Genomic DNA, 115343 nt, shown 5'->3' with positions numbered 1-115343 from the left:
TGCGCTCCTCACGCTCCAGCACGGCCGCGGTCGTGTGCCGGTCGACCTTGGCGCGGGTGACGGCCCGGCCGATGGCCACCTGGTCCCGGGTCGCGCTGCGCACGGCGTCGATCTGCTGCTGCGCTCCGGCAGAGATCCGGGTGGACTCCCGTTCCACCGCCATGATCAGGGTGGCCTTGGCAGCGGCCGGGACGACCGCGCCGATGACGGCGACGGCCGGGGTGGCGTACATCAGGCCGTGGGTGAACAGCACGCCGACCGAGGTCACCAGGAACACCCAGCCGAGCACGGCCGGCAAGGTGCCCTTGGAGCCCTGGCGGCGGTGCGCGGTCTCCATGGCCAGCGCGTACAGCCACACCGCGTCGTAGATACCGGCCACCGTCATCGCGAGCGCCGGCGGCGCCTGGCGGGAAAGGATCTCCCCAACGGCGTAGACGGTCCACCCGAGCGACATGCCGGTCAGAGCGACCGGCAGGCTCCAGTGAGCCGCCCGCCGCAGGACGCGCTTGGCATCCGTTGCTTCCATGTTCTTCACTCCGTTTCTACTGGTCGTCGGGGTAGGCGCAGGGGACGCAGACACCCAGCGAGGCGGGGATGACGTAGCCGGCGTCCGTGCGGCACTTCGGGCAGGTCCGGCGGGCGCGCATCGCGCACTCCAGCGCGCGGCGCCTGCCTGGCGTCATCGGCCGGACCGGCAGCGCCTTGTCGAGCCGGTAGAGGTAGGCGACCAGCGGGCCGCGCCGGTAGCGCGGGCGCAGGACCTGCCCGACCACCGGCTGCCCGCCGGGACGCAGGCCGCGGGCCCGTAACTGCCGGCGGGTCGCCAGCCCGTCCGGGGCGCAGCGCCAGGGGTAGGTGGGGATCCCGAACCGGGCGCCGTTCGGGTCGAAGCACTTGCCCCACGACGCCATCAGGCCGTGGCCTTGACCGGCGCGGGGGCGGGTAAGTCGCCGAAGCCGGTCAGCTCCAGCACGGCGCCCGCGTAGTCGACGGACGCTTTCAGCACGCAGGTGTCGCCGCTCTGCTCGCGGTAGGTGACGTCGTCCGGGGTGATGCCCAGCGCGGCCCGCCAGGTCTCGAAGTCGGCCAGGCCGTCATGGAACCTCAGCTCCAACCGGTCCGGGAACACCGGCGACAGGTCGACGTCCGGTGCGGGCAGGTGCCCGAAGTCCGCGGCGAGCAGGCGCAGCACCCGCAGCGGCACGGCCAGGCCGTCCAGCGTCAGTTCCTGGCTCATGCCGCGGCCCCCCGGCGTACCGGACGGCGGCGCGCGGGACGGGCCAGCGGGACCACGTTGAACAGCTCCGGGTGGTCGTCGACCACCTGCGCGGCCAGCCGGATCAGATCGTCCGGCACGCTCGCGAACTCGGGATCGGTCAGGATGTCGCGGGCCGCGTCCAGACGCGCCGCACGCTCCTCGTCGCTCTCGCCCTCAACTCCGAGCCAGAGTTCGACGGGCGTACCGAGGGCGAGTTCGAGGAAATCCTGTGGACTGTCGGCCCGGTGGCCAGACACGAAAGAACGCATGGGAACTCCCAGCTCGAAGGGGAAAGAAGGCGGCGGTGCGGTGCCCCAGGCCGGATTCGATCCGGCGCCCTTCACGGCTGGTTGCCGGGGCTGTCGAGGTGGTGGGTGTTACCGGGGCTGTTCGGTCAGGTGAGCCGCGTCCTCGTAGGCGGTGCGGATCTCCTGCTGTTGCCAGGCCCGCTCAGCCGCGGCTGGAGCGGGGTCCTGCTGGCCGAGGTCGGAGGCCCACGCGTCCGCACTCGCCTCCAAGTGCCAGGCCGCGGGGTCCGTCGCCATCAGCACACCCCCTCGAACGCGCCGCCCACGGCCGGGTGAGCGGCCGGGTACGGGTGCGGGCGAGGGGGACGGACGGGAAGCGGCGGCTTCGTCTTGTCGTGCTCGCTGCCAGCCATCAACGACCGCCCCGGGCGCGGGCGTTGTCTTCGCTGCGCTTGTTCGCCTCCGCGGCCTTACGGGCCAGTTCCGCCCGCTCCGCATCTGTCAGACTGGTGATCACAGGTGCCTCCAACCAGGTCCCTGTACGCGGTCCCTCGGGTTGCACCCCGCGGGACCGCACTCGTTTGTGGAGTCTCGATCCGGCTCCCCTCAGCGCTGCACGTACAAGACGTGCAGCGGAGGCAACCGGCGCGGCGAACGCCGCGAGGTTAGAAGCGCAGACAGTCGCTGCGCGGTCCGCCTTTTCGACTCGGGGAGGCGGGGCCCACCTATGCAGTTCTCAAGCAACTCCCAGCGCGGGGCCTCACGTTGCGGCAGGCCATCCCGAACCAGAACCGCTCCTCCATGAGGTGGCGCGGCGTTGCATCCATAGACTGGACCGGTGGACCGGTCCAGTCAAGCAATGAATCTGGAGTTGGTGAACAATGCAACTCGTTTGCGCAGTTCAGACGGCATGATGGGGCGTCAAAAAAGCTGGACCGGCGGACCGGTCCAGCTTCGATTTCGGTGCTTCCCTACATCGGGTACGTGTCCACCTGCTCGAAGAGCGAGGCAGGCGTAACCCCCTCTTCGCAGACCAGCGGGCGCCCATCCTGGTCGTGCGCCGTGTGCAGGAGAACCGCGACCGCGCTGCCCTCTTCAACACCCAACCGCTCCGCTTCCAGGTCGGTAGCCAGGCGCACGGTGGTGACGTCCACTCCCTCGACTGGAAACCGTCCGGTCTGCCGACGGACGTAGCGCGTCGTGCCCTCGGCGATGGGAGCGGTGTCTGAGAGCCGGGGGGCCGCCTCTCCGATCTCGGGCGGGAACCACGCTTCCACGCAGCTATTAGGGCTCCCGTCCGGGAGCTGGAGGACGCGGACGCGCCGGAGTGCCAGGACTCCGGGTGCTAGGCCAAGCACGTTGGCGACGCGCGTGGGGGGTTCGGCCCAGTCGGGCGCCCCGATCCGCAGGAACGGCATCCCGCCCAAGATGCGCGCGGACCCGGCCCGCCGGGCGCCGGCGGGGCGCGCTACAGGCGTCTCCGTGACGACGAAGCCGGTTCCCTGCTTGGCCACCACTACGCCGTCGTTGCGGAGTACGTCGACTGCCTTGATGGCGGTGGCCCGCGACACGTCCCACTGCTCGGCCAGGTCCCGGCCGGACGGGATGGTCTCACCGGGGGCGAATTCACCTGCGGCGATGCGGGTCCGAAGTGACTCGGCGATCTCCTCGTACTTCAGAACAGCCATAGCTTCCCCTACCTCGCACACTGGACTGGTCCACCGGTACACACGATACTTCCGGCATGTCGAATCTCGAATTGGCTCCCTCCGTGATGCGGTTCTACGGCGAGACAGTGAACGAGGACATCCGTCTACGCAGCTCGGCGGACGGGCGGATGGAACTGGCCAGGACCCAAGAGCTTCTCCGACGGTTTCTGCCCCCTGCTCCTGCACGCGTGCTCGACGTAGGCGGGGGGACCGGCATCCATGCCGAATGGCTGGTCAAGGGCGGTTACGACGTGACGCTGGTGGACCCGGTCCCCCGGCATGTCGAGCACGCGTCAGCTGTGTGTTCAGCGGTCGTAGGGGACGCCCGAGACCTGCGCGAGCCGGATGCCGGTTTCGATGTCGTGCAACTCCTCGGACCGCTGTACCACCTGCCCGACCCCGAGGACCGGCGTACCGCTCTGGCAGAGGCTCACCGTGTGGTGAAGCCGGGCGGACTGGTGGCAGCAGCAGCCATCAACCGCTACGCCTCGCTCTTTGAACATGTGACGTACGCCCACCTGCACAAGGAACGAATCCGTGACTCCGTCTCCAAGATTCTTGAGACTGCCGTCTACGACGGTGCGCGCGGATTCACCCTGTCCTATTTCCATAGGGCTGAGGAACTGGTCTCAGAGCTGGAGGCGTCCGGGCTGACTGACGTGCAGGTTTTTGGGATCGAGGGGCCCGCGTGGTCGCTCGTGAAGACAGCCGAGCAGCAGCCGGGGGAGGGCCCCACAGATGAGTTGATCGCGTCGGCCATGGAGGCGGCCCGCATGGCTGAGCCGTACCCGGAGTTGCTCGCCGCCAGTTCGCATCTACTGGCTGTGGGAAGGGCTCCCGCTGACATCAATCGGGACGAACGCTGACGCGCTGCGGCGCTCGTTCGCCGGGCGCGCATGCCGGTGTGCGGCCACTTCGCTGAGGCTCGCCCGGCGAGGCCTCGGGGGTCTTCCTCGCGAGGAAGACCCCCGAGGGAAATGTGTGACTTCGGTCACGTACCGAGAGGGTGCTGTTCGTCGCTGCCACAATCACCCTCACTGCCAGCTTCAGAGTGCTCGCCTCTTAAAGCACTACAGATGAATAGATAACCCAGAACAACGGGTTGCACGGCTGGAACGCGGTCGTGGCCGCCCAACCTGCGTCAAATCGTTCGCTCCATACAACATGGTTGTCGCGGGCTTACTGTTCTGGAGTGCGGTTGACATGGTGTGGCAGTACTAGTGCGTAGCCAAAGTGCGAACGTCCATTAGCAAATTGCGGACTCTTGCGCGCGAGGGAGATGGATGCGTGCACCCGCGGCTATAAGCCACGCTGTTACCTCCAGATAGCGGCGCACGCCCCCGCTCACTTCCGACGGCGACGGGGGCGACGCCTGACTCCAGAGGGAGCCTCCATGAGTGTGGCGCACTGCCTACCGTCATCGTCAACCAGTCCCGTCGTTCGCTGGGTGATCCTCGTGGTCCTCGTGATCATTACTGCCGTTTGGCAAGACGTCGCGAAGGCGGTGGAAGTCTCGGCTGGCGCCCTGGCTGCCCTCGGCCTTTGGGCGCACCGTAGCCACCCACAAACGGTGCAGTAGCCCAGTTGCCGAATACAGGGCCCCGCAGCGAAGCGAACGTTGTGAACGGCGCCGGCTGGGCACATGGCCGGTCTCAGTTGCGGTCTCAGATCGCGCTCGATCCGACATGGTCCGCTGCCGTCCACTGAAGTTCCGTAGTTGCCCTGAGCAGGCGTGATGCTCGCTCCCTCGGACGTCCATGGACGCCTCCGGATGTGGATCGGACAACTCGTAATGCGTAGGTCTCGGGTTCGAATCCCGAAAGCGGCTCAGTGAGAAACCCCAGGTTGCGTGGTATGCGACCTGGGGTTTTCTGTTTGTCGGGTGGTGCGAACGGGCGTGTCAGCGGTGGTGGTTGATTTCGTAGGTGAGGTGGGGGGTGTCGGGGGCGTTCTCGTGGGGGTGGAGGGCGGTGGTGATGGTGATGGTGAAGTCTGTGGCGGTGGTGGTGGCGCCGCGGTGGTGGAGGAGTGTGGTGAGGCGGGCGCGTAGTTCGTCGCGGATGCGGGTGCCCATGGCGGTGGTGAGTGCGAGGTTGGCGTGGGGTGGGCGGCCGTCGCCGTGGCTGGTGAGGTGGATGGTGGGCAGCGGCAGGCCGTGGTCCAGGTTCCAGAGGCCGGTGCGGGCGATGTGCTCGGCCAGGTGGTCCAGCTTGTAGCGCACGCTGTCGTCCATGGCGCCGGACGCGTCGAACCCCATGACGCGGTGCTCGGGCGCCGAGGCGGCGTGGCCGTGCAGGACGACCAGGGTGAGCGGGTTCGCCTCGGCCGAGACGTGGTCGGACAGGAGTTCCGCGTGGGTCTCGTGCATGGATTCCCCCGGGCGCCTGCTGTAGGAGCGGAAGTACCACTGGGCCTTGCCGTCGATCAGGGGAGCGACCTCTTTCATGGCCCTGACGGCGTTGTGGAACGTGCCCTGCCGGACCTCCTCCGGTGCCCCGCTGTCGCGGGCGTCCCTGGCGGTCACCAGCCGGTCGGCGAGGCCGGCCCAGGACGTGAGGACCTTGCGGCGTTCCGCGGGGGAGCCCACCGACTCCGCGTACCGCAGCTGCCGGTGCAGCGACGTGGACAGCTCGCGCAGGCCGGTGGCGGAGGTCTGCAGGTTCATCTCGACCGCGTCGTCCATGTCCGCCTGGTTCCTGCTGACCCGGGCGTGGTTCTCCAGGGTGAGCTGGGCCTGGCCGTCCTCGCTGGCCAGGACGACGGACGCGAAGTGGTAGCCGAAGTGCGATCGGCTGTCCGCGCCGGGCTTGGCGTAGTTGACCGCCAGGGTCGGCCGCCCGGCTTCGTCGGCCGCGTTGATCGACTGGATCAGGTAGCCCTCGCCGACCTCGGCCCAGGCCCCCTCGTTGATCCCGGTCCGCCGTGCCGCCGCTGCCACGGCGTCCCGGCGCGGGTCGTCCGCGTGCTCGTAGCTGAGGGCGGTGCCGTACTCCCTGCCCGGCAGCGGCGCGCCGCCCTGGCCGCCGACCAGGCGGGTGTCGCGGTAGATCTGGGCGGCGGCCCAGGCCGGACCGGTGGCGGCGGGGTCGATCAGGCCGTCGGCGACCTGCGCGAGGGACCGGGCGAGATGGTGCGTGCCGGTGACCTCGGCGGTGTCCAGGGCGCTGATCTGACCGGTCCTCACCGGCTGGTGCGGCACCCTGAACACCACGTGCGAGGCTCTGACGTCGCCGGACACCATCTGCGCGAAGTCCCGGCAGGCCTCCTCCACGGACCGGCCGGAGGTGGTCAGGAACTGCGGGGTGACCCGGAGCAGCCGCTGCGGCGCGGGTCGGCCCTCCTCCCGGCGCAGGGTGAGGGTGGCGTCGGGATCGGCGTCCAGACGTACCTTGCTGCCGGCGGCGGCCAGCTTCGCGTTCGCGGCCTCGACGGCCCGTGCGGTGGCGTAGGCGTGCCGGCTCAGCCCCTCGCCGTCGATGGCCAGGGTGTGGTCCTGCGACACCTGGATCGAGGGGGACTCCCGGGGCGGCACCACCTCGAACTCCTGGGTGGGCAGCACCAGCGCGGGGGCGTGCGGGTCGGACGGGGCGACGGAGTGATGGATCAGGAACCGGGTGGCCGGCAGCCGCTCGAAGAGCACGTCGTCGGCGGCCACCGACGTGTACTCCCTGGTGACCAGCCGCTCGGCGCGCAGGTGCGCGAAGGGGTCGGGGGCCTCCGCATGGGAGGTCAGCAGCCAGTGCGGGTCGGGGCCGGACAGTTCGATCCGTTCCACCGTCGGGTGTCCCCGGAAGCGCCTGAGCTCCAGGTGCCCGCCCGGCGTCCACACCCGGCTGCCCGTCGCGTCGAACACGGTCTGGGCCAGCGCGAGGGCGTACGCCGGACGACCGCGCACACCCAGCACGACGTCCGTGCCCGGCGTCCGGACCGGGTCCTCCGCCAGCAGAGCGGCGAAGTCCTCGTGCGTCACCTCGATCTCGGCACTGGCCGAGGTCTCCAGGACGACCGTGTCGCGCCGGACACGGGCCAGGGCGACATAGGCGTCACCGGGCCAGGGGGTCGGTTCCTGGTGCGGCTCGTCGCCGTCGACGCCGACCCGGTACAGGTTCCGGTCGAACCGGGGCCGTCCCGTGCCCCGCCAGTTGCGGCCGTGGTCCATCGCGGTGTCCGCGCCGCGCACCTTCCTGAACAGGTCCGCGACCTGCTCGGCCGTACGGTCGGCGAACGGCGCGGCGGCCGGCGCCCGCCCCGCGGCCACCGGGTCCTGGCCCTCCGTGCCCTCCGTGAGCAGCAGTTCGCGGGCGGCGGCCCCGGTCAGCCCCGGTGCGGTGCGGGCCGGCTCGCCGTCCGCGGTGTACGGCAGGTCGCGCAGGACCGGGCCGGAGTCGGTGACCTCGGCGATGGTCCGCAGGTATGCGTCCGGTACGTCGATGGTGTCGATGCTCGCCATGAGGCCGGTCCGGTCGGTCTGGTCCTCGCGGTGGCGGAAGAGTGCCGTGGCGTCCTGGTAGCGGTCCGGCAGGCCCGCGTAGTGCAGCAGTTCGTGAAGGGCGCGGGCGTCGTCGAGGGCGCCCTCGTGCGTGCCGAGGGGGAAGGCGAACTGGTCCCAGGCGCGCGCCGGGCGCTCGGTCCGGCTGATCTCGACGGCTTCCGGGTGGTCCGGGCGGTGGTCCAGCTCTACGTCGATGTGCAGCTGGTCGCCTGAACCGGGCAGCCGGCGGCCGGTGTTGACGTGCGTGTCCAGCAGCGACTGGAGACGGTCGCGGTACCCGGCGAGGTCGGTGTGGCCGAATCCCTCGCCGAAGCGGACGGGGAGGTGCAGGGAGAGGTTGCGGACCCAGCGGCCGTCGTCCGCCTGGATCCGGGCGACCGCCGTACGGACCACGACGTCCCGGCCGGCGAGCAGGCCGGGCGCGGGGCGGTCGGCCGCGGGGTCGCGGGCGGGGTCGTAGCGCTCGGTACGGAGCAGGGCCCAGGCCGCCTGGTCGCGGCGGGGGCGCCACTGGGTGGGGTGCAGGGGTGGGGGTGAGGGGGGCGTGGATGGGGGGTTTGTGGAGTGGGCGGGGTGGGTGATGGTGATGATCGCGTGGTGTGCGGGCTGCGCGGGCTGCGGGGTGTCGTGCGAGAGGTCTGGGGCGTGGGCCTCGGTGGTGATGGTGAACGCGGCGGAGGTGAGGGGGGAGCCGAGGTCGCTGAGGTGGGCGTCCAGGCGTCGGGTCAGGAACTCGCGGGTGTGCGTGGCGTGTTCGGCGCCGAGTTGGATCGAGCGGCCGAAGTGGGGGCGGCCGGCGACGGATGCGGTGGCGTGGCCGGTGATCTGGACGGTGGGCAGGGCGTGTTCGGGGGTGGTGCGGGCGACTGCGCGTCGGGCGAGGTCGGCGGCGAGGGTGTCCAGGTGGGCGGCGGTCTGGGCGGGGGTGTGGTCGGTGGCGAGGGTGACGGTGTGGGTGGCCGTGGCCTCGGCTTCGCCTTCGGCCTTTGTGTTCCCACCCGCACCACCCGTGACAGTTTCGTTGTCGGGTGCGGGTGGCCCCTGTGGGGCGGAATCGCCGTTGGCGGCTGCGGCGACAGTGGTGGCTGTGGCTGTGGCTGTGGCTGTGGCTGCGGCTGTGGCTGTGCCTGCGGCCGTGGCTGTGCCTGTGCCTGCGGCGGCAGGGGGCCCGGCGTGGGCTTCGGTGGCCGTGGGGGGCTGGGGTCCGGCGTGGGTTTCGTCGGCTGTGGTGGGCCGGGGTGCCGGGGGTTCGGTGGTTGTGTGGGGCGGTGTCGTGGGGGTGGGGCGGGGGGCCCGGGGGGCGGTTTCGGCGGGGTGGGGTCTAGCGGGGGGCGCGGCTGCGGGGCGGCGGGTTGGGGTGGATGGGGTGGTGGGGGAAGCAGGGGTGTGGTGGTGGGTTGGGGTGGTGGGGGCGGGGGGTGTGGTCCAGTGGAAGGTGTGGCCGGTTATGGAGCGGGGGGTGCCGTAGGGGCCTGTGTCGTCGTGGGGGTGGAGGGTGATGCGGACCGGCTGGCGCATCAGGGTGGCCGGGCCGGTGAGTTCGGCCTTGCCCGGTTCGGTGGGCCGTTGGGTGTGCGGGAAGGCCGGGTCGGGGGTGGGGCGGGACGGGGTGCCCGGGGCGCGGGTGACGGGGCGGGTGGAGTCGTAGGTCTGGTCGCGGGTGAAGCGGGTGGTGTTGAGCGGGACGGTGAGGACCGGGTCCTCGGTGAGGGCCGCGAGGTCGAGCGGGGAGACGGTCCAGTTGTAGGAGTTGGTGGCGGCGGTGGCCGACTCGTCCTTGACGGCGACCGTGAGTTCGTCGGCGGCGGCGTCGCGGCGGCTGACTTCCGCGGCGGGGCCGATCGCCTCCATCGACACGGCCAGCGAGGTGCCCGGCACCCGGTAGGGGCGGTCCGGGGTGCCCAGTCGGTGGAAGAGGGCGGGCAGCGACTGGCCGGAGAACACCTGCCGGATCGCGAACTGCTCCTCCAGCGTGAGGCGTTGCTCCTGGCTCAGGTCGTGGCCCGGGCCGAGCCGCGGGTCGGCGGTGAAGGTGGCAAGGAAGCGGGAGACCGTGCCGGTCAGGTGCGCGGGGAGCGCGTTGTGGGCCGCCCGGCCGACCATGCCGGCGCCCTGGGCGAGGGCCCAGGAGTAGTAGGCGCCGGTCTGGCCCAGGATGCCCTCGCCCCAGGGGCGCGGGGTCGCCTGGACCTGGACGGCGGTGTCGTGCAGGGCCTTGGTGTTGTCGAAGCCGACCAGGTCGTGCGCCGCGCGCAGGTCGTTCTGCCAGGCCTCGTAGCGGACGGGGTTGCGGATACGGCCGAGTTCGATGTCGAACGGGTGGTCGGCGTGCGGCGCGGCCGGGTGGGCGGGGTCGTCGGCGACGCGGGGCGGGCCCGGATGGGCTGCGGCGGACGAGTCCTCGGTGAGGGACTCCGGCACCCAGGCGGTGGCGGGGTGCGGGCCCACCGGTTCCGGTTCCCCCGGCAGGCGCATGAAGCGGCCGGTCTCGGTGCGCCGGGTGACCGTCACCTCGTACCGCAGGTCCGTGGTGAACCGGGCGTTGGTGGAGCCGTACCCGGAGGTCTTGTGGCCGACGGTGGTGGTCACGCCGGACTCGGCGCTGCTGCCCCGGCCGCCTTCGAGCCCGCCGGAGGGGGTGGCGGAGGCCGAGTTGAAGTGGGCGACCGGGGGGCGTACGGAGGCCCGCAGATTGCCCTCCGCGCCGAACGTGCCCTTGGCACCTGACTTGCCCTTGACCGTGTGGGCGGCGGTGACGTCCCGGGTGAGGGGGCGGTCCGAGCGGGAGCCGTCGTCGTGCCAGCCGCCGGTGATCCCGCGCACCAGTACCTCGGTGACGACGTGTCCGGCGCGTGTCACCGCCACGTGCCGGTCCAGGACGCCGGGGCCGACGAGTTCGTCGTAGCGGGCGGCGAGGGCGTCCGGCGAGTAGGTGTCGGCGAAGGGGAGGGCGGCCACCGGGACGGCGTCGGCGCCCGGTCCGCGCACCTGCCGGTCGATCTCCCGCAGGACGGCGTCGGTGTCGGGCAGCTCCACCAGGACACCGCCCGAGATGCCCTGGTCCAGGAGGGTGGCGCGGAGCGCCGGGGGGACCGCGGCCGGGACCGCCGCCGGAGCCGTGTCGGCCGAGGTGCCCGGGTTGGCTGCGCTGGCCAGGCCGGCGGTGTCGGCCGAGGTGCCCGGGTTGCCAGTGGTGCCCGGGTTGGCCGTGGTGTCCGGGTTGGCCGGGCTGGTGGTGTCGGTCGGGGTGGGCTGGGTGGGCGGGGTGTGCAGGTGGGTCACGTCCTCGTCGGAGAGGAGGACGTAGATGTCGTGGTTGTGGCGGACCGGGCGGCCCACGTGCGAGGCGCCGGACGCCTCGGTGAGGCGGCCGGCGACGCTCACCTCGGCCGAGGCCCGGTAGACGTGCCAGGTGCCGGTGTGGCTGATCTTGCGCGTGGTGCCGGTCTGCTGCTTCAGCGTGTCCACGGCGTCCCACTGGCCGCCGGCCTTGCCCTTGCCGCCGCCGCGCACCTGGAACGACGTGGTCAGCGTGCCGGCCGCGGTCTCGGGGAACAGCCCGAAGTCCGGGCCGAGGCTGCCCTTCACGGACCATGACGTCTGGTCGGCGAGGGTGGTGGCCCCGCTCGCCTTCAGCTCCAGGTCGAGGGTGCTCACCCCGGACAGCGTCTCCTCGTACGTCAGGTCGATCAGCCGGGTCCGCACCGACAGGCCCACCGTGTCCGGCGCCCGGCCGTCGCCGACGTGCCGGTCGAGCGTGTTGGCCCAGCCGGAGTGCGAGGCGGAGACCAGTCCGGGCAGCTGGGCGCGGCCGGCCAGCGCCTCCAGGGTCTCGGCGAGTTCGGGGACCCGCGGCGGGTGGACGTCGGGCTCGCGGGACCGGTACGCCTCCACCAGGGCGGCCTGTGCCTGCCGTTGGAAGCCGGCCTCGTCGGCGACCCGCGTGACGGCGTGCAGCTGCGGGAACCGGGCGGGCCCCAGATGCACGGGCGCGGAACCGGACCGCTCCTGCCGGCGCACCTCGACCCGCAACCGGTCGCCCGGCGCGGGGGCCACCTCGTGGACCCCGTCCGCCTGCCGGCCGGGCGCGGGGCGACCGGCCGGCAGGGTGCTCGGCGGCGCCCCCTCCCGGTGCGCGGCGACCAGCACCCGGTACGTCACCGGGTAACTGAACGCGTCCGCCGGGCCCTTGTGCTGGAACGTCCGCTTGGCCTGCGTCTCGCCGGACGCCACCGTCTGCCGGGACGGTCCGTACGAGCCGTCCACCCCGGCGTTCCCGAACGCCCGTACGGTGTCCGGCGGGTTCAGCGCCCGGCGCAGGTTGCCGCTGACGCCCAGCGTGTGCTTGCCGCCCCGGGTCACCGCCTTGTCGGTGGCGTGCCCCCGGGTCACCGTGTCCTTCGCGGTGCCCGCCGCCGCCCCGTCGTGCTGCCCCGCCCCGGTGTCGGCCCGGACCACCACCTCGTACGTACGACCGGGCAGCCCCGGCAGATGGGAGGCGTCCAGGGCGATCCGGAAGGTGCCGTCGAGGAGCCGTCCGCCGTCGGCGCGCAGCCCGGCCCGTGACACGCGTTCGCGCAGCAGGCGCTGGTTCTCCATGGCCTGCGGGGTGACCCGGGCCGCGTCCAGGCCGTCGGGCGGCGGCAGGATGCCGGGGGCCAGCTCCCGCAGCCGCTCGGTGATGTGCCCCTCCAGCTCCCGGGAGCCGGGCACGTCGACATAGTCGGTGCGCGCGGCGGTCAGGGGCGTACGCAGGTCGCCGGGGAGGGGGCGGGTGCCGGGGGCGTCGGCCGTTCCGGGGCTGCCGGGGCTACCGGTGGTCTCGGTGGCCGGGGCGGGTGCGTGCGGGTCGGCGGGGGGTGCGGGTGGGTGGTGGCGGACGCGGACGACCGTGCCGGTGCGGGGGGCGGGTGGGTTCTCCGCGTCCCGCGGGGGTTCGTCGCGCGCGGGCGCGGGATCCGGCACCTCGCGGACCGCGTGCAGGCCGTCCGCGCCCGGGGACAGCCGCTCGCGCAGCACCTCGACCCGGAACCGTACGGCCGTGCTGACCAGGTCGCCGGTGCCCTTGTGCTCCAGGCTCCGCTCCAGCGCGAAGGTCTGCTTGCCCTTCTCCTGGTGGGCCTGACTGTACGCGTAGGAGTAGCCGCCGGTGACCGTCAGCCAGGAGGACTCCTTCGTCGTACCGCTCTGCCACATCCGCCGGGCGCCGCCGCCGTTCAGGCCGAGGCCCCAGCCCGAGGTGTCGGTACGGCCCGTCGCGTGCTCGCCGGTCTCCTTGCCAGTGACCGTGTCCTTGTCGGCGACCGTGCCCTCGCGCGCCGACGCCCCGGGCTCCAGGGTGAGCCGGAGCCAGGCGTGGCCGCCGTCGCTGAGGTCGAGCCGCTTGGAGGTCAGCCCCCAGCCGGCGGCGTGTTCGAAGCCGTCGACGACGTTCTTCGGGGAGAGGAACTCCAGGATGTCCTGGTGCGCGGTGGCGTCCGGGCGGGCCTCGCCCGGCAGCCGGCGGAAGACGTCCTCGTGCAGCGCCTCCAGGCCGGTGACGTCCAGCGGGCGGCCCTCCGCCCGGTCGGGGCGGTCGCTCTCCCAGCCGTGCCAGGCGTCGGCGCGGCCGTCCGCGGGGGCCCGCTCCGGGCGGGTGATCTCCGCGGTCACGTCGGCGGTGACGGGGTCGCCCGCGGGGCGGGTGAGGGTGCGGCCGTCGGGGCTGGTGACCGTGGACTCGTAGTGGAACGCGGAGACGTAGGTGTCGGTGGGACCGGTGAGCGAGGTCTTCGTCCCCGTCTCGGCGCCCGACTTCACCGAGGTGTCGGTCGCGTGCGTGGTTCCGCCCGCCTTGACGGAGGGGGTGACCAGGGCCAGCCGGTCCCCGTGCGAGGCGTCCGGGAGGATCAGGACCGGGGCGAGGTCGAGGCCCGCCTCCGAGGTGGTGAGCGCGGTCTTCCTCGGCTCGGCCGTGCGCTTGGCCTCGGCGGACCGGTCGAAGCTCTTGCCGTCCTTCTCCTCGGCCGTCGCCTGGACCTCCCGCAGGCGCCAGGGACCGGGCCGGGCGGTGAGCACCACGTCGTGCGGGGCGCCGCCCGCCCGGAGCTGGAAGCGCCAGCCGCCGTTGACCATCTGCTCGTGCCGGGTACGGAAGTTGGCCGGGTCGAACTCCGCGTCGAGCCTCTGGACGACCTGGCGGTCGGTGCGGTGTGCCGCGGGCAGGGTCGCCAGCACCTGCTCGCGCAGGGCCTCCGGGCCGGGGGCGTCGGTGATCCGGATGCCGGCCAGCGACCGCAGGTGCCGGTCGACGAGTCGGGCGGGTGGTCCGGGGTGCTCGGGAGGAGGCGCGGGGTGCTCGTCGGCGGGCGGCACCGGGTGCTCCTCGACAGGGCGCACCTCGGCGGGCGGTTCCTGGGCCGGGTGCTCCTCGGCGGGCCGCTCCTCGGCGGGCCGCTCCTCGGCGGGCCGGACCTCGGCGGGTCGCACCTCGGGCCCGGCGGCCTTGACCGGCTCCGCGTGGGGCTCCGGCTCCACGGGAGGTTTCGGCTCCGTGAGGGGTTCCGGTGCCGGGCGTGGTTCCGGTGCCGGGCGTGGTGCCGGGTCCGTGGGGCGGAACTCGGCAGGGGCGTGGACGAGTTCGGCGTCGTCGCGGCCGGGACGGAAACGCAGGAGGGGCTCGCCGCCCTCCTGGTGGGTCGCCACGATCTTGCTGAAGACACTCTTGCTGAAGGGCGTGGCCGGCTCCCAGCCCATGTGCGCGCCGTGCATGACGGCCATGTCGTTGTTCATCATGGCGTGGACGGTCTCGTCGTACCGCTCGCCCGCCAGCCGGGTACCGCCCGGCGTGCTGATGTCGAACACGTCGTGGTCGCCGGTGATCTCCCGCCAGCGGCGCTCCCCGTCCAGGCCGAGCACCAGGCCGTTCTCGACCTTGAACCGGCCGTCGGCGTGGAGCCGGGCCATGACCGGTGCCAGGGCCGTGAACTCCTCCGCGCGCTGCTCGTACCGCGCTTCGAGCCGGTTCCAGGTCGCCTCGTCGAGGCTGCCGCGCTCGGGCAGGGACGGCTCGAAGTAGCCGATCAGGCCCCGGTGTTCGGCCTTGGCGCCCAGCAGTACGTCGAGGTCGTTGACGGACTTGGCCTTGATGTCGGCGGGCTTGGGCAGCTTCCCCTCGTCGAGCCACCTCGGGGCGGCCCTGTGGGTCGGCCGGACGTCGATGACGAGGTTGCGGGTCTGCGCCAGACTCCTGAACTTGTCGAAGTTCTTCTCCGGCACGCCGTAGTCCGACCGCGCCGTCGTGTCCGTGACCCTGAGGTGCGGGACGGAGGAGGCGGACGACGTGGACGGGACGGACGACGTGGACGGGGCGGCCGGGGAGTCGGTGGTCACGTGGGTTCCGTCGGCCACGGGGGCGCGGGGGGTGAACTCGTCGGGGTGCGGAGCGGGCGCCTCGCGGGTCACCTGGAGCATGGCGGGCGTGTCCGTTCCGTGGAACACGCTCTGCACGCCGTCGGACATCGCGAGGAACTCGTTCTCGCCCTCGTTGAGGAAGAGAGTGTGCTCGGGCTCTCCCACGATCGGCGCTCTGCTCTGCAGGTACGTTCCGAAGACCTGGTGGATCGGAATCTCCTGCGAGGTGACCCAGAACGCCCCGAGCCCGTGGTCGGTCTTGTTCTGGTCCTTGTACGGTTCCAGCAGGCTGTACGAGTCCGCGGGTGCGCGGCGCAGATCGAAGCGGTGGCCGTTCGTGGGAGTCTTGCCGCCGTTGGCCGCGTCCACCACGGACCGCTCGTCCAGGCGCAGGAGTTGGACGACCCCCCTGGCCGGGTCCACGTTCGGCATCTTCACCCGGTTCAGGATCTCGTGGGTGAAGACGTGCTGGGCCACCATGCTCCGGACGTACTCGGAGCCGAAGTTCAGCACCGGCCAGGCCCCGTCGGCCTCCTTGCTCGGGGCACCGTCGTTCTTGAGATCGATGCCTTCGAGGCGGGTCATGAAGAAGCCGTCGGTACGGCTCGGCGGACGGAAGTGGTTCATCATCACCTTGAAGCGCAGCGCCCCGACGGTGTTGGAACCGGACGACTGGTGCAGGGCCCAGCCCGCCAGCCAGTCGCTGTCGCCGCCGTTCTGGTTCAGCCAGGAGTGGAACCGCGCCGACACGCCGTCAGGTCCGTGCAGCGAACCGCCGATCGGACCGGACGGATCGGCCGCTGAGACCAGAGCCCACGGCGCATCGTCCTTGATGACCAGCTCCGCCGGCAGGTCGCGCAGGAAGCCGTCCTCCTCCATCAGCATCCGCACCCGCAGGAACTCACTGCGGTACTCGGGCAGCCAGCCGCCCTGCCTCAGCGACGACTCCACCTTCAGCAGACTCTCGGCACGCTCCCGTTCCTGATCTCCCGGCTCCCTGTCACGGATGATCTCGTGTGCCCGGTCGATGATCAGCTGGAGCCGGTGCTCGGCCGCCCGCGCCGTGGCCTGGTACGAGGCGTTCCGGTGTTCCCACCGCGGCCAACGGCCGTTCTCGTCCTCCGCCGGGAGAAGCATCGCCCCGTCCTCGTGGGAGTACGCCGCCGGCGCCGTACGGATCGTCCGTTCGGAGGAAAGCTCGCGGACGACCAGACCGAAGAAGACGAAGGGATCGTCTCCCCACAACGTGGGCGCCTCGAACGGCCCGGACGGCAACGACTCCAGCAGGGGAACGTCCGGAGCGGGAACGGTCGCCGCTTCCGCGTCCTCCTGGTGCCCGGCAGCGTCGGTGTGCGCTGTGCGGTCCTCGGACTCCGGTGTCCCGGGACGGTCGTCCGGGTCCTGTCCTCGGACATCCACCACGTTGTCGTGGTGCACCGGGACATGGGTGGGAGCCGGTGCCGTCCAGCGGAACGGCGCCGCTACGGTGGCGGCGCCGCTCCTGGCCGGCGGGGCGTCCTCCGTGTCGCTCCACTCCGTCTCCGGCACCGACTCCTCGTCGGAGTCGAACTGCCGCTGTCGGCTCTTCAGTACGTCGGCGAACGCCTTGTCGAGATCCTCCGGACGCGTGGTGCGCGGATCCGTGGCCTCCGGCGCCTTCTGTCCGGAGCCGTCGAGCGCTTCGTAGCGCGACGGGTCGGAGACCGGGTCGACCCATGTGTGGCTGCGCTTGTGGGGCGTCGCGGCGAGCCGGGTCCGCTCCCAGCCGGCGTCGTGCGCGAGCGCGAGGTTCTCAAGGTGGAGGTCGCCGACGACGGCGGCACTCAGTTGCAGATGACGGTCGCCGAGAGCGCCCTTGCGCAGCCCGTCGGGCGAGTCGGAGTGGAAGTTGCCCATCAGTCCGCCCTTGACATCGGGGCGGTGCGGAACGGCGCTGTCCCGGTACTCGTCACGCAGGTTGAGCACCTGGTGGGAGACCTCGTGGGCGAATTCCATGGGGGTCGCGTCCGCTCGCCACCTCCGCTGGTCCATGATCCCGCCGGCGCCGACGAGATCGACCGTCAGGTGCGCCTCCTCGCCGGGCAGGGCACGCACCACCGTGAGGTGCAGCCGGTCACCGGCACCGGGTGTGTGGTCCGGGCCGGGCAGGCGGTACCCCGGCTCGTTGAGGTACTCCTCGACTCCGGCCGTCACCTTGGCCCAGACGGCATCCGTGTCGTGGCCCCCGCCGCCGTCGCGGAACGCCACCCTGACGGTCAGGTCGGTGAACGCCTCGTTCCGGTACATGAACCGTCGGGCCTCGAAGGCGGACCGGACGACGATGCGCGGCGTGCGGTCGAGCTTCATACGGGGCGGTGGCGATCCGGCGGGACGCCCGCCGGGAGGCGGCGTGCGGTCCGGGACCGGCGCGGTGGCGGTCTCGTGCGTGGTGTGCCCGGCGGCGGTCTCGGTCTCCCTGACGCTCGTGCTCGTGCTCGTGCTCGTGCTCGCGGTGGCGGTGGCGGTGGCGGTGGCGGTGGATTCCGTGGGCCTGGCGGTCTCCGGTCCGGTCTCCGGGCGGGGGCCTGCGGCCGACGGTGTGCCGGATTCCGCGCGGACGGACGGCGTCGGGCCGTCGGCGGCGGTGCCGCGGTCGGCGCCGGTACTCGCCGGGCCCGTGCTCACCGTGGACGGACGGGCGGAGCCGGTGGTCGTACCGGGACCACCCGTGGAGGTCGCGGGGCGGCTCGCGTTCGCGGCCGTGGCTCCCGTGCCCGGGGCGCTGCCGCCGCCCGTCGTGACGCGGCCGGGCGTGGTGGCGGGCGTACCGGTGCGGGGGGCGGACGCGGTGCCGGCGGCGGACGCCGTCGTGTTCGGCGCGGTCGAGGACGTGGCGCGAGACGCGGTGGTGACGGTGGTGGTGAACCCGGGGAGCCCGTGCTCGTCCTCGTGTCCGTTCTCGTGCCCGTACGCGTGCTCGTGCTCCTGCCGGGCAGCGGCTACGGACGTCGATGCCGAGGTAGAGGTAGAGGTAGAGGTAGAGGTAGAGGTAGAGGTAGAGGTAGAGGTCGACGTCGACGTCGGTGTCGAGGTGCGGTGGGTGCTGCCGGAGTTTTGTTGCGCGGTGGTGGTCCCGGTCCTGGTGGCGGTCCGTGTCCCGTTCTTCCCGGCCGTGCCCGTGGCCCCCGTCGCCTCCTTGAAGGTCCCGGTGCCGGACGCCTGTTCCGTCTTCGCGGCAGTGAGCAGGCCGGGCAGGCCGCCGAGGGCGGACAGGCTGAACTTGAGGGCGTTCGGCACGCTCACGTGGACCGGGTCCACCTTGACCGTGTCGTCCTTGCCGCCGAACCGCCGCTTGCCGCCACCGCCCAGCGCGCCCAGCGCACCCGCGCTGATGGACGTGCCGAACTCGCTCTCCCCGTCGTGGTAGATGCCGTACATGATCCCGGCGGTGCCGATGCCGGTGGCCGCGCCGAGGATGCCCTTGCCGAGCAGCGAGTGCGCGAACTTCGGCGCCAGCACGCTGCCCGCACCGAAGAAGAGACCGCCGACGGCCCCGCCGATGGCACCCGACACCACCGCGGAGACGGTGTTCTGGGTGGACCACTCGGTGCGGTCGCCCTTGAGGAACTGGATGGTCTGCACGGCGACGTCGAGGCCGACGTTCATGGCGACGCCCGTCGCGACCGAGATGAGCAGCCGGCGCAGGATCATCTTCACGGCCAGCCGGGCCGCGGTGATCGCCACCGGGATGACCTCGGGCGCGAAGAAGATCCACTCCGCGATCTGCGCGGCCAGCAGGATGAGCTGGCCGATGATCATGTACTTGGAGTACTCGACCTGGACGGCGGTGTGCTTGCCGAGCTTGCCCAGCTGGTTCGCGGACTCGGCCATCTCCGGCAGGCTGGCCTCCAGTTGGGTCACGAAGGCCTGGAACTCGTCGGCGACCTGCCCGCCCACGCTCTCCAGCACCCCGTTGCCGGACGCGCCGATCTGCCCGCTGATGCCCTTGAGTTCCTGCGCGGCCTCGTTCCACGCCTGGCCGAGGGCGTGCAGGTTGTCCTCGTTGCCCTTGGGCCAGGCCTGACCGACCGCGAGCCGGGCGACCCAGGCCAGCTCGGGGGGCATCTCGACGCTCATAGCGGGGAGTTCACCGCCGGGTGCGGTGCGGCGTGGAGTCGTGGCCGCCCGTGGTCACGGAGTCCGTGGCCGGCGTGGCGGCGCGCAGCGCCTCCACGTTCCCCTCCTCGGTCCGGGCGAAGCCCTTGGCCATGGTGCGGATGCCGTCGACCGTGCTGTCCAGCACGTTGCCGACGCCCGCGATGCCCTCGCTGAGCTGCCGCCTGGGCTCCGCGTACTGCTCCAGGAACTGCCGGCCGCTCTCGTCGTCGCCCCAGCACGCGCCGAGCACGTCCAGTCGGCCGGCCAGCTTGGTGGCGATGGAGCGGATGTCCCCGGCCAGCTCCAGCATCTGCGGGGCGGCCCTGTCGAGTCGGGCGGTGTCGACGGAGAAGGTGCTGTCACTCATGGGTCTCCCCCTGGAAGCCGTGGTCGACGTAGTCGCGTACGGGGTCCGGCATCGCCGGGTCCTCGGGCAGTACGGCGGCCGGGTCGACCCGGCCCTGGAGCAGGTCGGGCACGGTCACCCCGGACGGCAGCCGCTCGGCGAGCACGCCCGAGACGCCCTCCAGCGCCTCGGCCCTGGCCTGCCGCAGGGTGCTGAGCAGCACGTCGGCCAGCTCCTTGGGGGCCATCCGGCGGTAGGCGCCGGTGGGGAACTCGATGGCGGTGACCTCCCCCTGGGCGCCGACGGTGATCTTCACCGTCTGCCGCGGGGCGGTCACGGTCGCCGTCGTCTCGTTGATCCGGCGCCGGGTCTCGGCGGCCTCGTCGCGCTGACGGCGGTACTGGTCCAGCAGATCCTCGATCTGCTGGTCGTACGGACTGGGCACGGGAACTCCTCTCCTCTCGGGCCGGGTCAGAGGGCGGCGGTGGAGTCGCCGGGTACGGCGCCCCAGGTGCTCTGGTGCTGGACCAGCAGGTCGGCGATGCCCCGGGCGGCCGGTTCCTCGTCGGTCTCCTGCTCCTCCTCGGGCTCCTCGGGTTCCGCCGGTTCGGGGCCGCCGTCGCCGCACATCGCCTCGCCGAGGGCGACGGTGCCGGTACCGGCCGATGCGGTGGCGGCGGTGCGGTCCGGCTGCCAGGTGGTGCGCGGCTCGGCGGACTCGGCCTGCTCGGGGTCCGCCTCCCGCTCACGGTCACCGCGCAGCGCCCACAGCAGGGGGACGAACGCGCCCGCGCCGGCCCCCGCCTCCCAGGCGGAGAAGTCCTCCTCGCCGTCGTCCCCCTGCTGGTCCGGGGGCAGCGGCACGCCGTCGGACCCGACGGCGACCGGTGCCGCGAGGGACGCGGACGTGGTCGCGGGCTCGGGCACACCGGTGACGGCGCCGGTGTCCGTGGACGCCTCTGCCGTCGTAGCCTCTCCGGCCGCCGCCGCGTTCTCCTCGGTCCTGCCGGTGGTACGGCCCGTGGTACGGCCCGTGGTGGCGTCGGCGGTGGGGCCGGTGGTGGTGCCGAATCCGGGCAGGTACGGCACTCCCGGCAGGGCGCCGGTGACGGAGCCGGCCTCGTCGTCGGACTCCTCCTCGCCCTCCCAGGGCGCGGTGCTCGGGTCGAGCAGCCCGGAGGCGTCGGTGCGTTCGCCGGCGCCGTCGCGGCCCGCGCCCGAGGCGGCACCCGCGCCGCCCATGCCCGGCAGGTACGGCATGCCGGCCGTGGCCAGGCCCTCGCCGCCGGCCGCCGCGCCCAGTTCCGAGCCGACCTCGTCGCCGCCGGGGGTCTCCTCGCCCTCCCAGGGGTCCGCGCTGGAGTCGAGCAGCCCCGAGGCGTCGGTCGGCTCGGAGGTGAGACCGGCGCCGTTCGCCCCCGTACCGCCCATCCCCGGCATGTACGGCATCCCGGAGGACGTCGCCAGCTGGGAGGGGGTGAGTGCCTCGGACGACAGGCCGTCCGCGAGGCCGTCGGTGAGGCCGTCGCCCAGACCGGCGCCCAGCCCGTCGTCCAGACCGGTGTCGCCGAAGGCGGCCGGGTCGGCCGTGGACAGCCCGCCCAGCGCGCTCTCCCCGTCGGCCCCCAGGCCGCTGCCGCCCAGCCCGGCCAGGCTGCCGAGACCGGGGAAGGAGAGCGGATTGAGGGCGCTGTCGATGGCCGACGGGTCGAAGCTGCCGAGGTCGCTCAGATCACCGAGGTCGCCGATGCCGTCGCCGGTGCCGCCGAGGTCCGAGCCGTCCAGGCCGAGATCGCCGGGGAAGGCGGTGGGGTCGGTCGAACCGTCCAGACCGGCCAGGTCCCCGACGTCGCCGATGCCGTCACCGGTGCCGAGTCCGCCGTCCAGGCCGCTGCCGAGGCCGGTGTCGGGGTAGCCGGAGAGGTCCGACAGGTTTCCGGTGCCGCCGAGGTCGCCGATGCCGCTGTCGGACCCGCCCAGGTCGGGGGTGTCGCCCAGGCCGTCGTTCGGGTCCGGGAGGCCCGAGTCGTTGCCCGAGTCGTTCGGGTTGTCGGTGGGCGAGGTCACCGGGGTCGGGTTCACGATGGCGTCGGTGGTGACCTGGTAGGAGTGCGCCAGGCTCTTGAGCACGGCCCGCATGTCGTCGGTCATCATCGCGACGAGCTCGGGCTTCTGGCTGATCGGGATCAGCCCGTCGGACATCGGCGTGACGCCCATCGCGACGGCCTGGTCGGCGTACCAGCTGTCGATCTCCGCGAGCTTGCTCTGCGCGCTCTGGAACGCGATCGCGTTGTTGGCGAGCTGGTGCGGGACGGAGTGGTCGCCGGTCGAACCCCCGGACAGGACATCGGCGTTGGCCTTCACCTGCCGGGAGAAGTTGGTCATCATGTCGAGGAAGGAGTCGGCGGCGGTGCCGCCCCACGGGCCGTTGTCGCCGGCCAGCGCCTTGGCCTGGGCGACCAGGCTCTTGGTGATCCCCTCCAGGGTCAGCTGGACGTGGTAGAAGGCGTTGGCCGCGTCCAGCAGCGACTGCGGGTTCGCGATGGAGCGCGCGTGCGCCAGGTTGGCGTCGGTGGAGACCCCGGACGACATGCCGTAGACGGCGGCCTTGATCTGCTTCCAGTCCCAGTTGTCATAGTCCGTGATGCTTCCCAGGGCCGTACCGTCGGGATTTCCGAAGATCGTCCCGTCCTCGCCCTGGTGGAAGCCGCCGCTGTTGTAGTCCGGCACGTTCGCCCTCCCGCGGAGCCCGCCTAGGTGGTGGTGTTCGAGTTGCCGGTACCGGTGTTGCCGTTGCTGTTGCCGTTCGAGTTACCGGTGCCGGTCGTGGTGGTTGTGGTGGTCGTGCCGCTGCCGCCGTTCGACGTCATCATCGTGTTGAAGTCGGCGGTGGTCGTCGTGAAGGCGTCCGCCAGGTCCTGGGCCGTCGCGTTGTTGGCGTCCTCGGTCGTCGTGTACTTCAGGCTCAGCCCCCGCACACCGTCGCGCAGGTCCGTCAGGCCCCGGACCAGGGCCGAAAGGGCTTCGCCGTAACTCTTCTTGAGCCCGTCGTCGGCGTTCGGACCGTTGACGGTCGTCCGCATCTTGTTGGCGTGGTAGAAGGCGCCCGGCGCGATGGCGACATCGCTCAGACCGGTGGCGACGTCGCGCACCGGCTGGATCAGCAGGTCGATGTTGGAGGCGAACAGGTCCAGCGACGGCGTGCTGACCGAGGTCCCGTTGTGCCCGTCACCGCCCGGCACCGGCGGCGGCACGAAGGGGTGCAGGTCGGAGAGGATCCCCGGGACGTGCAGGACGTCGGTGCCGCCGTGGTAGTGGTGATCGCCGGAGCCGCCGCTGTTGCCGTTGCCGCTGCTGCTGTCGTTCCCGTCGAAGTCGTTGTCGTTGACGTTCGGATCGCTGCTGCCGTGGTCGCTGTCGGCGGTCTCGTTCGCCATCTCACTGCTCCCAGAGACTCACGCCGTGCCGCTCGCCCGCGTAGTAGGACTCGTTGATCTGGCCGAGGGCGTTGGTGGCGTTCTGCGCCTGCGTCACCATGTCGGCCGCGGCGGCGTCCCACTTGGCCTTGGCGATGTCGTAGGTGGCGCGGGCGTCGCTGGTCCACTCGCTCAGGTGGACCTTGGCGCTGTCGTCCAGGTCGGTCAGCGCCGACTGGATCTTCCCGCTGATCGCGGTCATCTCGCCGACCACGTACTCGACCTGGTTCATGTTGACGGTGTACGTAGGCACGGGTCGCTCCTCGTTGGTGGGGTGGGCGGGGCTGGTGGGGCGGTGAAGTGACGCTGAATCAGAAGCCGGGCAGCGGCGTGGACATGGCCTTGTGCAGCTGGGTGGCCGCGTCCGAGGTGTGCTGATGGGTGGTGTCGTAACTGCCGGTGTTGGCCTGGAGCTTCTGCAGCATCAGCTCCAACTGCTGCTTCACCGTGCCGAAGTCGGTCATCCAGGTGTCCATCGCGCTCTGGAAGGTGCTGGAGGCGTCGCCGGTCCAGCTGGAGCGCAGCGCGTCGATCTGGCTCTGCATCTGGGTGTACGTGTTGTTGACCTCGTCCAGGGCGGTCTGGAAGCTGCCCTGGGCGGTCAGCATGCCCGAAGTGTCGACCGATGTCTGTGTGTTGGCGGCCATGGCTGTTCCTCTCCTGTGGGGGACGTGAGGGTCGTCGTTTCGTGATGGTGGTCCGCGGCGGTGCCGGTACGGGGCCGGATGCCGGGCTCGCTGCCCGACCGGCCGTGATTCTCTGTCCCTGCGGTCCGTCAGCCGGCCACCAGCGCGTCGTGCGGTGCGTCCTGCGGTGCGTTCTGCGGTGGGCCCTGCGGTGCGTCGGCCGGCGGGAGTTCGCCCGTGAGGTCGGCGGGGACCAGCGTGGGGGCGTTTGCGCGGGCGGCGATCCGGTCCGCCAGCCGGTGCGCGCCGTACGCGCCGTGCGCGGGGTCCTGGGCGGCGAGCGCGGCGACGACGTCGGCGGGCACGTCGAAGCCGAGCACCGTGAGGCGCCGCCGGGTCAGCTCCGCGAGACCCGCGCCGGTCCAGGCGGGCAGCCGCAAATACTCGGCGAACGTCCCGGCCAGGTCGGTACGGGTGCGCAGCAGTTCCATCAGGCGCGGGGCGCTGCCGCAGAGCACGAGCACCGGGCCGTACCGGCCGGCGGCGTCGCGGGCCGCCGTCTCCGCGGTCAACGCGTCCGCGACCGCGTGCCGTTCGGCCTGCGGCCGGGACTCGAAGGCGGGGTCGGCCGTCACCGCCAGGAGGCCGCCGGACGCGCGCCGGAAGGCGTCGGCGAGGAAGGCGCGGGGCTGGGTGGTCCAGCGGGTGGGGACGGCCGACAGGGGTACGTGCGTGAACGCGCCGGAAGCTACGACGCCCAGCTCGGCGAGGGCGCGGCCGTAGGCGGCGGCGACGGCGCGGCGACCGCTTCCCGGGGGGCCCTCCAGGGCCACGTCGGCGAGGCCTGCGGTGCCTTGGCCTGCGGCGCCTTGGCCGAGGGTGGCGAGGGTGGCCAGGCGGGCGGCCAGGGCTTCGGTGACCGGGGTGAGGGAGGTGAGGGGGGTGAGGTGGCGGGTGGCCGCCGCCTCGGCTTCGCCTTCGGCGATCGTTTTCCCACCCGCACCACCCGTGACGGTTTCGTTGTCGGGTGCGGGTGGCCCCTGTGGGGCGGAATCGCCGTCGGCGGGTGTGGGTGTGGGTGTGGGTGTGGGTGTGGGTGTGGGTGTGGGTGTGGGTGCCGGTGCGGGTGCCGGTGCCGGTGTGGGTGTGGGTGTGGGTGCCGCCGTGGGTGCAGGTGTGGGGGCGGGGGTGGGGGTGGGCTCCGGGGTGGGGGACGGTGGGCGGGGGGCCGGGGGGATGTCGGCGGCGGTGAGGAGGCTGAGTTCGTGGTCGTGGCCCGGGGGGTGGGCGGCCAGGCGGGATGCCTGGGCGCCGATCATCGACTCGAAGACCTGGCGGGCCACCCGGCCGTTGCCGAAGGTCGGGCCCTTGGGGACGGTCTCGAAGTAGCGGGACAGCGCGTCCAGGGCGTCGGCGGAGAGTTCGTAGTAGTGCTTGGCGCACAGGCCCCGCACGATGGTGACCAGTTCCTCGGGGGAGTAGTTCGGGAACTCGATCGTCCGGGCGAAACGGGACGCCATACCGGGGTTGGAGGCGAGGAACCGGTCCATGTGCTCCGAGTAGCCGGCCGCGATCACGACGATCTCGTCGCGGTGGTCCTCCATCAGCTTCATCAGCGTCTCGACGGCCTCCTGGCCGAAGTCCGGCCCGGTGCCCCGCGACTGGTTGGTCAGGGTGTACGCCTCGTCGATGAAGAGCACCCCGCCGAGCGCCCGGTTGAAGACCTCCGTGGTCTTGATGGCGGTCCCGCCGATGATCTGGGCGACCAGGTCGGCGCGGGCCACCTCGACGATGTGCCCCTGGCCGAGGATGCCGAGTTCGGCGAGGACCGCGCCGTACAGCCGGGCCACGGTCGTCTTGCCGGTGCCGGGTGGTCCGGCGAAGACGAGGTGGCGGCTCATCGGGGGCATCGGCAGGCCCATCTCGGTGCGCCGCTTGGTCATCTTGTTGAGGTTGATCAGCCCGGTGACCTCCAGCTTCACGCTCTCCAGGCCCACCAGCGCGTCGAGTTCGGCGAGCGGTCCGGTGGCGGAGCGGGAGACGTCCGGGTCCGCCGCGGGGCCGGAGGGCCCGAAACCGTCCGGGGTGCCGCCGGTGTCCGCTTCGCCGTCCGTGCCGAAGCGTCCGCCGCCTCCGCCGCCTCGGCCACCGCCTGCGCCGAAGCCTCCGCCCGCGCGGTCGGCCGGGCGGTCCCGGTTCTCCGCACGGGCGGCGGGGCGGTCGCCGGCGTTGTCCTGGACCGCGCAGTTGCCGAGGTCGGTACGGGCGTCGGCGTGGGCGTTGACGCCCCGGCCCCGCGCGCCCGTCATCCGGCACCCGACGGCGGTGAACGAACCACCGGCCAGCACCCGTACCGCGTCGCCCGGCGAACCGGTGAACTCCGTGTCGTGCGCGGTCAGTTCCGCGTCCTCGCCGACGACCGCACCGCACCCGCGCAGCACGGACCCGGCCACGAACGCGCTCGCCGACCCGGCCAGCCCCAGCCCCGTCGTGCCCGGACCGCCGTCGGTCATCGCGATCTCGGCGTCCCGCAGGGTCACCCGGGCACCGCCCTGCGCCCGGACCCCGGCGCCCGCACCGCCGGTCACGGTCAGCCGCTCCAGCTCGGCGGTACCCGAGTCGGCGACCTGCACGGCGGCGGTCGCCGCGTCCCGGACGACGAGCCCCGTCGCCCGTACGGTGCTCCCCGCGCCGGTGACGTGCAGCCCGACCGGGGTGCCGGTGAGCTCGCAGTCCTCCAGGCGGGGCTGGGCACCCCCGGTGACCTGGACGCCACCGCGGGCCGCGCCGGTGACCGCGCAGCCGCGCAGATGCGGCGCGGCGCCCTCGGCGACGTGCACGGACTGGCCGCCGGAACCGGAGAACGCGCAGTCGGTGAGCGTGGTCTCGCCCCGGCTGGTCAGATACGCGTCCAGCGCGGTACTGCCGGTCACGGTGACCCGGAGCAGCGCGGCCCGCGCCTCCTGCTCCACGGCGACGGCGGGCTTTCCGCTGCCGGTGATCCGGGTCGCCTCGACGGTCGCGACGGCGTTGCCGTTGACGCAGACGCCGTTGCCCCGGGGGCGGTCGAGCAGACAGTCCCGTACGTCGAGGCGGCCGTGCTCGGCGACCACCACCGCCGAGGAACCGGCCTCGGTGATCTCGGTGTCGGCCAGCACGTTCGCACCGTGCGAGGTGACCACGACACCCGCGCCGTGCGGGTTGGTCACCCGGCAGCCGCGGGCCGCCAGGGTGCCCTCGTTCCAGGCCAGTACGGCCGTCCACGCCGCGCCCTCGATCCGGCAGCCGTCCAGCGCCGACTGCCCGCGCCGCAGGTCCAGGACCGGGGCCTCCCGGTCGGCGCCGGACAGCACGAGCCCGGACAGCTGCACCGCTTCGGCCTGCACGACGACCGTGCTCCCGGCGGGCGCGTGCACCCGTACCGTCCCGGCGCCGCCCTCCGCGGCCAGGGTCACGGTCCGGACGAGGTCCAGCGACTCCTCGTACCGGCCGGGGGCGACCGTGATCAGCGCCCCCTCCGCCGCCTCGGCCAGCGCGCCGGCGATCGTACGGTGGGCTCCCGGCCGGTCCGGGGCGACCAGCAACACCTGCCTGCTCACGGCTCGACTCCTTCTGTGCGGACCGCACGGGGGGTCACGATCAGTCCGGGCGGATCGGCGCTCTCGGCCGCGGCGTCGGTGCCGGTCCGCTCCAGCGCGTCCAGGATCTTCTCCAGGCCCTTGACGGCGATCTCGTCGAGCTTCGCCGCCACCTCGTCCCGGCCGCCGCCGCTGTTCTGCGCGGCCTCCGACGGGGACAGCTCACGCATCAGCACCGCAGGGCCCTCGGCACGCAGCACCCGGAACACGGTGCCCGGCAGGAACACCACCCGGTCGGGGACGGCCGGATCCAGCGAACTGGTCCGCCGCGCCGTCATCGACCAGATCAGGACGTCGGTGGCGCCGCTGCCGCGCGGGCCGGGGTGCAGCGACGTACGGGCGTGGCAGAACGCCCACTCGGTGGCCAGCCTGCCCTCGCGGTACCAGGCGCGTTCCGCGTCGCCGAGCCGGGTGCGCAGCAGCGCCGGGCCCCGGTAGGAGGGCAGTCGCCGCAGCCCGGCCGTCACACAGCGCGCCAGCGGTACGTGCGGCCCGGGCGCCGCCTCGCGCACGGCCGCGTCGGCGAGGCGGGGGTCGCCGGACAGGTACAGGCGTACGGCGACCAGTTCGGTCAGCGCGTCCGCGGCCTCCGTCCTGGACCGGCCGCGCAGTCCCGGCGACTCCGACATCACGCGCGAGACCGAGCCGGCCAGGGCGTTGTACTGCTCGCTGAACGTCCGGCGCAGCCAGTCCCGTTCCTGCGCGACCCCCCGCTCCGGCGGCAGCGCACAGGCCGCGGCCCGCGGCACGGGCTGCACCCGCACGGCGGACGCTCCCGCGGCAGCCGACGGCACGGCGGTCTCGCCGGTGGCGTGACCCGGTACGGGACCGGGGCCCGGCCCCGAACCGGCGGGCGGCGCGGGAACGTCCGCGTCAGCCCCATCCGGCTCAGGGCTCGCGTCGAGTCCGCCCATCTCCGCGATCTCCGCGATCTCCGCCTCGGGCGCGGCGGACTCCAGGCGGAAGCGCGGTGGGGTGGGGGGTACGGGCCGTTGAGCGGGGGGTGAGACGGGGGCGGCGGCGACGGGTTCGGCAGGCGCGGTGGGTTCGGACGGGAGCGTGGATCCTGCCGTGGGCGTGGGCGTGGGCGTGGGCGTGGGCGTGGGCGTGGGCGTGGGCGTGGGCGTGGGCGTGGGCGGAGGCGTGGGCGGAGGCGGAGGCGGAGGCGGAGGCATGGGCGTCGGCTCCGGCTCCGGCGCCGCTTGCGGTGTGCCGGCCCGTGCTTCGTTCCGTACGGTGCGGGATCTGCTGAGTACGGTGGGGGCCTCGTCAAGGTCTGCCGCGCCGCTGCCCTGCCCGGGGGCGGGTTCGGTGACCGGGTCCGCGTTGCCGTTCTCGGGGCCGGTCGGGTTGCGGACGGTCGGGGCCTCCGAGAGGTCCGTCGCGTCCCCGGCGTCGGTGTCGACGGGGGCCGCCGACGAGTCGGCGCCGGACTCCGTGCGGACGGGCGGCAGGGTCGGTGCCGGTGGTGCCGGTGGTGTCGGCGGTGTCGGCGGTACGACGGCTGCGGCGGGGGCCGGATGGGCGGTGTCGGTGGGCAGGCAGGTCGTCGCGGAGGGGGTGGTCCGGACGTCGGGGGCGGCGGTGGGCAGGGTGTCGTACAGGACCACCGGGGTGCCCAGGGCGTCGGCGAGCGCCTGGCCGGGGTTGGCGGGGCCGCCCGGCACGTCGAGGGCGCCGTACAGGACGAAACGCACCGCCGGGCGGGCGCCGGGGAGGACCGTGTCCCAGAAGCGGGCCACGTCGCCGGGGGACAGCGGCGGGGTGCCGGGGCTGCCGAGGACGACGACACAGAGGTGCGGGTCGGTGGGTGCGGCGGCGACCGCACGTCCGTGGTGTGCGGCCAGGGGGTCCCGGTCGGCATGGCGCAGCCACACACCGGCCGGCACCGGCTGGGCCACGGCAGCCGCGCCGACCGGCGTGGTGCGGGTCGGCACCGAGAACTCCCAGTGCGGTTTGGGAAAGCGCTGTGCCACGGGCTCGGGGTCGTGGCCCGGCCGGAACCGCAGCCAGGCCGCACCGTCCTCGCCGGGCACGAACAGGCCGCCGTCGACGGTCGGGACCAGGTCGCCGTCGGGGGCGAGCACGTCGCGCCCGAGCCGGTCGGCGATGCGGCGGCACGCCGTACGGACCTCGTCCGGCCCGCTCCGGCCGAAGACCAGCCGCGGGCTGCCGTACCGGGCGGACGACAGCAGCCGGGCCACCGACTCCCACTCCGTGGCGAGGGCGCCGCCGGGCAGGTCGACCACGGCGAGGGTGTGCAGCGGGTCCTCGGCGATCCCCCCGGCGAACGCGGCGGCCCGGTCGTCGAACCTGCCCTTGGGATGGATCAGCAGGGCGTCGCCGACGGGTGTCGAGCGCAGGCGGAGCCGGGCCATCGGGATCAGCCCTTCGCCGCGGCGGCGCGGCTGAGCACCGGACCGTCGGGGACGAGGGCGAGGACGCCCGCGGGCAGTGTGAGCCGGCGCCTGGTGTTCCCGAACCCGAGGGCCCGGGCCGCGTCGGTGTCGGCGATGCGGTACTTCAGGCCCTGTTCGGTGACGAGGTACTCGGTCTCGGTCCGCGCGCCCTCCGGTACGGCGAGCACACCGGCCCCGGCCGGCAGCACGATCCCGCCGGCGCCGGGCGTCCCCACGGTGATCCGGGCCCCGGCGTCGGCGAGTTCGGTCAGGCAGACGGTGCCGCCGGCGGCCAGGGCGCGGACACCGGTCAGGTCCGGTATCCAGCCCGCGCCGCCGTGGTCCGCGGAGACCGGGGCGACGGCGATGTCCGGCTGCCCGACCTGCCGGGGCGCCGGTGCCCCGGGCCGGGCGGCGAGCAGGGCGTACTCGGTGGCGTTGACCAGGGCGAGTCCGTCGGAGCGCATCACGTAGTGGTGCTCGGTGCCGCCTGTGCTGGTGCGGAAGACCTGGCCGACCTCGGCGGTCTGTCCGGCGACCTTCCCGGCGGCCTTCCCGGCGCCGGGCGGCACGGGCGCGGTGAGCGCGGCTCCGGTGGGCACGGCGGCCAGCCAGTCGGCGGTGGCGGGGAGGGCCGTCTGGTCGTCCAGGCCGAGGGCGATCAGCGTCGAGGCGCCGGGGACCGGGTACTTGACGTCGCGGAACAGCACGTACCGGGTGCCCCCGGGGCCGCTGAGCAGCACCTGCCGGTCGGCGGGGAGGGCGGCGAGCGCCGCGGCGGACCCGCCGAAGACGAGAGTCTGCCCGTTCCCTGCCCCCGCTTTCCCGACGGCACCCTTCCCGGCCTGCGTCCCTGTCTCCGTCCCGGCCTGAGCGCCTGTCTCCGTCCCGGCCTGCGTCCCGGCCTGTGTCCCGGTCGCGGCCCCCTTCCCGGTAGCCGCCCCCTGCCCCGGCAGGCACCGTGCCCACGCGCCGGTCGTCAGGGCCGACGCGTCCGGCACCGTGTCCGGGGCGCCCTGGATGCCGACCGGGGTGCCGTGCGGGACCCCGGCCAGGGACTTCGCGGACACCGTCTCCGGCGCGGTCCGCTCGCCCGCGATGAGCAGCGCGGAGGCGTAGTTGCGGACGGGGCGGAGCTCGCCGTTCGCGTACACGTACCGGTTGCCGGTGTCCTCCTCCAGGACGATCGCCCCGTCCTTGCGCCAGCCGTCCCCGGCGACGGGCGAGATCAGCCCGTACACCCCGAACCCGGCGCACAGCAGCACCACGAGCCCCACCCCGAAGACCGAGCCGAGCGCGGACCGCCGGGTCGGGCTGTCGCCGCGGCCGGGGTCGCCGCTGACCAGGGCGGAGGCGAGGCGGCCCATGGCGAACTGGTAGGCCTGTACGTGATCGCGTCGCGTCTGCATGGTTGCCGCCGCCCCTAGCCCGCGAGGCCGCGGAAGTAGCCGTACGCGTGCAGCACCTGGAGCAGCAGGGGCAGCAGCGCGATCGCGGTGACCGTCTCCAGGAGGTCGCCGAAGTGCCCCCACACCGGCAGCAGCCGGGCCCGCGGCAGCCGCCAGGCGCCGAGAAGGAGCAGCAGCGCGGCGGCCAGCAGCACCGCGAGCACCGCGGCCCGGCCGCCGGGACCGGTGGGCGCGACCCGGACGATGAGGACGAGTCCGAGGCCGTAGGCGCCGGCCAGCACGGCGGGGACGCGTTGCAGGGTGCCGTTGGTGCCGCGGGCCCGGAGCAGGACGGCCAGGCTGAGCGAGACCGGGAGCAGCCAGCCGGCCCAGCCGGGCTCGCGGTCGGCGAGCAGCCAGAGCGCGACCGCCCACACCAGCGCCGAGGCGATGCCGATCGCGTCGAGGCAGGCGGTGGCGACGGCGACCCGGGCGGCCACGGTCTCGCCGGGCTCGGGCTCGATGTCGAGCTGGAGTTCCTCGGCGTCGTGGGGGAGCTGGGGCACCCGCAGCCGGGCCGTGCGCAGGGCCAGCCGGGGGGCGAGGTGGCCGAGCACGAACAGGCTCACCGCGACCACCGCGGCGGCCTGCACGCCGTGCAGTCCGGTGGCCAGGGCGAGCCCCGCGCCCACCGCGGCGGCGACCGCGGTGAGCAGCACCGTGCCGGGTACGACCAGGGGCAGCGCGCCCAGTGCGAGCAGCACGCCGGCCAGCGCCACCACGTACCCGGCGGCCAGCAGCACACCGGTGGGACCGGGGGCGAACCCGCCGCCGGGGCCCTCGGGCAGGGCCGTCCCGGCGAGCGCGGCGAAGCCGAACGCGCCGACCCCGGCGACCAGTACGCCGCCGCGGTCGGCCGCGGCGCGGGCCGCCGCCGCGCAGGCCGCGGCCAGCACCAGGGCGACCGCCCCGGCCGCCGCCGCGGTGCGCGGGCCGGGACCGGCGCCGAGCAGTGCGGCGGCCAGCGCGGCCAGCGCCAGGCAGGACAGGGCGAGACCGAGGCGCCGGGTGAGTTCGGGGCGCCAGCGGCCGGTTCCGGCGCCGACGGTGTGCGCGACGCCGTCGGAGACGTCGTCGAAGTGCAGGGCGGGCAGCGCCGCGTCAGCCGGCCGCAGGTGCAGCACGTCGCCGTCGCGCAGCCCGGCGCTCTCCGGGGTCGCCTCCGGGTCGAGGGGTTCGGCGCCGAGCGGTTGCAGCACCCAGGAGGTGCCCTCGACGCCGGGTCCCACGGCCTGGCGCAGCAGCACCGGCAGCAGGGTGGAGACCGGGGTGGTGACCGGGACGGCGAGGTCGGCCCGGCCGGCCGGTGCCTCGACGGTGAGGCGGCAGACCTCGGTGACCCGGACGGACGGCAGCGGCGCGGCGCCGCCGGCGGCGGGCGCGGTGGTGGGGCCGGCCGGGGCCGGGGCGGTGGTCATCGTGCTCCTGTGGGGACGGGCGCCGCCGACACCAGGCCGGTCTGGACGAGCTGGACGGTGCGCCGGGTGACGAGCTGGGCGCGGCCGGCGGGCAGGGTGCGGGGCTTGGCCTCGCCGATGAACTTGCCCTCCTCCTTGGGGTAGGAGAAGAGCAGCGCCGGGTTGCCCAGCTCCCACATCCGGCGGATCAGCGGGTCCATCACGGACCGCATGGCGCCGGACGTGGAGCGGGCGACGATCAGGTGCAGCCCGATGTGGGCGCCCTGCGCGAGCAGCGGCACCAGCGGGTTCATCGGGGAGGGCGTGCCGGGCGCGCCGGCGAAGAGGTCGTAGTCGTCGACGAGGACGAACAGCAGCGGGCCGGTCCACCAGTCCCGCTTCTCCAGCTGCTCCGGGGTGACGTCGGCGCCGGGGGCCCGTTTGGCCACGGACACGGCGGCGCTGTCGGCGAGCTTCCCGAGCGCGTCGTTGTCGACGACGTAGCCGACCCGGTACTCCTCGGGGACGTCCTTGAGGAGTCCGCGGCCGGGGTCGGCCAGCAGGATCCTGGCCTCCTCCGGACGGTAGCGGGCGGTGATGGCGCGGATGGCGAGGCGCAGGGCGTTGGTCTTGCCGGTCTCGCCGTCGCCGTAGACCAGCAGGTGCGGGGTGGTGCCGAAGTCGTGCCAGACGGGGGCGAGCCGCTGCTCGTCCCAGCCGAGGCAGAACCGCAGGTCGCGGGTGTCGGCGGGGGCGGGCAGCCGGCGGGCGTCGAGCCGGGTCGGCAGCAGCCGGACGCCGGGGGCCCGGGGGCCGGTCCAGAACGTGTCGATCTCGGCGACCGCGGCCTTGGTGGCGGCCGTCAGGTCGTCGGTGCGCGAGGAGCTGTCGAGCCGGGGCAGCGCGGACAGGAAGTGGTGTCCCGAGCCGGTCAGGCCGCGGCCCGGCCGGTGCGGGACACCGGCCGCGGCGCGGGAGCCGACCTCGGACTCCATCGAGTCACCGAGCCGCAGTTCGAGCTTGGTGCCGAGCATGTCCCGCAGCCGGGGCCGTACTTCGGACCAGCGGACCGCGGAGGCGACCACGTGCAGGCCGAACGACAGGCCGCGCGCCGCGAGTTCCATGATCCGCTGTTCCAGGTCGTCGAAGTCCTGGCGGAGCGTGGCCCAGCCGTCGACGACGAGGAACACGTCCCCGAACGGGTCGTCGAGGGTGCCGTCGGCGCGCAGCGCCCGGTAGGCGGCCATCGACTCAAGGCCCCGTGACGTGAACAACTGCTCGCGCTGTTCCAGGAGTTGGGTCAGCTCCTCGACGGTGCGCAGTACCCGGTCGCGCTCCAGGCGGGTGGCCACCGAGCCCACGTGCGGCAGCCCGGCCGTGGAGACCAGACCGCCGCCGCCGAAGTCCAGGCAGTAGAACTGCACTTCGCGGGGCGTGTGGGTGAGCGCCAGCGACAGCATCAGGGTGCGCAGCAGCGTCGACTTGCCGGTCTGCGGGGCGCCCACCAGGCCGATGTGGCCGTCGGCGCCCGACAGGTCGGCGGTCAGCAGCTCGCGCAACTGCTCGAACGGCCGGTCCACCATGCCCAGCGGGACCCGCAGCGCGCCCTGCACGCGCGGGTCGGCGGCGCCCATGCCGCGCTCCGGGTCGGGCACGATGCCGGGCAGCAGCTGGTCCAGGCCCGGCGAGTCGGCGAGCGGGGAGAGCCAGACCTGCCGGGCCGGCGGGCCGCTGTCCTCCAGCCGTCCGACGAAGACCTCCAGCAGGCTGTCCTCGCCGCCCTCCGGCTCCGCCGCGGCTTCCGCGCCCGGGTCGCGCAACTGCTCCTCGGCGAGCGAGACCAGCCGGGCGGCCTCCTCGGCCTCGCCGGCCGCCGCGCCCGGCCCCTGCCGGTCCAGCCCGAACGCGGTCACCTCGCGTACGACGCCCTGCCGCCCGCCCGTCTCCTCGGGACCCGGCGCCGCGGGCGCGGCCCCGGACACGTACGCGGCCTTGAACCGGACCAGGTTGGTGGTGTCGACCTTGAGGTAGCCGTTGCCGGGCGCGGACGGCAGCTCGTAGGCGCTGGAGGTGCCGATCACACTGCGCGACTCCATCGAGGAGAAGGTACGCAGCGCGATCCGGTACGACAGGTGTCCCTCGACCCGGTGGATCCGTGACTCGTCCAGCCGCTGCGAGGCGAGCAGCAGATGCACCCCGAGGCTGCGCCCGAGCCGCCCGATGGAGACGAACAGCTCCACGAACTCCGGCTTGCTGGCGAGCAGTTCGGAGAACTCGTCGACGATGACCAGCAGCGAGGGCAGCGGCGCCAGGGTGGCCCCGGCGGCGCGCGCCTTCTCGTACTCGTAGAGCGAGGCGTACCCGGCCTCCCGCAGCAGCTCCTGACGGCGGATCATCTCGCCGTTGATGGAGTCCCGCATGCGGTCGACCAGGTGGAGTTCGTCGGCGAGGTTGGTGATGACGGCGGAGGTGTGCGGCAGCCGGTCCATGTTGAGGAAGGTGGCGCCGCCCTTGAAGTCCACCAGGACCAGGTTCAGGATCTCGGAGGAGTGGGTGGCGGCCAGGCCGGTCACCAGCGTGCGCAGCAGTTCGCTCTTGCCGGAGCCGGTGGCGCCGATCAGCAGCCCGTGCGGGCCCATGCCGCCCTGCGCGGACTCCTTCAGGTCCAGCTCGACGACCTCGCCGTCCTCGGTGACCCCGATCGGCACCTTCAGCCGGGCCTCCTGGGCCAGCCTCGGCCGCCACTTGGCCGCCACGTCGAAGCCGCGTACGTCGCGGATGCCGAGCATGGTGGCCAGGTCGAAGTCGGACTCCAGGGGCTGGTCCACCAGGTCGACCCCGCCGCCGGTGCGCATCGGGGCGAGCGCCCGGGCCAGGTCCTCGGCCTCGACGCGGCCGAGCCGGTCGGCCCGGCCGCCGACGTTCTCGGTGCCGCTCGGGAACTCCACCCGGCCGTCGCGGACCGTCAGCCGCAGCACCTTGGGGCCGCCGGGCACCGCGCCGGTGAGGTCCAGCAGCACCACCCCGCGGATCCCGGCGCCCAGCAGCCGCGAGGCCGGCGGGAGGCGGACGCCCTGCGCGACGATCACCGTGAGCGGCTCGGCCACGCTGGGCGAGGAGGCGGGGTCGTGGTCGGGGCGGTCGCGGACGTCCGGCCCGAGCAGGTCCATCAGCTCGTCGTGGTCGCCGGCGGCCAGCCGGACCGCCCCGGCCGCGTCCTCCGCCGCCGGATGGGCGTTGTGCGGCAGCCACTTGAGCCAGTCCCACTCGCGGCGCGCGGCCTCGTCGCCGAGCACCGCGACGCGCAGTTCGTCGGGGGAGTGCAGGACCGCGAGCTGCCCGAGCATCGCCCGGGCGAGGGCCGGCGCCTCGGTGGCCTCGCCGGTGAACTCGACGCTGGTGAAGCGCCCCAGGGACACGGGCACCGGCAGCAGGGGCACGGTCTGGTGGGCCTTGGTGAACCGGCGCAGCGAGATCGCGCACAGCGGTTCCAGGTCCTCCACCGGCCGGGTCTGCGGCGGCAGGAACTCCAGTGCGGCGCGCCGGGTCGCGAGACCGATGCGGACCCGGCCGAAGTCCTCGTGCCCGGGCCTGCGTTCCCACAGCCGGGGACCGGCGGCGAGCGCCCACAGGTCGCGGGGCTCGGGGTTGTCCCACAGCAGCGCGGCCCGCTGGTCGGCGGCGGCCTGCCGGGCCTGGACCCGCTTCTGGCCGAGGTAGCGCAGGTAGTCGCGGCGTTCGGCGCGCATTCGGCGGCGCCGTTCCGCGCCGGGCCGGCCGATCTGGGTCAGCGTCATGCTGACCATGGCGACGCCCATCATCCCGGTCATCATGTACATGGACGAACCGCCGCTGCCGACCGAGTACATCAGCACCATGGCCCCGGCGCCCAGGCCCATCGGCAGGTACGTCATCACCGAACCGAAGTCGGCGGTGGCCGGTTCGCCGAGGACCGGGGGCTCGGCCAGTTCCACCTGGCCCTCGGGCATCGGGGGGCCTTCGGCACGCGGCGAGCGCTTGGCGACGACGGTGCTCAACGTGCTCTCTTCTCTGCTGCTGTTCCTGGCGTGCGCGCGGTGGGATCCGCGCGTGGAGCGTAGGCAGGCGGCCGTCCGCGCCCCGGTGGGGGAAGCGGATGTCCGCCCCCGCGGACGGCGAAGCCTGGCCGGAGGGGCAGCTTCGCCAAGTACACGCCAAGTTGGCGTTAAGGCGGTCCGGTGACGATCCTCGGGCGCCGCTTCGGAGCGGCGGTCCACGCCCGGAAGGAACGCAGGAACGTTGGGGATGATCTCGATCGCAGTCCTCGCCGGTGACCCGATCACCGGCGAGGGGGCCGTCTCGTGCCTGCGCAGATACCCGGGGCTGAGGGTGGTGCCGCAGGAGGAGCACGGGGACGCGGACGTGGTGCTCCTGTTCACGCCCGACGTCACGGAGGAGACGGTGCTGCTGATGGAGTCGGTGCGCGGTCGCTCGGCCCACCCCGGCATGGCGTTCGTCCTGGTCACCGAGCACATCGGCGAGGCCCATCTGCTCCGGGCGATGCGGCACGGACTGCGCGGGGTGATGTGGCGCCAGGAGTCCACGTACGACCGGGTCGTGGAGGTCGTACGCGCGGTGGCCGACGGCGGGGCCGCCCTGCCGCTCCTGGTCCAGGGCCGACTCGTCGACCACCTGCAGGCGGTCCAGCGCGATGTCCTGGCGCCGCTCGGGGTGACCGCGTCCGGCCTGGAGACCCGCGAGGTCGACGTGCTCCGCCTGCTGGCCGAGGGCCTGGAGACGGCGGAGATCGCCCAGAAGCTGAACTACTCCGAACGCACCATCAAAAGCATCGTCAGCGCAATGATGAACCGCCTCGGCCTACGCAACCGCACCCACGCAGTCGCCTTCGCCCTACGCTCGGGAACCCTGTAAGGGGCGGGACGCCCCGTAAGGCGCGTGGGGCCGCGGTCGTGGTTGGGGCGTGTCCCGTGAGGCGCGTGGGGTTGTGCGTGTGGGTGGGGCGTGTCCTGTGGGGGACGTGGGGTTGTGCTCGTGGGTACAGCGTGTCTTGTGAGGGGCGTGGGGTTGTGCGCGTGGGTGGGGCGCGCCCCGTATGGGCTGCGGGGCTGTGGTCGTGAGTGGGGTGTGCCCTGTGAGGCGCGTGGGGTTGTGCGCCGTGGGTGGGGCGTGCCCTGTAAGGGCTGCGGGGCTGTGGTTCTGGCTGGGATGTGCCCCGTAAGGGCCGTGGGGTTGTGCCCGTGGCCGGGGTGTGCCCCGTAGGGCGCGTGGGGCTGTGCCCGTGGCTGGGGTGTGCCCGGTCAGGGCCGTGGGGCTGTGCCGGGGACGTGCCCCGTAAGGGGCGCGGGGAACTGCGCGAGCAACCCCCACCGGCCCGCAGCCGAAACCCGACGCTTCCCCACCGCCCCGCAGGGGAAGTCATCGTGGTCCTGCGGGGCAGAGTCCGCGGCGAACGGCGGGCCGCCCGCCGCCGCGGCCCTAGATTCGCGCGCCGGGGAACATCGGACGCGCAGACGGGCAGGCAGACATGGGGCACACCACAGAACAGCCGGAGACACCGGAGGAACCGGCCGTCTGGGAACGCCCACTGCCGTGGCTCCAGGAAACCGAGTCCGAGTCCGGGCCCGAGGCCGAAACCGCGTCTGAATCCGCGTCCGAATCCGCGTCCGAGGCCGGGTCCGCGTCCGAGGCCGCGGTGGCGCCCGGTGGTCCCACGTCCGCCCCGCAGGGCGAGAGCGCATCCGACCGCACGTCTACGCCGACGCCGACGCCCGCGCCCGAGCCGGTGGCCGAGGCCGCTCCGGACGGTGGTCCCGGACGGCTGTTCCGGTCGCCCGACGTGCGGCCGGACACGCCCGGCACACGGGACGAGGCAGGCTCCGGCCAGCCCCGGCCGGAGCGCGGTGCGCGGGTCGTCGGGGCCGTGGTCGCCGCCTGCGCCCTGCTGGTCCTCGGACTCGGCAGCGCCGCGTTCATGGCGCTGCCGAACGACGACGACCCCGCCCCGCGCGCCGCCGCCGTCGGTGACGGCACCGTGCCCCAGCTCGCCGAGGGCGGCTCGGCAGGCCTCACCGGCTCCCCCTCCGCGACGGGACAGGGCAGCGGCCGTCCGCCGCACGACCCGAAGGGCACCAAGCCCGGCACCGCCAAGGGCGCGCACACCACGACGGATTCCTCCTCGGCGGCGGACTCCGCCGCTCCGGACAAGGCGGCGGACGGCACCAAGGCGGCCCACGCCGCGAGCACCGGTGGCAGCGGAGGCACCGGAACCACCGGCGACAAGGCGACCAGCAAGCCGGCGTCCAAGCCGGCCGCCACCCACGCCGCCTCCTCGACCACCGCGGCCGGTGACACGATCGTCGGCTACGCCTCCTCGAAGTGCGTCGAGGTGAGCGCCCACGCCGGCACCGACGGCTCCCCGCTGCGACTGTGGGGCTGCGACGGCGACGCCTGGCAGAAGTGGGTCTTCCGCTCCGACGGCAGCGTCCGCTCCATGGGCCTGTGCCTCGACATCGCCGACGCCTCCCAGGGCAACGGCGCGACCGTCCAGCTGGCGACCTGCAACGGCGGCTGGGCCCAGAAGTTCAACCTCAACAGCTCCCACGACCTGGTCAACACGGTGATCGGCAAGTGCGTGGACGCCAAGGACGCGGGCACCGGCAACGGCACCCGGCTCCAGCTGTGGGACTGCACCGGGGCGTCCAACCAGAAGTGGCACCTGGGCTGATCCCGGGCCACGGCCGCGTCACCCCCGGGGCGTCCGGTCGTCCAGGGCCGACCGGGCCGCCTCGACCAGGTGCCCGGAGCCCCACTGCCGGGCCACCTGCTCGGCGCGGGTGAACTGCCGCCGCGCCTCCGCCTCGTCACCGAGCAGCCGGTACAGCTCGCCCAGGGAGTGGGCGAACGGCCGGGTGGCGAAGGAGACGCTGGCCGCGCCGGCGAGCTGGGTGCGCAGCGGCAGCAGCAGCGGAAGCAGTTCGACGGCGGTGGTCATGTCGCCCAGCAGGAACGCCAGTTCGGCCCGGAGGGACAGGGCGATGCCGTACAGGTGGTCGGGTACGAGGGGCACGGCGGCGGCGCTGCGCCGGCCGAGCGCGCGGGCCTCCTCGTGCTCGCCCTGCCGGGCGAGGACCACCCCCAGGGCGAGTTCGGCGGTGGGCTCCGGTTCGCGGAGCAGGTCCCGCAGCAGCGGTTCGGCCTGTCGGGGGCGGCCCTGCCCGAGCCGTACGGTCGTCAGCCCCAGGACGTGCACGAAGTCGCCGTACGGCGATCCGCGGGACTGCAACCGCTCGCGCACCTCCGTGTAACCGGCCTCGGCCTCGGCGAAGCGGCCCTCGACATGGGCCAGCATGGCCTGGGTGGTCAGGTTGATGGCCTCCGCCTCCACCAGCCGGTGCCGCCGGGCGACGGTGCGTCCCTCGCCGGTGTGCCGGCGGACCCGGGCCACGTCGTTGCGGGCGCCGGCGGCCATGGCCCCGATGTGCTCGCGGACCCAGGTATTGGCGGGCAGGTCGTGCGCGTACCCGAGCAGCCGCAGCTCGGTCGCCAGCGCGGCACGGCGGTCCGGGTACCTGTCGGGCAGGACGGCGGACGCCACGTTCAGCGCGGAGGAGAGCAGCAGCGGATCCCCGACGGCCCGCGCAACGGCCAGCCGCCGAGCCACCTCCGCACCCCACTCCGCTCCTCGATCCGCACCCCACCGCGTCCCTCGATCCGCACCCCACTCCGCACAGCCGTCGCCCCCCGCTCCGCCGATCCCTCCGCCACCCACCTCGCCGCCCATCCCGCCACCCACCTCGCCGTCCACCCCGTCGGCCGCCGCGCCGTGCGGCAGGACGCCGAGGACGGACGGGTCCAGGTCGGCGCGGGCGGTCAGCCGGTCCACGAACGTGTCGACCGCCGCCGGGTCGGCGAGCCCCCAGGGGCCGCTCAGCGCCCCGCCCGCGGCCGGTTTCGGTCCGGTCCACGTGTCGAGGGCCGCCGCTGCCAGCTCGTCGCGCCCCACCTCCTCGGCCGCCGCCAGGGCGCGCTGCCGGGTGTGCCGTGCCGCCACGATGGCCCCGGCCCGTATCTCGGCCCGCAGCAGCCGCCCGAGCAGCGCGACCAGCCGTCCGGCCGCGCCCTCGGCGGGGCCGCCGTCCGCGGTGGCCGCGGGGACCAGCGCGAAGGACTCGATCGCCTGTGTGAGCAGTTCGACGGCGGTGTCGTGCGCGTAGCGCCGCTCGGCGAGGTCGGCCGCGCCCAGCGAGTACTCGACGGCGAGCGGCGCCGTCCGCGCGTTCGCCGCCCGGGCGAAATGGTGGGCGAGCGCCGCCAGGTCATCCGGACGGCGGCGCTTCAGGACCTCCGCCAGACGGGCGTGCAGCCGCGCCCGCCGCACCCCGGCCAGGTCGGTGTAGAGGGTGTCACGGACCAGCGCGTGCGCGAACCGCACCACATCGGGCGCGGGTTCGGTCAGCAGCCCGGCCGCGACGGCCGCCGCGACGGCGGCGCGCACCTCGGGTTCGCCGTGCTGGGCCGGGTCCGCGGCCTCGACGAGCACGCCGACCTCGGTCTCCCGGCCGACCACCGAGGCGAGCTGGAGTACGGCCGACGCCCCTGCGGGCAACTGCCGCAGCCGCCGCCGCAGCACGTCGCGTACGCCCTGCGGCACCTCGGAGACCGCCACCAGGGCACCCTCGCTGGCCAGCAGCCGGGCGCTCTCCCGGACGTAGAACGGGTTGCCCCCGGTGCGCTCGGCGAGTGCGGAGACGATCGCCGTGTCGACGGGCGCCCCGCACACCGCGCCGACCAGGGTGCCGACGTCCGCCAGCGGCAGCCCGCCGAGCGCCAGCCGGCGGGGCGAGCGGTGGGCGAGTTCGGCGAGGGTCTTGGACAGCCGGTCCGCTGCGTCGGCCGGGCGGTACGCGGCGATCGCCAGCACCGGTGATCCGACCAGCTCGGCGGTGCGCTCCAGCAGGGCCAGGGTCTCGCCGTCCGCCCGGTGCAGGTCGTCGACGACGACCGCCAGCGGTGCGTCCGCGGCGGCCTCCCGCAGCCAGGCGGCGAACGCCCGGTGCAGCCGGAACCGCCCGGCCGACGCGGCTCCGACGTCCGGGCCCGGGAGCCCGCCGCCCCCCGGACCGTCCCCTTCCCCGTCCTCGCCCCCTTCCCCTTCCCCTTCCCCTTCCCCTTCCCCTTCCCCTTCCCCTTCTCCTTCCCCTTCTCCTTCTCCTTCTCCTCCGCCTTCTCCCTCGCCGTAGCCGGCGGCCTCCCGGAGCAGGGCGCCGAGCGCGTCCGGGTCGGCGGGCGGCACCCGGCGGGCGAGCGCGCCGAGCGCCTCCACCCAGGCCCAGGCCGAGGGGGCGCCGTCGAACTCGGGGCAGCGGCCGACCACCACGGTCCAGCCCTGCTCCCGCAACCGCCTGCCGTACCGGCCGAGGAGCGCCGACTTGCCCGCGCCCGCCTCCCCGGTCACCAGGACGACGCCACCGGCCTGCCGGGCGTCGCGCGCGACCTCGTCCAGAACCCGCAGTTCGTCGTCCCGGCCCACGAACAGGTCCTCGGCCGGCGGGACGACCACCGCCGAGGCCGCGGCACCCGCGAACGGCACGACCGGTACGACCGGCTCCGGCTCCGGCACCGACGGGACCGACGGGACCGACGGGACCGAAGGGACCGAAGGCACCGAAGGCACCGAAGGCACCGACGGCACCGACGCGCGCAGGATCTCGGTCCGCCCCGTCAGCAGAGCTTCCTCCAGCTCGGTCAGGGCGTCGCCCAGACCCACGCCGAGTTCGTCGGCCATGACGGCGGACGCGCGCCGCAGCTCTGCGAGCGCGTCCGCGCGGCGCCCGGCGGCCCACAGCCCGAGGGCCAGCAGCCGCCGGCCCTCCTCGCGCAGCGGGTGCTCCCGCACGAGCGCCTCGGCCGCCGGCACCGCCTCCGCCGGAGCCCCGGACGCGAGGAGCGCGCCCACCGCCGCTTCCCGTGCCGTCAGGTGGAGTTCACCCAGCCGAGCCGCCTCGACGGCCGCCCACTCCTCGTCGGCCCATTCGGCGTACGCCGTGCCGTGCCACCACCCGACGGCCTCTTCGAGCAGGCGCCGGACCTCGGCCGGAGCGGCGGTACGGGCCTGCCGTACCGCCGCCTCGAAGCGCCAGGCGTCGACCGCGTCCTCGGGCAGCCGTACCGCGTACCCGGCCGAGGTGCTGACCAGGACACCGGCGGGGGCGCGGGGCGCCCGGTCGGGCTCCAGCGCGCGCCGCAGGTTCGACACGTAGACGTGCAGGGAGGCCGCGGCCTTCTCCGAGGGCCGGTCCCGCCACAGGTGTCCGATCAGCCGGCCCGCGGGCACCACACGGCCGCGGTTCGCGAGCAGGAGGGCGAGGACCGCACGTTGCCGGGGGCTTCCCAGGTTGACCGGTGCGCCGTCGATGTCGGCAGCGATCGGACCCAGGACCTGAACACGAAGCATGGGTCGGCGCATGGGTCGGCAATGTACCGCGCCGCCGTTTCGCCTCGGCGGCGCTTCGGCGTCTCGGACCCGGCTGCGGCGCGGTTGTGACGGAATGTGCCGGTTCGAAAAAAGGTCGATCAAATCCTTTCCAAAGCCACCGCAAGGCGAGTCCATTTCTGGAGCACCGGAGGATCTGGGGCAACATCCTGGTGAACAATGTGTGTTGCTCGTCAAGGTCAGGTGTCGCCGTCGGCTGGATGGGGTGAGGGACATGGCGGAGCCGAGGCTCGCTGTTGCCGTGGTGACCATGGGGAACCGGCCCGACGAAGTCGACGCCCTGCTCAGCTCCGTGGCCAAGCAGGACCTCGCCCCCGACCGCATCGTGATCGTCGGCAACGGCTGCCGGCTGCCCGAGTTCGCCCGCCGCCTGGACCTGCCCGGCGAGATCACCACCCTCGACGTCGAGGACAACCTCGGCTGCCCCGGAGGCCGCAACGTCGCCCTCGCCGCCCTGCGCGCCTTCGGCGACGTGGACGTCGTCGTCGAGCTGGACGACGACGGCCTGCTCGTCGACGTCGAGGTGTTCCGGCAGGTACGGGACCTGTTCGCCGCCGACCCCCGCCTGGGCATCGTCGGCTTCCGCATCGCGGACGAGCGTGGTGTGACCCAGCGCCGGCACGTGCCGCGCGTCGGCAACGCCGACCCCATGCGCGGGGGTTACGTCACCGGTTTCCTCGGCGGCGGCCACGCCCTGCGCATGGGCATGCTCGCCGAGACCGGCGACTGGCCGGCCGAGTTCTTCTTCGCCCACGAGGAGACCGACCTCGCCTGGCGGGCCGCCGACGCCGGCTGGCGGATCCTCTACGCGCCCGAGCTGCTCCTCCAGCACCCCCGGACCTCGCCCGCCCGGCACGCCGTCTACTTCCGGGTCACCGCCCGCAACCGCGTCTGGCTGACCCGCCGTCGGCTGCCCCTGCCGCTCATCCCGGTCCACCTCGGCGTCTGGATACTGATCACGCTCCTGCGCACCCGTTCGACGGGCGGCCTGCGGGCCTGGTTCGCCGGCTTCGCCGAGGGGCTGCGCGAGCCGGCCGGGGAGCGCCGCCCGATGCGCTGGCGCACGGTCTGGCGACTCACGCGGCTAGGCCGTCCCCCCGTCGTCTGACCCGGAGTCAGCACCAGGTCGGCTCCAAGTCGGCGCCGAGTCCGCCGCAAGTCCGCCGTAAGCCCGCTGCGAGTCCGCTGCGAGTCCGCTCTTCAGGCGGGACGAGGGTCCCGGTCGATCACCTCCGTCGACCGGAACCCTCTCGCGTCCCCGGACCCCGGCCTGCGGCGGCACTCCCCCGAGTCACGCGATTTATGCGTGCGCCGTCGGACCCGGTCCGATGTGAAGATCACATCAGGGCTCGCCAACGGATCGCTAACATGTGGCCAGCGGTTCTCCCGTAGGTCGCGAACCGGTTGGCGTGAAGCCGCCGTACGACTCCGGGAACAGGCCGGAAACCCTGCGGATTCCGGCTCCGGCCGGCACAGACGAGGTGGCGCGAACTCATCCCCCACAGGATGCGATTTCGCCAGGATCCAGGACCGGCGGGCACCTCCGCCGTGCGGGGAGGCGAGAGGCGGAGTGATGCGGCGGCACGAGCTGCGGTTCGGACTGCTGGGACCTCCGGTTCTCTACGACGCGGGCGACGTGCGCACCGTCGGCAGCCCCAAGGTGCGCGTGCTGCTCGCCGCGCTGCTCCTGGAGGCCGGGCGGGTCGTCTCCGTCGGGTCGCTGCGGGAGGCGCTCTGGGGCGGCGCGCCCCCGGTGTCGGCACGCGCCTCGCTGCACAACCACGTCACCCGGCTGCGCCGCCTCCTCGACGACCCGGAGCGGCTGCGGGCCGTACCGCCCGGATACCTGCTCCGTGTCGACGACGGTGAACTGGACGTCGACGTGTTCGACGCCCAGGTCGCCCGGGCGCGCGCGGCACACGGGCGGCGCGAGTGGACGCCGGTGCTGCGCGCCTGCGCCGACGCGCTCGACCTCTGGCGTGGCACCCCGCTCGGCGGCCTCCCCGCCGAACTCGGCGGCTTCGCCTTCGTGCAGCGCCTGGAGGAGGCCCGGCTGCTGCTCCTGGAGTGGCGCTACGACGCGGAACTCGCCCTCGGCGGACCCCGGCTGGGCGGCGTCGTACCGGAGCTGGCCGCGCTCGTCGCGGAGTACCCGCTCCGCGAGGCCTATCACCGCCAGCTGATGCTCGCCCTGCACCGCGGCGGCCGGCAGGCGGAGGCCCTCGCCGTCCACCGCGACCTCCGCAACCGCCTGCGAGAGGAACTCGGCATCGAGCCGGGCCCGGCGGTGCGCAGCGCCCACGTGGAGGTGCTGCGGGGGAGCGGCGCGGTGGGCGAGACACCGACGTCCGCGCCCGTCTCGGGCGACGAGACGGGCGCGGACGCGCCGCGGCCACTCACGCAGTTCCCCGCGCCCCCGAGGCACGCGTCGACGCACCGTCAGACGAAAGCTGACGGCGCCGATGAACGGCCGAGGCCCGCCCGCGACGATGAACGGCCGGGACCGCCCGCCCGGACGCCCGACGAACCGACCACTCCCCGTTCTACGCGCGGCGACTCCCTGTCCCCCCACCCCGCCCAACTCCCGCCGCCCCCGGCCCACTTCACGGGCCGCACCACCATTCGCGACGAACTGACCCGCACTCTCACCCCCACCCCCACCCTCACCGGCACCCGTCCACCCGCAGCCGCCGACGGCGATTCCGCCCCACAGGGGCCACCCGCACCCGACGACGAAACCGTCACGGGTGGTGCGGGTGGGAACACAAAGGCCGAAGGCGAAGCCGAGGCCACGGCCGCCCCCGCCCCCGCCCTGGCCGTACTCAGCGGCATGGCCGGCGTCGGCAAGAGCGCGCTCGCGCTACACGTGGCGCACCAGCTGCGGGAACGTTTCCCCGACGGCCAGCTCTACGTCAACCTGCACGGCGCCACCCCCGGCATGCCCCCGCTCGCCCCCGGCCAGGCCCTCGCCGCGCTCCTGCGGGACCTCGGCGCCGATCCCCGGCACATCCCCGAACACCCGGATGCAGCCGCCGCTCTGCTGCGCTCGCTGCTGGCGCCGACCCGCACCCTGCTGCTCCTCGACGACGCCGCGAACGCCGCCCAGGTACGGCCGTTGCTCCCCGGCGGCCCCGGCTGCGCGGTGCTCGTCACCAGCCGTTCGCCGCTCACCGCGCTCGACGGTGCCCGCCGCTTCCCGCTCGGGCCGCTGACCGGCGAGGACAGCGCGGCACTGCTGCGCGCGGTCAGCGGGCGTACGGAGATCGACGCCGGTCACCCGCTCGTCGGCCTCACCGGACGGCTCCCGCTCGCCCTGCGCGTCGTGGCCGCCCGGCTGGCCGCCCGCCGCGCCCTCACCCCCGAGGTGCTGGCCCGTCAACTGGCCGCCACCGAGGACAGACTGCACCACCTCGAATACGACGACCTCAGCGTCCGGCGCTCCCTCGCCGTCGCCCACGACGCCCTCGCCGGCTCCGACCACGCCCCCGACCGCGACGCCGCCCTGGTCCTGCGCCGCCTCGGCGCCCTCGACCTGCCCACCTACGGCGCCCCGCTGATCGCCCAGCTCACCGGCACCGACGAGCGCCGCGCCGAGGCCGCCCTGGACCGCCTGGTCGACGTAGCCCTCCTGGAGGAGACCGCATACGGCCGCTACACCCCGCACGACCTGGTACGGCACTTCGCCCGGGAGCTTGCCGACAGCGGTCCCGACGGAACCGACGTCCCGGACGCCACCGCCACCGCCACCGCCGGTGCCACCGCCCAAACCGCCCGCGCCGGTGCCACCGCCGAAACCGCCCGCGCCGAGGCCGCCCTCACCGCCCTGCGCTGGTTCGCCGCCGTCGCCGAGCGTGCCCTCCTAGCGATCCTCGAACCGGGACTCGACCGGGGCGACCGCCGCCGGCCCACCGCTGCCCAGCCCCCCGAACACCAGCCGTACACCGCCGCCCTGCCGTCCTTCGCCTGCGCCGAACACGCCTTCGCCTGGGGCGACACGGAGCTGGAGAACATCGTCGCCCTGGTGGAGCGGTACGCCGACACCGCCGACGCACGGATCAGCTCCTGTCTCGCCACGCTCGTCCGGCTCCTCTACCCCTACCTGCTGCGCAGCGGCCGGGTCGCCGAGATGGAGGTGCTCGGCACCGCCGCCCTGGCCGCCGCCCGGCGCCTCGGCGACGAGCCGGCCGAGGCCTACGCCCTGGGCGACCTCGCCGGCCTGCGCTTCCTCACCGGCCGTCAGCGGGAGGCGCTCGCCCTGACCGACGGTGCGCTGGTCCTGTGGCGGCGGCTGGGCGTGGCGTCCTGGATCCGGCGCGGCCTGAACAACCGGGGGCTGCTCCTTGAGGGGCTCGGCCGGTACGAGGAGTCGGGCGAGGCGCTGCGGCAGAGCCTGGACCACTCCCGGCAGCTGAACGACCCCTACGGCGAGGCCGTCACCCACAGCCATCTCGGCAACCTCTACGAGCACACCGACCCGCGCGCCGCCATCGAGCAGCACCGGCGCTCCCTCGCGATCGGGGACGCGATCGGCGCCGTCATCCTGCGGCACTCGGCGCACTGCAACATCGGCTACGCCCATCTCCGCCTCGGCGAACCCGGGGCCGCCGCCGCGCACTTCGAGGAGAGCCTGCGCATCCTCGGCGGCCACGGCGACTGGCACGGCGAGTCCCAGACCCGCCTCGGTCTGGTCCGCGCGCTGCGCGTCCTCGGCCGGACCGACCGCGCCCACCACGAGTGCGCCGAACTCCTGCGCCGCGCCGACGCCCGAGCCGATCGCTACAGCGGCGGTCTGGCCCGCCACCAACTCGGCCTGCTCCTGCGCGAGCAGGGGCGCACCGACGCGGCGTACGACGCCTGGCGCGCGGCCCTCACCGCCCTGGACGGCACGGACGAGCCGGACGTCCTCGCCGAACTGCGCGCCCTGCTGGCCTCCGGCACCTGACCAGGCCGGTCACTTCGCGTCGGCATAGCACTCCACCACCGCCGTCGTGAAAGGGAACCGCACCGGTGTCTGCCCGAACGTCAGCCGTCCGGCCAGGTCGGCCGCCTCCCGTATGGCCGTCACGACGGTCCCGGTCTCCTCCTCGGGGCAGTGCACGATCACCTCGTCGTGCTGGAAGAAGACCAGCTCGGCCGCCAGGTCCGCGCAGGTCCGGCGCAGTGCCGCGAGCATCAGCAGGGCCCAGTCGGCGGCGCTGCCCTGGACCACGAAGTTGCGGGCGAAGCGGCCTCTGGCCCGGGAGTTGGTGGAGGCGTACCCCGGCACCCAGCCCTCGGCCGCCTGCTCCTCCGGCTCCTCCTGGGGCATCCCCGCCTCCTCGGTGCCGTCGCCCGCGCCGGTCGCCGGCGGACAGGTGCGGCCCAGCCAGGTGCGCACCAGCCGGCCCTCCTCGCCCGCCCGTGCCGCCTCGTCGACGTACGCCACCGCCTTCGGGAAACGGCGTCTGAGCGCGGCCAGGTTCTTCAGTCCGTCGCCCGAGGTCTGGCCGTAGACCGCGCCGAGGACGGCGAGCTTGGCCTGCGCGCGGTCGCCGGCGAAGGCGCGGTCGGAGACGGACTGGTAGAGGTCGGTCTCCCGGCCGGCGACCTCCATCAGCCCGGGGTCGCGGGAGATCGCCGCCAGTACGCGCGGTTCCATCTGGTCGGCGTCGGCCACGACCAGCCGCCAGCCGGGGTCGGCGACCGCGGCCCGCCGGATCACCTTGGGGATCTGCAGGGCGCCCCCGCCGTTGGTCACCCAGCGCCCGGTGACCGTACCGCCCGCGTGGAACTCGGGCCGGAAACGGCCTTCGCGCACCCAGTCCTGGAGCCAGGTCCAGCCGTGCGCCACCCAGATCCGGTACAGCTTCTTGTACTCCAGGAGCGGTTCCACCGCCGGGTGGTCGACGGTCGAGAGCTCCCAGCGGCGGGTGGACTTCACCTTGATCCCGGCCTGGGCGAAGGCCTTGACCACATCGGCCGGCAGGTCCGGACGCACCCGCCTGCCGAACGCGGCCGACACCTCGTCGGCCAGCTCGGCCAGCCGGCGCGGCTCACCGCCGCCCGCGTACCGCTCGCCGAGCAGTTCGCGCAGCACCGCGCGGTGGACCTCGGCGCTCCAGGGCACGCCCGCGCCGTTCATCTCGGCGGCGATCAGCATCCCGGCCGACTCGGCGGCGGTCAGCAGCCGCATCCGGTCCGGGTGCTCGGTCCGGTCGTGCCGGCGCTGCTGCTCGGCGTAGACCGCGAGGAGTTCGTCGAGCGTCAGGCGGGCGGTGCCCTGCGGCTCGAACAGCGGGGACTGCGCGCCCGGCTCGGCCGCGCGCTGCGGCGGGTCGGGCGGTACGGGACCGCCACGGAGGCGGGCCAGGGCGGCGGCGGCCGAGCGCGGCTCGCCCGACCGTCCCTCGTGGCCCAGCAGAAGTGTCTCGGCGTCCTCGATGTCGTAGCACCGCTCGACTCGCACCCCCGTGGCGAGCAGACGCGGGTAGACCTCGGCGGTCGACCGCCACACCCAGCGCGTTACCTCCGGGCGGTCCCTGACCGCCCCGGCGAGATCGGGCTCCCGCCGCACCGGCCCTGCGGGCAGCCCGTCCGGACCGAGGGGGGCGACGTCCACGCCACCGTCCTCGGCCGGAGCGAGAGCCCACCGGTCGGTCATGCTGCGAGTGTGGCACCCACCACTGACAATCGCTCTGACCTGCGATTTCAGCGCTCCGAGGCTCTCTCAGCCCGCCTCGCCCCCCTTCGGCTCGTCAGCCGCCTCCGCCGCGTTCTTCTTCTGTTCCACCAGCAGCCCCAGCACCTTGGCGATGTACTCCTCGGTCGCCGGCTTGGTGATGCCCAGTCCGCTGAGGACGCCGTCGCCGTTCTCGTGTTCGAGGAGGGCCAGCAGCAGGTGTTCGGTGCCGATGTAGTTGTGGCCGAGGCGGAGGGCCTCGCGGAAGGTGAGTTCGAGGGCCTTCTTGGCCTCCGGGCCGTAGGGGACGAGGTCGGGGACGTTCTCCGAGGCCGGCGGGAGCGCGGCCGTGGCCGTCCGGCGCACGGTGTCGAGCAGGACGCCCTGCGCGAGGATCGCCTTCGCCGCGATGCCGTCCGGTTCGGCCAGCAGGCCGAGGACCAGGTGCTCGGGGCGGCCCTCCGGGTTGCGTGCCGCGACCGCTTCGTTGTGGGCCGCCATCACCACGTTCCGCGCGCGGGGGGTGTAGCGGTCGAAGCCCTGGTTCGGGTCGAGGGCGGCGGACTCCTTCGGCACGAAGCGCTTCTGGGCCGCCTGCCGGGTGACGCCCATGCTCTTGCCGATGTCGGTCCAGGACGCGCCCGAGCGCCGGGCCTGGTCGACGAAGTGGCCGATCAGGTGGTCGGCCACGTCGCCCAGGTGGTCGGCGGCGATGACCGCGTCCTGAAGCTGGTCGAGGGGTTCGGGGTGCACCTTCTTGATCGCCGCGATGAGGTCGTCGAGGCGTACGGATGCCGTGATGTTCGGGTCGGTTGCCATATGTCAACCGTAGGTTGACACCCTCACGGTGTCAACCATCGGTTGACACCTCTCTCGCAAGGGGCCGGGAGGGTTGTCCACAGGGTGTGGACGGCCGCCGACCGCTGTCGGCGCCGCATGGCACGATCGACCCGTGACCAGCAGCCTGCCCAGCACCGTCGACCGAGCCTTCCAGAGCGCCCTCTACGACGACACCGACTCCGGCCTCGACACGGGCGCGTCCCTCCTCGCGGCCGACTCCGGTGCCGACGCGGAACTGGGAAACCGGGGCCGGGAGTTCGTCGCGGCGGCCTGGCGGCGCGGCTGGCAGCCCGCCGACGTCGTACGGCTGGTGCGGCGCGAGCTGGACGAGCCGCACCTCCGGCTCACCGCCGGGCTGATCAGGGCGCAGGCGCCGGACGACCGGCCGCGCGGCCCCCGCTGGCGGGCGCAGCTCGACGCGCTGCCGGAGGCGGACGGCCACGCACGCGTGGGCGACCGTTTCTCGCACGCCACCGCCGTCCTGGAGCTCTACCGCCTGCTGCTGCGGCTGCCCGCCCTGGAGCCCCTCGACGAGCCCCGGCCCGCCGCGACCGCGCACCGCCCGCAGTCCCGCATGCTCACCCGGATCCGCGCGCTGCTCGCCAAGGCCGAGGCGACCGGCTTTCCGGAGGAGGCGGAGGCGCTCAGCGCCAAGGCGCAGGAACTGATGGCCCGGCACAGCGTGGACGAGGCGCTGCTCGCAGCCGGTGCGCCCGCGCCGGACACGCCGGGTGCCTGCCGGATCGGCGTCGAGCCGCCGTACGAGCAGGCCAAGGCGGTGCTCCTGGACGCGGTCGCCACGGCCAACCACTGCCGTGCGGTGTGGAACGAGCCGCTGGCGTTCTCCACGGTCGTCGGCTTCGAGGCTGACCTGGAGGTGGTCGAGCTGCTCCACACCTCGCTGCTGGTGCAGGCCACGCACGCGATGGCGAAGGCGGAGGCGGCGCAGCGGGCGGGTGGCCGCAAGCGCACGAAGACCTTCCGCCAGTCCTTCCTGGCGGCCTACGCCCACCGCGTCGGCGACCGCCTCAGGGCGGCGGCCCGGTCGGCCGTGGCCGACACCGAGTCCCCCCAGGACCTGCTCCCGGTCCTCGCCACCAGAGAGCTGGCCGTCACCAACCGCCTGGACCAGATGTTCCCCGCCACCACCACAACCCGCCTCCGCACCGTCACCGACGAGGCCGGCTGGACAGAAGGCACCAAAGCAGCCAACCAAGCCCAAGTCCACCCCCACCCCCACCTCCCCTGACCCCCACCGGCGGTCACCCAGTCCACGACCGCAACCGCCGCCCCACCAGGGGCGCGGGGAACTGCGCGAACCCCCCCACCGGCGGTCAGCCGAACCACAGCCGCAACCGCGACCCCTCCAGGGGCGCGGGGAACTGCGCGAAAACCCCCACCGGCGGTCACCCACAACACGACCGCAATCACCCGCCCCTCTAGGGGCGCGGGGAACTGCGCGAGAACCCCCACCGGCGGTCAGCCAAACCACGACCGCGACCACCCGCCCCCCCTCCAGGGGCGCGGGGAACTGCGCAAAACCCCCCACCCCCGGTCGGCCGAAACGCGACCGCACCGCCCCCCCCGCCCCGAATCAGTCCCCCGCCTGCTGAAACGCCCCCACCGCAGCGTTCGGCTTGTCGGCCGCCCCCTTGCCCGCCACCGCCCCGTACTTCCACGGGAAGCTCTCCGTCGCATCGCTCCCCGGCAGGGACACCGTCAGCGAAGTGGCCGCAAGACTCGCCTGGTCGCCGTCCTTGCCGCGCACGTAGCTGATGGAGAACGTCGCGGAGTCCCCCTTGGCCAGCGTGAGCTTGTCACTCTTGGCGCCCGACTGCGCGGCGACAGCCGCCCCCGTACCGCCCGCCTTCAGCGTGACGCCGGCGAAGCCGTCCAGCGTGCACGGCGCGCTCTGGTTGGTGATGCTCACCGGCACCTCACCGGTGTCCCCCGCGGCCGGCGCCACGCTCACGGAGCCGACCTGGACGGAGACCTTGCCGATCTCGCAGGCCGAGCTGTTCTTGCCGCTGGAGCTTGAGCCGCTGCCGTTGCAGGCGGTCAGGGCCAGGGCGGCGGCGACGGTGGTGACGGCGGTGACGGTGAGCGGAATGGCGCGCATGTGCAGATCCCCATCGAGGTCGTGACGGTGTCCCAGCATCATCACGCCCCGGCCCGGCCCCCGCGCGCCCGCCCCCGTCTCCGACCGCTTCCCGGCGTGTTCCCGCCACCCGCGAGGGCCGTCGGAAACACGCAGGGAAGCGGCCGGACAGGGCCTTACCGGGCCCTACTGCCCAAGGCTCGCCGTCGGCAGCCCCGACGGCAGCTTGCCGCCCTCGGCCCTCGTGTAGGTCTCCGCGCCCGATTTTCCGGACCAGGTGACCTTCATGCCGCTCTTGCTGACCGAGTCCACCATTCCGGTGACCCGGTCCTTGCTGCCGTCCGTGCAGGTGAGATGGATCATCCGCATCCCGGCCTCCTCACCGGCGGTCCCGCTGCACACGGCCCCGCCGGTCTCGAAGAGCCCGGCCTCCTTGCCGGTGACGACCAGCGCGACGATCTTGCCGCCGCTCGTCGTGATCCAGCTGCCCTGCAGCGCGTCGGACGAGGTCGCGGAGCCGTCCGAACCGGCCGAGGCGGTGGCGCCCGTGGACGACGTGCCCGACGGCGTGGCCGAGGAGCCGCTGTCGGACCCGCCACCCCCGCTGCACGCGGTCAGTGCGAGCGCGCCCACCAGCCCCGCGGCGGCGGCAGCGATCCGCAGGGCCGGCCGCGTGGCCGCCGTGGCGGACGCGCCGCGCCCCGCAGTCGCGGGCGTGACCGAAGCCGCCGCCGTCGCCGTCTCCTCGCGCGTCGCACCCGCACCCGTACCCGTACTCGCCGTAGCCGTGGTCACCGCAACGCTCCCGAGCTCTAGGGGTCGGCCGCCCGGCCGCCCGGACGACAGCGGCAAGCTACCAGCACTCACCAGGAGGACTTGCGTACGCCAGGTAGGTATCCGCTGTGGGCCTGGTCGCGCAGATTCACCCGGGACAGGCCGAACGCACGGAAGTAACCGCGCGGCCGGCCGTCCACCTGGTCCCGGTTGCGCACGCGCGTGGCGCTCGCGTCGCGCGGCTGCCCGTGCAGCTCACGCGCGGCGGCGAGCCGCTCCGCCGCGGTCGAGGACGGCCGCCGGAGGATCTCCTTCAGCTCGGCCCTGCGGGCGGCGTACCGCGCGACGACCTCGCGCCGTCGCTCGTTCTTCGCGATCTTGCTCTTCTTCGCCATATCGGTGCTCCGCCCCCGTCAGACCTTCACGCCCCGCGCGCGGATGCGCGCCACGGCCGCGTCGACACCGATCGTGTCGACGGTCTTCACGGCGCGGACGCTCAGCCGGAGCCGTACGTGCCTGTTCTCGCTCGGCAGCCAGTAGCGCCGGGTCTGGATGTTGGGGTCGAAGCGGCGGGAGGTCCGCCGGTGGGAGTGGGAGATCCGGTTGCCGAAGCCGGGCCTGGCGCCGGTCAGCATGCAGTGGGCGGACATGGTGACGTACCTCTCTCGCGGGGGAGCCCCGGAAGCTAGTTCTAATGGGATTCATTTTCAGTAAGGTACCAGTCATGGCACGCAACGAACTCCGGCCGGTGATCAGGCTCAGGTCCACCGCAGGGACCGGCTACACCTACGTGACCCGCAAGAACCGCCGCAACGACCCGGATCGCATGACCCTGCGCAAGTTCGACCCGGTCGCGGGACGGCACGTCGACTTCCGAGAGGAGCGCTGAACCGCCGCCATGCGCAAGGGAATCCACCCCGCCTACGGGCCCGTCGTGTTCCGTGACCGGGCCGCGAACCACGCCTTCCTCACCCGCTCGACGCTGGCGGGCGCGGAGGGGACCGGCAGGACGATCGAGTGGGAGGACGGCCGGACCTACCCGGTGGTCGACGTCGAGATCTCGAACGTCAGCCACCCCTTCTACACCGGCACCGCCCGCGTCCTGGACACCGCCGGGCGCGTGGAGCGCTTCGAGCGTCGGTACGGAAGGCAGAGCTGATGTCCCCCGGAGCCCCGCCCCCCGAAGCCCCGTCCCCCGGCGCCCCGCTGCCCTCCGCCCCGCTCCCGGTCGTGATCGTCGGCGGGCTGCACGCCGTCGCCCGCAGGCAGGCCGTCGCCCGGCTGCTCGCCGACGTCCCGGGCAGCGCCGTACTCCACCACGACCTCGCCATGGCCGCCGAGGGCACGGTCGTACGGACGGTCCGGGACGCCCGCGGCCTGCTGTCCCGTGCCGAGACGCCCCTGGTCGACGACTGCGCGTGCTGCGCCCTGCGCGAGGACCTGGTGCCCGAGCTGCGGCGGCTCGCCGCCGACGGCGCCACCCGGCTCGCGATCGTCGAGCTGTGGGACTCCGTCGAGCCCAAGGCGATGACCGAGGTCGTCGTCGCCGGCGGGCTCACCGTCACCGGCGTGATCACCGCCGTCGACCCGGCCCTCCTGCTGCCCTGCCTGGGCAACGGCGACGACCTCGCCGACGCCGGGCTCGCCGCGGCGGCCACCGACCGGCGCACGGTCGCCGACACCTTCGCCCGGCAGCTGGAGTACGCCCCCGTCCTCGCCGTCCTCGACTCCCCGGAGGCCGACGACGAGGACCGCGAGCTGCTCGCGCAGCTCCATCCGACAGCCCGCCAGGTCCCCCTCCCGGGCGGCCACCCCGGGGACCTGGCGGGCGCTGCGGGCGCGCTGGCCCGGGCCGCGCTCGCCGGCTTCGACGTCGAGGCGGCGGCAGCCGCCCAGCATCCGGCGTGTGCGCTGCTCCCCGCCGAGGCCGACGGCCACGGCGTCGCCACGCTGGTCTGGCGGCACAGGCGGCCGTTCCACCCCGGGCGGCTGTACGCCGCCCTGGAGGACCTGACCTGCGCCGCCGCCCGCAGTCGTGGCCGGTTCTGGCTCGCCGACAAGCCCGACGTGCTGCTCCACTGGGACGCGGCGGGCGGCGCGCTGTGCGTGGAGAGCGTGGGGCCGTGGCTCGCCTCCCTCCCGGACGCGGCCTGGGAGCTGGTCCCGCCGGTGCGCCGGGCCGCCGCCGCACTCGACTGGCATCCGGAGCACGGCGACCGCTGCCAGCACCTGGTCTTCACGTCTCCCGGGCTCGACGGCGACGGGCTCGAACGGCTGCTGGAGTCCTGCCTGCTGACCGACGCCGAGTACGCCGCCGGGCGCGCCGCCTGGCTGCGGCTGCCGCCCGCCTTCGACGCCCTCCTGGAGGTCTGACCCGATGCCCCGCCCCCGCAGGACCGACCGCGGCCCGGTGAAGGACCGGCCCGACCCGCTGGCGGAGGCCGGCGTGACGTACATCGACTACAAGGACACCGACCTGCTGCGGAAGTTCGTCTCCGACCGCGGCAGGATCCGCAGCCGCCGCGTCACCCGCGTCTCCGCCCGGCAGCAGCGGCTGCTGGCCAGGGCGATCAAGAACGCACGCGAGATGGCACTGCTGCCGTACGGAACCACGCGATGACGCGTCGTGTTTCAGCGAGTTTCAGCCGTCGTAGCCGAGCCGCCGCGGCCCAGTCCGCGTAGCCCGATCGTCGTAACCCGATCGGCGTAGCCCGACAGGGACGTCGCAGAGGCCGGTGCGCGGGCCGTCACAGGCCCGCGCACCGGCCTCTTTCGCGTCGTCGACGTGCAGGTTCTCGCCTACGACAGGCGGCGGACGCCGTCCGTCCGGTGGTCCGATCCCGATCCGGCCAATCTCGCTCACCGGACCATCACACGGGCGCTGGAACACGGGGGCCCGGGTGTGCGTCTTTTCTCTGTGCAGGAAGGATTCGATCCGGGGCAGACGTCTGGAACGGGCTGGGTAAAGCGGGCGTCAAAGCTGTAACCGCAGGAACACCCCCCGTGCACGTGCATCTGCTCATGCATCTGCACGTGAACAAGGTTATGATCCGGGTCAGTTGACCGCTGCATCAATGGTCACATCAGCCAGTTAGTGCACCACCGGGGAGCGACCTGTGAACCTCGACGTTGACGGCGTGTACGGGGGGTTTGACGTGTACAACGGCATGGCTGCCACGCAGCTGGACGGAGTGGCCTGGCAGAAGAGCAGGCACAGCAACTCGCAGGGCTCCTGCGTGGAGTTCGCCCGGCTGCCGGGCGGCGACGTGGCGGTCCGCAACTCGCGCTTCCCGGACGGGCCGGCGCTCGTCTACACGCGGGCCGAGATCGAGGCGATGCTCCTCGGCGTCAAGGACGGCGAGTTCGACCACCTGATCACGAGCTGACGGCGGCCGTGTCCGGGGCGACCCGGTGCGTTCGGCGCCCGACGCGCGGGTAACGCGCGTAGAAACCCGGCGTCCGAAGGCGCCGGGTTTCTCATTCGGCGGGCTGCAGCCGGAACAGCGCCCACACGACCTTGCCGCTGAGGGTGCCGGCCAGCGGGTGCCAGCCCCAGCTGTCGCTGAACGAGTCGACCAGGAACAGCCCGCGGCCCGACTCCGCTGAGAAGTCCTCGGAGTCGCGCGGGACGGGCGTCTCGTGGCTGGGGTCGCGCACCGCGCACACCAGCCGTCCGGTCCACCGCATCAGGTGCAGCCGCACCGCCGGCGCGTGCGGCGGTGCGAGGCAGTCGGTCTCGCCGGGCACCGCGTGCCGCAGGGCGTTGGTGACGAGCTCCGAGACGACGAGACAGATGTCGTCGAAGCGGTCGCCGACGTCCCACTGGCCGAGCGTTCTGCGGGTGAACTGGCGGGCTTCGCGCACGGCTTCGTAGCGGGCGGGCAGGGCGCACGAGGCGGCGTTGGACACGGCCGCGGGATCAAGCGGCGGAAGGCCCTGCCGTAATGGCTTGAGCATGGTCGATCCATTCGTCCCCATGCGAGGCACTCCCGGGAATTCGCGGTCGTTGCGATGCAGCGGTGGCGCGGGACCATGGTTTCGGATGCGTAGAGCAGATGCAAGGGCAGATGCACGTGCACGCGACCGAATTGGACCCTCCCGTACCGCTTGTTGGCCATTTTTTCCGCCAACTTCCCGCCCTTGGCTTACTACCTGCTTGCAACTTCCTGTGCTTAAACTTTGGCCGCTTGCCGTTTCCGTAACCGGACGAGTACTGCTCGAAGTGTTTTAGTGGCAGACTGCGGGCCCTGAAGACGGTTGGGGAGGCTGGCGAACGTGAGCGCGGGAGAGCCCGGATCGGTGGTGCGGCGAATGCTGCTCGGCTCGCAACTCAGGCGGCTGCGCGAAGCCCGCGGCATCACCCGGGAAGCCGCGGGGTACTCGATCCGTGCCTCCGAGTCGAAGATCAGTCGCATGGAGCTGGGCCGGGTGAGCTTCAAGACCAGGGACGTGGAAGACCTGCTGACGCTGTACGGCATCACCGACGAGGCCGAGCGCGAACAGCTTCTCTCCCTCGCCCGGGAGGCCAACGTCGCGGGCTGGTGGCACAGTTACTCGGACGTCCTGCCGACCTGGTTCCCCACCTATGTCGGCCTGGAGGGCGCGGCCCATCTGATCCGCGCCTACGAGGTGCAGTTCATCCACGGCCTGCTGCAAACCGAGGAGTACGCGCGCGCCGTGGTGCGGCGCGGCATGCGCGGGGCCGGCGAGGCCGACATCGAACGGCGGGTCACGCTGCGCCTGGAGCGGCAGAAGTACCTGGTGGCCGAAAACGCCCCCGACTTCCACATCGTCCTCGATGAGGCGGCCCTGCGCCGCCCCTACGGCGACCGCGAGGTGATGCGCGGCCAGCTCCAGCACCTCGTGGAGATCTCCGAGCGGCCCAACGTACGGCTGCAGATCATGCCGTTCAGCTTCGGCGGGCACTCCGGGGAGGGCGGTTCGTTCACCATCCTGAGCTTCCCCGAGTCGGACCTCTCCGACGTGGTCTACCTGGAGCAGCTCACCAGCGCCCTCTACCTCGACAAGCGCGAGGACGTCGCCCAGTACGAGCAGGCGCTCAAGGAACTCCAGCAGGACAGCCCGGGACCCGACGAGAGCCGCGACCTGCTCCGGGGTCTCCTCCAACTTTCCTAGGGCTCTCCCCAGAAGTTCGCTCTCTGTCCCCAACTCGCCTGTGACACAAGTACGATGACGCGTGATCAGACCGTGATGTTGATCATGCCTGCTAGTGATTTGGGGATCACATGTCGTCGTACTTCACTGACCTGGCCCAGCAGTACATCGACGGTGAGTGGCGCCCGGGGACCGGTTCCTGGGACATCATCGACTTCAACCCGTACGACGGCGAGAAGCTCGCGTCGATCACCATAGCCGCGGTCGACGAGATAGATCAGGCCTACCAGGCCGCAGCCCGCGCCCAGAAGCAGTGGGCCGCCACCAACCCCTACGCCCGCCGCGCCGTCTTCGAGAAGGCCCTGCGCCTCATCGAGGAGCGGGACGCGGAGATCACCGAGGCGATCATCGCCGAGCTCGGCGGCACGCGTCTGAAGGCCGCCTTCGAGCTGCACCTCGCCAAGGAGTTCCTGCGCGAGTCGATCCAGTGGGCACTGCGCCCCGAGGGCAGGATCCTGCCCTCCCCGGTGGACGGCAAGGAGAACCGCGTCTACCGGGTGCCGGTCGGCGTCGTGGGCGTGATCAGCCCCTTCAACTTCCCCTTCCTGCTGTCGCTCAAGTCGGTCGCCCCGGCGCTCGCGCTCGGCAACGGCGTGGTCCTCAAGCCGCACCAGAACACCCCGATCGTCGGCGGCACCCTGGTCGCGAAGATCTTCGAGGACGCGGGTCTGCCCGGCGGCCTGCTCAACGTGGTCGTCACCGACATCGCGGAGATCGGCGACGCGTTCATCGAGCACCCGATCCCGAAGGTCATCTCCTTCACCGGCTCCGACAAGGTGGGCCGGCACGTGGCCACCGTCTGCGCCTCGCTCTTCAAGCGCACGGTGCTCGAACTGGGCGGCAACAGCGCGATCGTGGTCCTCGACGACGCCGACGTCGACTACGCGGTCGACGCCGCGGTCTTCAGCCGCTACGTCCACCAGGGCCAGGTCTGCATGGCCGCCAACCGCGTCCTGGTCGACCGCGCGGTCGCGGACGAGTTCACCGAGAAGTTCGTCGCCAAGGTGAAGACCCTCAAGGCCGGCGACCCGAACGACCCGGCGACCGTCATCGGCCCGCTGATCAACTCCCAGCAGGCGGAGTCGGTTTCGGCCACGGTCGAGCAGGCCGTCGCCGAGGGCGCCACCGCCCTGCTGCGCGGCACCACCACCGACAACCTGGTCGAGCCCTCGGTCCTCACCGGCGTCCCGGCCGACTCCGACCTGCTCCGCCAGGAGGTCTTCGGACCGGTCGCCTTCCTCATCCCGTTCGACGGCGAGGAGGAGGCCGTACGCCTCGTCAACGACACCCCCTACGGCCTCAGCGGCGCCGTCCACACCGGGGACGTCGAGCGGGGCGTGGCCTTCGCGAAGCAGATCGACACCGGGATGTTCCACGTCAACGACGGCACCGTGCACGACGAGCCCGTCGTCCCCTTCGGCGGCGAGAAGCACTCCGGGATCGGCCGCCTGAACGGCGAGACGACCGTGGAGTCCTTCACCACCCTGAAGTGGATCTCGGTACAGCACGGCCGGAGCGGCTTCCCCTTCTAGCCGGCGAAGCCCGGTCGCGGGGCCCTATAGGACGCCATCTGTCCTATAGGGCCCGTAGCTTCGGTCGTGTCAGGGAGACACCACCCGAGGAAAGGCGGCCGGTCATGGTCACCCACGTTCCCGCGGAAGCACAGGGCGACGAGCGCGGAGCACTGCTCTCCTTCATCGAGGAGCAGCGCGGCGGCATCCGCCGGGCGCTGCTCGGCCTCACCGACGAGCAGGCGGCCAGCAGGCCCAGCGCGAGCGAGCTGTCCCTGGCGGGCCTGCTCAAGCACTGCGCCGAGGTCGAGCAGAGCTGGATCGCCCGCGCCAGGCAGGAGCCGCCGGCGATCGAGCGCGACCAGTCCAACTGGCACGAGACCTTCCAGCTGGTCGGCGACGAGACGGTGGCCTCCCAGCTGGCGTACTGGGAGCAGGTCGCCGCCGAGACGGAGAAGTTCATCCGCTCGGTCCCCAGCCTCGACGACACCTTCCCGCTCCCCGAGGCCCCCTGGTTCCCGAAGGGCAGCGTCTCCATGCGCTGGGTCTGCCTCCACCTGATCCGCGAGACCGCCCGCCACGCCGGCCACGCCGACATCGTCCGCGAGTCCCTGGACGGCAAGACGGCCTTCGAGCTGGTGGCGCTGGAACGGGGCGCCTAGCAGCGCCCCTTCGCGGGCGGGCCCCGAAGGGGCGCGGGGCCGTATCAATATGCGGCTCCGCCGCGTGGGCGCGACCAGCCACGACGGCGCCGTACCCGACACTCGGCGGACGCACACGGCGGCTCTCCCCGCGGAGCGCTCAGTGGTGGAAGCTGGTCGCCGCCTCCTTGTCGTGGGTCAGCGGATGCGGCTGCCGGCGCAGCTCGGGTAGGAGCCGGGTCAGGTCGTCGACGAACAGGTCCGCCAGGTCCTTCGAGAAGCCGTTGCGGCACACCACCCGCAGCACGGACAGGTCCTCCCGGTTCGCCGGGAAGGTGTACGCCGGCACCAGCCACCCGCTCTCGCGCAGCCGCCGGGACACGTCGAAGACGTCGTACGCCGTCACGTGGTCGGCGGTGGTGAAGGCGAACACGGGCAGCTCGTCGCCCCGGGTGAGGAGCCGGAAGTCGCCGAGCGCCTCGATGCGTGCGGCGAGCCCGGTCGCCACGTCCCGGGACGCCTGCTGCACCGCGCGGTAGCCGTCCCGGCCCAGCCGCAGGAACGTGTAGTACTGCGCGACCACCTGGGCGCCGGGCCGGGAGAAGTTGAGGGCGAAGGTGGGCATGTCGCCGCCCAGGTAGTTGACCCGGAAGACCAGTTCCTCGGGCAGCGCCTCCTTGTCCCGCCACAGCGCCCAGCCGACGCCCGGGTAGACCAGCCCGTACTTGTGGCCCGAGGTGTTGATCGACGCCACGCGCGGGAGGCGGAAGTCCCACACCAGGTCCTCGTCGAGGAAGGGCGCGATCATCCCGCCGGACGCGCCGTCCACATGGACCGGGACGTCGATCCCGGTGCGCTCCTGGAGGGCGTCCAGGGCCGCGCAGAGGTCGGCGACCGGCTCGTAGGACCCGTCGAAGGTGGAGCCGAGGATGGCGACGACCCCGATGGTGTTCTCGTCGCAGAGGTCGGCGGCGGCCTGCGCGTCCAGGTGGTAACGGTCGCCCTCCATGGGCACGAACCGGGGCTCCACCTCCCAGAAGTTGCAGAACTTCTCCCAGCAGACCTGGACGTTGATGCCCATGATCAGGTTCGGCCGGGCGGCGCCCGGGTAGCGGTCGGCGTTGCGCTGCATCCAGCGCCGCTTCAGCGCCATCCCGGCCAGCATGCAGGCCTCGCTGGAGCCGGTCGTCGAACAGCCGACGGTGTTCGCCGGGTCCGGCGCGTTCCACAGGTCGGCGAGCATGGCCACACAGCGCCGCTCCAGCTCGGCGGTGCGCGGGTACTCGTCCTTGTCGATCATGTTCTTGTCGTCGCACTCCGCCATCAGGATCCCGGCCTGGGGCTCCATCCAGGTGGTGACGAAAGTGGCCAGATTCAGCCGGGCGTTGCCATCCAGCATCAGCTCGTCGTGCACCAGCTGGTAGGCGGTCGTGGGCGGCAGCGGGCCGTCCGGCAGCCGGTGCGTGGGCGGGGCCTCGGCCATGCCGGCGACCGGGTTCGCCTCACCGAAGAACGGGTTGACGGACATGGGTCGCTCTTGGTGCTTCTGAGGGCCTTTGTGCAGCGGCATGAGGAGTGCCTCCTGGACGACGCGAGGAAATTCACAAGGATCAGCGCAGGGCCGTACCGTCCGCCCGCAACTGCATTCTCGGCCGCCCGGTCACCAGCAGCCACGCGGGCAGCGACGCGATGCACAGCAACGCGATGATGCTCGTCGAGGCCACCAGCACCGCGGCCGTGAACAGGCTCACCCAGCCCTGCCGGGTGATCGCCAACAGCATGCCCAGCACACCCGCCGCCACGCCCACCGAGGGCTGGACCGCGGGCACCAGGGCGTGGGCGCACAGCCCGAGGGAGGCGCCGATGAACACCGACGGAAAGATCCGGCCACCGCGGAAACCGCAGGAGGCGGCCACCAGCAGCGCGGCCAGCTTGACGACCGCCATCACGGCGAACTGCCCGGCCGACCAGCCCCCCGGGTCCTTCGCCAGCTCAGCGACCTCGTCCAGCCCCTTGAAGAGCGTCAGATGGCCGCCCAGCGCCCCCAGGAGGCCCAGCACGAGCCCGCCGACCGGAAGGGCGACCATCGGGTGCCCGAGACGCCGGAAGGCGCCGTGGACGGACGGGAAGGCGTAGACGGCGCACATGCCGAGCAGCGCGGCCGTGGGGGCGACCACCAGCACCGCCAGCAGATCGGGCCAGCGCGGGTGGCCGAGCGCGGGCAGGCCGAGGTCCAGGGCCGGACGGGCCACCAGGGCGGTCGTCATCGAACCGGCACCCGCGGCCATCAGCGGCCCGAAGAGGTTGTCCCACAGCGCCCCCTTCAGCGGTTTCCCGGCCAGCGCCTCGGAGATCACCAGGGCCGCCGCCACCGGCGTCCCGAACAGCGCGCCGAGCGTCGCCGCGTCGGCCAGCGCGGGCCACAGCGAACCCGGCAGCCGGGGCATCGCGAGCCGTCCCAGCCACAGCGCCAGCCCGACGTTGACGGCGATGAGCGGGTTCTCCGGACCGAGGCTCGGCCCGCCCGCCAGCATCAGCACGGTCGCCAGCACCAGCCCGGGCAGCACGGCCGGCGGCAGCGCCACCGCCTCCAGGCCCAGGGTGGCCGGATCGGGCCCCGCGTGCCCCGGCACCTTCCACACCACCAGACCCACCGCGACCCCGGTGGCCGTCAGCATCACCAGCATCCACAGCACCGAGTACCGCCCGACGCCCAGCGCGTCCGGCAGGTTGTTCCACAGCACGTGCTGCAGCCGCTCGGCCAGCGAGCTCACCAGCAGGAACAGCAGGCTGCTCCCGACCCCCACGACGAGGGCGGGCAGGATCATCGGCAGCAGGGCGCGCGCGGGGGCCGAGGGCGGGATGGGAAGCGCCTGCTGCGCGGTGTCCTGGGCCACGGGCCCACCATAAGCGGGCAAAACCGGCACAACATCCTGAACGAAACCCGGCTTGCACCTCACGTGACGTGAGGCCCCAGGGTGGAGCACGGAAAGGAGCGGAAGCTGTTTATCGGACGCCTGTTCAGTACCCCACCTTTCAGGGGGAAGCGTGGGGCATCCGGCCCGAAAGGGCACAGCGGCATGGCTAGGCTCGGCCTGTGCGGCAACCGAGTTGCCGGACCTACCGTCGGACGGACGGGAAGTCAGGCCTGCGGAGGCCGTGTAAGACCGCCCCTCACCGGTCGGCTGTGGCCTGTGAAACAGGAACCCGAGGTGGTGCCGCGTAGCGGTACGGACCAGAATCCCCTACCTCGGCAGGGGAGGGCGTCAATCCGTCGGACAGGTCGCCGGATCTGCAACGCAGGACGGGCATCGGCCTCACCCCCGAGGAACGCTTCGAGCTCCTCGGGGGAGGGCCCCGACCGGTATGCCGAGGAGGCCGACAGCGCTGGTGCTCCACCGAGGCCTACGCCGAGTCCCAGCGTCGCGCGGCCCGCTGCACCAAGGCCGACTGGCAGCGGATGAAGGCCGAGGCCGACGACTGGAGCGCGCGTTACGCCGCCCTGGTGACCGCCGCCGAGCCGGCGGCCGGCGAACGGGCCATGGACATGGCGGAGGAACACCGGCGGCACATCTCGGCCTGGTTCTACGACTGCTCGCCCGAGATGCACCGCTGCCTCGCCGCGATGTACGTGTCCGACGAGCGCTTCAAGGCCCACTACGACGCGATGGCCCCGGGTCTGGCCGAGCACCTCAAGGAGGCGATCGAGGCGAACGCGGCCCGGCTCGCGGGGTGACTAGGCGGCCTTCTCGACGATCACGGCGGTCCCGTAGGCACACACCTCGGTCCCCGCGTCCGCCGCCTCGGTCACGTCGAACCGGAAGGCCAGCACGGCGTTGGCGCCACGCGCGCGGGCCTGCTCGATCAGCCGTTCCATGGCCTGGTTGCGGGTCTGGACCAGCGTTTTCGTCAGCCCCTTCAGCTCACCCCCGATCATCGACTTCAGGCCCGCGCCGATCTGACTGCCCAGGTGCCGGGAGCGCACGGTCAGCCCGAAGACCTCGCCGATGACCTCCCGCACCCGGTACCCGGGAACGTCGTTCGTGGTGACGACCAGCACATCGGCCTGCGGTCCCTGACCGCCGCCGTACTCTTCGATACCCATGTCCACAGCCATTCCCCAGGGCGCCCACAGTGCATCCTGGATCCACCGGTGGAACCTGGGGCGGACACAATGCGTTGATAGCTTTGTGCGCCCGCACAAGGCACTTGCACTGCCCTCACCCCTCAGGAGCCCGGAACCGTGACGACCACGCTTGCCCTCGGCCCGAGCTGGATGGATCCCAACACCCTTCTCGACCAGTTCGGCATCTGGGGCCTGCTCCTGGTCGTCTTCGCCGAGTCCGGCCTCCTGATCGGCTTCTTCCTCCCGGGCGACTCCCTCCTCTTCACCTGCGGCCTGCTGATCACCTCGAACCAGCTGGACTTCCCGCTGTGGGGCGCCGTCGCCCTGATCTGCGTCGCCGCGATCCTCGGCGACCAGGCGGGCTACATGTTCGGCAAGAAGGTCGGCCCGACGCTCTTCAACCGCCCGGACTCCCGCCTCTTCAAGCAGGAGAACGTGGCGAAGGCGCACGAGTTCTTCGAGAAGCACGGCCCCAAGTCCCTGATCCTGGCCCGCTTCGTCCCCGTGATCCGCACGTTCACGCCGATCATCGCCGGCGTCAGCGGCATGGCCTACCGCTCGTTCCTCACCTTCAACGTCATCGGCGGCGTCCTGTGGGGCGCCGGCGTCACCCTGCTCGGCTCCTGGCTCGGCAAGATCGGCTTCGTCAAGGACAACATCGAGCTGATCCTGATCCTGATCGTCTTCGTCTCGGTGATCCCGATCGTCATCGAGTTCCTGCGGGCCCGCTCGAAGGCGAAGAAGGAGGCCGCGGCGACCCCGCCCGAGCAGCCCTTCCAGCCGTTCCAGCAGCACCCCGCGACCGCGGCGCCCCCGATGATGGACGACGCCACGACCCAGCTCCGCAGGATCGAGCCGACCTACACCCCGCAGCAGCCCCAGCAGCAGTACGGCTACGGCCAGCAGCAGCCGTACTACGACCAGGGCGGCTACGACGGCTACGACCAGAACGCCTACGGCCAGCAGCCCAACCCGTACACCGAGGACCACTACCGAGCCCCGTGAGCGGCAACGCCCTGCTTTCAAGGGGCGCGGGGAACTGCGCGATCAACCCCCACGCACCCGCAGCCGCCGTCCGGCCCGAGCCCCCACCCCGGTGGGCGCTCAGAACCCCCTCGTCCGCTTCGCGGCCCTCCGCTTCCCCGCCGACCCCACCCGCAGGGTCAGCCGGGAGATCTCCGACCCCAGATTGACCCCGATGGCGATGGCCATGGCGAGCGACGCCGCCTTGGCCAGCGACACCAGCCCCTTGTCGACCTCGTTCTGCGCCATCGACAGCAGCCCGAAATAGGTCGCCGACCCCGGCAGCAGGGGCCCGATCGCCGCCGTCGTGTACGGCAGCGCGGACGCGAACCGGTACCGCGACAGCAACTGCCCGAACAGCCCCACCAGCCCGGCCGCCACCGCCGTGGAGGCGACCGGGGAGATCTTCCCGGCGTAGTGCATCGCGCCGTAGACCGACCACGCCACGCCCCCGTTGAGGGTCACCGCCAGCACGGTGGATCGTTCCTGCTGGAGCAGGACCGCGAAGGTCAGCGACAGCACCATCGACGCGGCGATCTGCAGCAGCGGCCGTCCGGAGCCGACCAGCGCCGCGTCGGGATTGAGCCGCCCGCCCAGCTTCACGCCGAAGTACAGGACGGTCAGCACCCCGATGACGATGCCGACGAAGAAGTACATGACCTCCAGCAGACGCGCGGAGGCGGTGATGTAGAAGCCGGTGAGCCCGTCCTGGACGCCCGCGACGAGGGCCCGTCCGGGCAGCAGCGCGAACAGCCCACCGGTGACCACGGCGGACGCCGCGACGTCGACGTGAGCGAGCGAGAAGGCGATCCCGATCGCGGCCGGCGGCATCGCGGCGATCATGAACTGGTAGAACTCCGGCAGCCCCCGCCCGGCGCACAGCCAGGCCAGCCGGTCGCCGAGCATCGCGCCGATCGCCGCCGCCACGAACACCAGCGGGCCACCGCCGACGAGTACGGAGGCGGCCCCGGCCAGCAGCCCGCTCGCGGCCGTCAGCGCCCAGCCGGGATACGGGTGCCGGTTGCGCCGGATCTCCGCGAGCCGCCGGTAGGCCTCCTCCAGGGAGACATGGGTCTCGGGGTCGGTCAGGTCGTCCACGAGCCGGAAGACGGCCGCCAGGCGCGTGTAGTCGGTCCCGCGCCGCCGCACCGTCCGGGACGCGGTCACCGGGTCGTCGACGAGCGAGGGCTGGTACGAGATCGCCAGCAGCGTGAAGGTGACGTTCGGCTCGCAGCGGTCGAGGCCGTACGACCGGCAGACCGCGAACATCGCGGCCTCCACGTCCTCCGCGCCCTCGCCGCCCGCCAGCAGCAACTCCCCGATACGCAGCGTCAGGTCGAGCACGCGCGGGACGGCGGGAGCGCCCTCCTCGGCCTTCTGCGCCGGCTCCACCGCCGGCCGCTCGGCCACCGGCATGCGCAGCATCGTGCGCATCCGGTCCTGCCAGGGCGCGTCCTTGACGAGGCTGACCGCGGGGAACCCGGAGGCCGGCGTGAAGACCGGCGGGGCGTCCTGGGCGCTGTAGGTGCTCGGCAGGCTGAACGCCGACCCCTCCGGCCCGGCACTCGCCGACGGCGGCGCCGCGAACCCGTCCGGCACCGCGAACTCGGACGTCGTCTCCGGCTCACCGGCGCCGCCCTCGGGGACCTCGATGCCCCGGGGGACGGCGAACTCGGACGTGAGTTCCGGGTCGTACCGCGCCTCGTCAGACCTGGGCTTGCGGTCCTCCGCCTCCGTCACCGTCGTAACGCTCCCTGAACGACAACTTCACCTGAGCCTCAGTATGCGCATGACCGCTCGGCGGGCACGAAAAACGGGCCCCACGCGTGCGTGCGGCCCGTCTCCCGATGCCGGCCCACCGGGGTGGTCTCAGTGACCGCCGGACTCCTTGAAGCGCTTGTACGACCGCTCGATCTCGATCTCGGCGTCGGTGCGGCCGACCCAGTTGGCGCCCTCGACGGACTTGCCGGGCTCCAGGTCCTTGTAGACCTCGAAGAAGTGCTGGATCTCCAGGCGGTCGAACTCCGACACGTGGTGGATGTCGCGCAGGTGCTCCACGCGCGGGTCGGTCGCCGGGACGCACAGCAGCTTGTCGTCGCCGCCGGCCTCGTCCGTCATCCGGAACATGCCGATCGCCCGGCACTTGATCAGGCAGCCCGGGAAGGTCGGCTCGTCCAGGATGACCAGCGCGTCCAACGGGTCGCCGTCCTCGCCGAGGGTGTTCTCGACGAAGCCGTAGTCGGTCGGGTAGGCGGTCGAGGTGAAGAGACGACGGTCGAGGCGGATCCGACCGGTCTCGTGGTCCACCTCGTACTTGTTCCGCGAACCCTTCGGGATCTCGATCGTGACGTCGAACTCCACCGGTGGCTCCTCCATGATCAACACATAGTTCTGATGGTTAAGTGTCCCCCACGCAGGTGTGTGATCGCGAAAGGGGCTGGTGGTCGTGCCAGAGCTGAGGCCTTGGCAGTCCGCGAAACCGCGTGTGCGGAAGATCGCGGGCGCCGTACGACCGCGGCTCGCACGCCTGGTGAACGCCGTGAAACCGCAGGTCGCGCGGTTGCGGCGGGCAGTGGAACCGCGCCTCGCACGCATCACGCGCGCGACGGGACCCCGGCTGGCCACCCTGGTCCGCCCCCCTCGACCTCGGTTCCGGACCCTCAGGACCTGGCAGTACACCGCGGGCGCCGCCACGGCCGGGCTCGCCCTGGCCGTGGGTGCGGTGACCGCGGCGGGCCCCTGGGACGCCAACGGTCAGCGTACGGCCGAGCGGGACCGGGCCACCGCCCAGGAGCGGACGGGTGGCACAGATCACGGCTCCGGTGCGGACTCCGTCACAGCCGACGGCGAGCCCCGCCCCGCGCCCAGCGCCGGACCCGTCCTCACGGGGCTGAACGGCGCCACGAACACCGTGAAGTCGGCGCCCGCCGGAAAGTCCGTCGGTATCTCGGGAACGGCCGTCACGAACCTCCTGGGGCCCCTTCTGAAGTCCCCGGCGCTCGGCAGCGTCCGCACCGCCGTGGTCGTCGACGTGGCCACCGGCAGCCGCCTGTACGGCTCCGGCGCCGACACCGCCCTGACCCCCGCCTCCACCACCAAGATCGCCACCGCCGTCGCCGCCCTCTCCGCCCTCGGCCCCGACCACCGCATCACCACGCGCGTGGCCCTCGAACCCGGCACCAGGGAGGTCGTCCTGGTCGGCGGCGGCGACCCCACCCTGACCGCGCACCAGGACGCGGCCGGCTGGGCCAGCCTGCGCACCCTCGCCACCGAGACGGCGCGATCGCTGACCGCGCGGGGCATCAGGCAGATCACCCTCTCCTACGACACCACGCTCTACTCCGGCCCCGACCTGCACTCCATCGGCGTCAATGAGAACCTCGCGCGCGTGACCCCGCTGACGGCCGACGAGGGCCGCACCAACGACTCCGCCGAGGGACCCGTGCTCCGGGTCGGCGACCCGGCGGCCGACGCGGCACGGAAGTTCGCGGGCTTCCTGGCAGACGCCGGCATCAAGACCTCGGCACCGGGCACCTCCAAGGCGAGCGGCCGGGCCGAGACCCTCGCCACCGTCTCCTCGCCGCCGCTGTCCTCGATCGTCGAACGCATGCTGACCAACAGCGACAACGACATCGCCGAGGCCCTGGCCCGCCAGACGGCGCTCGCGACCGGCAAGGAGGCCAGCTTCGACGGGGGAGCGGCGGCGATCGACGCCCAGCTGACCAAGCTCGGCCTGCCGATGACCGGCGCCTCCTTCCACGACGGCAGCGGCCTGAACCGCGACGACCGGCTGACGGCCAACCTCCTCACCGCCCTCCTCGTCAAGGCCGGCGACGTGGACCGGCCGGGCCTGCGCGCGGTCCTCACCGGCCTCCCCGTCGCCCACTTCACGGGCACCCTCACCAGCCGCTACACGGACGGCGCGGCAGGCGTCGTACGCGCGAAGACCGGCACCCTCACCGGCGTCAACACCCTCGCGGGCACGGTCGTCGACAAGGACGGCCGCCTCCTCGCCTTCGCCTTCCTCACCTCGAACACGACGGACGCGGTGGCGGCCCAGGCAGCTCTCGACAAGGCGGCGACGGCCTTGGCGGGGCTGTAACCGCCGCCTGCTTCTCGACCACCGCGGGCAGGCGTTCCGCCCCCAACCCGACCCCACCGCACAAGTCACGCCAACCTCACCAACCCGCACGGCCTGCCCCAACCGGTAGCGCTAACGTACGGTTGACGCATGACGAGCATCGGTGGCGCTGCTTCTTCTGGGATGGTCGACTGGAATCTCGCGGTGGCGACCGCGACCCGGCTCGTGCGGCCGGGGCCCGAGGTGAGCCGCGACGAGGCCCGGGTCATCGTCGCGGAGCTGCGGCGGCACGCGAAGGCCTCGGAGGAACACGTCCGGGGCTTCACTCGTATGGGGACCGACGACATTCACGACACCCCCGTTCTGGTGGTGGACAGGCCCGGCTGGGTGAAGGCGAACGTCGCCGGCTTCCGGGAACTCCTCAAGCCGCTGCTCGAGAAGATGCAGGAGCGGCGCGCGGGCACCCCCGGCGGCGCCGTCCTCGGCGCGGTCGGCGGCAAGGTCACCGGCGTGGAACTCGGCATGCTGCTGTCGTTCCTGTCGTCCCGGGTCCTCGGCCAGTACGAGACCTTCGCCCCCTCCTCCCGCGACCTCCCGGCCGACGAGAACGGCGGCGGCCGGCTGCTGCTCGTCGCCCCGAACATCGTCCACGTGGAGCGCGAACTCGACGTCCAGCCCCACGACTTCCGCCTGTGGGTGTGTCTGCACGAGGAGACGCACCGCACCCAGTTCACCGCGGTGCCCTGGCTGCGCGCCCACCTGGAGGGCGAGATCCAGTCGTTCCTCTCGGAGACCGACGTCGACCCGATGACCGTCCTCGAACGCATCCGGGACGCCGCCCAGTCCCTCGCCGGCAGCCGTCCCGAGGCCGAGGAGGACGACGGCGGACGGTCGTTCGTCGAACTGGTGCAGACCCCCGCCCAGCGCGAGATCCTCGGCCGGCTCACCGCCGTCATGTCCCTCCTGGAGGGCCACGCCGACTTCGTCATGGACGGCGTCGGACCCGCGGTCGTGCCGACCGTCGCCGAGATCCGCGAGAAGTTCCAGCAGCGGCGCGCCAAGGGCGCCTCCCGGCTCGACATGACCCTGCGCAAGCTGCTCGGCCTGGATGCCAAACTCCGTCAGTACCGGGACGGCGAACGGTTCGTGCGGGCCGTCGTCGAGCAGGTCGGCATGGACGGCTTCAACCGGGTGTGGACCTCCCCGAACACGCTGCCGACCAAGGCGGAGATCGCGAAACCGGCGGACTGGGTCGCGCGGGTGCACCGCAAGGCCGAGTCGTGAACCAGCGGATGTGCGGCGAACGCAAACCGGCCGACGGCAGGCGAACGCCCCTCCAATCACCCGTCCGAGGGACCGTGAGCGATGGGTAGGCGTGCGATGCTCAGGGAACGGCCCGTTTCTGTCACCATCTACACACTCTGAGTGACCGGACTCGGGTTCACCCCCCGAAAACTTCATGAAGGGAACCGGACATGGGTCCCCATCCTGCGGTCGCGGCGATACGCCTGGCGGTCCGCCGCGTCCTCCACGACATCCTCACCGACGACAGCCGTCACAGCCGTACCGCCGGTGAGCGCACCGGCGGGCGCATCGGCGTGCGCCTCGCGCGCCCCGCCGGCGGCCTCCCCGAGGTCATCGAGATCCCGGAGCAGACACCGAACGAGCGGCCCCCCTCCCCGCTCGTCCTCGTCGCGTGCTCCGGCGGCGCCGACTCCATGGCGCTCGCCTCCGCCCTCGCCTTCGAGGCCCCCAAGCTCGGCATCCGCGCGGGCGGCATCACCGTCGACCACGGCCTCCAGCCCGGCTCCGACCTGCGCGCCGAGGAGGTCGTCCTCAGGCTGCGCGAACTCGGCCTCGACCCCGTCGAGTCCATCACCGTGACCGTCGGCCGCGACGGCGGACCCGAAGCCGCCGCCCGCGACGCCCGCTACGCCGCCCTGGACGCCGCGCTCGAACGGCACGGCGGCGCCGCGATCCTGCTCGGCCACACCAGGGACGACCAGGCCGAGACCGTCCTGCTCGGCCTCGCCCGCGGCTCAGGCATCCGCTCCCTGTCCGGAATGGCCGCGGTCTCGGGGGCCGGAGGCCGTTACCGCCGCCCGTTCCTCCAGCTGGACCGCCAGACCGCCCGCAAGGCCTGCATGGTCCAGTCCCTGCCCGTCTGGGACGACCCGCACAACGCGGACCCGGCCTACACCCGCTCCCGGCTCCGCCACGAGGGCCTGCCCGCCCTGGAGAAGGCCCTCGGCAAGGGCGTCGTCGAGGCGCTCGCCCGCACCGCCCAGCTCTCCCGCGACGACGCCGACGCCCTCGACACCTGGGCCAGCCAGGCCGAGGCCTCCGTACGGGACGCGGCGGGCCTCCTGGAGTGCGCCAAGCTCTACGCCCTGCCCCCCGCCGTACGGCGCCGGATCCTGCGCCGCGCGGCCATCCAGGCGGGCGCACCGGCCGGTTCCCTGTTCGCCCGGCACATCGAGGAAGTCGACCGGCTCATCACCGGCTGGCGCGGCCAGGGAGCCATCAATCTCCCCGGCAAAGTCGTCGCCCAGCGCCAGGGTGGCAGACTGGTGATTCGGCAAGGCTGAATCCCGACCTCACGGAGAGCTCCTCGGCGCTCCTCCGAAGGGCCGGGTAGGCCGGTGGGACGACCGACCGAAAGTGATGCGGGTGGACGCGAAAGACATGGGTGCCGACCTCCAGCAGGTGCTCATCACCAAGGAAGAGATCGACGCGAAGCTGGCCGAGCTGGCCGCGAAGATCGACGCGGAGTACGCGGGCAAGGACCTGCTCATCGTCGGCGTCCTCAAGGGCGCCGTGATGGTCATGGCGGACCTCGCCCGGGCGCTGTCCACCCCCGTCACCATGGACTGGATGGCCGTGTCCTCGTACGGGGCGGGCACCCAGTCCTCCGGTGTGGTGCGGATCCTCAAGGACCTCGACACCGACATCAAGGGCAAGCACGTCCTGATCGTCGAGGACATCATCGACTCGGGCCTGACCCTGTCCTGGCTGATCAACAACCTCGGCTCCCGCGAGCCCGAGACCCTGAAGATCTGCACGCTGCTCCGCAAGCCGGACGCGGCCAAGGTCGCCATCGACGTCGAGTGGGTCGGCTTCGACATCCCCAACGAGTTCGTCGTCGGCTACGGCCTCGACTACGCCGAGAAGTACCGCAACCTCCCGTTCGTCGGTACGCTCGCGCCTCACGTCTACGGCGGTTGAACCCCGGCTGATACGCCGGAGGGTCCACTTACGTAAGACGATCGGGAACCCCAGCGGGTTTCGCGCCGTTGGAGCATGCAGAGACGGGTTTCACCAGTCGTCCGAGCGGCTTCGTGCGGCTTCGGGCAACAATGCTGGGGTACCGTCAGAAGAACTGTCTTATCAAACTCACTATGGCAGGAGGGACGGGGCGACACCGCTCCGTATGGATGGACGTGAAGCGATACTTCCGTGGGCCGGTCATGTGGATCGTGCTGGCCGTCCTTGCCGTGGTCGTGTTGATGCAGGTCGTCGGCTCGTCCGGCGGCTACAAGACGGTGGACACCGGCCAGGTCGTGGCGGCGATCAACGACAACAAGGTGGAATCGGCGAAGCTGACCACCGGTGACGAGCAGACCATCAAGGTCACGCTCAAGAACGGCGAGAAGGTCGACGGCAGCTCGAAGATCCAGGCGAGCTACATCGGCGACCAGGGCGTGACCCTCGCCAACACGCTGCAGACCAAGTACCAGGACAAGCAGATCCCCGACGGCTACACCGTCGCGCCGACCAAGCAGAACGCCTTCGTCAGCGTCCTGCTCTCCCTGCTGCCCTTCGTCCTCATCGTGGTCGTCTTCCTGTTCCTGATGAATCAGATGCAGGGCGGCGGCTCCCGGGTCATGAACTTCGGCAAGTCCAAGGCGAAGCTCATCACCAAGGACACCCCGAAGACGACCTTCGCGGACGTCGCGGGCTGCGACGAGGCCGTCGAGGAACTCCACGAGATCAAGGAGTTCCTGCAGGAGCCGGCCAAGTTCCAGGCCGTCGGCGCCAAGATCCCCAAGGGCGTGCTCCTCTACGGCCGTCCCGGCACCGGCAAGACGCTCCTCGCGCGCGCCGTCGCCGGCGAGGCAGGGGTCCCCTTCTACTCGATCTCCGGTTCCGACTTCGTCGAGATGTTCGTCGGTGTCGGTGCCTCCCGAGTGCGTGACCTCTTCGAGCAGGCCAAGGCGAACGCCCCGGCGATCGTCTTCGTCGACGAGATCGACGCGGTCGGCCGCCACCGCGGCGCCGGCCTCGGCGGCGGTCACGACGAGCGCGAGCAGACGCTGAACCAGCTGCTCGTCGAGATGGACGGCTTCGACGTCAAGGGCGGCGTGATCCTCATCGCCGCGACGAACCGGCCCGACATCCTCGACCCGGCGCTGCTGCGCCCCGGCCGCTTCGACCGCCAGATCGCGGTCGACCCGCCGGACCTGCAGGGCCGTCTGGAGATCCTCAAGGTCCACCAGAAGGGCAAGCCGGTCGCGCCCGACGTCGACCTCGCGGCGGTCGCCCGCCGCACCCCGGGCTTCACCGGCGCGGACCTGTCGAACGTGCTGAACGAGGCGGCGCTGCTCACGGCCCGCTCCGACCGCAAGCTCATCGACAACCAGATGCTCGACGAGGCGATCGACCGCGTGGTCGCGGGCCCGCAGAAGCGGACCCGGATCATGTCGGACAAGGAGAAGAAGATCACCGCGTACCACGAGGGCGGCCACGCCCTGGTCGCGGCGGCCTCCCCGAACTCCGACCCGGTCCACAAGATCACGATCCTGTCCCGGGGGCGCGCCCTCGGCTACACGATGGTCCTGCCGGACGAGGACAAGTACTCGACCACGCGCAACGAGATGCTCGACCAGCTCGCCTACATGCTGGGAGGCCGCGCGGCCGAGGAACTGGTCTTCCACGACCCGACCACCGGCGCCGCCAACGACATCGAGAAGGCCACGACCACCGCCCGCGCGATGGTCACGCAGTACGGCATGACCGAGCGTCTCGGCGCGATCAAGTTCGGCGGCGACAACACCGAGCCCTTCCTCGGCCGTGAGATGTCCCACCAGCGCGACTACTCGGAAGAGGTCGCCGCCCTGGTGGACGAGGAAGTCAAGAAGCTCATCGAGAACGCGCACAACGAGGCCTGGGAGATCCTGGTCGAGAACCGCGACGTCCTCGACAACCTGGTGCTCCAGCTCCTGGAGAAGGAGACCCTGGGCAAGGAGGAGATCGCCGAGATCTTCACGGCGATCCACAAGCGGCCCGCGCGCCCCGCGTGGACCGGCTCCTCCCGCCGGACGCCGTCCACCCGCCCGCCGGTGCTCTCCCCGAAGGAGCTCGCACTGACCAACGGGGCGAACGGCTCGACGCCGGCGATCAGCACCGCGAAGTCCACGGCGGCCGAGCCCGCCACGGCGGTCGAGAAGGCCCCGGAGGACCGGCCCGAGAGCTGAGTCACACCGGTCTCACCTGGCTCGGAATGGATGCCGCGCCCCCCAGGATCTAGCCTGGGGGGCGCGGCATTTCCGTAATGCCTGTACATGAGGCGCGTGATCCACATGCGCACACCCGATGGAACGAGGCACCCAGATGACCGACCCCGTGACCCTGGACGGCGAGGGCACCATCGGCGACTTCGACGAGAAACGCGCCGAGAACGCCGTCCGCGAACTCCTCATCGCAGTCGGCGAAGACCCGGACCGCGAGGGCCTCCGGGAGACCCCGGCGCGGGTGGCGCGGGCGTACAAGGAGATCTTCGCGGGGCTGTGGCAGAGGCCCGAGGACGTCCTGACCACCACGTTCGACATCGGGCACGACGAGATGGTGCTGGTGAAGGACATCGAGGTCTACAGCACGTGTGAACACCATCTGGTCCCGTTCCACGGTGTCGCCCACGTCGGGTACATCCCGTCGGTGACTGGGAAGATCACCGGGCTGTCCAAGCTGGCCCGCCTGGTCGACGTCTACGCCCGCCGTCCGCAGGTGCAGGAACGTCTGACTACGCAGGTCGCCGACTCGCTGATGCAGATCCTGGAGCCGCGGGGCGTCATCGTCGTCGTCGAGTGCGAGCACATGTGCATGTCGATGCGGGGGATCCGCAAGCCCGGCGCGAAGACCATAACGTCGGCGGTCCGCGGCCAGCTGCGGGACGCGGCCACACGGAACGAGGCGATGAGCCTCATCATGGCCCGCTGACGCCTGCTCCTGCCCGCTCCCGCCCCGGGGTCACGCCACCGGCTCGGCCCCGGTGTGGTTGTTGTCGTCGTCCTCGGGGAGCTTGCAGACGCGTTCGAGGAAGATGGCCGCCGCTATGACGGCGATGCCGGCGACGACCGAGAAGGCTGCGTAGAGGGCCTGGTCGCGGCGGGTGGGGAGGTCGAGGAGTTCCAGGAGGAAGACGCCGGTGCCGCCGTACATGCCGGCGACGAGGGCGGCGACCAGGGCGCTCGCCTGGCCGAAGACGACCGCGCGGGCGGCCATCAGGGGGTCGACGCCCTTGGCGCCGGGGCGGCGCTCGCGCTGGGCCTTGAGGCGGGCGCGCAGCGAGAGCGCGGTGGAGAGCAGGACCACGGCGATCAGGGCGAGGACGATCGGGGCGGCCACCGGCACGCTGGGCAGCGTCCCCACCGCGTTCCAGAGGCGGGCAGCCGCCCAGGACAGCACTCCGGCCACGACGAAGACGCCGGCCAGCACCCTGATCCGCAGCTCTTTCACTGTTTTCCTTCAGCTCCCCCGCAGCGATGTGGTCGTCTCGACCTTAACGACTACTCGGGCAGTCGGAGTTCCAGGTCCCCACGCGCTTCCACGCCGTGGCGGGTGACGGCGGTCAGGAGGTCGGCGACCGTGCCGCGGCCGGGCAGCAGGGCCTCCGGGTCGATGTCGTACCAGGGCGCGAGGACGAAGGCGCGCTCGTGGGCGCGCGGGTGGGGGAGGGTGAGCTGCGGGTCGTCGGAGACGACGTCGGCGTAGGCGACGATGTCGACGTCGAGGGTGCGCGGCCCCCAGTGCTCGTCCCGCACCCGGTTGAACGCCTCCTCGACCGCGTGCGCGCGCTCCAGCAGGGAGGACGGCGGGAGGGTGGTCTTCAGCACCACGATCGCGTTGTAGTACGTCGGCTGGCTGCCGGGCGCGACGCCCCACGGCTCCGTCTCGTACACCGGCGACACGGCCTTGATGCGGACGCCCGGGGTGTCCTCCAGGGCGTCGATGGCGCCCTGGAGGGTCTCCAGGCGGTTGCCGAGGTTGGAGCCGAGGGCGACCACGGCTCGTTTGGGGTTGGACAGGGTGGTGTCGGCGGCGTCGACCTGCTCGACGACGGAGGCGGGCACCGGCTGGACGGTCGGGTCGCTGGGACCCCGCAGGGAGGATGCGGTCATACTCGGCTCCGGGTGATGGTGACGGTGACGTCGTCGAACGGGACGGTGATGGGCGCGTCCGGCTTGTGGACCTGGACCTCGACCTCTCTTACCCCCTCGTGCTTGAGGCAGACCTGGGCGATCCGCTCGGCGAGCGTCTCGATCAGGTTCACCGGTTCCCCCTCGACCACGGCGACGACCTCCTCGGCCACGATGCCGTAGTGCACGGTCTTCGCCAGGTCGTCGTCGGCCGCCGCCGGCCGGGTGTCCAGGCCAAGGACGAGGTCCACGATGAAGGTCTGGCCCTCCTCGCGCTCCTTGGGGAAGACACCGTGGTGCCCGCGGGCCCTGAGGCCGCGCAGCGCGACACGATCCACGCGAATCACTCCTGCAATCGTCGGTGTGGGCCGGGCGGCATCGCGTGCGGGCGACGGACCGGCCACACATGAATCTACCTGCGGCCACTGACAGCGCCGGGGCACGGGGCACGGGGTCGGCCGGGGTGGGGCAGGGTTCATCGCGTGTTTCCCGCGGAGAACCCGGCGGCTCACGGGCCGGTAGCCGTACCTACTCGCGAGTTCGTGATTCCAGCCACTTCTTGGGCCGCGAGGGGGGTCCCGTGCTCAGGAGGGCGTGTCGTCCTCCTCGTCCTCGTCGGTCTCGGAGAGCACCGGGGAGGCGTGGTGGGACCAGAGTTTCCAGCCGTCCCGGGTGCGCCGGAACACGTTCGTGGCGACGACCAGCTGGCCGACCAGCGGGCCGAGCTCCTGGCCGCCCTCGGGGGCCGGGCCGCCGCTGAGGATGTTCTCCGTGCAGGTGACCAGGGCGGTGTCGCCGGTGACGGAGACGTGCACGTCGGTGAGGAAGAACTGGATGTAGTCGGTGTTCGCCATGATCAGCGCGTACGACCGCAGGACCTCGCCGCGGCCGGTGAGCACGGGCCAGCCCGGGTGCACGCAGGAGATCACCCCGCTGTCGGCGGGGTCGTGGTACTCCTCGTCGACGCCCAGGTCGGCGGGGGTGAGCCAGAGGGAGGAGACGGTCTCGAAGTCGCCGTTCTCCAGTGCCTCGTAGAAGGCGGTGTTGGCGGCCTCGACCTGTTCGACGTCGGTATGGGGGGCGCTCACCGGGCTCCTTCGCCCGGCGCGTCGGTTCCGGTGCGCGCTCCTTCTATTGCGCGCGCGACCCGTACCGCGTCCGCCGTGGCGTGTACCTCGTGGACGCGTACCGCCCACGCGCCGGCGTGCGCCGCGAGCGCCGAGACGGCGGCCGTCGCCGCGTCGCGCTCCCGGGCCGGCGGGGGCGCCCCTTCGGGCCCGGCCAGGACGCGGCCGAGGAACCGCTTGCGGGAGGCGGCGACGAGCAGCGGGTGGCCCAGGGCGTGCAGCCGGTCGAGGTGGGCGAGCAGGGTCAGGTCGTGCTCGGAGTTCTTGGAGAAGCCGAGGCCGGGGTCGACGACGACGCGGTCGGGGGAGATGCCGCCGGCCAGGACGGCGTCCACGCGGGCGTGCAGTTCGTCGAGGACCTCGCCGACGACGTCGTCGTACACGCCCTTGACGTTGCCGCCCTCCAGGAAGCCGCGCCAGTGCATGACGACGAAGGGGGCGCCGGAGTCGGCGACGACCGGGATCATGTCGGGGTCGGCGAGGCCGCCGCTGACGTCGTTGACGAGGGCGGCGCCGGCCGCGAGGGCCTGCCGGGCGACGGAGGCGCGCATGGTGTCGACGGAGACGACGACTCCTTCGGAGGCGAGGCCGCGGACGACGGGGACGACCCGGCGCAGTTCCTCGTCCTCGTCGACGCGGGTGGCGCCCGGGCGGGTGGACTCGCCGCCGACGTCGACCAGGTCGGCGCCCTGGGCGCCGAGGTCGAGGCCGTGCTTGACCGCGGCAGTCGTGTCGAACCAGCGGCCGCCGTCGGAGAAGGAGTCGGGGGTGACGTTCACGACCCCCATGACCGCGCACCGGTCCCATGCCGGAAGCCCTGTCACCTGGCCACGTCCGCTGTGGTTGCTCATACGTTCAGCGTAGGCCCAGGGTCCCGGGGCGAGCCCCCGTGGCCCGAGCGGCGCCCCCGGGCCGGAGGGGGTGGGGCGTCCGCTCGGGCCGGTCCCGGGGTCAGGCCGCTCGCACACCCTGTTCGGCGATGCTGTTGTGGGCGCACGGGCGGGGGGCGGGCGCCTGGCGGCGCAGGAAGCGCGGGAGCGGGAGGGCGAGGCTGACGAAGCCCTCGGCCTGCATGGCGGCGAGGCCGATGCGCGGGAGGTCGCCGGAGGCCCGGTAGACCACGAAGCGCGGCTCCCAGCGGGGCTGGAACTTGGCGTTGAACTTGTACAGGGACTCGATCTGGAACCAGCGGGAGAGGAACACCAGCAGTCCGCGCCAGGCGCGCAGCACCGGTCCTGCGCCGATCTTCTCGCCGCGGGCGAGGGCGGAGCGGAACATCGCGAAGTTGAGCGAGATCCGGGTGATGCCGAGTTTCGGGGCGGCCTGGAGGGCGGCCACGATGAGGAGCTCGTTCATCCCGGGGTCGGCGGAGCGGTCGCGGCGCATCAGGTCCAGGGAGACGCCGTCGGTGCCCCAGGGCACGAAGTGCAGGATCGCCTTGAGGTCGCCGTACTGGCCGGGCGTCTCGTCGGCCTTGTGGGCGGTGGCGATCAGACAGTCGCCGTCGTTGGGGTCGCCGATGCGGCCGAGTGCCATCGAGAAGCCGCGTTCGGTGTCGGTGCCGCGCCAGTCCTCGGCGGCACGGCGGATGCGGTCCAGTTCCGCGTCGCCGAGGTCACGGATACGCCGTACCCGGGTTTCGTAGCCGGCCCGCTCGATGCGCTTGACCATCTGGCGCACGTTGCGCATCGCGCGTCCGGCGAGCGAGAAATCCGCCACGTCCACCACCGCCTCGTCGCCCAGTTCGAGCGCGTCCAGGCCGGTCTCGCGGGTCCACACCTCGCCGCCCGTCTCCGAGCAGCCCATGACGGCGGGGGTCCAGGAGTGGGCCTTGGCCTCGTCCATGAAGCGTTCGATGGCGCCGGGCCAGGCCTCGACGTCGCCGATCGGGTCGCCGCTGGCGAGCATCACGCCGGAGACGACGCGGTAGGTGACCGCCGCCTTGCCGCTGGGCGAGAAGACGACCGCCTTGTCGCGGCGGAGCGCGAAGTGGCCGAGGGAGTCGCGGGCGCCGTGCTTCACGAGGAGGGCGCGCAGCTGGGCCTCGTCCTCCTCGGTGAGGTGGGCGGCGGGGTGTTCGGGGCGGAAGGCGAGGTAGATGGTGGTGACGGCGGTGATCAGGCCGAGGGCGCCGAGGGAGAAGGCGACCGTCCAGGAGGTGGAGCCCTCGTAGTCGACGGGGCCCTCGAAGCCGAACAGGCCGTAGAGGACGTGGGTGATGCGGTCGGCCAGGCTGGGGTCGCCGATCGTGCGCTTCGGGTGGGCGCTGACGATGACCAGGCCGAGCGCGAGCGAACCGGCGCTCATGAGGACGAAGTTGGCGAGCGCACGCCACCGGCTGCGCGGGTCGGGCAGCGCCTTGAACTCGTCGCGGTGGAGCACGAGCGGCACGAACAGCGCCAGGGAGATCAGCGCCCCGATGACCGAGTGCCGGTACACGAACTGCGAGATCGCGCCGGCCGGCAGCAGCGCGACCGCGGCCCGCCAGGCCCGCCGCTTGCGCCGCTTGAGCCCGTGCGCGAGCAGCAGCAACAGCACGCCGACGCTGAGCGAGAGAGCCGCGGCGAACGGGCCGAGCGACCCGGGCAGCACCTCGGCCATGGCGTGCATACGGCTGTGCCGGAAGCGCGGGAACACGCCCGCGGCAATGTCCAGGACGCCTACGACCGCGCACGCCCTGCCGACCAGAGCGGGGACCGCCTCAGGACGCGGGCCGCGGACCATACGCCGCGCCCGGCTTGATCGGCTCGGAACCCCGCCCGACATTTCCCCATCTATCCTGACAGACATCGCATCCCGTAGTTCTGCGAGAGACCTTGGATCCGGACCCGATTCGGGCATCCGGCGACATTGCGCCCTCTAGGACGGTGTCTCGGGGGGAGAGGTTCACTCCCCACCGGAAAGCCGGTTCAAAGGCCAGGGAAAGCCCGGGGCAAGCCTCGCTGAAAGTGGCGGTGGTCTCGGGGGAAAGCGCAGGCAGGAAGCACCTCATGGGTCTCACGAGCAATAAGCTGCTGGCATTGGCGATCTTGTTCGCCGTACTGCTGTTCGTAGGCACGGTGTGGCTGTGGCCCCGGCTGGGCCGCCGGACCTGGCGGGCCGTCGGTGGCCGCGTCGGTCTTCTGCTGGCCACCCAGTTGGCACTCTTCGCGTGCGTCGGGATCGCCGTCAACCAGGCCTTCGGTTTCTACGCGAGCTGGGCCGACCTGTTCGGCACGGAGACCGACCAGGGCGTCGTCGTCAACCATGCGGCCGGTCCGCTCCAGGTGGTGTCCACCTCGCAGGTGCACGGCATGGGCGGCTCGCTGCCGACGACGGCCGGGCAGCTCCAGCAGGTCGGCATAGTCGGCCGTACCACCCACATCACCACGCCCGCGTACGTGTACCTGCCGCCGGAGTACTTCCAGCCGCAGTACCGCACGCGGACGTTCCCGGTGGTGGTGGTCCTCAGCGGCTACCCCGGTACCGCGCGGGCGCTGGTCGACAAGCTGCACTACCCGCGCACGGCGCAGCACCTGGTCCGGGACGGGAAGATGCGGCCGACGATCCTGGTGATGCTGCGGCCCACGGTCGCGCCGCCCCGGGACACCGAGTGCGTGGACGTCCCGCACGGCCCGCAGACCGAGACCTTCTTCGCCGAAGACCTGCCCGAAGCCGTGCGCGCGCACTACCGGGCCGCGGTGAAGCCGGGCGGCTGGGGGATAGTCGGCGACTCGACGGGCGGCTACTGCGCGCTCAAGCTCGCCGTGCACCACCCCGGTGTGTACGCGGCCGGCGCCGGGCTCTCCCCGTCGTACAAGGCGCCCCACGACGCCACGACCGGCGACCTCTTCCAGGGCGACCGGTACCTGGAGAACCGCGCGGACCTCTGGTGGTACCTGAAGCACGAGCCCGCCCCGGACACCTCCCTGCTGGTCACCAGCAGCAAAGTCGGGGAAACCAACTACAAGGCCACGCTGAGATTCATCGCGAGCGCGGAGGCCACGAAACTGACCCGGATCTCGTCGATCATCCTCGACAGCGGCGGCCACAACTTCAACACCTGGCGGCGCGAGATTCCCGCGACGCTCCAGTGGATCAGCGGCCGGTTGGGAGACCGCTGAGGCGCGTCCCTGCCGATACCGTGTGAAGACTTCGTTGTCGCTGTGTTTTTACGGCCCGGGGCACCACGATTCGCCTACGCGCGGTAAGTTTCTGGCCATGCCACGTGGACGCCACCGTCATTCACCGCCCTTGCACAGGCTGTTGCCTCCCTCGGCGATCGCCGGTGTCTCCCTCGGCTGCGCCCTGGGCCCCTGGTTGTTCTCCCAACCGACGGTGCTGCGCACCCTGGCCGCGATAGCCGCGGCCACCGCGGCCGTCGGCGCCGCCGTCATGCGGCGCTGGGACAGCGAGGCGGGCAAGCAGGTGGCCGACCTGTCACGCGCGCGTGCGAGCGACGAGTGGCGCCACGAGGAGCGGATCGCCGAGCTGGAGACCGACCTGGAGGAGTCGCGGGAGCTGCGCGCCAAGCTGGAGCAGCGACTGCGCGCGAAGCGGTCGGAACTGGCGGGTCTGCGCAACGAGCACGCGTCCCTGCTGCGCCGCTACGCCACGGCCGAGACCGAGCGCGCGAGCGCCCTGGAAGGCCGCCGCCTGCTGGAGATCGAGGCCGCCGAGCCGTCCAACGAGCTGTCGGCCGCCCCGGAGGCGGACGCGGCGGAGGAGTCCGCGGCGGGCGTCGAGGAGAAGACCGGGGCGAAGAACGAGGCGAAGAGCGGGGAGCTGACGGTCGAGGAGACGGTTCCCGCGATCTTCTCGCCGGAGGGTTCCAAGCTGTTCCTGCGGGCCAAGGTGGCATTGGCCCGGTTCGACGAGAAGGACACCGCGAAGGACATCGCGAAGAACACCGCGAAGGACATCGCCAAGGACGGGACCGACGCGGGCACCGACGCCGAGGGGTCGGCGGAGACGGCCGCCGGGCCCGGGACCGCCCCGACGGGCGAGACCGCGCCGGAGGACGAGGCACAGGGGCAGCCCGAGGCGGCCGACGGGCACACGCGCGCGGTCGCCGCCAGCACGGCAGGGCCCGACGCGGGCGAGGACACCGCCCCGGCGCCGGTGGAGCAGGACGCCCGCCCCTCGGCGGCACCGTCCGCGAAGTCCGTCAAGCCCTCGGGACACTTCACGGTGCCGACCGCGGTGGCGGTCCTGCCGGCCGCGCCGATCCCGCGCCCGCTGGTCACCGGCGGCTTCGACTTCTTCGGCACCCAGAAGGGCTCGCCCGCGGGCGGCCTGGACACCGTGCACAACGAGGACCTCGCGGACGTCGTCGGCCAGGAGGCGCTCGCGCTCCACAAGGCCGAGTCCGAGGCCGAGTTCAAGCCCGCCGACGCGCAGGCGCGGGGCGTCGGCCAGGTCATCGACCTGACCGCGCACGACGAGACGGAGCAGATCAACCTCGGCGGTCTGCGCAGCGCCGCGTCCTGAACACGCGGGCGGTCGGTGGTCGGGCGCGACCAGCCCCCACCGGCCCGCACCCGACCACCGACCGACGACGGCCGTCAGGCCATCCAGCGGTCCGGTCGCGCCGCCCGGCGCCCGGTGCGGGACCGCTCGGCCTGCTCCCGCAGCAGCGCCGCGGCCTCCTGGGCGCCCCGCAGCCGGGCCGTCACGGTCTTGTCGGCCCCCGTGTCCACATGGACGTCCGCGAGCCCCCACAGCCGCTCCCAGGGCCCCTGCGTCAGCCGTACGCTCTGGACCTTGGCGTGCGGGACGAGTGACAGCTTCCGGCGCAGCAGCCCGTGCCGCGCCGCGAACACCGCGTCGGTGACCGCGAGCCCGTATCCGCGCCACCACAGCGGCACGCACCAGCGGGCCCGCCCCGGCGACCGCCGGAGCTCACCGGGGACGGTCACACCGGGCAGCACGCGCGCGACGACCGACTCGGCGACCGCGCGCGGGGCGACCGGGACCAGCACCGAGTTCGCCGACCCCGCCACGTCCAGCTCGACCCGCACCCAGCGCAGTGGCCGCCACATCAGCGGCTCCACGATCCGCACGGTCTGCACCCGTCCCGGCGGCACCGTCTCGTGGGTGCGGTCGAGGAGCCCGTGGTCGATGCGCAGCCCGTCCGGGGACTCCCCGACCGTCCAGTCGTACTCCCCGACGAACCGCCCCACGCTGGTCGTGGCCGCCGCGCCGAGCAGCGGTACGGCGGTCGCGAGGACCGTCCACACGCTGTGGGTCGCCAGCCAGAGGAGCGGCGGGGCCACGAGGGCGGCGGCCAGGGAGCCCCAGGTGGCGCCCGTCAGCACGATCGAGAGCGCGAGCTTGGCCGGGGGCACCCGCATCAGCTCGTGCGCCGGCGCCTCGCCGACCTCGCGCGCCGTCTCGGGCGCGAACCCGGCGGCGCGCGCGAGCAGCTCCGCGCGGAGCGCCCGTGCCTCGCCCTGGCCGAGGAAGGCGAGTTCGTCCTTCTTGTCGGTGCCGACCACGTCTATCCGCAGCTTGGCGACGCCCGCGACGCGCGCGAGGAGCGGCTGGGTGACGTCGACGGCCTGGATCCGTTCGAGGCGGATGTGCGCGGTGCGCCGGAACAACAGGCCGGTGCGTATCCGCAGTTCGCTGTCGGTCACCGAGAAGTAGGTGAACCACCAGGTCAGGAAGCCGTACAGGGCACCCGCCGTGACCAGGGCGGCGAGCCCGCCCAGCACCATGGTCGTGGTCAGCTTCGTCAGCTGCTCCTGCGCCTGGTTCGGGTCGTGCACCGCCCAGCCGGTGAGCACCGCGACCGGCGCCCACGCCCGCCGGAACGGCGTCACCGGGTGCAGCCGCCGCTCGCCCACGGCCTTGCCCGCACCTATGGCGCCCTCGACGCCCGGCGCGCTCACAGCCCCGCCGATCGGGCCTCGCCGAGCTCCGTGAGCCGGTCGCGCAGCCGTTCCGCCTCGGCCGGGTCGAGCCCGGGGATCGTCGCGTCGGTGGCCGCCGCCGCGGTGTGCAGCTGCACGCTGGCCAGCCCGAAGTGCCGCTCGACGGGCCCCGAGGTGACCTCCACCAGCTGCATCCGCCCGTACGGCACCACGGTCTCCTCCCGCCACAGCACCCCGCGGCTGATCAGCAGGTCGTCGGCGCGCTCGGCGTACCGCCAGGAGCGCCAGTTGCGGCCCAGCAGCACCCAGCCCCAGGCCAGCAGGGCCAGCGGCAGCAGCGCGAACGCCGCCCACACCGGGCCCGCGAGCAGGCCCGGCAGCAGTCCCAGGGCCAGGGCGAGCAGCCCCAGCCACACCACCAGCAGCAGCCGGCGCATCCGCAGCAGGCCGGGCGGCAGCCCCGTCCACACCGGCTCGGTCCCCGTGGTCTCGGCGCCGGCGGCGCTCCCCGTCTCCATAGAGCCAGCGTACGTAGGAGAGACTGGGTCCATGACGCCCACGACGCAGACCACGGTCGGGATCGGCGGCGCCGCCGAGAGCACCGACATGGTGCTCAACATCGGCCCCCAGCACCCCTCCACGCACGGCGTGCTGCGGCTGCGGCTGGTGCTGGACGGCGAGCGGATCGTCTCCGCGGAGCCGGTGATCGGCTACATGCACCGGGGCGCGGAGAAGCTCTTCGAGGCCCGCGACTACCGGCAGATCATCATGCTCGCCAACCGCCACGACTGGCTGTCGGCCTTCGCCAACGAGCTGGGCGTGGTCCTCGCCGTCGAGCGCATGCTCGGCATGGAGGTGCCCGTCCGCGCGGTGTGGACCCGCACCCTGCTCGCCGAGCTGAACCGGGTCCTCAACCACCTGATGTTCCTCGGCTCCTATCCGCTGGAGCTGGGCGGGATCACCCCGGTCTTCTACGCCTTCCGCGAGCGCGAGGAGCTCCAGAACGTCATGGAGGAGGTCTCCGGCGGGCGCATGCACTACATGTTCAACCGCGTCGGCGGCCTCAAGGAGGACCTGCCGGCCGGCTGGACGGCACGCGCGCGTGCGGCCGTCTCCGACGTCCGCTCCCGCATGGACGTCTTCGACGACCTGGTCCTCGGCAACGAGATCTTCCGCGGCCGTACCCGGGACGTGGGCGTCCTCGCGCCGGCGGCCGTGCACGCGTACGGCGTGAGCGGGCCCATCGCGCGGGCCTCGGGCGTCGACTTCGACCTGCGCCGCGACGAGCCCTACCTGGCCTACGGCGAGCTCCAGGACACCCTGAAGGTCGTCACCCGGACCGAGGGCGACTGCCTAGCCCGCTTCGAATGCCTCCTGGAGCAGACGCACAACGCCCTGGCCCTGGCCGACGCCTGCCTGGACCGGCTCGCCGACCTGCCGCCCGGACCGGTCAACCAGCGGCTCCCCAAGGTCCTCAAGGCACCCGAGGGCCACACCTACGCCTGGACCGAGAACCCCCTCGGCATCAACGGCTACTACCTCGTCAGCAAGGGCGAGAAGACCCCGTACCGGCTGAAGCTGCGCTCGGCGTCGTACAACAACATCCAGGCCCTGACCGAACTGCTCCCGGGGACCCTGGTGGCGGACATGGTCGCGATCCTGGGTTCGCTGTTCTTCGTGGTGGGAGACATCGACAAGTAGGGGCGAGTACGCCCCGTAAGGGGCGCGGGGCTGTATCGATATGCGGCTCCGCCGCGTGGGCGCGACCAGCCACGACGGCGCCGCGGACGGCAGATCGCGCCCCTTCCCGCGGAGCGCCTAGAGCAGCGCGTCCTCCAGGCCCACCGGCTGCAGCAGCCACAGGAAGTCGCCGAGGCCGCCGGCGGCGGTGAGCTCGGCGGCCTCGCCCGCGGTCGCGAGGGCGCGCACATACCCGGCGGGGTTCGTGGAGGCGAGCGTGAGCGGAGGGCGTGCGCCGACCAGGCCGAGGGCGCGCAAGGCGTCGCGTTGCGTGCACAGGAGCGCCTCGGGCAGCCTGAGCGCCGGGTCGAGCGCCGTGCACGCGTCCAGCGCCACATGCGCCGTGATGTCGCAGGCCCCGTCCGGCACGGGCACCGTGGCGCGTCCCTCGCGGAAGCCGGTGAGCGTCCCGAACGGCGGGCGCGTGTCCATGGTGTGCGCGTAGTCGACGGCGACCGCGAGCCCCCGCTGGAGGCTGGTGACGGCGGACGCCCACGCCCGGTCCCGGGGCAGCCCGATCTCCGCGCGCAGTCCCGGTTCGGTGCCCAGCGGCCACCACCTCGCGAGCCACTGCGCGTCCGCGCCCGACACGCGCTCGCCGAGCAGTTCGGTGCCGTCCCGCCGGACGTGCACCAGGCGGGCCACCCCGGCCGGGTCCACCTCGGCGACCTCGACCGGCACGTTGTCGAGCCATTCGTTGGCGAAGAGCAGGCCCCGGACCGTGCGCGGGAGCTCGGTCAGCCAGGTGATCCGGTCGGGCAGGCCCGGCGGGCGGTCGGCGAGTTCGACGGCGTACGCACGCGTGCGGGCCGCCACGTCCGCGGGCAGGGCCGCCAGCACGCCCCTGACCAGCTCGCCCCGGCCGGCGCCCATGTCCACGAAGTCGAGCGTCTCGGGGCGGCCCAGGGCCTCGTCGACCCGGCACAGCAGTTCGGCCACGGCCTCGGCGAACAGCCGCGAGGCGTGCACCGACGTGCGGAAGTGCCCGGCCGGGCCCTCCGGGCGGCGGTAGAAGCCGCCGGGGCCGTACAGGGCCGCCTCGGTGGCCGCACGCCAGCCACGGGCGTCGTCGGCCGTCTCTCGCGTCGCCTCATCCGTCACCGGGCCAGACTAGGCGCACAGGTGATCACCTTCTCCACCTTGCGGAGTACGCGTGCGGAACAGGGATCGGCCCTCCGGTTGACCCCTGCACCTATCACGCTTCCCTACTCTGGGTTACGTGCAGCGCCTCTATGACTTCCTCCGCAGGCACCCGACATGGGTCGACAGCTTCTGGGCCGTCGTCCTGCTCGGGATCTCCGGCGCGAGCATCTGGAAGCTCGGTGAGGCCCAGCAGCACCACGGGTCCAGGGCCGCCATGCTGGCCGTGTCCGTCGTGATGTGCGTCGTCGTCGCGCTGCGCCGCCGGTTCCCGGAGCCGATGCTGGGGCTGGCCGCGGCCACCGGCCTGGCCCAGCTGGTGCTGGACGTGGAGACGACCGTCGCCAACTTCGCCATGCTGGTGATCGTCTGCACGAACGCCGCCGTCGGCGCGCGCTGGGCGTCCCGGTGCGGCCTCTACGCCGGGTTGTGCGCGGCGCCCCTGGCGCAGATCCGGTGGCCGCAGGACGAGGCGAGCTTCCCGGGGCGCGTCGCGATCGTGCTGTTCCAGACGGTGCCGTTCGTGCTCGCCTGGGTGCTCGGCGACTCCATGCGCACCCGCCGCGCCTACTTCGCGCAACTGGAGGAGCGGGCCGCCCGGCTGGAGAAGGAGCGCGAGGCGCAGGCCAAGGTCGCGGTCGCCGCGGAGCGCGCCCGGATCGCACGCGAGCTGCACGACGTGGTCGCGCACAACGTGTCGGTGATGGTGGTCCAGGCCGACGGCGCCGCCTACGTCCTCGACGCCGCCCCCGACCAGGCGAAGAAGGCGCTGGAGACGATCTCCTCCACCGGCCGCCAGGCCCTCGCCGAGATGCGCCGCCTGCTGGGCGTGCTGCGCACCGGCGAGCACAAGGAGGTCGGCGAGTACGTCCCGCAGCCCGACGTCGAGCAGATCGACGAGCTCATCGAGCAGTGCCGCACCTCCGGGCTGCCCGTCGACTTCAAGGTCGAGGGCACCCCGCGCCCGCTGCCCAGCGGCGTCGAGCTCACGGCGTACCGGATCGTGCAGGAGGCGCTCACCAACACCCGCAAGCACGGCGGCCCCAACGCGGGCGCCAGCGTGCGGCTCGTCTACTTCGACGACGGACTCGGGCTGCTGGTCGAGGACGACGGCAAGGGCGCCCCGCACGAGATGTACGAGGAGGGCGGCGCCGACGGCCAGGGGCACGGCCTGATCGGCATGCGCGAGCGCGTCGGCATGGTGGGCGGCACCCTCGACGCGGGCCCCCGCCCTGGCGGAGGATTCCGCATCAGTGCCCTGCTCCCGCTCAAACCAGCGCATTGACGCAGACGCACGCCCCCGGTTGACACCTGTCACGCCCCCTGGCCGACGACCGGCGGCCGAACCAGAACGAGAAACGGAAGAGGACCCGATGACGATCCGCGTGATGCTCGTCGACGACCAGGTGCTGCTGCGCACCGGGTTCCGGATGGTGCTCGCGGCCCAGCCGGACATGGAGGTCGTCGCGGAGGCGGGCGACGGCGTCGAGGCCCTCCAGGTGCTGAGATCCACCGCCGTGGACGTCGTCCTCATGGACGTGCGCATGCCCAAGCTGGACGGCGTCGAGGCCACCCGGCGCATCTGCGAGCAGCCCGACCCGCCCAAGGTGCTCATCCTGACCACCTTCGACCTCGACGAGTACGCCTTCTCGGGGCTGAAGGCGGGCGCCTCCGGCTTCATGCTCAAGGACGTGCCCCCGGGCGAACTGCTGGCCGCCATCCGTTCCGTGCACAGCGGCGACGCCGTCGTCGCGCCCTCCACCACCCGGCGCCTCCTCGACCGTTTCGCGCCGATGCTGCCCTCCGCGGGCAAGGAGCCCCGGCACCAGGAACTGGACCGGCTCACCGAGCGCGAGCGCGAGGTCATGGTGCTGGTCGCGCAGGGCCTGTCCAACGGCGAGATCGCGAGCCGCCTGGTGCTGTCCGAGGCGACCGTGAAGACCCACGTGGGCCGCATCCTGACCAAACTCGGACTCCGCGACCGCGTCCAGGTGGTCGTCCTGGCCTACGAGACCGGCCTGGTGCGAGCGGGCGGCGGCCACTGAAGCGCCCCGTTGAAGCGCCCCGCAAGGGGCGCTGGGGGTACCCCCAGCCGAAGGCTGGGGGAGGAACTGCGCGAGCGACCACGACGGTGCTGCGGACGACCGACGACCTGGCGCGGCCCGCTACCGGAGGATGCCCTCCAGGAAGTCGCTGCCGAGCCGGGCGACGACCGTGACGTCGAGTTGGTGCAGGACGTACCGCCCGCGGCGGCGCGTCGTGACCAGGCCCGCCTTCTTGAGCACGCCGAGGTGCCGGGACACCTCCGGCGCCGACAGCCCGTGCACCTGCGCCAGCTCACTGGTGGTGTACGCGCTGCGCGCCAGATACCGGCACAGCCGCATCCGCACGGGATGCGACAGCGCCGCCATCCGCAGCGTCAGCTCCTCCACGGACGCGGGCGCGGCGAGCTCCGGCGAACCGACCGGGTAGTGCAGCACCGGCTGCCAGCCGTAGCGGTGCAGCACCATCAGGTGCGGCCAGCCCAGGCTCGTGGGCACCAGCAGCAGGCCGTCCGCGGCCACGCGCGCGTGGCCGTCGGTGAGCTTGTCGACGGTGATCCGCGCGCCCGCCTCGTCGAGCGTCACGACGGGCGAGACCGCCGCCAGCGCCTCGGCCAGCCCCTTGTGGCGCAGCAGCTCCGTCTTGTGCCGGGCATCGGCCGCCAGCTGGTGGCGCAGCCGTGACCAGGTCTCGTCGAAGAACGCCTCGGCGCAGTCCTCCAGGAACCGGCGCAGCCACGCGCGCACGCTCGGCGGATCGTCGAGCAGCCGTCGGGCGAACCGGACCTGCTGCGGGCCCCGGGAGGCAGCCACCTCCAGCGCCCGGCGGCGCCCGGCGGGATCCGACAGGAGGGCCGGTGCCTGCGTGGCGTACGTCAGCACGCACGTGAACTCCATGGCCGCGTCGACGAACTGTTCGTCCGTCAGCTTGTCCAGCTGGTCGAGTTCCGCCACGAGGGTGCCGGCCGGGAGGGCGTCCGGCACCGCCGCGTACGGCAGGAACAGGTCCGAGAACGTCGTCCGCCACAGGAAGTCGGCCTCGCACATCCGGTCGGCCAGGTGCGGCTCCATGCGGGCGGTCACACCGGTCGCCCAGCCCCGCAGGCCGGGGTGGTGGCCCGGCTCGGACAGCGCGTGCAGGGCCATGCCGAGCTCGGCGAGCGGGGAGGGCACGACGGCGACGCACTCGGGCCGTAGGCCCGGGATGTCGATACGTACGCTCATGTCACCATCCTGCATCCCTCCCGGGGGTCGGTGGGCCGGGCGCCTGGTGGGGTGCCGAGTGCGGTTCGGTGGCGGGTGCGGGCCGGTGGGGGCCGGTCGCGCAGTTCCCCGCGCCCCTGAAGGGGCGCTGTTCCCTGCGCCCGCTACCGGGGCGTGGCGGGCAACCGCGTGACGAAGTCCGCGACCGCTTTCCTCACGTCCTCCGGTGTCCACTCCAGGCCCGCCTCCGCCACCGTGACCTCCGTCATCGACAGGCCCGGGCCCTCCTGGGCCCAGAAGCCGGGGAAGAGGTAGGTGCCGGTGTCCTCGGCCTGGCGTACCGCGGTGTCCAGCAGGGTGTCGGGGTCGTAGGGCAGCCAGACCTGGAACTGGTGGGTGTGGGGTTCCCCGGGGTGGACGCGGAACCAGGGGACGCCCGACGCGGCGAAGCCGTCCCGCAGGGCCGTGGCGACCACGCGCGCGTGGCGGACGTAGTCCGGGAGGCGGGGCAGTTCGCGGTCCAGGCCGGCCAGGGCCGACAGGGCGGTCGGGAACTGCTGGAAGACCATGCCGCCGTAGCGGTGGCGCCAGGTCTTCGCCTCCTCGACCAGCGTCTTCGGGCCGGCCAGGGCGGCGCCGCCGAAGCCGTCGAGGGACTTGTAGAACGACACGTAGACGCTGTCCGCCAGGTCCGCGATCTCGCGCAGGGTGCGCCCGAAGTGGACGGTGGACTCCCACAGGCGCGCGCCGTCGAAGTGCACCACCGCGTCGCGCTCCCGCGCCGCCTCCACCAGCTCCGTGAGCTCCTCCCAGGAGGGCAGCACGAAACCGGCGTCCCTGAGGGGCAGCTCCAGCATCAGCGCCCCGAAGGGCTCCGGGAAGTCGCGTATCTCCTGGGCGGTGGGGAGCCGGGGCTCACCGGTGACGCGCACGGTGCGCAGGCCGGCCACCTCGCGGAAGGCGTTGCGCTCGTGCAGCTCGGGGTGGGCGAGGGCGTGCAGGGCGACCGTGGGGTTGCCGGTGCGGGCCGCCCAGCACCGCAGGGCGACCTGCTGGGCCATCGTGCCGGTCGGGAAGAACGCGGCGGCCTCCGTGCCCAGCAGGGACGCGACGCGCCGCTCCAGGGCCTCGACGATCCCGTTGCCGTAGATGTCCGACGGTTCGTCCAGGTCGTAGGCCTCGGGGGCCGCCTCCTGGAGCCGCGCGAGCCGTTCGCGGAGCGAGGCACGCGCTCCCCCGCGCGCGAGGATGCGCGTGGCCCCCCGGTAGGCGGTGGTGCGCCGCTCCCGCATCCGGTCCTGCGCCGACAGGGGTTCCTCGGACTGCTCGTCCTGGGCCGTGGCCGTGTCACTCATGCCGTGGATGATGCCGTGGCACCTCGACCGGGGCCCGTCATTTTTTTCCGTACCGGCGGTGTGACCCGTCACCCACAGCCTGTGGACGGCCGATCGGCCCCGGACCGGATAGCGTTAACATGACGAGAAATCGTCCGGTACCCAGAGCGGACTGGAACGGGAAGGCCACCCTCGCGTGAGTACAGTCCAACAGCCAGACCCCAGTGACCGCCCCGCGCGGCTCACCGTCGGCGTTGTCGGAGCCGGCCGGGTGGGCCCTGCGCTGGCCGCGTCCCTGCAGCTCGCCGGGCACCGCCCGGTGGCCGTCTCCGGGGTCTCCGACGCCTCCCGGCGGCGCGCCGAGGCGATGCTGCCCGACGTCCCGGTGGTACCCCCCGCCGAGGTCCTCCAGCGCGCCGAACTGGTCCTGCTGACCGTCCCCGACGACGCCCTGCCCGGCCTGGTCGCCGGCCTCGCCGAGACCGGCGCCGTACGCCCCGGCCAGCTGCTCGTGCACACCTCCGGGCGGTACGGCGCGAAGGTCCTGGACCCGGCCCTGCGCGCGGGCGCGCTGCCGCTGGCCCTGCACCCGGCGATGACCTTCACCGGGACGCCGGTGGACGTACAGCGGCTGGCGGGCTGCTCGTTCGGGGTGACCGCGCCCGAGGAGCTGCGGCTGGCCGCCGAGGCCCTGGTCATCGAGATGGGCGGCGAACCGGAGTGGATCTTCGAGGAGAACCGCCCGCTCTACCACGCGGCCCTCGCCCTCGGCGCCAACCACCTGGTCACCCTGGTCGCCCAGGCGATGGAGCTGCTGCGCACCGCCGGCGTGGAGGCCCCCGACCGGATGCTCGGCCCGCTGCTCGGCGCCGCCCTGGACAACGCCCTGCGCTCCGGTGACGCGGCCCTGACCGGGCCGGTCGCGCGCGGGGACGCGGGCACCGTCGCCGCGCATGTCACGGAGTTGCGCAGGCACGCCCCGCAGGCCGTCGACGGCTACCTGGCGATGGCCCGCGCGACGGCCGACCGGGCGCTCGCGCACGGCCTGCTGAAGCCGGAGCTCGCCGAGGACCTGCTCGGCGTCCTCGCCAACAGTGCCGACGGCGGCGGCAACGGCACGTCCGGCACCAACGGCACGGAGGGGAACCCCCGATGAGCACCGCCCTGCTGCGTACCGCCGACGAACTGCACGCGCGCGTGCGGCACGGCCGCCGCGCCGTCGTGATGACCATGGGCGCCCTGCACGAGGGCCACGCCACCCTGGTCCGTGCCGCGCGCGAGATCGCGGGCCCGGACGGCGAGGTCGTCGTCACGGTCTTCGTCAACCCGCTCCAGTTCGGTGCCGGCGAGGACCTCGACCGCTACCCGCGCACCCTGGAAGCCGACCTGAAGATCGCCGAGCAGGCCGGTGCGGACGTGGTGTTCGCGCCCTCCGCCGACGAGGTCTACCCGGGGGGCGAGCCCCAGGTGCGGGTCACCGCAGGGCCCATGGGCACGCTCCTGGAGGGCGCCTCCCGCCCCGGGCACTTCGACGGCGTCCTCACCGTCGTCGCCAAGCTGCTGCACCTCACCCGGCCCGACGCGGCCCTGTTCGGGCAGAAGGACGCCCAGCAGCTCGCCGTGATCCGGCGCATGGTGCGCGATCTGAACTTCGGCATCGAGATCGTCGGCGTACCGACCGTGCGCGAGGCCGACGGGCTCGCGCTGTCCAGCCGCAACCGCTACCTGTCCACCGACGACCGGCGTACGGCGCTGACGTTGTCCCGCGCGCTGTTCGCCGGCCGCGACCGGCACGCGGCGCAGGAGGCGCTGCGCGCGCGGGCGCTCGAAGTGCCGTCCACGCGGGCGCGCGCCGAGGCGCTCAGCGCCATAGGCGAGTCCCGCGCCGCCGCCGACGCGCACGCCGTCGCCAAGGCCGTGCCGAACGCCGCCGCGGCGGTCCGCGCCGCCGCCCGCCAGGTCCTGGACGAGGCCGTCCACTACGACCCGCCGCTCGAACTGGACTACCTCGCCCTGGTCGACCCGTCCGACTTCACCGAGATCGACGACGACTTCACCGGAGAGGCCGTCCTCGCCGTCGCCGCCCGGGTCGGCACGACCCGGCTGATCGACAACCTTCCGCTCACCTTCGGAACCCTCGGAGCCGCCTCGTGACCAGCACAGGCACCAGCAGCACAGGCACCAGCACCGGCATACGACTGCACGCGCCCGCCCCCGGGTGGAGCATCTCGGCGGACGTGGTCGTCGTCGGGTCCGGGGTGGCCGGCCTGACCGCGGCCCTGCGCTGCCAGGCCGCCGGGCTCACCACGGTCGTCGTCACCAAGGCCCGCCTGGACGACGGCTCCACCCGCTGGGCGCAGGGCGGCATCGCCGCCGCCCTCGGCGAGGGCGACACGCCCGAGCAGCACCTCGCGGACACCCTGGTGGCGGGTGCCGGCCTCTGCGACGAGGACGCGGTACGGATCCTCGTCACCGAGGGCCCCGGCGCGGTGGGACGGCTCATCGACACCGGCGCCATCTTCGACGAGTCCGCCGAGGGCGGCCTCGACCTCACCCGCGAGGGCGGCCACCACCGGCGCCGGATCGCGCACGCGGGCGGCGACGCCACCGGCGCCGAGGTCTCCCGGGCCCTCGTGGAGGCGGTACGCGCGCGTGGCCTGCGCACCTTCGAGAACGCGCTCGTCCTGGACCTGCTGACCGACGCCGAGGGCCGTACGGCCGGTGTCACCCTGCACGTCATGGGCGAGGGCCAGCACGACGGCGTGGGCGCCGTGCACGCCCCCGCGGTCGTCCTCGCCACCGGCGGCATGGGCCAGGTGTTCTCCGCGACCACCAACCCGTCGGTGTCGACCGGCGACGGCGTGGCGCTGGCCCTGCGGGCCGGCGCGGAGGTCAGCGACCTGGAGTTCGTGCAGTTCCACCCGACCGTGCTCTTCCTCGGCGCCGACGCGGAGGGCCAGCAGCCGCTGGTCTCCGAGGCGGTGCGCGGCGAGGGCGCCCACGTGGTCGACGCCGACGGCGTGCGCTTCATGGTGGGGCAGCACGAACTGGCCGAACTGGCGCCCCGGGACGTCGTCGCCAAGGGCATCATGCGGCGCATGCAGGAGCAGGACGCCGAGCACATGTACCTCGACGCCCGGCACTTCGGCGCCGACATGTGGGAGCACCGCTTCCCGACCATCCTGGCCGCCTGCCGGGCCAACGGCATCGACCCGGTCACCGAGCCCATCCCGATAGCGCCCGCCGCGCACTACGCCTCGGGGGGCGTGCGCACCGACGCGCGCGGGCGCACGACCGTCCCCGGGCTCTACGCGTGCGGCGAGGTCGCGTGCACCGGCGTGCACGGTGCGAACCGGCTCGCCTCCAACTCCCTCCTCGAAGGCCTCGTCTACGCCGAGCGGATCGCCGCCGACATCACGGCGGCCCGCGCGGAGCACGGCCTGCACGCGCGCGTGCCCGCACCGGTCCCGCACCCCGAGAAGCCCGCGCACCCGCTGCTCGCCCCCGAGGCCCGCTTCGCCATCCAGCGGACGATGACCGAGGGCGCCGGCGTGCTGCGCTCCGAGGAGTCCCTGGCCAGGGCCGCCGCGCAGCTCCAGCGGCTGCACACGGACGCCCGTGACGCCCTGGACGAGAACGGCAAGACCGCCGAGCCCGGCGTCGACACCTGGGAGGCCACCAACCTCCTGTGCGTCGCGCGCGTGCTCGTCGAGGCGGCCCGCCGCCGCGAGGAGACCCGCGGCTGCCACTGGCGCGAGGACCACGCCGACCGCGACGACGCCCGATGGGGGCGCCACATCGTCGTACGGCTGAATCCCGACCGCACGCTGGCCGTCGGCACCACCGACACCGCAGACTTCCCCCCTACCCGGCCGCACCAGCCACACCAGGAGCAGTGACAGACGTGAGCACCAACGACCTTCCCCTCGCCGACGGCGGCGGCTGCGGCGACGGCTGTGCCTGTGGCGCCGAGGGCTATGAGGGGGCCGCAGAATACGCAGTGTGCGGGCTGGACCCCGCGCTCGCCGAACTGCTGGCCGCCGCCGGGCTCGACCCCGTCGAGGTCGAGGACATCGCCAACGTGGCGATCCAGGAGGACCTGGCGGGCGGCGTGGACGTGACGACCGTCGCGACCATCCCCGAGGACGCGGTCGCGACCGGCGACTTCGTCGCGCGCGAGGCCGGTGTCGTCGCGGGCCTCCGGGTCGCCGAGGCCGTGGTCTCCGTGGTCTGCACCGACGAGTTCGAGGTCGAACGGCACGTCGAGGACGGCGACCGGGTCGAGGCCGGACAGCCGCTGCTGTCGATCACCACGCGCACCCGCGACCTGCTCACCGCCGAGCGCAGCGCGCTGAACCTGCTGTGCCGGATGTCCGGCATCGCGACCGCCACGCGCGCGTGGGCGGACGCCCTGGACGGCACCCGGGCACGCGTGCGGGACACCCGCAAGACCACCGCGGGGCTCCGGGCCCTGGAGAAGTTCGCGGTGCGCAGCGGCGGCGGCGCCAACCACCGCATGTCGCTCTCCGACGCGGCCCTGGTCAAGGACAACCACGTGGTCGCCGCCGGCGGCGTCGCCCAGGCCTTCAAGGCGGTCCGGGAGGCGTTCCCCGAGCTGGCGATCGAGGTCGAGGTCGACACCCTGCACCAGCTGCGCGAGGTGGTCGACGCGGGCGCCGACCTGATCCTGCTGGACAACTTCACGCCGATGGAGTGCGAGGAGGCCGTCGCGATCGTCGACGGGCGCGCGCTCCTGGAGGCGTCCGGGCGGCTCACGCTGGACAACGCGCGGGCGTACGCCGACACCGGCGTGGACTTCCTGGCCGTCGGCGCCCTCACCCACTCCTCGCCGATCCTGGACATCGGCCTGGACCTGCGCGACGCGGAGTGACCCGATGCTCCTCACGATCGACGTCGGCAACACGCACACCGTCCTCGGGCTCTTCGACGGCGAGGACATCGTCGAGCACTGGCGCATCTCCACGGACGCGCGCCGTACCGCCGACGAGCTGGCGGTGCTCCTCCAGGGCCTGATGGGCATGCACCCGCTGCTCGGCGACGAGCTCGGCGACGGCATCGACGGGATCGCGATCTGCGCGACCGTGCCGAGCGTGCTGCACGAGCTGCGCGAGGTCACCCGGCGGTACTACGGCGACGTGCCGGCGGTGCTGGTGGAACCGGGGGTGAAGACCGGGGTGCCGATCCTCACCGACAACCCCAAGGAGGTCGGCGCCGACCGGATCATCAACGCGGTCGCCGCCGTCGAGCTGTTCGGCGGGCCGGCGATCGTCGTCGACTTCGGGACGGCCACGACCTTCGACGCGGTGTCCGCGCGCGGGGAGTACGTCGGGGGTGTGATCGCGCCCGGCATCGAGATCTCCGTGGAGGCGCTGGGCGTCAGGGGCGCCCAGCTGCGGAAGATCGAGGTGGCCCGGCCGCGGAGCGTGATCGGCAAGAACACGGTGGAGGCCATGCAGGCGGGCATCGTGTACGGGTTCGCCGGGCAGGTCGACGGGGTGGTCGGCCGGATGGCGCGGGAGCTCGCGGACGATCCCGACGACGTGACGGTGATCGCCACCGGTGGGCTGGCGCCCATGGTCCTTGGGGAGTCGTCGGTGATCGACGAGCACGAGCCGTGGCTGACGCTGGTGGGGCTGCGGCTGGTGTACGAGCGGAACGTGTCGCGGATGTGACGGGTGGTGGGGGTGGCCGCCTTCGGGGGCTGCCGCCCCCGGACCCCCGCTTCGGCCTTCGGCCTCGTCCTCAAACGCCGGACGGGCTGAAGGGGGTGCGGACCGGCCTTCGTCCTCAAACAGAGTCCAGGTGGGTGGCCGTGTCGCGCCACGCCCCGCCCCCTATGTCGAGTTTGTCTGATTTACGCGTATCTTCGGTCCATGCCCACGCCATACGGATCCCGCGGCGGCATGGCGTTCGGTGCGGAGGAGCTGCGTGTGCTCCGCCGTGCTCTCGCCCTCGCCCTTCACCCCGGTCCCGTCTCCGCCGAGGACGTCAAGGACTGTCATCGGCTCGCCGAGTCGCTCGACGAGGCGATCGGCGAGGGGGCCCGGCTGCGTGCCTTCCTGGTGGCCGATCTGGCCCGCTACCGTGCCGCTCTGCCGGGGGCCGGCGCCGGATACCTCGCCCTCCTGGAGGAGGCGCTGGGGGCCGGGCACCGGCCCACCCCGGACGACCTCGCCGCGCTGCGGGCGCTGCGCGGGGACGCCGGTGCCGCGGCTCTGCTCGTCCGCTGCCAGGACCTCGCCGAGCGCGACGTGCGGGCCCGGCTCGCCCAGGGTGCGCGGAAGGTACCGGCGCCGGCCGTTCCGGCCTCCAGGGTCCGGCTGACGGCCCTGCCGGGCGGGGTGGCCGACGAGCCGGAGAAGAAGCCCAAGGAGAAGCCCGCGGAGCGGCCCGCCCCGCGGCCCGCCGCTCCCGAGCCCGCCACGCCGAAGCGGCCCATCCCCACGCCGGGCGAGGTCTTCCCGCGCCGCCGGCCCCCTGCGGCACCGCCGGCCGGGCCCCCGCAGCAACTCGCCGCGGGCTGAGAAAACGGCAGCTGGCGGGGGGTTGTGGAGTGGTTCGCCCACCCCGCCCCTTTCGCCCGGTACTCCGTGGCTACTCTGGACCCATGGACTACGTCTCCGCGCTCATTCCTCCGGTCGTCATGGCCGTCTTCTTCATCGGCCTGGTCCGGGTGATCGTGAAGACCCAGGGCGGGGCCGCCAAGGCCAAGGAGGACGCCGCCGTCGATGCGGCCTTCGCGGAGAACGCCCGCCGGACCGCCGTCTCCAAGACCGACGGCGTCTGAGGGCCGGGCCGCACCCGCCACGGCGTACCGCACTTTCCGAGTCGTACGCCCTTTTTGTTCGTCTTTGTCGGTGAACGTGCACGTCCGGCACGCCATTACCGGGATCTCCCACTATTGTTCTGAGCTGTGCCTCGCCCATTGGGAGAACTCGAAGACGCGGTCATGACGCGGGTGTGGAAGTGGAACCGCCCGGTGACCGTTCGAGAAGTCCTGGAAGACCTTCAGCAGGAACGGTCCATCGCGTACACCACGGTGATGACCGTTTTGGACAATCTCCATCAGAAGGGCTGGGTCCGGCGGGAGGCCGAAGGGCGCGCCTATCGATATGAGGCCGTCTCGACCCGGGCCGCCTACGCCGCCGCCCTGATGAACGACGCGTGGTCGCAGAGCGACAACCCGGCCGCCGCACTCGTCGCCTTCTTCGGGATGATGAGCGACGAACAGCGCCAGGCCCTGCAGGACGCGGTACGCATCGTGCAGGGTCCGGATAGCCGGGAACGGCACGAAGAGAGGGAAGAGCGGGAAGCTCCGCAAGAGGAGAACCCCGGCTCCGTCGCGGACGCCGGCGGGCGATAGCGTCCGCTCATGTCAGCGACGCGCCCCGAAGTCACCGCAAAAGCCATCACCGTCCGGCGGGCCCGGACCAGCGATGTCCCGGCCGTGCGCCGCCTCCTCGACGTGTACGTGCGCGACCGCATCCTGCTCGACAAAGCCATGGTGACGCTTTACGAGGACATCCAGGAGTTCTGGGTCGCGGAACGCGACGACAACGCCGAGGTGGTCGGCTGCGGCGCACTGCACGTGATGTGGGAAGACCTCGCGGAAGTGCGCACTCTCGCGGTGAACCGGGGCCTCAAGGGCGCCGGTGTCGGTCATCAGTTGCTGGAGAAGTTGCTGGAGACCGCACGTTGGCTTGGTGTTCGCCGTGTTTTCTGTCTGACCTTCGAAGTCGAGTTCTTCGGGAAGCACGGCTTCGTGGAGATCGGCGAGACACCCGTGGACACCGATGTCTACGCGGAGCTGCTGCGTTCCTATGACGAGGGAGTCGCGGAGTTCCTCGGACTCGAACGAGTGAAACCGAACACCTTGGGCAACAGCCGGATGCTTCTGCATCTGTGATCGCCGAGAGGGATGGCGAGAGCGATGGCGGCGGACAAGGGTCATCGGGGCGGGAGATCGGACCGCTATTCCAGGATCGCCCCTTGCCCAGGTGCCCTATGTCCGAAACGCGCATGTTTCCGCGTGGGAGCGGGCCCCTCGGCCTCTCCCAGGGGTTTGTGTTTTTCCCGCAAAAGCGGTTTGCTTTCCGACGTACTGCAGTACTGCATATAACAGGGGGCGGCGAAACGGCGGGCGCCGCAGACCCCGGCCCTGAAGTTATCGATGAAAGGAAATCCGGTGGCACAGAAGGTTCAGGTCCTTCTTGTCGACGACCTCGACGGCGGCGAGGCGGACGAGACCGTGACGTTCGCGTTGGACGGCAAGACGTACGAGATCGACCTCACGACCGCCAATGCGGACAAGCTGCGCGGCCTTCTCGACCCGTATGTCAAGGGCGGCCGGCGTACCGGTGGCCGTGCTTCGGGCGGACGCGGAAAGGCCCGTGCGGCTTCCGGCGGCAGCCAGGACACCGCGCAGATTCGCGCGTGGGCCAAGGAGAACGGTTACGACGTCAACGACCGCGGCCGTGTTCCGGCGACGATCCGCCAGGCCTACGAGGACGCGAACGCCTGACCGTTCTCCGGCCCGCGGCCCACGCGCCGCAGCCGGACCCGGTGGCACTCCGTGGCCACCGTGTTCACCAGCCGTACGAGATCGGGGGCGTTCCCGACGCCCCCCATGGCCGACAGCGTCGGCAGCGAGGCCTCGACCTCGCACCCCGACTCGGGGGGCCGCAACCAGGCGGCGGCCCCCTGTACGGGCCCGGCCGGGCCGGGCCGTGCCGGAGCGTCCATCGCGCCTCCGGCGCCCAGCGCCCGCAGATCGAGTCCGAGGGCCGGTGCGCCCCACTCCAGCCAGGCCAGCAGCCCCGGCAGCTCCTCCGCGCTGCCCGCCGCCACCAGCAGCCGCATCCTGTCGCCCTGAAGGGCCACCGGAGAGCCCGGCGCCAGGTGCCCGAGCGCCCGCACCCCCGCCCGCGCCGGCACCTCCAGCACGTCGAAACGCACACCCGTGACCAGCCGTAGCGGCTCTCCGGGCACCGCGGGCACCGTTGCCCACCCCAGATCGTTCTCGTACCAGTGCCGGACCGTGCCGGAAGCGGAATCGAACGGGCGACGGGGGTGAGGGACCGTTGAAGCGGCCAGAGGTGCTGTGCCAGCCATGCCAGGCGCAACCGTCCGGAGGCCGCCGGAGTTACGCTGGGTGTCCGTACGACTGCGAACGGTCCCCGAAGGACGGGTGTGCGGAGGTCCGGAGGGACGCAAGGTTGTTCGCCCGTAGCGGAGGGACCGGGGGCACACGGCATGGACTGTCAGTAGCTGCGGGTAAGACATTCCTAGTGGGAGGGGGCGACACGCAGGCGAGACCGTCTCACGTTCGCCATCGGCGTACTGGCGGAAGGGGTAACTGCCTGGCCTGCGGGAACATCGTCTCGCACCATCGGGTTGGAGCAGATGTCGGCGTTCGGGGTCAGGAGGCCATCGACGGTGTCGGCAGTTGGAATGAGCGGTCCCCGCTTGCGGGACTAAGCTGCGGAAGGACAGGGAGGGGAAGTTCCCCCCACTGCCTGACCGCTCTGAGGAGCGATTAACGATGTTCGAGAGGTTCACCGACCGCGCGCGGCGGGTTGTCGTCCTGGCTCAGGAAGAAGCCCGGATGCTCAACCACAACTACATCGGCACCGAGCACATCCTCCTGGGCCTGATCCACGAGGGTGAGGGTGTCGCCGCCAAGGCCCTTGAGAGCCTCGGGATTTCGCTCGAGGCGGTCCGCCAGCAGGTGGAGGAGATCATCGGCCAGGGCCAGCAGGCCCCGTCCGGGCACATCCCCTTCACCCCCCGTGCCAAGAAGGTCCTGGAGCTGTCGCTCCGGGAGGCCCTTCAGCTCGGCCACAACTACATCGGCACGGAGCACATCCTGCTCGGCCTGATCCGTGAGGGCGAGGGCGTCGCCGCCCAGGTCCTGGTCAAGCTGGGCGCTGATCTCAACCGGGTGCGGCAGCAGGTCATCCAGCTGCTCTCCGGCTACCAGGGCAAGGAGACCGCCACCGCGGGCGGCCCTGCCGAGGGCACCCCCTCGACGTCCCTGGTCCTCGACCAGTTCGGCCGGAACCTCACCCAGGCCGCTCGTGAGTCCAAGCTCGACCCGGTCATCGGGCGCGAGAAGGAGATCGAGCGGGTCATGCAGGTGCTGTCCCGCCGTACCAAGAACAACCCGGTCCTGATCGGTGAGCCCGGCGTCGGCAAGACCGCCGTCGTCGAGGGCCTCGCCCAGGCCATCGTCAAGGGCGAGGTGCCCGAGACCCTCAAGGACAAGCACCTCTACACCCTCGACCTCGGCGCCCTGGTCGCCGGCTCCCGCTACCGCGGTGACTTCGAGGAGCGCCTGAAGAAGGTGCTCAAGGAGATCCGCACCCGCGGCGACATCATCCTGTTCATCGACGAGCTGCACACGCTGGTCGGTGCGGGTGCCGCCGAGGGCGCCATCGACGCCGCTTCGATCCTGAAGCCGATGCTGGCCCGCGGTGAGCTGCAGACCATCGGTGCCACCACCCTGGACGAGTACCGCAAGCACCTGGAGAAGGACGCGGCCCTCGAGCGCCGCTTCCAGCCCATCCAGGTCGCCGAGCCGTCCCTGCCGCACACGATCGAGATCCTCAAGGGTCTGCGTGACCGGTACGAGGCCCACCACCGGGTCTCCATCACGGACGAGGCGCTGGTCCAGGCCGCCACCCTGGCCGACCGGTACATCTCGGACCGCTTCCTGCCGGACAAGGCGATCGACCTGATCGACGAGGCCGGTTCCCGGATGCGCATCCGCCGGATGACCGCGCCGCCGGACCTGCGCGAGTTCGACGAGAAGATCGCCGCCGTCCGCCGGGACAAGGAGTCCGCGATCGACTCGCAGGACTTCGAGAAGGCCGCCTCCCTCCGCGACAAGGAGAAGCAGCTCCTGGCCGCCAAGGCCAAGCGGGAGAAGGAGTGGAAGGCCGGCGACATGGACGTCGTCGCCGAGGTCGACGGCGAGCTGATCGCCGAGGTCCTCGCCACGGCCACCGGCATCCCGGTCTTCAAGCTGACCGAGGAGGAGTCCTCGCGTCTGCTGCGCATGGAGGACGAGCTCCACAAGCGGGTCATCGGCCAGGTCGACGCCGTCAAGGCGCTGTCGAAGGCGATCCGCCGTACGCGTGCCGGTCTGAAGGACCCGAAGCGCCCCGGTGGCTCGTTCATCTTCGCCGGCCCGTCCGGTGTCGGTAAGACCGAGCTGTCCAAGGCCCTCGCTGAGTTCCTCTTCGGTGACGAGGACGCGCTGATCTCCCTCGACATGTCGGAGTTCAGCGAGAAGCACACAGTGTCGCGGCTCTTCGGCTCGCCCCCCGGCTACGTGGGCTACGAGGAGGGCGGCCAGCTGACCGAGAAGGTCCGCCGCAAGCCGTTCTCCGTCGTCCTCTTCGACGAGGTGGAGAAGGCCCACCCGGACATCTTCAACAGCCTGCTGCAGATCCTGGAGGACGGTCGCCTGACCGACTCCCAGGGCCGGGTCGTGGACTTCAAGAACACGGTCATCATCATGACGACCAACCTCGGCACCCGGGACATCTCCAAGGGCTTCAACCTGGGCTTCGCGGCCACGGGTGACACGAAGTCCAACTACGAGCGCATGAAGAACAAGGTCCAGGACGAGCTCAAGCAGCACTTCCGGCCCGAGTTCCTCAACCGCGTCGACGACGTGGTCGTCTTCCCGCAGCTGACGCAGGAGGACATCCTGCGGATCGTCGACCTGATGGTCGGCAAGGTGGACGAGCGCCTCAAGGACCGGGACATGGGCATCGAGCTCTCCCAGTCCGCCAAGGAACTGCTGTCCAAGAAGGGCTACGACCCGGTGCTGGGCGCGCGTCCGCTGCGTCGCACGATCCAGCGCGAGATCGAGGACACGCTCTCGGAGAAGATCCTCTTCGGCGAGCTGCGCCCCGGTCACATCGTGGTCGTCGACACGGAGGGCGAGGGCGACACCAAGACCTTCACCTTCCGCGGCGAGGAGAAGTCGGCCCTGCCCGACGTCCCGCCGATCGAGCAGGCGGCCGGCGGAGCCGGTCCGAACCTGAGCAAGGAGGCGTAAGCCTCGGGGCCGCGGGCCCGAAGCCGAAGGAAACGGGGCCGGTGCTTTCAGCACCGGCCCCGTTTCAGCGTTTCACCCGGGTGACGTTCGCCTCCGGAAAGTGCTCCGAAACGAGGTCTGGGGAGAAGACGTGCCCCGGCATGTTCTGCAGGATCACGGAGCGCACCGCAGGCAGCCGACGTGCCAGGACGGAGAAGTCCTCGGTGCCGAGCAGCCCGGGGACGCGCAGTACCCGGACGCCGGAGAGTTCCGGCATGTGCTCGACGGACAGCGGCAGCTCTCGGAGGATCCGCGCGTTCAGGTGCAGGCGCTCCATCCTGGGCAGTGCGGCGACCGCCTGCCAGTCGGCCGCCGACAGTTCCCTCGTCAGCGGTCCGAGGCTGAGGTCGGTGAGGCTTTCCCAGTGCTCCAGGCCCCGCAGGCCGGTGCGGTCGGTGCTGTTCCGGCCGAGGAACAGGAATTCCAGCTCGGCCCCGACGGGCAGGACGTCGGTGAGGCTCTCGCCCGGCAGCTCCTGCTCCACGGTGAGCCGGGTCAGCGAGCGCAGTGCCCCGAGGCCGGTGACATCGGCGACCTGTCCGCAGACGAGCTCGTCCAGCGGGAGTTCCGCGAGCCGGTCCAGGTCCCGCACCTCGGGGCAGCGGGCCAGGTGCAGCCTGCGCAGGGACCCGAAGCGCGGCAGCGCGCCCAGGTCGGTGAGGACCAGGTTGTCCCGCAGGTCCAGGTAGACCAGGACCTCCGGCTCGGTCACGGCGGCCAGGATCTGCCCGGCGGAGTGCGCGCCCAGGAACGCGAGACCCTGCCAGGGCCGCATCCTGGCCAGCGCCGTCCGCTGCTCGGCGGACTCGCAGCGCACGAAGAGCTGGTCCCGGTCCAGGTGGTCCAGCACCTCCGACGCGTAGGTCACGGTGTCGAAGCGGCTCCAGGTCCCCGCGAGCTGCCGGCGCACCTCCAGATCGGGATGTCCGCGGAACCGGCGCAGCACCCCGAGGGCACCCTCCGGCTCCTCGGCGCCGAGCACCGATGCGGTGATGGTGACGCCCAGCGCCTCCTGCCGGGTCAGCCCCTCGGGTCCCGGCAGCAGCTCCAGCACCAGCGGCCCCGCCTCCGCCAGCGCCTTCGCGTCCTCGGCGGTCGGTGGCGGGATCAGCTCCGCCGCCCGCCGTTCCACCTCCGCCCGCACGCCCGCGTCCAGCGCCGCCGCGTGCTCCAGGCAGGCCAGCGCCAGCAGGGTCAGCCGGGGGACCTCCCGCGCGAGCAACTGCCGGAGCAGAGCGGCCCGTTCCCGGGGCCGGGCATGGGCCACGGCCATCCGGATCACGTCTTCCCACTGGGTGTCGTCCGCGTGGCCGGCGAGGACGTCCAGGTGGCCCTCCTCCACCGCGTAGCGTGCGCCCAGGTAGTCCTGGAAGGTGCGGTGCACGAAGTCCAGGACGCCGTCGGCGGGCCGGCGGACCATGCCGCTGCGCAGGAGCAGGGTGCGCAGCACGGTCGGCGCGTCCCGGCCGCCGGGCAGCGCGACGGACGGCAGACAGCGGTCCACGATCGCCTCGGCCGTCTCCAGGTCCATCTCGGTACGGCCGCTCAGCACCAGCGCGTAGGCGAGGCGCTGGAGCAGCTCCAGCTGGGCCTCCTCGCCCAGCTCGACCTCGTCCACGGATCCCATGCCGCGCTCCCGGTCCCGGCGCGCCAGCAGCATCGCGAGGGCGGCGTCGTACAACTCCTTGCGGCCGGTGGGGAGGTAGCCGCGGCGTTCGCGGTGCAGGGCGCAGATCAGGCCGCACATGAGGGGGTTGGTGGCGAGCCGGGCCAGGTCGCGTTTGGTGCGCAGGGAGTCGAGGAGCGGGCCCTCGAACTCCGGGGCGCGGGCCGCCGTGTGCCAGCGGTGGACGAAGGTCGCCACGTCCGTGCGGCGCATGGGGGCGAGGGTCAGTTCGCCGAAGCCCTCCGGGGCGAGCCAGTCGGAGCGGACCGCGGTGGGGCGGGAGGTCAGCAGCCAGCGGTTGCCCGGGAAGGCGTGGAGGAGGGAGCCCAGCCAGTCCCGGGCGCGGTTGCGGTCGGCGTCGGGGATCTCGTCCAGGCCGTCCACGAGGACCAGGGCGCGGCCGGCCGCCAGGACGCGTTCCGCCCAGCCCTCGGGTGCGGTCAGCGGGCTGCCGACCGCGGTCAGGAAGGCGGCGGGCGCGGGGAAGGCGCCGGCGCCGCGGATCAGGGTGCGCAGCGGGAGGACGTACGGGATGTGCGTGCCCTCGCGGGCCGCCGTCACCGCCACCCACTGGACCAGCGTCGTCTTGCCGGAGCCCGCGTCGCCGCGCAGCAGGACGCGGTCGTGGGCGAGCAGGGCCTCCTCGGCGGGCAGCTGACGGGTGAGGGGGGTGTCTCCCGAGGCGGAGCCCTCGTCGGCGGCCGTCGCCTCCAGGCTCAGATAGGCCACTTCGAGCGGCCAGCGGTCGGGGGAGTCCCGCAGGTCGATGCCGTAGATGGTGATGTGGTTGTGGCGTTCGGCGACGTGGGCGCGGTAGCGGCGCTCGAACGCGGTGTCGGCGGCGCCGGGGCGCGGTGAGCGGGCGAGCAGCTCGTCGACCTTGGCGATGAGTTCGGCATGGGCCCGGGCCTGTTCCACCAGGGTGCGGGTCACAAAGGTGGAGCGGCGGGTGAAGAACTCCAGGATCTGCAGGCAGGCCCACTCGGTCGCGGAGTCCAGGAAGTGGCAGGCGTCGGAGGAGAGGCCGTCGGGCGCGGGCGCCGCGCGCTTGAGCTTCGCGGCCAGTTCGAGGTGGCCCAGCCGGACCGCCTGCACGTCGTCCATGTCGAGATCGCCGAGCGCGAGCAGTCTGCGGGCCAGCGCGTCGGCGACGGCGACCTGTTCCCTGGTCCGGAAGGGCGGCTCACCGGGTGAGTCGACCGCCTGCCGGACCAGGTGCTCGGCGAGCTTGTGCACGTCCTTCTCGACCAGCGCGCGCTTCTCGCCGCGGAAGGACACCAGGCTCTTCAGCCGCACCGGCCTGTCCACCAGCCCCGCGCCCGGCCCGTCCGCCACGAAGAGCTTCTTCAGCAGCGGGCCCATCAGGCTCGACACCAGCTTGCCGCCGAGTACCGCCGGCTCCATCCGCCCACCCCCGTGAATTCCGCGAACAGAGCGAGCCTAGCGGTGGGTTACGACAACTGACCGTTGTAGTCGGGCAGCTTGAACGTCTTGTCGGCGTGGCCGCCCGAGAGGTCGGTGGCGCTGTTGCCGATGTTCGCGATGATGTCGTAGCCCTTGTTCTCGATGTCGACGCGCTGGGCGGTCTTGTAGGCGGCGACGTCCTTGAACAGGTCGAGGAAGCCGCGGACGTAGAGGCCGGAGACCTGGTAGCCGTCGTGTTCGAGGTTGTACTCGGTGGGGAGGTAGATGATCCCCGGGCGGGCCGTGACGAAGAACAGCGAGACGCCGTGTTCCTGGGCGTACTTGGCGACGTTCAGGACCGGCTTGTTGGCCGGCTGGGGGTAGCTGAAGCCGAAGTCGGTCTCCAGCGTGGTGTTGTCGATGTCGAAGACGATCGCCTGCTTCTCGCCGGGCTTCGCGGCGGCGATCCTGCTCTTCAGGTAGGGCAGCGCCTGGTCCATCACGGACTGGCAGTCCTGCTGCCAGGTGGCGTAGTCGACCGTGGTGGAGCTGCTCTCCGTCGCGGCCTGGGCCGGCGCGGCCATACCCGCGAGCGCGGCCACGGAGACGGCGGTGACGGCTGTGCGGCGGATCCAGGTGCCTGTGGTCATCGGTGTGGGGTGTCCTCTCACGTCCGTACGCGTACCTGATGGCAGGTGCATGATCTGTGGCCCGGGTGGCGCGAGGGGAACCACGGGGTTACTGGAGGGTAATCCCGGCTGAGAGGCCGGTCACACGGCGTGGGCCGGGGACGTCACTCGTGGTTGCCGCAGGGACATCACTCGTGGTTGCCGCGCCGGGCCCCCTCGGCGACCCGTACCGACACGCCGGGGAAGAGCTCGGTCAGCAGCCCGCTGTCCTTGCGGGGGTCGTAGCCCGGTCGCAGCAGGAGGCGCAGTACGCGCAGCGCAGGGAAGACGGGCGGCAGGGACCTCAACTGCCGTTCCGTGCCGAGGTCGTAGATGTGCAGAGTGGTGATCCGGGGGAGGACGAGACCGGCCTGCGCGGAGACGGCCACATGCTGGGCCGACAGCCCGGCCTTGGTGAGCAGCGGCAGTTCGGCCAGGCCGGCGAGGAAGACCTCGGGCTGGCATTCGGTGACGTACAGCGTCTCCAGCCGCGGGAAGCGGGCCAGGACCGACAGGTCCCGGACGGTGCCGCGCAGGTCGAGCCGGGTCAGCCGGTCCGGGTCCAGATGGGCCGCCAGGTCCTCCGGGGCGAAGTCGCCCTCCAGCTGCATCCAGCGGCGACCGCCCATCGCGCGGACGGCCGCGAGTTCGGCGGCGGAGTGCGCGACCAGGTACAGGTCGTCGTGGCGGAGCCGGGCGATCACCTCCCGCCCGTACACCTCCGTGTCGAACCGGTGCCAGGAGCCCGAGAGCTGCTTGCGGACCCGCCAGGAGGCGTGGCCGGCGAACTCCGCGAGGTAGGGGATCGCCGTGTCGGTGCCGATCAGCGAGGCGGTGATGACGCACAGGTGGGCCGCCTCGGCGGCGCCGTCGCCCGCGCGGGTCTCTTCCCCGGAGGAGACGAGCTGCTCGGGGGCGGGCAGGAAGTCGAGGATGAGCGGGCCGACGGCGGCCAGTTCGTAGGCGGACTCCAGGTCGGCCGGGGGCACCAGCCCGGCGACACCGTTCTCGATGGCGGTGCGCACCGACGGGTCCAGCTCGGTGGCCTGCTCCAGGCAGGACGCGGCGAGCAGCAGGGCGCGCGGGGAGTCCGCGCGGAGCAACTCGCCCAGGATCTGACCGCGGTCGCGCGGCCGGCCCTGCGCCACCGCCATGCGGATGACGTCCTCCCACTGGTCGTCGGCGGCATGTTTGTGGACCATCCCGAAGGTGCCCTCGTCGAGCAGGGCCCGCGCGCCCAGGAAGTCCTGGAAGGTGCGGTGGCAGAAGTCGATGGTGTCGGTGGACGGGGCGCGCAGCAGGCCGCTGCGGTTCAGCAGGTGGGCCAGCACCGTGTCGGCGTCGCCGAGCGCGGACGCTTCGGGCAGGGCGGGCAGCGCCTTCTCGATCTCGGCGACGGCCCGCTCGCGGGCCATCTCGGTCCGGCCGTCCTTGATGAGCCAGTACGCCAGCCGCTGCAGGATCTGCAACTGCGGTTCCTCCCGCAGTTCCGGGCTGGGCATCCCGCGCTCCCGGTCGCGGCGGGCGAGCAGCATGGTGAGGGCGGCCTCGTACAGCTCCTTGCGGCCGAGCGGGAGGAAGCCGCGGCGGTCGCGGTGGAGGGCGCAGATCAGCCCGCACATGAGGGGGTTGGTGGCGAGCCGGCCGAGATCGGGTTTCGCGCGCACGGCATGGATCAGCTGGGCCTGGTACCGGTCGAGGTCGTCGTCCTCCCCCGGTGCGGCCGGCCGGGCGGCGGTGTGCCAGCGGCGGACGAAGGAGACCACGTCCTCCGGCCGCATCGGGGACAGCACCAGTTCGGTGAAGGCCGCGTCGGCCAGCCAGTCCTCCCTGACGGCCGAGGGCCGTGAGGTGACCAGCCAGCGGTTGCCCGGATAGGCGTCGACCAGGTCCACCAGCCAGGCCCGGGCAAGCGCCCGCTCGGCCTCGGGTACCTCGTCGATCCCGTCGACGAGGACCAGCCCCCGGCCGGCGGTCAGGACGCGTGCCTCCCAGCCGGCCGGCTGCTCCCCGGCGATCGCCGCGCCCACGGTGTCGAGGAAGTGCCGGGGCGCGGGCAGCCGTCCCCCGTGCCGGGTCAGGGACCGCAGCGGCAGGACGAAGGGGATCCGGTCGCGCAGATACGTCATGCGCCCGCTGTCGCCGGCGGGGCGGGCGGCGGAGACCGCCAGCCACTGGATGAGGGTGGTCTTGCCCGATCCGGCCTCCCCCCGCAGCATGATGCGCTCGTGGTCGGCCAGCGCCTCGTCCGCCGGGAGCGGGATGCGGGAGGTCTGGTGCAGGGCGGCCAGGGAGGCGGTGCGGTGGACGGCGTGTTCGATGGTGGCCCTGGCCTGGTGGACGCGCTCCCGAGCGGCCTGGCTCAGGCCCGTGGTCGCCGCCTGCCGTAACGCGCTCTCCGCCGCGATGAGGGTCCGTTCCGCGTTCCGCCGGGCCGTGTCGAAATAGACGATCTCCTCGGCCAGGCTACTGGGCGCGGTCGCCTGGAGGCTCAGGTACGCGGCATCCAGTGGCCAGCGGCCGGGTGAGTTGATCAGGTCGATGCCGTAGATGAACAGCTTGCTGTGCTTCTTGGCGATGTACGCGAGGTAGCGGCGCTCGAACGCGCTGTCGCGCCCGTCCTGGCGGGGGGTGCGGGCGATCAGCTCGTCGACCCGGGAGATCAGTTCGGCCTGGCCGCGGACCTGTTCCACCAGGGTGCGGGCGACAAAGGAGGAGCGCCGGGTGAAGAAGTCGATCACATGCACGCAGGCCCACTCGGTGGCCGAACGCAGGAAGTACCCGGCGTCGGCGGAGAGCTCTTCCGCCGGGGCCCGGCGCAGGAGTTCCCGGGCGAGCTCGCTGTGGCCGAGGCGGACCGCCTGGACGTCGTCCATGTCGAGGCTGCCGAGCGCGAGCAGGGTACGGGCGAGGGCGTCGGCGACGGCTGTCTCCTCGTCGGCCGGGAAGGGGCGCTCCCCCGGGGACCGGAGGGCCTCGCGGACGAGGACGCCGGCGATCTTGTGCACGTCCGGTTCGGTCAGCGTGCGTTTCTCACCCCGGAAGGACACCAGGGCGGACACCCGCACGGGCCGTTCCACCAGGCCGGCGCCGGCCGCGTCACGGACGAAGAGACGCTTGACCAGCGGAGCGACAAGGCTCGACGCGAGTTTCGTGCCGAGTACCGCCGGATCCATCCGCGCCCACCCCCGTAGTCGTGCGAATGCCGGTCAGCGTAGTGCCCGTCACATTTCGGCGGATGTGGATCGCGGGGACCGGTGACATACCGCACGGGGGAAACGGCCCTTACCAAGAGGGATAGTAGGGGGCTATTTCGGACAGGAAGGGACTTTTGTCGCGAGTTCGCGGGCGGGGTGCCGAGGTCGGGGCGGGGTTGGCCGTCCGGGAGGAGTCTGTCAAGAAACAGTCAATCCCTGGTCTCGTTACTAACAAGCCTCGTAGACGCGGGGGGTTGGGCGAAGGCCCGCCTCCGGGTTACCAAGGGATGCCCCGTTCGGTGGCCGCCCCCTGTGGGCCGGTGCCGGAGGGGGGTCCTGTCGCCTACTCCACGAGGTTCCGATGTCCCTGCGCGCCGCTCTCCGTTCCCCCCGTACGTCCTCGCTCCGCAAGCGGGCCGCCGTTCTGGCCGCCGGCATCGGGGTCACGGCCGTGGTGGGATCCGGGCTCGCGTCGGCCGCCACCTCCAGCGCCGCGGCCTGGGTCGACCCGGTGAAGAAGTACTCGCTCTCCGCGTCCTTCAACCAGGCCGGCGGCATGTGGGCCGCCCGGCACAGCGGTCAGGACTTCGCGGTGCCGAGCGGCACCGAGGTCGTCGCGGCGCACGGCGGCACCGTCGTCAAGGCCGGCGGCAACGGCGCCGGTGACGGCCCCGCGTACGGCAACGCCATCGTCGTCAAGCACGGCAACGGGCAGTACTCGCAGTACGCCCACCTGTCCCGCATCGACGTCAGGGTCGGCCAGGTCGTCAAGACCGGTCAGCACATCGCCCGCTCCGGCAACACCGGCAACTCCTCCGGCCCGCACCTGCACTTCGAGATCCGTACGACCCCGAACTACGGCTCCGCGATCGACCCCGTCGCCTTCCTGCGCGCCAAGGGCGTGACCCTCTAAGGGGCGGTCACGCGGGGTGTGAGCCCCGGTGGGCCTGGGTGACCAGGTCCACGGCGACCTCCAGGACCGCCTCGCGCTTCTCCCGGGGGTCGCCCTCGATGTCCTGGATGACGAACATGCCGGCGTGCAGCGTGAAGAGCGCGCTGATGCAGCGGATCTGGTCGGCCAGGGCCGCGTCCGGGTCGATGATGATGTTCCGCAGGCCGCGCATCCGGTCCTTGAAGGTGTCGCCGATCTGCAGCTCCCGGACCGTCGCCTGGTTCTCCTGCATGAACCGGAACAGCGGCCCGGCGTCGCTCAGCGCCTGGTGGTAGCGCCGTACGATCTCCTGCTTGGTCTCCAGGGTGTGCGGCTGGCCCTTGCCCCACTCGATCAGGTCCTCGATCGGCTGCGTCAGGTCCTGGAAGACGCTGACCAGGATCTCTTCCTTGGTCTTGAAGTGGTAGTACAGGGCCGCCTTGGTCACGTCGAGGTGCTCGGCGATCTCCCGCAGGGAGGTCTTCTCGTAGCCCTGCTCGGCGAAGAGTTCGAGCGCCACGTCCTGGATGCGCTGGCGGGTGTTCCCGCGGCGCTGCTGCTTGGTGCCGTCCATGGTGACGCTCATCCTCTTACTCCTCGCACTCCCGCGAAAACTTGCTTGCCGCCCGGCTAGTAAACTTACTTGACGCCCGGCTAGCAACGGGTCTAACTTCCGAGTGTACTGAACTAGCCGGGCGGCAAGTAAGTAGCTGTCGCCAGGGGGAGTGGGAGAGATGGCGGACACCCAGGCGGCCGAGACCGGCCAGGAAACCCAGGAAAAGCAGGAAACACCGGGGGCGACCGGGGCACCGGCAGCGGCCGAGGCGCCGCAGAAGGAGCCCAGGAGCGTACGGGTCGTGATGCTCGCGCTCATGGTCGCGATGATGCTCGCGATGCTCGACAACATGATCGTGGGCACGGCGATGCCGACCATCGTCGGCGAGCTGGGCGGCCTGGAGCACCTGTCGTGGGTCGTGACCGCCTACACCCTCGCCACCGCGGCGTCCACCCCGCTCTGGGGCAAGCTCGGTGACATGTACGGGCGCAAGGGCGCCTTCATGACCTCCATAGTCATCTTCCTGATCGGCTCCGCGCTCAGCGGCATGGCCCAGGACATGGGCCAGCTGATCGGGTTCCGCGCGATCCAGGGCCTCGGCGCCGGCGGCCTGATGGTCGGCGTCATGGCGATCATCGGCGACCTCGTGCCGCCCCGCGAGCGCGGCAAGTACCAGGGCATGATGGCCGGCGTCATGGCGCTCGCCATGATCGGCGGCCCGCTGGTCGGCGGCACCATCACCGACAACTGGGGCTGGCGCTGGGCCTTCTACATCAACCTGCCGCTCGGCGTGGTCGCGCTGGCCGCCATCAGCGCCGTACTGCACCTGCCGAAGAAGCGGAGCAAGACGCGCATCGACTACCTCGGCGCCGGTCTGCTGACCCTCGGCATCACCTCGATCGTGCTGGTCACCACCTGGGGCGGCTCGCAGTACGCCTGGACGTCCGCGCGGATCATGGAACTGATCGCCATCGGCGTCGTCGCCCTGATCGGCTTCGTCTTCTGGCAGACCAAGGCCGCCGAGCCGGTCCTGCCGCTGCACATCTTCCGCAGCCGCAACTTCACCCTGATGTCGATCATCGGCTTCATCGTGGGCTTCGTGATGTTCGGCGCCACGCTGTTCCTGCCGCTGTACCAGCAGTCCGTGCAGGGCGCGTCCGCCACCAACTCCGGTCTGCTGCTGCTCCCGATGCTCGGCGCGATGCTGGTGACCTCGATGGTCGCCGGCCGGGTCACCACCAGCACCGGCCGCTACAAGATCTTCCCGCTCGCCGGCGGTGTGCTGCTCACCATCGGCCTGTACCTGCTGTCCACCATGGACACCGACACCACCCGGTTCATGTCCGGCGTGTACATGGCCGTCGTCGGCCTCGGCATGGGCTGTCTGATGCAGATCACCATGCTGGTCGCGCAGAACAGCGTGGAGATGAAGGACATGGGCGTCGCGTCCTCGTCCACCACCCTGTTCCGGACGCTCGGCTCCTCCTTCGGTGTCGCCATCATGGGCGCGATCTTCAACAACCGGGTCCAGGACGTCATGGCCGAGCGGGCCGGCTCGCTGGGCTCCAAGATCACCGAGCAGTCGGCGCAGCTGGACGCGAAGAGCCTGGCGAAGCTGCCGGCGGCGGCGCGCGAGGCGTACCAGCACGCGGTGTCGGCCGGTACCCACTCGGCCTTCCTGCTCGGCGCCGTGATCGCGGTGCTGGTGCTGGTGGCCGCGGTCTTCGTGAAGGAGGTCCCGCTGCGGGGCGGGCCGCAGAAGGCGGACGAGGCGGCACCGATGCCGGCGGTCGAGGCCATCTGAGACCAGGTGTGACCGATTGCGACCGGTTGTGACCGGTTGCGGGGGCCCGGGGGCAGCCGACCAGGGCCACCAGTCGACGGGGTTGTCGGCGTGCTGGAGGAGGTACGGGGACGTCTCATGGGCCAGTCGGTTCACCCTCCCACTCTCCCA

The 115343-nt window shown here is 72.5% G+C and carries 86 protein-coding genes and 2 pseudogenes (1 of these 88 running past the window's edge); 40 read left to right on the top strand and 48 right to left on the bottom strand.

Going from position 1 to position 115343, the window contains the following annotated elements:
* The 6 genes from AB0D74_RS28615 to AB0D74_RS28590 form a co-directional block, all read right to left on the bottom strand.
* Positions 1 to 526 carry the 5' portion of a hypothetical protein gene (locus tag AB0D74_RS28615; protein WP_362593032.1) on the bottom strand. The gene continues 494 nt to the left of window position 1, outside the view, so the window shows 526 of its 1020 coding nt (coding positions 1-526); the start codon lies at positions 524 to 526; its stop codon lies off the left edge, out of view.
* 16 nt (positions 527 to 542) lie between these two features.
* Positions 543 to 911 carry an RRQRL motif-containing zinc-binding protein gene (locus AB0D74_RS28610; protein WP_362593030.1) on the bottom strand — a complete coding sequence of 123 codons (369 nt, stop codon included), beginning with the start codon at positions 909 to 911 and terminating at the stop codon, positions 543 to 545.
* Positions 911 to 1237 carry a hypothetical protein gene (locus tag AB0D74_RS28605; RefSeq protein ID WP_362593027.1) on the bottom strand — a complete coding sequence of 109 codons (327 nt, stop codon included), beginning with the start codon at positions 1235 to 1237 and terminating at the stop codon, positions 911 to 913. The genes AB0D74_RS28610 and AB0D74_RS28605 overlap by 1 nt, the downstream gene beginning before the upstream one ends.
* Complete coding sequence (locus AB0D74_RS28600; RefSeq protein WP_362593024.1) at positions 1234 to 1527, bottom strand: hypothetical protein; 294 nt, start codon at positions 1525 to 1527, stop codon at positions 1234 to 1236. Before AB0D74_RS28600 ends, AB0D74_RS28605 begins: the two co-directional genes overlap by 4 nt.
* Positions 1528 to 1635: 108 nt before the next feature.
* Complete coding sequence (locus tag AB0D74_RS28595) at positions 1636 to 1803, bottom strand: hypothetical protein (protein ID WP_362593021.1); 168 nt, start codon at positions 1801 to 1803, stop codon at positions 1636 to 1638.
* 674 nt (positions 1804 to 2477) lie between these two features.
* On the bottom strand, positions 2478 to 3194 hold the full coding sequence (locus tag AB0D74_RS28590; RefSeq protein WP_362593018.1) for a GntR family transcriptional regulator: 717 nt from the start codon (positions 3192 to 3194) through the stop codon (positions 2478 to 2480).
* A gap of 56 nt (positions 3195 to 3250) precedes the next feature.
* On the opposite strand from AB0D74_RS28590, the gene AB0D74_RS28585 reads away from it, so the two are divergent.
* Positions 3251 to 4081 (top strand): class I SAM-dependent methyltransferase, encoded by an 831-nt coding sequence (locus AB0D74_RS28585; RefSeq protein ID WP_362593016.1) that lies wholly within the window; start codon positions 3251 to 3253, stop codon positions 4079 to 4081.
* A 1034-nt stretch (positions 4082 to 5115) separates the two neighbouring features.
* On the opposite strand, the gene AB0D74_RS28580 is transcribed toward AB0D74_RS28585, so the two are convergent.
* The 12 genes from AB0D74_RS28580 to eccCa form a co-directional block, all read right to left on the bottom strand.
* Positions 5116 to 19215 (bottom strand): hypothetical protein, encoded by a 14100-nt coding sequence (locus AB0D74_RS28580; RefSeq protein ID WP_362593013.1) that lies wholly within the window; start codon positions 19213 to 19215, stop codon positions 5116 to 5118.
* Positions 19216 to 19225: 10 nt separating this feature from the next.
* Positions 19226 to 19603: a WXG100 family type VII secretion target gene (locus AB0D74_RS28575; RefSeq protein ID WP_362593010.1), complete on the bottom strand. Its 378-nt coding sequence runs from the start codon at positions 19601 to 19603 to the stop codon at positions 19226 to 19228.
* Positions 19596 to 20027, bottom strand: a complete 432-nt coding sequence (locus AB0D74_RS28570) for a YbaB/EbfC family nucleoid-associated protein (RefSeq protein ID WP_362593007.1) — start codon at positions 20025 to 20027, stop codon at positions 19596 to 19598. The genes AB0D74_RS28575 and AB0D74_RS28570 overlap by 8 nt, the downstream gene beginning before the upstream one ends.
* 26 nt (positions 20028 to 20053) lie before the next feature.
* Positions 20054 to 22312, bottom strand: a complete 2259-nt coding sequence (locus AB0D74_RS28565) for a WXG100 family type VII secretion target (protein ID WP_362593004.1) — start codon at positions 22310 to 22312, stop codon at positions 20054 to 20056.
* A gap of 23 nt (positions 22313 to 22335) precedes the next feature.
* Positions 22336 to 23019 (bottom strand): hypothetical protein, encoded by a 684-nt coding sequence (locus AB0D74_RS28560; RefSeq protein WP_362593000.1) that lies wholly within the window; start codon positions 23017 to 23019, stop codon positions 22336 to 22338.
* Position 23020: 1 nt separating this feature from the next.
* Positions 23021 to 23311 carry a WXG100 family type VII secretion target gene (locus tag AB0D74_RS28555; RefSeq protein WP_362592997.1) on the bottom strand — a complete coding sequence of 97 codons (291 nt, stop codon included), beginning with the start codon at positions 23309 to 23311 and terminating at the stop codon, positions 23021 to 23023.
* Positions 23312 to 23369: 58 nt separating this feature from the next.
* Positions 23370 to 23705, bottom strand: a complete 336-nt coding sequence (locus AB0D74_RS28550; RefSeq protein WP_362592994.1) for a WXG100 family type VII secretion target — start codon at positions 23703 to 23705, stop codon at positions 23370 to 23372.
* 128 nt (positions 23706 to 23833) lie between these two features.
* On the bottom strand, positions 23834 to 27283 hold the full coding sequence (locus tag AB0D74_RS28545) for a right-handed parallel beta-helix repeat-containing protein (RefSeq protein WP_362592991.1): 3450 nt from the start codon (positions 27281 to 27283) through the stop codon (positions 23834 to 23836).
* On the bottom strand, positions 27280 to 29700 hold the full coding sequence (locus AB0D74_RS28540; protein ID WP_362592988.1) for a hypothetical protein: 2421 nt from the start codon (positions 29698 to 29700) through the stop codon (positions 27280 to 27282). Before AB0D74_RS28540 ends, AB0D74_RS28545 begins: the two co-directional genes overlap by 4 nt.
* A 5-nt stretch (positions 29701 to 29705) precedes the next feature.
* Entirely contained in the window at positions 29706 to 31130 is a 1425-nt protein-coding gene (locus AB0D74_RS28535) for a type VII secretion protein EccB (RefSeq protein WP_362592986.1), read from the bottom strand.
* Between the two features lie 14 nt (positions 31131 to 31144).
* Entirely contained in the window at positions 31145 to 32587 is a 1443-nt protein-coding gene (gene eccD / locus AB0D74_RS28530) for a type VII secretion integral membrane protein EccD (RefSeq protein ID WP_362592983.1), read from the bottom strand.
* Positions 32584 to 36603 carry a type VII secretion protein EccCa gene (eccCa, locus tag AB0D74_RS28525; RefSeq protein ID WP_362592980.1) on the bottom strand — a complete coding sequence of 1340 codons (4020 nt, stop codon included), beginning with the start codon at positions 36601 to 36603 and terminating at the stop codon, positions 32584 to 32586. Before eccCa ends, eccD begins: the two co-directional genes overlap by 4 nt.
* A 247-nt stretch (positions 36604 to 36850) precedes the next feature.
* Between eccCa and AB0D74_RS28520 the strand changes: the two genes are divergently transcribed.
* Both AB0D74_RS28520 and AB0D74_RS28515 read left to right on the top strand, forming a co-directional pair.
* On the top strand, positions 36851 to 37477 hold the full coding sequence (locus AB0D74_RS28520; protein WP_362592977.1) for a response regulator transcription factor: 627 nt from the start codon (positions 36851 to 36853) through the stop codon (positions 37475 to 37477).
* Between the two features lie 613 nt (positions 37478 to 38090).
* Positions 38091 to 39290, top strand: coding sequence for a ricin-type beta-trefoil lectin domain protein (locus AB0D74_RS28515; protein ID WP_362592974.1), 1200 nt, complete (start codon positions 38091 to 38093; stop codon positions 39288 to 39290).
* An 18-nt stretch (positions 39291 to 39308) separates the two neighbouring features.
* Here AB0D74_RS28515 and AB0D74_RS28510 read toward each other — a convergent pair whose 3' ends face one another.
* Complete coding sequence (locus AB0D74_RS28510) at positions 39309 to 43031, bottom strand: BTAD domain-containing putative transcriptional regulator (RefSeq protein ID WP_362592972.1); 3723 nt, start codon at positions 43029 to 43031, stop codon at positions 39309 to 39311.
* 241 nt (positions 43032 to 43272) lie between these two features.
* On the opposite strand from AB0D74_RS28510, the gene AB0D74_RS28505 reads away from it, so the two are divergent.
* Positions 43273 to 44166 carry a glycosyltransferase gene (locus AB0D74_RS28505; protein ID WP_362592970.1) on the top strand — a complete coding sequence of 298 codons (894 nt, stop codon included), beginning with the start codon at positions 43273 to 43275 and terminating at the stop codon, positions 44164 to 44166.
* A 465-nt stretch (positions 44167 to 44631) separates the two neighbouring features.
* The gene (locus AB0D74_RS28500; protein WP_362592967.1) at positions 44632 to 48000 is read left to right on the top strand and encodes a BTAD domain-containing putative transcriptional regulator; all 3369 of its coding nucleotides are present in this window, start codon (positions 44632 to 44634) and stop codon (positions 47998 to 48000) included.
* Positions 48001 to 48009: 9 nt separating this feature from the next.
* On the opposite strand, the gene AB0D74_RS28495 is transcribed toward AB0D74_RS28500, so the two are convergent.
* On the bottom strand, positions 48010 to 49698 hold the full coding sequence (locus tag AB0D74_RS28495; RefSeq protein WP_362592964.1) for a bifunctional 3'-5' exonuclease/DNA polymerase: 1689 nt from the start codon (positions 49696 to 49698) through the stop codon (positions 48010 to 48012).
* Positions 49699 to 49764: 66 nt separating this feature from the next.
* Positions 49765 to 50535, bottom strand: a complete 771-nt coding sequence (locus AB0D74_RS28490) for a Clp protease N-terminal domain-containing protein (protein WP_362592961.1) — start codon at positions 50533 to 50535, stop codon at positions 49765 to 49767.
* Between the two features lie 133 nt (positions 50536 to 50668).
* Between AB0D74_RS28490 and AB0D74_RS28485 the strand changes: the two genes are divergently transcribed.
* Positions 50669 to 51805, top strand: a complete 1137-nt coding sequence (locus AB0D74_RS28485) for a DUF2786 domain-containing protein (RefSeq protein ID WP_362592958.1) — start codon at positions 50669 to 50671, stop codon at positions 51803 to 51805.
* 345 nt (positions 51806 to 52150) lie between these two features.
* Here the strand turns inward: AB0D74_RS28485 and AB0D74_RS28480 are convergent, their stop codons facing one another.
* The 4 genes from AB0D74_RS28480 to rpmB all read right to left on the bottom strand — a co-directional run bounded on the left by AB0D74_RS28480 (position 52151) and on the right by rpmB (position 54078).
* Complete coding sequence (locus tag AB0D74_RS28480; protein WP_362592955.1) at positions 52151 to 52675, bottom strand: DUF4232 domain-containing protein; 525 nt, start codon at positions 52673 to 52675, stop codon at positions 52151 to 52153.
* Between the two features lie 165 nt (positions 52676 to 52840).
* Positions 52841 to 53317: a hypothetical protein gene (locus AB0D74_RS28475; protein WP_362593241.1), complete on the bottom strand. Its 477-nt coding sequence runs from the start codon at positions 53315 to 53317 to the stop codon at positions 52841 to 52843.
* Between the two features lie 200 nt (positions 53318 to 53517).
* Positions 53518 to 53823, bottom strand: coding sequence for a 30S ribosomal protein S14 (gene rpsN, locus AB0D74_RS28470; protein WP_362592952.1), 306 nt, complete (start codon positions 53821 to 53823; stop codon positions 53518 to 53520).
* An 18-nt stretch (positions 53824 to 53841) separates the two neighbouring features.
* The gene (gene rpmB, locus AB0D74_RS28465) at positions 53842 to 54078 is read right to left on the bottom strand and encodes a 50S ribosomal protein L28 (RefSeq protein WP_362592949.1); all 237 of its coding nucleotides are present in this window, start codon (positions 54076 to 54078) and stop codon (positions 53842 to 53844) included.
* Between the two features lie 74 nt (positions 54079 to 54152).
* On the opposite strand from rpmB, the gene rpmG reads away from it, so the two are divergent.
* The 5 genes from rpmG to AB0D74_RS28440 all read left to right on the top strand — a co-directional run bounded on the left by rpmG (position 54153) and on the right by AB0D74_RS28440 (position 56814).
* Positions 54153 to 54317, top strand: coding sequence for a 50S ribosomal protein L33 (gene rpmG, locus AB0D74_RS28460; RefSeq protein ID WP_217556043.1), 165 nt, complete (start codon positions 54153 to 54155; stop codon positions 54315 to 54317).
* Positions 54318 to 54326: 9 nt separating this feature from the next.
* Positions 54327 to 54587: a type B 50S ribosomal protein L31 gene (locus tag AB0D74_RS28455; RefSeq protein ID WP_362592946.1), complete on the top strand. Its 261-nt coding sequence runs from the start codon at positions 54327 to 54329 to the stop codon at positions 54585 to 54587.
* Entirely contained in the window at positions 54587 to 55801 is a 1215-nt protein-coding gene (locus tag AB0D74_RS28450) for a GTP-binding protein (protein ID WP_362592943.1), read from the top strand. Before AB0D74_RS28455 ends, AB0D74_RS28450 begins: the two co-directional genes overlap by 1 nt.
* A gap of 4 nt (positions 55802 to 55805) precedes the next feature.
* Positions 55806 to 56048, top strand: a complete 243-nt coding sequence (gene rpsR, locus AB0D74_RS28445) for a 30S ribosomal protein S18 (RefSeq protein ID WP_362592940.1) — start codon at positions 55806 to 55808, stop codon at positions 56046 to 56048.
* A 496-nt stretch (positions 56049 to 56544) separates the two neighbouring features.
* Positions 56545 to 56814 carry a DUF397 domain-containing protein gene (locus AB0D74_RS28440; protein WP_150133783.1) on the top strand — a complete coding sequence of 90 codons (270 nt, stop codon included), beginning with the start codon at positions 56545 to 56547 and terminating at the stop codon, positions 56812 to 56814.
* A 91-nt stretch (positions 56815 to 56905) separates the two neighbouring features.
* Here the strand turns inward: AB0D74_RS28440 and AB0D74_RS28435 are convergent, their stop codons facing one another.
* A complete protein-coding gene (locus tag AB0D74_RS28435) occupies positions 56906 to 57406 on the bottom strand; it encodes an ATP-binding protein (RefSeq protein WP_362592937.1) in 501 nt (166 codons plus the stop codon).
* A 333-nt stretch (positions 57407 to 57739) separates the two neighbouring features.
* Here AB0D74_RS28435 and AB0D74_RS28430 point away from each other — a divergent pair, with 333 nt between their 5' ends.
* The 3 genes from AB0D74_RS28430 to AB0D74_RS28420 all read left to right on the top strand — a co-directional run bounded on the left by AB0D74_RS28430 (position 57740) and on the right by AB0D74_RS28420 (position 60776).
* Positions 57740 to 58564, top strand: a complete 825-nt coding sequence (locus AB0D74_RS28430; RefSeq protein WP_362593238.1) for a helix-turn-helix transcriptional regulator — start codon at positions 57740 to 57742, stop codon at positions 58562 to 58564.
* 110 nt (positions 58565 to 58674) lie between these two features.
* Positions 58675 to 60135, top strand: a complete 1461-nt coding sequence (locus AB0D74_RS28425; protein ID WP_362592934.1) for an aldehyde dehydrogenase family protein — start codon at positions 58675 to 58677, stop codon at positions 60133 to 60135.
* A gap of 104 nt (positions 60136 to 60239) precedes the next feature.
* Complete coding sequence (locus AB0D74_RS28420; protein WP_362592931.1) at positions 60240 to 60776, top strand: DinB family protein; 537 nt, start codon at positions 60240 to 60242, stop codon at positions 60774 to 60776.
* Between the two features lie 139 nt (positions 60777 to 60915).
* Here AB0D74_RS28420 and AB0D74_RS28415 read toward each other — a convergent pair whose 3' ends face one another.
* Positions 60916 to 62325: a glutamate decarboxylase gene (locus AB0D74_RS28415; protein ID WP_362592928.1), complete on the bottom strand. Its 1410-nt coding sequence runs from the start codon at positions 62323 to 62325 to the stop codon at positions 60916 to 60918.
* Positions 62326 to 62365: 40 nt separating this feature from the next.
* The gene (locus AB0D74_RS28410; protein ID WP_362592925.1) at positions 62366 to 63652 is read right to left on the bottom strand and encodes an ion channel protein; all 1287 of its coding nucleotides are present in this window, start codon (positions 63650 to 63652) and stop codon (positions 62366 to 62368) included.
* Positions 63653 to 64053: 401 nt separating this feature from the next.
* Between AB0D74_RS28410 and AB0D74_RS28405 the strand changes: the two are divergent.
* Positions 64054 to 64491, top strand: a pseudogene (locus AB0D74_RS28405) (TipAS antibiotic-recognition domain-containing protein); the annotation flags it as partial.
* Here the strand turns inward: AB0D74_RS28405 and AB0D74_RS28400 are convergent.
* Positions 64492 to 64860 carry a YbjQ family protein gene (locus AB0D74_RS28400; protein WP_362592922.1) on the bottom strand — a complete coding sequence of 123 codons (369 nt, stop codon included), beginning with the start codon at positions 64858 to 64860 and terminating at the stop codon, positions 64492 to 64494.
* Positions 64861 to 65031: 171 nt separating this feature from the next.
* On the opposite strand from AB0D74_RS28400, the gene AB0D74_RS28395 reads away from it, so the two are divergent.
* Positions 65032 to 65886 carry a VTT domain-containing protein gene (locus AB0D74_RS28395; RefSeq protein WP_362593235.1) on the top strand — a complete coding sequence of 285 codons (855 nt, stop codon included), beginning with the start codon at positions 65032 to 65034 and terminating at the stop codon, positions 65884 to 65886.
* 99 nt (positions 65887 to 65985) lie between these two features.
* Here AB0D74_RS28395 and AB0D74_RS28390 read toward each other — a convergent pair whose 3' ends face one another.
* The gene (locus AB0D74_RS28390) at positions 65986 to 67644 is read right to left on the bottom strand and encodes a threonine/serine exporter family protein (protein ID WP_362592919.1); all 1659 of its coding nucleotides are present in this window, start codon (positions 67642 to 67644) and stop codon (positions 65986 to 65988) included.
* Between the two features lie 129 nt (positions 67645 to 67773).
* A complete protein-coding gene (locus tag AB0D74_RS28385; protein WP_217556031.1) occupies positions 67774 to 68265 on the bottom strand; it encodes an inorganic diphosphatase in 492 nt (163 codons plus the stop codon).
* Positions 68266 to 68389: 124 nt separating this feature from the next.
* Here AB0D74_RS28385 and dacB point away from each other — a divergent pair, with 124 nt between their 5' ends.
* The 6 genes from dacB (at position 68390) to folE (ending at position 76201) form a co-directional block, all read left to right on the top strand.
* Positions 68390 to 70006 (top strand): D-alanyl-D-alanine carboxypeptidase/D-alanyl-D-alanine-endopeptidase, encoded by a 1617-nt coding sequence (dacB, locus tag AB0D74_RS28380; RefSeq protein ID WP_362592914.1) that lies wholly within the window; start codon positions 68390 to 68392, stop codon positions 70004 to 70006.
* A gap of 129 nt (positions 70007 to 70135) precedes the next feature.
* Positions 70136 to 71269 carry a zinc-dependent metalloprotease gene (locus AB0D74_RS28375; RefSeq protein ID WP_362592911.1) on the top strand — a complete coding sequence of 378 codons (1134 nt, stop codon included), beginning with the start codon at positions 70136 to 70138 and terminating at the stop codon, positions 71267 to 71269.
* A gap of 191 nt (positions 71270 to 71460) precedes the next feature.
* A complete protein-coding gene (gene tilS / locus AB0D74_RS28370; protein WP_362592908.1) occupies positions 71461 to 72573 on the top strand; it encodes a tRNA lysidine(34) synthetase TilS in 1113 nt (370 codons plus the stop codon).
* 76 nt (positions 72574 to 72649) lie between these two features.
* Positions 72650 to 73210, top strand: coding sequence for a hypoxanthine phosphoribosyltransferase (hpt, locus tag AB0D74_RS28365; protein WP_046730905.1), 561 nt, complete (start codon positions 72650 to 72652; stop codon positions 73208 to 73210).
* 209 nt (positions 73211 to 73419) lie between these two features.
* A complete protein-coding gene (ftsH, locus tag AB0D74_RS28360; RefSeq protein WP_362592905.1) occupies positions 73420 to 75459 on the top strand; it encodes an ATP-dependent zinc metalloprotease FtsH in 2040 nt (679 codons plus the stop codon).
* A 136-nt stretch (positions 75460 to 75595) separates the two neighbouring features.
* Positions 75596 to 76201, top strand: coding sequence for a GTP cyclohydrolase I FolE (folE, locus tag AB0D74_RS28355; protein ID WP_362592902.1), 606 nt, complete (start codon positions 75596 to 75598; stop codon positions 76199 to 76201).
* Positions 76202 to 76231: 30 nt separating this feature from the next.
* Here folE and AB0D74_RS28350 read toward each other — a convergent pair whose 3' ends face one another.
* The 6 genes from AB0D74_RS28350 to AB0D74_RS28325 all read right to left on the bottom strand — a co-directional run bounded on the left by AB0D74_RS28350 (position 76232) and on the right by AB0D74_RS28325 (position 81293).
* The gene (locus tag AB0D74_RS28350) at positions 76232 to 76720 is read right to left on the bottom strand and encodes a DUF3180 domain-containing protein (protein ID WP_362592899.1); all 489 of its coding nucleotides are present in this window, start codon (positions 76718 to 76720) and stop codon (positions 76232 to 76234) included.
* Positions 76721 to 76770: 50 nt separating this feature from the next.
* Complete coding sequence (gene folK, locus AB0D74_RS28345; RefSeq protein ID WP_362592896.1) at positions 76771 to 77382, bottom strand: 2-amino-4-hydroxy-6-hydroxymethyldihydropteridine diphosphokinase; 612 nt, start codon at positions 77380 to 77382, stop codon at positions 76771 to 76773.
* Positions 77379 to 77738 carry a dihydroneopterin aldolase gene (gene folB / locus AB0D74_RS28340; protein WP_362592893.1) on the bottom strand — a complete coding sequence of 120 codons (360 nt, stop codon included), beginning with the start codon at positions 77736 to 77738 and terminating at the stop codon, positions 77379 to 77381. The genes folK and folB overlap by 4 nt, the downstream gene beginning before the upstream one ends.
* Positions 77739 to 77984: 246 nt before the next feature.
* The gene (locus AB0D74_RS28335; protein ID WP_362592890.1) at positions 77985 to 78488 is read right to left on the bottom strand and encodes a nuclear transport factor 2 family protein; all 504 of its coding nucleotides are present in this window, start codon (positions 78486 to 78488) and stop codon (positions 77985 to 77987) included.
* Positions 78485 to 79378, bottom strand: coding sequence for a dihydropteroate synthase (gene folP / locus AB0D74_RS28330; protein WP_362592888.1), 894 nt, complete (start codon positions 79376 to 79378; stop codon positions 78485 to 78487). Before folP ends, AB0D74_RS28335 begins: the two co-directional genes overlap by 4 nt.
* A gap of 100 nt (positions 79379 to 79478) precedes the next feature.
* Positions 79479 to 81293 carry a phosphatidylglycerol lysyltransferase domain-containing protein gene (locus tag AB0D74_RS28325; protein WP_362592885.1) on the bottom strand — a complete coding sequence of 605 codons (1815 nt, stop codon included), beginning with the start codon at positions 81291 to 81293 and terminating at the stop codon, positions 79479 to 79481.
* A gap of 224 nt (positions 81294 to 81517) precedes the next feature.
* Between AB0D74_RS28325 and AB0D74_RS28320 the strand changes: the two genes are divergently transcribed.
* Entirely contained in the window at positions 81518 to 82630 is a 1113-nt protein-coding gene (locus AB0D74_RS28320) for an alpha/beta hydrolase-fold protein (protein ID WP_362592882.1), read from the top strand.
* A gap of 130 nt (positions 82631 to 82760) precedes the next feature.
* Positions 82761 to 83996, top strand: coding sequence for a hypothetical protein (locus tag AB0D74_RS28315; protein WP_362592879.1), 1236 nt, complete (start codon positions 82761 to 82763; stop codon positions 83994 to 83996).
* A 74-nt stretch (positions 83997 to 84070) separates the two neighbouring features.
* Here AB0D74_RS28315 and AB0D74_RS28310 read toward each other — a convergent pair whose 3' ends face one another.
* Entirely contained in the window at positions 84071 to 85399 is a 1329-nt protein-coding gene (locus AB0D74_RS28310; protein WP_362592876.1) for a PH domain-containing protein, read from the bottom strand.
* Positions 85396 to 85899, bottom strand: coding sequence for a PH domain-containing protein (locus tag AB0D74_RS28305; RefSeq protein ID WP_362592873.1), 504 nt, complete (start codon positions 85897 to 85899; stop codon positions 85396 to 85398). The genes AB0D74_RS28310 and AB0D74_RS28305 overlap by 4 nt, the downstream gene beginning before the upstream one ends.
* A gap of 31 nt (positions 85900 to 85930) precedes the next feature.
* On the opposite strand from AB0D74_RS28305, the gene AB0D74_RS28300 reads away from it, so the two are divergent.
* On the top strand, positions 85931 to 87082 hold the full coding sequence (locus AB0D74_RS28300) for an NADH-quinone oxidoreductase subunit D (protein ID WP_362592871.1): 1152 nt from the start codon (positions 85931 to 85933) through the stop codon (positions 87080 to 87082).
* Positions 87083 to 87199: 117 nt separating this feature from the next.
* Here AB0D74_RS28300 and AB0D74_RS28295 read toward each other — a convergent pair whose 3' ends face one another.
* Positions 87200 to 88222, bottom strand: coding sequence for an SAM-dependent methyltransferase (locus AB0D74_RS28295; RefSeq protein ID WP_362592868.1), 1023 nt, complete (start codon positions 88220 to 88222; stop codon positions 87200 to 87202).
* 118 nt (positions 88223 to 88340) lie between these two features.
* On the opposite strand from AB0D74_RS28295, the gene AB0D74_RS28290 reads away from it, so the two are divergent.
* Together AB0D74_RS28290 and AB0D74_RS28285 are read left to right on the top strand one after the other, a co-directional pair.
* Complete coding sequence (locus AB0D74_RS28290; RefSeq protein ID WP_362592865.1) at positions 88341 to 89546, top strand: sensor histidine kinase; 1206 nt, start codon at positions 88341 to 88343, stop codon at positions 89544 to 89546.
* Positions 89547 to 89634: 88 nt separating this feature from the next.
* On the top strand, positions 89635 to 90306 hold the full coding sequence (locus AB0D74_RS28285; RefSeq protein ID WP_362592862.1) for a response regulator transcription factor: 672 nt from the start codon (positions 89635 to 89637) through the stop codon (positions 90304 to 90306).
* 120 nt (positions 90307 to 90426) lie between these two features.
* On the opposite strand, the gene AB0D74_RS28280 is transcribed toward AB0D74_RS28285, so the two are convergent.
* Together AB0D74_RS28280 and AB0D74_RS28275 are read right to left on the bottom strand one after the other, a co-directional pair.
* Positions 90427 to 91527, bottom strand: coding sequence for a DUF5937 family protein (locus tag AB0D74_RS28280; protein WP_362592859.1), 1101 nt, complete (start codon positions 91525 to 91527; stop codon positions 90427 to 90429).
* Between the two features lie 143 nt (positions 91528 to 91670).
* Positions 91671 to 92861 (bottom strand): beta-eliminating lyase-related protein, encoded by a 1191-nt coding sequence (locus AB0D74_RS28275; RefSeq protein ID WP_362592856.1) that lies wholly within the window; start codon positions 92859 to 92861, stop codon positions 91671 to 91673.
* 175 nt (positions 92862 to 93036) lie between these two features.
* On the opposite strand from AB0D74_RS28275, the gene AB0D74_RS28270 reads away from it, so the two are divergent.
* From AB0D74_RS28270 to AB0D74_RS28225, 10 genes are all read left to right on the top strand, one after another.
* The gene (locus AB0D74_RS28270) at positions 93037 to 93996 is read left to right on the top strand and encodes a DUF2520 domain-containing protein (protein WP_362592853.1); all 960 of its coding nucleotides are present in this window, start codon (positions 93037 to 93039) and stop codon (positions 93994 to 93996) included.
* Entirely contained in the window at positions 93993 to 94994 is a 1002-nt protein-coding gene (gene panC / locus AB0D74_RS28265; RefSeq protein WP_362592850.1) for a pantoate--beta-alanine ligase, read from the top strand. Before AB0D74_RS28270 ends, panC begins: the two co-directional genes overlap by 4 nt.
* Positions 94991 to 96739 carry an L-aspartate oxidase gene (locus AB0D74_RS28260; protein WP_362592846.1) on the top strand — a complete coding sequence of 583 codons (1749 nt, stop codon included), beginning with the start codon at positions 94991 to 94993 and terminating at the stop codon, positions 96737 to 96739. The genes panC and AB0D74_RS28260 overlap by 4 nt, the downstream gene beginning before the upstream one ends.
* Before the next feature lie 5 nt (positions 96740 to 96744).
* Positions 96745 to 97731 carry a carboxylating nicotinate-nucleotide diphosphorylase gene (nadC, locus tag AB0D74_RS28255; protein ID WP_362592843.1) on the top strand — a complete coding sequence of 329 codons (987 nt, stop codon included), beginning with the start codon at positions 96745 to 96747 and terminating at the stop codon, positions 97729 to 97731.
* Between the two features lie 4 nt (positions 97732 to 97735).
* On the top strand, positions 97736 to 98533 hold the full coding sequence (locus AB0D74_RS28250; RefSeq protein ID WP_351714172.1) for a type III pantothenate kinase: 798 nt from the start codon (positions 97736 to 97738) through the stop codon (positions 98531 to 98533).
* 231 nt (positions 98534 to 98764) lie between these two features.
* Complete coding sequence (locus AB0D74_RS28245; protein ID WP_362593232.1) at positions 98765 to 99385, top strand: hypothetical protein; 621 nt, start codon at positions 98765 to 98767, stop codon at positions 99383 to 99385.
* 83 nt (positions 99386 to 99468) lie between these two features.
* Positions 99469 to 99648, top strand: a complete 180-nt coding sequence (locus AB0D74_RS28240; RefSeq protein WP_362592839.1) for a hypothetical protein — start codon at positions 99469 to 99471, stop codon at positions 99646 to 99648.
* Positions 99649 to 99786: 138 nt separating this feature from the next.
* Entirely contained in the window at positions 99787 to 100224 is a 438-nt protein-coding gene (locus AB0D74_RS28235; RefSeq protein ID WP_362592836.1) for a BlaI/MecI/CopY family transcriptional regulator, read from the top strand.
* 9 nt (positions 100225 to 100233) lie between these two features.
* On the top strand, positions 100234 to 100767 hold the full coding sequence (locus tag AB0D74_RS28230; RefSeq protein ID WP_362592833.1) for an amino-acid N-acetyltransferase: 534 nt from the start codon (positions 100234 to 100236) through the stop codon (positions 100765 to 100767).
* 279 nt (positions 100768 to 101046) lie between these two features.
* Positions 101047 to 101382, top strand: coding sequence for an Lsr2 family protein (locus tag AB0D74_RS28225; protein ID WP_093500012.1), 336 nt, complete (start codon positions 101047 to 101049; stop codon positions 101380 to 101382).
* On the opposite strand, the gene AB0D74_RS28220 is transcribed toward AB0D74_RS28225, so the two are convergent.
* The gene (locus AB0D74_RS28220) at positions 101361 to 101972 is read right to left on the bottom strand and encodes an SCO3374 family protein (protein ID WP_362592829.1); all 612 of its coding nucleotides are present in this window, start codon (positions 101970 to 101972) and stop codon (positions 101361 to 101363) included. The genes AB0D74_RS28225 and AB0D74_RS28220 overlap by 22 nt on opposite strands.
* A gap of 430 nt (positions 101973 to 102402) precedes the next feature.
* Here AB0D74_RS28220 and AB0D74_RS28215 point away from each other — a divergent pair, with 430 nt between their 5' ends.
* Complete coding sequence (locus AB0D74_RS28215) at positions 102403 to 104928, top strand: ATP-dependent Clp protease ATP-binding subunit (protein WP_362592826.1); 2526 nt, start codon at positions 102403 to 102405, stop codon at positions 104926 to 104928.
* A 64-nt stretch (positions 104929 to 104992) separates the two neighbouring features.
* Here the strand turns inward: AB0D74_RS28215 and AB0D74_RS28210 are convergent, their stop codons facing one another.
* The 3 genes from AB0D74_RS28210 to AB0D74_RS28200 all read right to left on the bottom strand — a co-directional run bounded on the left by AB0D74_RS28210 (position 104993) and on the right by AB0D74_RS28200 (position 111881).
* Positions 104993 to 108037, bottom strand: coding sequence for an NACHT domain-containing protein (locus AB0D74_RS28210; protein WP_362592824.1), 3045 nt, complete (start codon positions 108035 to 108037; stop codon positions 104993 to 104995).
* 47 nt (positions 108038 to 108084) lie between these two features.
* Positions 108085 to 108687 carry an HAD family acid phosphatase gene (locus AB0D74_RS28205; RefSeq protein WP_362592821.1) on the bottom strand — a complete coding sequence of 201 codons (603 nt, stop codon included), beginning with the start codon at positions 108685 to 108687 and terminating at the stop codon, positions 108085 to 108087.
* A 167-nt stretch (positions 108688 to 108854) separates the two neighbouring features.
* Positions 108855 to 111881: an NACHT domain-containing protein gene (locus AB0D74_RS28200; RefSeq protein ID WP_362592817.1), complete on the bottom strand. Its 3027-nt coding sequence runs from the start codon at positions 111879 to 111881 to the stop codon at positions 108855 to 108857.
* A 382-nt stretch (positions 111882 to 112263) separates the two neighbouring features.
* Between AB0D74_RS28200 and AB0D74_RS28195 the strand changes: the two genes are divergently transcribed.
* Positions 112264 to 112815 (top strand): M23 family metallopeptidase, encoded by a 552-nt coding sequence (locus AB0D74_RS28195; RefSeq protein WP_362592814.1) that lies wholly within the window; start codon positions 112264 to 112266, stop codon positions 112813 to 112815.
* Positions 112816 to 112822: 7 nt separating this feature from the next.
* On the opposite strand, the gene AB0D74_RS28190 is transcribed toward AB0D74_RS28195, so the two are convergent.
* Positions 112823 to 113419: a TetR/AcrR family transcriptional regulator gene (locus AB0D74_RS28190; RefSeq protein WP_362592812.1), complete on the bottom strand. Its 597-nt coding sequence runs from the start codon at positions 113417 to 113419 to the stop codon at positions 112823 to 112825.
* 148 nt (positions 113420 to 113567) lie between these two features.
* Between AB0D74_RS28190 and AB0D74_RS28185 the strand changes: the two genes are divergently transcribed.
* Positions 113568 to 115193, top strand: coding sequence for an MDR family MFS transporter (locus AB0D74_RS28185; RefSeq protein ID WP_362592809.1), 1626 nt, complete (start codon positions 113568 to 113570; stop codon positions 115191 to 115193).
* Between the two features lie 57 nt (positions 115194 to 115250).
* Here the strand turns inward: AB0D74_RS28185 and AB0D74_RS28180 are convergent.
* Positions 115251 to 115328 (bottom strand): annotated as a pseudogene (locus tag AB0D74_RS28180) (DUF255 domain-containing protein); the annotation flags it as partial.
* Positions 115329 to 115343: the final 15 nt, after the last annotated feature.

The sequence above is a fragment of the Streptomyces sp. NPDC048278 genome (assembly GCF_040652195.1).
Lineage (GTDB): Bacteria > Actinomycetota > Actinomycetes > Streptomycetales > Streptomycetaceae > Streptomyces.
This window is presented reverse-complemented; position numbering and strand designations above follow the sequence as displayed.

Bases quoted from the DNA above. Each gene is read 5' to 3' on its own strand.
- AB0D74_RS28510 (WP_362592972.1), bottom strand. From the start codon at position 43,031: ATGCGCCGACCCATGCTTCGTGTTCAGGTCCTGGGTCCGATCGCTGCC.
- AB0D74_RS28500 (WP_362592967.1), top strand. From the start codon at position 44,632: ATGCGGCGGCACGAGCTGCGGTTCGGACTGCTGGGACCTCCGGTTCTC.
- eccD (WP_362592983.1), bottom strand. From the start codon at position 32,587: ATGACCACCGCCCCGGCCCCGGCCGGCCCCACCACCGCGCCCGCCGCC.
- AB0D74_RS28590 (WP_362593018.1), bottom strand. From the start codon at position 3,194: ATGGCTGTTCTGAAGTACGAGGAGATCGCCGAGTCACTTCGGACCCGC.
- AB0D74_RS28550 (WP_362592994.1), bottom strand. From the start codon at position 23,705: ATGGCCGCCAACACACAGACATCGGTCGACACTTCGGGCATGCTGACC.
- AB0D74_RS28505 (WP_362592970.1), top strand. From the start codon at position 43,273: ATGGCGGAGCCGAGGCTCGCTGTTGCCGTGGTGACCATGGGGAACCGG.
- AB0D74_RS28190 (WP_362592812.1), bottom strand. From the start codon at position 113,419: ATGAGCGTCACCATGGACGGCACCAAGCAGCAGCGCCGCGGGAACACC.
- AB0D74_RS28305 (WP_362592873.1), bottom strand. From the start codon at position 85,899: ATGGAGACGGGGAGCGCCGCCGGCGCCGAGACCACGGGGACCGAGCCG.
- AB0D74_RS28400 (WP_362592922.1), bottom strand. From the start codon at position 64,860: ATGGGTATCGAAGAGTACGGCGGCGGTCAGGGACCGCAGGCCGATGTG.
- AB0D74_RS28375 (WP_362592911.1), top strand. From the start codon at position 70,136: ATGACGAGCATCGGTGGCGCTGCTTCTTCTGGGATGGTCGACTGGAAT.
- AB0D74_RS28280 (WP_362592859.1), bottom strand. From the start codon at position 91,527: ATGAGCGTACGTATCGACATCCCGGGCCTACGGCCCGAGTGCGTCGCC.
- AB0D74_RS28600 (WP_362593024.1), bottom strand. From the start codon at position 1,527: ATGCGTTCTTTCGTGTCTGGCCACCGGGCCGACAGTCCACAGGATTTC.
- folK (WP_362592896.1), bottom strand. From the start codon at position 77,382: ATGACCGCATCCTCCCTGCGGGGTCCCAGCGACCCGACCGTCCAGCCG.
- panC (WP_362592850.1), top strand. From the start codon at position 93,993: ATGAGCACCGCCCTGCTGCGTACCGCCGACGAACTGCACGCGCGCGTG.
- AB0D74_RS28425 (WP_362592934.1), top strand. From the start codon at position 58,675: ATGTCGTCGTACTTCACTGACCTGGCCCAGCAGTACATCGACGGTGAG.
- AB0D74_RS28595 (WP_362593021.1), bottom strand. From the start codon at position 1,803: ATGGCGACGGACCCCGCGGCCTGGCACTTGGAGGCGAGTGCGGACGCG.
- AB0D74_RS28195 (WP_362592814.1), top strand. From the start codon at position 112,264: ATGTCCCTGCGCGCCGCTCTCCGTTCCCCCCGTACGTCCTCGCTCCGC.
- AB0D74_RS28605 (WP_362593027.1), bottom strand. From the start codon at position 1,237: ATGAGCCAGGAACTGACGCTGGACGGCCTGGCCGTGCCGCTGCGGGTG.
- folE (WP_362592902.1), top strand. From the start codon at position 75,596: ATGACCGACCCCGTGACCCTGGACGGCGAGGGCACCATCGGCGACTTC.
- AB0D74_RS28575 (WP_362593010.1), bottom strand. From the start codon at position 19,603: ATGAGTGACAGCACCTTCTCCGTCGACACCGCCCGACTCGACAGGGCC.
- AB0D74_RS28585 (WP_362593016.1), top strand. From the start codon at position 3,251: ATGTCGAATCTCGAATTGGCTCCCTCCGTGATGCGGTTCTACGGCGAG.
- AB0D74_RS28185 (WP_362592809.1), top strand. From the start codon at position 113,568: ATGGCGGACACCCAGGCGGCCGAGACCGGCCAGGAAACCCAGGAAAAG.
- AB0D74_RS28205 (WP_362592821.1), bottom strand. From the start codon at position 108,687: ATGACCACAGGCACCTGGATCCGCCGCACAGCCGTCACCGCCGTCTCC.
- AB0D74_RS28325 (WP_362592885.1), bottom strand. From the start codon at position 81,293: ATGTCGGGCGGGGTTCCGAGCCGATCAAGCCGGGCGCGGCGTATGGTC.
- AB0D74_RS28285 (WP_362592862.1), top strand. From the start codon at position 89,635: ATGACGATCCGCGTGATGCTCGTCGACGACCAGGTGCTGCTGCGCACC.
- tilS (WP_362592908.1), top strand. From the start codon at position 71,461: ATGGGTCCCCATCCTGCGGTCGCGGCGATACGCCTGGCGGTCCGCCGC.
- AB0D74_RS28495 (WP_362592964.1), bottom strand. From the start codon at position 49,698: ATGACCGACCGGTGGGCTCTCGCTCCGGCCGAGGACGGTGGCGTGGAC.
- AB0D74_RS28520 (WP_362592977.1), top strand. From the start codon at position 36,851: ATGATCTCGATCGCAGTCCTCGCCGGTGACCCGATCACCGGCGAGGGG.
- AB0D74_RS28210 (WP_362592824.1), bottom strand. From the start codon at position 108,037: ATGGAGCCGGCGGTACTCGGCGGCAAGCTGGTGTCGAGCCTGATGGGC.
- AB0D74_RS28215 (WP_362592826.1), top strand. From the start codon at position 102,403: ATGTTCGAGAGGTTCACCGACCGCGCGCGGCGGGTTGTCGTCCTGGCT.
- rpmG (WP_217556043.1), top strand. From the start codon at position 54,153: ATGGCACGCAACGAACTCCGGCCGGTGATCAGGCTCAGGTCCACCGCA.
- AB0D74_RS28415 (WP_362592928.1), bottom strand. From the start codon at position 62,325: ATGCCGCTGCACAAAGGCCCTCAGAAGCACCAAGAGCGACCCATGTCC.
- AB0D74_RS28245 (WP_362593232.1), top strand. From the start codon at position 98,765: ATGGCGTTCGGTGCGGAGGAGCTGCGTGTGCTCCGCCGTGCTCTCGCC.
- AB0D74_RS28430 (WP_362593238.1), top strand. From the start codon at position 57,740: ATGCTGCTCGGCTCGCAACTCAGGCGGCTGCGCGAAGCCCGCGGCATC.
- ftsH (WP_362592905.1), top strand. From the start codon at position 73,420: ATGGACGTGAAGCGATACTTCCGTGGGCCGGTCATGTGGATCGTGCTG.
- AB0D74_RS28480 (WP_362592955.1), bottom strand. From the start codon at position 52,675: ATGCGCGCCATTCCGCTCACCGTCACCGCCGTCACCACCGTCGCCGCC.
- AB0D74_RS28320 (WP_362592882.1), top strand. From the start codon at position 81,518: ATGGGTCTCACGAGCAATAAGCTGCTGGCATTGGCGATCTTGTTCGCC.
- AB0D74_RS28580 (WP_362593013.1), bottom strand. From the start codon at position 19,215: ATGAGCGTCGAGATGCCCCCCGAGCTGGCCTGGGTCGCCCGGCTCGCG.
- AB0D74_RS28515 (WP_362592974.1), top strand. From the start codon at position 38,091: ATGGGGCACACCACAGAACAGCCGGAGACACCGGAGGAACCGGCCGTC.
- AB0D74_RS28535 (WP_362592986.1), bottom strand. From the start codon at position 31,130: ATGCAGACGCGACGCGATCACGTACAGGCCTACCAGTTCGCCATGGGC.
- AB0D74_RS28610 (WP_362593030.1), bottom strand. From the start codon at position 911: ATGGCGTCGTGGGGCAAGTGCTTCGACCCGAACGGCGCCCGGTTCGGG.
- rpsN (WP_362592952.1), bottom strand. From the start codon at position 53,823: ATGGCGAAGAAGAGCAAGATCGCGAAGAACGAGCGACGGCGCGAGGTC.
- hpt (WP_046730905.1), top strand. From the start codon at position 72,650: ATGCGGGTGGACGCGAAAGACATGGGTGCCGACCTCCAGCAGGTGCTC.
- rpmB (WP_362592949.1), bottom strand. From the start codon at position 54,078: ATGTCCGCCCACTGCATGCTGACCGGCGCCAGGCCCGGCTTCGGCAAC.
- AB0D74_RS28300 (WP_362592871.1), top strand. From the start codon at position 85,931: ATGACGCCCACGACGCAGACCACGGTCGGGATCGGCGGCGCCGCCGAG.
- AB0D74_RS28560 (WP_362593000.1), bottom strand. From the start codon at position 23,019: ATGGCGAACGAGACCGCCGACAGCGACCACGGCAGCAGCGATCCGAAC.
- AB0D74_RS28420 (WP_362592931.1), top strand. From the start codon at position 60,240: ATGGTCACCCACGTTCCCGCGGAAGCACAGGGCGACGAGCGCGGAGCA.
- AB0D74_RS28275 (WP_362592856.1), bottom strand. From the start codon at position 92,861: ATGAGTGACACGGCCACGGCCCAGGACGAGCAGTCCGAGGAACCCCTG.
- AB0D74_RS28435 (WP_362592937.1), bottom strand. From the start codon at position 57,406: ATGGGGACGAATGGATCGACCATGCTCAAGCCATTACGGCAGGGCCTT.
- AB0D74_RS28540 (WP_362592988.1), bottom strand. From the start codon at position 29,700: ATGGCCCGGCTCCGCCTGCGCTCGACACCCGTCGGCGACGCCCTGCTG.
- folP (WP_362592888.1), bottom strand. From the start codon at position 79,378: ATGAGCAACCACAGCGGACGTGGCCAGGTGACAGGGCTTCCGGCATGG.
- AB0D74_RS28250 (WP_351714172.1), top strand. From the start codon at position 97,736: ATGCTCCTCACGATCGACGTCGGCAACACGCACACCGTCCTCGGGCTC.
- AB0D74_RS28240 (WP_362592839.1), top strand. From the start codon at position 99,469: ATGGACTACGTCTCCGCGCTCATTCCTCCGGTCGTCATGGCCGTCTTC.
- AB0D74_RS28200 (WP_362592817.1), bottom strand. From the start codon at position 111,881: ATGGATCCGGCGGTACTCGGCACGAAACTCGCGTCGAGCCTTGTCGCT.
- AB0D74_RS28230 (WP_362592833.1), top strand. From the start codon at position 100,234: ATGTCAGCGACGCGCCCCGAAGTCACCGCAAAAGCCATCACCGTCCGG.
- AB0D74_RS28455 (WP_362592946.1), top strand. From the start codon at position 54,327: ATGCGCAAGGGAATCCACCCCGCCTACGGGCCCGTCGTGTTCCGTGAC.
- AB0D74_RS28490 (WP_362592961.1), bottom strand. From the start codon at position 50,535: ATGGCAACCGACCCGAACATCACGGCATCCGTACGCCTCGACGACCTC.
- AB0D74_RS28220 (WP_362592829.1), bottom strand. From the start codon at position 101,972: ATGGCTGGCACAGCACCTCTGGCCGCTTCAACGGTCCCTCACCCCCGT.
- rpsR (WP_362592940.1), top strand. From the start codon at position 55,806: ATGCCCCGCCCCCGCAGGACCGACCGCGGCCCGGTGAAGGACCGGCCC.
- AB0D74_RS28450 (WP_362592943.1), top strand. From the start codon at position 54,587: ATGTCCCCCGGAGCCCCGCCCCCCGAAGCCCCGTCCCCCGGCGCCCCG.
- AB0D74_RS28395 (WP_362593235.1), top strand. From the start codon at position 65,032: ATGGATCCCAACACCCTTCTCGACCAGTTCGGCATCTGGGGCCTGCTC.